Here is an 87,139-nt window from a genome sequence, read left to right as displayed (position 1 = left end):
GCATGACTGTTAATCATGATGTCGTAGGTTCGAGTCCTACTGGCGGAGTAAGTGCCCGAAAGGGGTTTTTTTTTATTTTTCTTTTTTATTAGATAAGTAAAAAAGGTTCTTTCGAACCTTTTTTTAGTTAAAGAATACATTGTATAGAGCTTTTATGGCTTGTTTTTCTTGTTCTTGATTAACTACAAACATGATAGAAACTTCACTGGATCCTTGGGAAATCATTTGGATATTAATGTTGTTTTCTGATAAAGCTTTCGTAGCTGTTGCAGTTACACCGATCTGATTTTTCATATTTTCTCCTACTATCATGATAATAGAAAGATCATGTTCGATTTCTGCATAGTCCACTTGTAAGTCTTGGATTAAATGTTTTAAGATTTCTTGTTCTTTAATTGGGGTTAATTCTTTCGAACGTAGAATAACCGATAAATCGTCAATTCCAGTTGGCATGTGATCCCAACTAATATTCAAATCTTCTAAAATTTGTAATAGTTTTCTACCAAAACCGACTTCTCTATTCATTAGGTACTTTGTGGTATTAATGCTGACAAATCCAGAATCTCCTGCTATTCCAACAACTTTAACATTTTCATCGGTATGGTTCAGCACAATCTTGGTACCTGGATGTTTTGGATTGTTGGTGTTTTTAATGACCATTGGAATTTTTCCACGATATGCAGGAACAAGTGCTTCATCATGGAGGACACTAAAGCCAGCATAGGCTAATTCCCGCATCTCTTTATAGGTTAATTCAGGAATAGAATGAGGATGTTTAATGATTCCTGGGTGGGCTGCAAAAATACCGTCTACGTCCGTAAAGTTCTCGTAGAGATCTGCTTTAACTCCGGCTGCGATAATGGATCCTGTAATGTCAGATCCTCCTCTCGAGAATGTACATACTTGGTCCTCTTTTGTAATTCCAAAGAATCCTGGGATAACTAAAATCTCATTATGGTTTATCAGTTCTTCAATCTTGTCATAACTAGAAGGGAGAATACGAGCATTGCAAGGTTCACTTGTTACAAAAATACCTGCATTTTTTGGATGAATATATTTTGCATCTAACCCTTTTTTTACAAAGTATGCTGCGATTAGTTTTGCATTGTTGTTCTCTCCAGCGGCCAAGAAAGTATCATATAAGAAGGTGTTATCGGATTTGGGCAGTGTTGCAAGAGACTTGATATCTCTAGAAATCTCTTCAATGATTTCCTCGTCCAAGTCTAGCTCCTCTGTAATAGAACGATAGCGATTGATAATCCATTCTTGACTTTGACTAGTATCTTTTCCGTTGGTATATTCTTTGTAATACTTAATGAGGGCATCTGTAACTTTTGTATCCTCAGGATTTCGTTTCCCTGGGGCAGAGACGACAACGTATTTACGGGTTTCATCTTCTTTAACGATATTGAATACTTTTTCTAGCTGGGTAGCAGATGCTAATGAACTACCACCAAATTTAACTACTTTCATGTGGACTCCTTTACACAACTTTCTTTAAATTATACCAAAGATAGAGCCTTGTTACAAACTAAAATACCACTGTTATCAAGGGAGTCTTTCGGCTGAGACACTTTGTTATGAAAATGTAATTTACTTCTCAAAGTAGTTGTGCTAAAATAATATAAAAATAAACAAGTTCAACTATCAAATAATTTGAATAGCTAATTAGTAAAGAGGTGCCTTATGGTGTTCGAAACGATTATATTTTCTGTAGAAGAGGATCTCGCATCTATTATTTTAAATAGGCCTGAGGTTTCAAATGGTTTTAACATTCCAATGTGTCAGGAAATTCTTGAAGCATTAGAATTAGCTGAGAAGAACGCAGACGTTCGTTTTATTTTATTTAAAGCAGTCGGAAAGGTTTTTTCAGTCGGTGGTGATTTAGCAGAGATGAAACGGGCTGTCGATGCCGATGATATCGATTCTTTAACGCAAATTGCGGAATTGGTTAATCAAATCTCCAAAAGGATGAAGCAAATTCCAAAACCGGTGATCATGGTCGCAGATGGTGCGGTTGCAGGAGCAACTGCTAATATGGCAGTAGCGGCAGATTTTTGTATTGCTTCTGATAAAGCTAAGTTTATTCAAGCCTTTGTGGGAGTCGGTTTAGCTCCTGATGCTGGTGGTCTTTTCCTTTTAGGAAGAGCGATTGGTTTGAGTAGAGCAAGTCAGTTAGCGATGACTGGTGAACCATTAGGTGCTGAGAAGGCTCTAGAATATGGCGTTGTTTATAAGGTTTCTGAAGTAGAGAAATTAGAAAAGACTGTCAACCAACTTCTCATGAAGTTAAGACGGAGCTCAGACAATTCTTTTGCTGCGATTAAGGAGTTGGCATGGTCTAGTATGTTGACTGACTGGGATTGCTATGCCGAAATTGAGTTGAGGTTACAAAGAAATCTATCTCTAAAAGAAGACTTCAAAGAGGGAGTTATTGCATATTCAGAGCGTCGGCGTCCAAAATTCCAAGGAAAATAAAAACGTAAAATTTTTATGTTTTTGTTGTTGAGTCTTGCTATTTGGTTTGAATTTTGATAAAATTCGATTATCAAAGTAATGAATAGGGGGTGTGGTTTTTGAATTTTCAACTAGTCAATGATTATCTTACATCCATTTTTAACAACGTATTAGTCATCGAAGAAACTAGTCTACGTAGCAGTCGTTTTAATGATGTTTCTATTAAGGAAATGCACACAATTGATGTGATCGGCTCAACACCAAACGCAACTCCAAGTGATATTTCGCGTTCGTTAATGGTAACGTTAGGTACAGTCACTACCAGTTTAAATAATCTTGAACGAAAAGGTTATATTGAACGAACCAGATCTGAAGTTGATCGTCGTGTTGTCCATTTGAGTTTGACAAAAAGAGGAAAGCTCTTGTATCGCCTTCACCAACAATTTCACAAGCGGATGGTCAATCAGATTATCGATGGGATGTCTCCAGATGAACGGAAAGTGATGCAAAAAGGTTTGCAGAACCTTTATCGTTTCTTGGAGGAGTTGAAATAATGACTTTTGCAAAAATAAGTCAAGTAGCCCATTATTCGCCTAGCCAAGTGATTTCCAATCAAGATCTTTCTGAACGGATGGATACCAGCGATGAGTGGATTGCAAGTCGGACGGGAATTCGGAAGCGACATATATCCAAGTCGGAATCAACCAGCGATTTAGCTGCGGAAGTAGCTCGTCGCTTACTTAAAAAGAGTGGTTTACATGCGGATCAGTTGGATTTTATCTTTGTTGCAACAATTTCTCCGGATTCTATGATGCCATCTACAGCTGCTCGCGTTCAAGCTAAAATTGGGGCCTCTAGAGCTTTTGTTTTTGATTTGACAGCTGCTTGTAGTGGATTTGTCTTTGCGCTTGCGACTGCTGAAAAGTTTATTCGCTCTGGACAGTACAAACGAGGAATTGTTATCGGAAGTGAAACCTTGTCGAAAGTGATCGATTGGGAAGATCGGACAACAGCAGTCTTATTTGGAGATGGTGCTGGTGGCGTTTTATTGGAAGCTTCCGAGCAACAAACTTTTTTAGCAGAAAGTCTGTTTTCAGATGGTTCCCGTGGAGAGGTTCTTCAATCATCATCTGTTGGTTTATCTTCACCATATTCTGATAAGGAAGAAGATAAAAAATATTTGTCAATGGATGGGAGAGCAGTCTTTGATTTTGCTATTCGGGATGTGGCTAAGAGTATTAAAAATGTGTTAGCAGCTGCTCCAGTGCCTGTTGAGGAGATTGATTATTTTCTTCTGCACCAAGCAAATGACCGTATCCTAGATAAAATGGCTAAGAAAATCGGGGTTGATCGGGAAAAACTTCCTGCAAACATGATGGAATATGGTAACACTAGTGCCGCAAGTATTCCAATTTTATTATCGGAGTGTGTCGACCAGGGACTGATCAAATTGGATGGAAGTCAAACAATTCTTCTGTCTGGATTTGGTGGAGGTTTGACATGGGGCTCACTTCTTGTTACAATCTAGTTAAATATGTGGAAACACATTTTAAAAATTTTTAATTATTTTAAGGAGGCCAATCATGGCAGTATTTGAAAAAGTACAAGAAATTATCGTTGAAGAACTTGGTAAAGAACCATCAGAAGTAACACTTGAGTCTACTTTTGAAGATCTTGAAGCTGATTCATTGGATTTGTTCCAAGTGATTTCAGAAATTGAAGATGCATTCGACATTCAAATTGAAACTGAAGAAGGATTGTCTACTGTAGGTGACCTTGTAGCTTACGTAGAAGAGAAAACTAAATAATAATGGATGAGAGTATCGAAAGATATTCTCTCTTGTTTAGGTAATAGTTTGACGCTCAAAGCAAAGAACCGCTTTCAAACTATTACTTAAGCGAAAATGAGGAAGGTACTATGCAAACACGAATTACAGAATTATTAAATATTAAATATCCAATTTTCCAAGGTGGTATGGCTTGGGTCGCTGATGGTGATCTAGCGGGCGCTGTATCCAATGCGGGTGGTCTTGGAATCATCGGTGGAGGAAATGCACCTAAAGAAGTTGTCAAAGCGAATATTGATCGTGTCAAATCCATTACTGACAAACCTTTTGGGGTGAATATCATGCTCCTCTCTCCTTTTGCGGATGACATCGTTGACTTGGTCATTGAAGAAGGGGTTAAAGTTGTTACCACTGGTGCAGGAAATCCTGGGAAATACATGGATCGCTTCCATGAAGCTGGCATTACCGTTATCCCGGTTGTACCTTCAGTAGCTTTAGCAAAACGGATGGAAAAACTAGGTGCAGATGCTGTGATTGCTGAAGGAATGGAAGCAGGAGGGCATATTGGTAAATTGACGACCATGACCCTGGTTCGTCAAGTGGTCGAAGCTGTCTCTATTCCAGTTATTGGTGCTGGTGGTGTAGCAGATGGTGCTGGAGCGGCTGCGGTCTTCATGCTTGGAGCAGATGCTGTTCAAGTAGGAACACGCTTTGTCGTTGCTAAAGAATCGAATGCTCACCAAAACTTTAAGAATAAAATCTTGAAAGCTAAGGACATTGATACAGTGGTGTCTGCGTCGGTTGTTGGACATCCAGTTCGTGCGATTAAGAATAAATTGGCTTCTGCCTATAACCAAGCTGAAAAAGATTTCTTGGCTGGTAAGAAGACTCAAGAAGAAATTGAAGAACTTGGTGCAGGTGCACTTCGCAATGCTGTTGTGGACGGAGATGTCGATAACGGATCTGTCATGGCGGGGCAAATTGCGGGTCTTGTAAGCAAAGAAGAAACCTGTGCTGAAATCTTGGAAGATATCTACCTTGGGGCTGCTAAGGTGATTCAGAAAGAAGCAGCTCGCTGGGCTGATGTGAAATTCTAACAAGTAAAGGAAAGGAAGAGAACAGTGACAAAACGTGCCTTCTTATTTGCTGGTCAAGGTGCTCAAAAATTGGGGATGGCTAGTGACTTGTATGCAACCTATCCAATTGTCAAGGAAACCTTTGATACCGCAAGTCAGATTTTGGGTTATGATTTACGAAAATTGATTGATTCTGACGAAGAAAAGCTCAATCAAACACGCTATACCCAACCGGCTATTTTGACAACCTCAGTTGCTATTTATCGTCTGTTGGCAGAAAAAGGAATTACACCGGATATTGTGGCGGGTCTTTCTCTAGGAGAATATTCTGCTTTAGTTGCTGCGGGCGCTCTTTCTTTTGAAGAAGCGGTTGCCTTGGTTTCTAAACGGGGTGAATTTATGGAAACTGCTGCACCTGCTGGAAGTGGGAAGATGGTAGCAATTATGAATACAGATCCTGCCTTGATTGAAGAAATCTGCCAGAAGGCTTCTGTGAAGGGAGTTGTTACCCCCGCAAACTACAATACCCCTGCTCAAATTGTAATTGGTGGAGAGGTTGAAGCTGTAGATTATGCAGTTGAATTATTACAAGAAGCGGGCGCTAAGCGTCTAATCCCACTCAATGTCTCTGGTCCCTTCCATACAGCTTTACTCGCTTCTGCTAGTGAGAAACTAGCGACTGAACTTGAAAAAGTTACTTTTAAGGACTTTACCTTACCTTTGGTTGGGAATACAGAAGCGCAGATTATGAAATCAGATGAAATCAAAACATTATTGGCTCGCCAGGTGATGGAGCCCGTTCGTTTCTATGATTCGATTGCGACGATTCAAGAATTTGGAGTGGATGAAGTGATTGAGATTGGTCCAGGTAAGGTCTTGACTGGTTTCTTGAAAAAAATCGATAAAACTCTTCCAACAAAAAATGTTGAGGATCAGGCTAGCCTTGATGCCCTACTGAACGAATAGATGAGGTGACTATGGAACTAAAGAATAAAAATGTATTTGTTACTGGCTCAAGTCGAGGCATTGGATTGGCTATTGCTCATAAATTTGCTTCAAAAGGTGCCAACATTGTCTTAAATAGTCGTGGAGAACTACCAGCAGGCCTAGTAGATGAATTTGCCTCTTACGGTGTGAAAGTTGTTGGCGTTACTGGGGATGTATCCCAAGCTACGGAAGCGAAGCGAATGGTGGCGGAAGCGATTGACGCACTTGGATCAGTAGATATTCTTGTCAACAATGCTGGGATTACCAATGATAAGCTCATGTTAAAATTGACGGAAGAAGATTTTGAGCAAGTCTTGAAGGTGAATTTGACTGGTGCTTTTAATATGACACAATCAGTCTTAAAACCGATGACCAAAGCACGTGAAGGTGCTATCATTAACATGTCGAGTGTTGTCGGTCTGACAGGAAATGTTGGACAAGCTAACTATGCTGCCTCGAAAGCTGGTTTAATCGGTTTTTCTAAATCGGTAGCGCGTGAAGTAGCCGGAAGAAATGTTCGAGTCAATGTCATTGCTCCGGGCTTCATTGAGTCTGATATGACAGAAGGACTTCCGGAAAAAATTAAAGAAATGTCTCTCGCTCAAATTCCAATGAAAAGATTTGGAAATACAGAAGAAGTGGCAGATGTTGCAGTCTTTCTTGCGACTCAAGAATATCTAACAGGGCAAGTCATCGCAATTGATGGTGGCTTAACCATGCAATAAAAAGAGGTAGGTTTTGAAATGAAATTAAATCGTGTTGTTGTAACAGGCTATGGCTTGACATCTCCAATCGGAAACACTCCAGAAGAATTTTGGAATAGCTTAAAAGAAGGAAAGATTGGAATTGGTCCGATCACAAAATTTGACCACAGTGACTTTGCTGTTCATAATGCAGCTGAAATCCAAGATTTTCCATTTGATAAGTACTTTATCAAGAAAGATACAAATCGCTTTGATAACTACTCTTTATATGCTTTGTATGCAGCTCAAGAAGCTGTGAATCATGCAGGTTTAGACGTAGAGGCAATTGATAAAGATCGTTTTGGTGTTATTGTTGCTTCTGGTATCGGTGGCATCAAAGAAATCGAAGATCAAGTGATTCGTTTGCATGAAAAAGGACCAAAACGTGTCAAACCAATGACCCTTCCAAAAGCTCTGCCAAATATGGCATCTGGGAATGTTGCGATGCGTTTTGGAGCTAATGGAATTTGTAAATCAATCAACACAGCTTGTGCCTCTTCAAATGATGCGATTGGGGATGCTTTCCGCGCTATTAAGTTTGGTTTCCAAGATTTGATGTTGGTAGGTGGTTCAGAAGCTTCTATTACGCCATTTGCAATCGCCGGTTTCCAAGCCCTAACAGCTCTTTCAACAACAGAAGATCCAACTCGTGCTTCTATTCCATTTGATAAAGATCGGAATGGATTTGTAATGGGAGAAGGATCAGGAATGTTGGTGCTTGAAAGTTTGGAACACGCTGAAAAACGTGGTGCAACCATTCTTGCTGAAGTCGTGGGTTACGGAAATACCTGTGATGCCTACCATATGACTTCTCCACATCCAGAAGGCCAAGGAGCTATCAAGGCAATGAAGTTGGCTTTAGATGAGGCAGAAATTGAACCAGCTCAAGTTGGTTATGTCAACGCCCATGGTACCTCTACTCCAGCAAATGAAAAAGGAGAAAGTGGTGCAATCGTTTCTGTATTTGGTACAGAAGTTCCAGTATCTTCTACAAAATCATTTACAGGTCACCTCTTGGGAGCAGCAGGAGCAGTTGAAGCCATTGCAACGATCGAAGCAATTCGCCATCAATATGTTCCAAAAACTGCTGGAACACAAGAGTTATCAGATTATATTGAAGCCAATGTCATCTTTGGTGAAGGCCAAGAGCGTCCGATTTCTTATGCTATTTCCAATACATTTGGATTTGGAGGACACAATGCTGTCTTAGCCTTTAAACGTTGGGAGGGATAAAGTGAATATTCAAGAAATTAAAGACTTAATGAGTCAATTTGACCAATCCAGTCTTCGTGAATTTACCTATCAAAATGCAACTGATGTGCTATCATTTAGTAAAAACTCTGGCAGTGTAGCCAGCCTGCAACCGGCTACTCCAGCTCCTGTAGTTCAGGAAACAGCACCCGCTGTTGAGAGCCTTGTTGTTCTTGCAGAAGAAACAGTTGCTCCTTCAGTACCAGCTCCAGAAGCTGCTCCAGCAGTGGCAGCAGAAGGGGAAGTAGTTGAAAGTCCTCTTGTCGGTGTAGCTTATTTAGCTTCAGGTCCAGATAAACCAGCCTTTGTTCAGGTTGGAGATAGCGTCTCAAAAGGCCAAACTCTATTGATTATTGAAGCAATGAAAGTCATGAACGAAGTTCCTGCACCAAGGGATGGAATTGTAACGGAAATCCTTGTTTCAAATGAAGAAATGGTTGAGTTTGGGAAAGGATTGGTGCGGATTAAATGATCGATATTCAAGCTATTAAAGAGGCTCTTCCGCACCGCTACCCTATGTTATTGGTGGATCGCGTCCTTGAAACAAGCGAGGATACGATTGTAGCCATCAAGAATGTTACGATCAATGAGCCCTTCTTTAATGGGCACTTTCCAAGCTACCCAGTTATGCCAGGTGTTCTCATTATGGAAGCCTTGGCACAAACTGCCGGTGTCTTAGAATTGTCCAAACCAGAAAATAAAGGGAAATTAGTCTTTTACGCTGGAATGGATAAGGTTAAATTTAAAAAACAAGTTGTTCCGGGAGATCAGCTCGTGATGACGGCTACCTTTGTTAAGCGTCGTGGCTCGATTGCGGTCGTGGAAGCAAAAGCGGAAGTCGACGGGAAATTAGCTGCTAGCGGAACCCTGACATTTGCAATTGGTAACTAGGGAGGTTTCTATGTTCCGAAAAATTTTAATCGCGAATCGTGGTGAAATTGCGGTCCGGATTATTCGAGCTGCTCGTGAATTAGGAATTGAAACAGTCGCTGTCTATTCAACGGCTGATAAGGAAGCCTTGCATACCTTACTTGCGGATGAAGCAGTTTGTATTGGGCCTGCCAAGTCAACAGAGTCGTATTTGAATATGAATGCCGTCTTATCTGCGGCAGTTCTAACTGGTTCAGAAGCCATTCACCCAGGTTTTGGATTTTTAAGTGAAAATTCGAAGTTTGCAACCATGTGTGAAGAAGTCGGAATTAAGTTTATCGGACCATCAGGATCTGTCATGGATATGATGGGAGATAAAATTAATGCCCGGGCGCAAATGATTAAAGCAGGTGTGCCTGTTATTCCAGGATCAGATGGAGAAGTTCATTCTGCTGAAGAAGCCTTGAAGGTTGCAGATCGGATTGGTTATCCTGTCATGTTGAAGGCTTCAGCTGGAGGTGGAGGTAAAGGAATACGTAAAGTGGAACGGGCAGAAGACCTGGTTCCAGCCTTTGAATCTGCTTCAACAGAGGCTAAGGCAGCCTTTGGCAATGGTGCGATGTACCTAGAACGCGTCATCTATCCTGCTCGTCATATTGAGGTGCAAATTTTAGCTGACCAATTTGGACATGTGGTTCATTTGGGTGAGCGGGATTGCTCGCTTCAGAGAAACAATCAAAAGGTTCTTGAAGAATCCCCGTCCGTTGCAATTGGAAAGACGATTCGAGACCAAATCGGCTCTGCAGCCGTCCGAGCAGCCGAATCTGTTGGTTATGAAAATGCTGGGACGATTGAGTTTCTTTATGATGAAGGAAAAGGTGAATTTTACTTCATGGAGATGAATACTCGGGTTCAAGTTGAGCATCCCGTGACGGAATTTGTCACAGGAATTGATATCGTGAAAGAGCAAATTAAGATTGCTGAAGGCCAAGAATTGTCTGTGCGTCAAGAAGATATCCAGATTTCCGGTCATGCCATTGAATGCCGGATCAATGCGGAAAATCCTGCCTTTAACTTTGCACCAAGTCCAGGAAAGATCACCAATCTCTACCTTCCAAGTGGAGGGGTTGGCTTGCGCGTGGATTCTGCAGTCTATCCTGGCTATACGATTCCACCTTACTACGATAGTATGATTGCCAAAATCATTGTCCATGGAGAGAATCGTTTCGATGCCTTGATGAAGATGCAACGCGCCCTCTATGAGTTGGAAATTGACGGTGTAATGACCAACAGTGATTTCCAATTGGATTTGATTTCAGATTCGAATGTGATTGCTGGTGATTACGATACCGCCTTTCTGATGGAAAAATTTTTACCAAATTATCAGAAAAATCAATAAGCATTGAACTTTGTAAATGTGAGATTCATTTTCACAAGGAATGAATGCGCACAATTACAAAGTTCTTTTACCAAGTAAGGAGAAGTTGATGGCTTTATTTTCTAAAAAAGATAAGTACATTCGAATTAATCCCAATCGGTCGGCCATTGAAGCACCTCAGCCGAAACCAGAGGTTCCAGATGAGTTGTTTTCTCAGTGTCCGGGCTGTAAACATACCATTTACCAAAAGGATCTAGGAAGTGAACGTCTGTGTCCTAAGTGTGGCTATACCTTCCGTATTTCTGCTGTAGAACGGCTTCAATTGACGATTGATCCAGGAAGCTTTATTGAACTGTTTACGGGTATTGAGACCAAGGACCCGCTTAAGTTTCCAAACTACAAGAAGAAATTGGCGACTGTTCGTGAATTAACAGGGCTTGATGAGGCTGTGTTAACAGGAACTGCAAAGATCGGGGGCCATAAAGTCGCTCTTGGTATTATGGATTCCAATTTTATCATGGCTTCTATGGGCTCTGTGGTCGGTGAAAAGATTACCCGCCTATTTGAATTGGCGACAGAAGAAAAGCTCCCAGTCGTGCTCTTTACAGCTTCTGGTGGTGCTCGGATGCAAGAAGGAATCGTCAGTTTGATGCAGATGGCTAAAATCTCTGCAGCTGTTCAAAGACACTCAAAAGCAGGCTTGTTTTATCTTACCGTTCTAACAGACCCAACAACAGGAGGGGTAACGGCGTCATTTGCAATGGAAGGGGATATCATCATTGCAGAGAGTCAAGCCCTTGTGGGATTTGCAGGTCGTCGAGTGATCGAGTCAACCGTGCGGGAACAGTTGCCGGATAATTTCCAAAAGGCTGAATTTTTACAAGAGCATGGCTTTGTGGATGTGATTGTCCAGCGTAGTGATATGCGTTCAACAATCGCAGACTTGTTAGCCTTTCATGGAGGGAAGTAATGACAAGAATAACACAAATTATTAAAGAAGCTCGTGACCAAGGACGTTTGACAGCTCTTGATTATGCTCATGGAATTTTTGAAAACTTTATCGAACTACATGGAGATCGGAATTTCCGAGATGACGGTGCAGTGATTGGTGGAATTGGTTGGCTTGGAGATCAAGCGGTAACGGTTGTCGGGATTCAAAAAGGAAAGAATCTTCAGGATAACCTCAGTAGAAACTTTGGTCAACCCCACCCTGAAGGTTATCGAAAAGCTTTGCGTCTGATGAAACAGGCGGAGAAGTTTGGTCGTCCAGTAGTAACCTTCATCAATACTGCGGGTGCATACCCAGGTGTTGGCGCTGAAGAACGGGGACAGGGTGAGGCTATTGCCCGCAACCTCATGGAAATGAGTGATTTAAAGGTTCCGATTATTGCAATTATCATCGGAGAAGGAGGCTCAGGTGGCGCCCTTGCTCTGGCTGTAGCGGACAAGGTCTGGATGTTGGAGAACTCTATCTATGCCGTCTTGAGTCCAGAAGGATTTGCTTCTATTCTATGGAAAGATGGAAGCCGTGCCATGGAAGCTGCTGAGTTGATGAAGATTACTTCGCATGAGTTGTTAAATATGGATATTGTGGACAAGGTGATTCCGGAGCATGGTTTCTCAAATGGAGAACTACTAGCTCAAGTGAAGAAGGAAATTCAAGCAGAATTGAAGGAACTACAAGCTTTGTCTCTCGAAGATCTGCTAGAGCAACGCTACCAGCGTTTTCGTAAATATTAAAAAAACTGAGCTTGCAGATGCAAGACTCAGTTTTTTTATCTTATCTTATCTTATCTTATCTTATCTTATCTTATCTTATCTTATCTTATCTTATCTTATCTTATCTTATCTTATTTTGGTGCAATAACTTCAGCTCCACCCATGTATGGTCGAAGGACTTCTGGAATGGTTACAGAACCATCTGCGTTTTGATAGTTTTCAAGAATAGCTGCCACTGTACGTCCAACAGCCAATCCAGAACCATTCAAGGTGTGAAGAAGTTTCACTTTACCATCTGCTTCATCACGGTAACGGATTTGCGCACGACGGGCTTGGAAATCTTCTGTATTGGAACAGCTTGAGATTTCACGGTAAGTATTTTGTGCAGGAATCCAAACTTCCAAGTCATAAGTCTTAGCAGCTGAGAAGCCCATATCTCCTGTAGAAAGAGCAACAACACGGTATGGCAAGTTTAGTTTTTGAAGAATGTTTTCAGCATTGGCTGTCATTTTTTCCAATTCTTCATATGACTCTTCCGGTTTGGCAAATTTGACCATTTCAACCTTATGGAATTGGTGTAAACGGATCAAGCCACGAGTATCTCGACCGGCAGAACCAGCTTCTGAACGGAAAGATGGACTCATAGCAGTAAAGTAGATTGGTAGATCTTTGCCATCGATGATTTCATCACGGTAGTAGTTCGTTAGAGGCACTTCAGCAGTTGGGATCAAGACATAGTTAGTATCGCTGAGTTCAAAAGTATCTTCCTTAAATTTTGGATATTGCCCAGTACCAAACATAGAGTCATGGTTGACCATGTAAGGGGTGATGACTTCAGTATAGCCTTCCTTACCGTGTTCATCTAGCATAAAGTTGTAGATAGCACGTTCCAAACGAGCTCCCAGACCTTTATAGAAAAGGAAGCGGGCACCAGTGACTTTCCCACCACGTTCCCAGTCAAGGATGTCTAAGTCCTCGCCAAGATCCCAGTGGGCTTTTGGTTCAAAGTCAAACTCACGAGGAGTTCCCCAACGGCGAACTTCTACGTTATCGTCTTCGTCTGCACCAATAGGAACACTGTCAGCTGGGATGTTTGGAAGAGTAGTGGTAAATTCTGTCAATTTAGCATCGATTTCCGCTAATTCTGCGTCTAGCGCTTTGACTTCAGCAGATAGGGTTTGCATGGCAGCAATCTTGTCATCTGCATTTTCCTTGTTGCGCTTAGCTTGAGCAATTTCAGCAGAAACGGTGTTACGCTCTGCCTTAAGGGTTTCAACCTTGACTAAGATGTCACGGCGCTTAGCATCGATTTCTTTCATCTCATTTAAGATAGCAGCGTCTACACCACGTGTCGCCAATTTTTCAGCAACCGTATTAAAATCGGTACGAATTCGTTTAATATCTAACATAGCTTCTCCTTTAACAAAAAACACACCTGTTATAGTGTTGGAGTGGCAGGGCCACGGTTCCATCCAACTTCACAGGTGTGCACTTGATTCAATATTGTATTTTAAAGAAACGGTAGAATTTCAATTAAGGTTTCTATCTGCTCACAGCAACCGCAGACTTTCTGAAAGAGCCTCTTAACTTACTTATCCGTTTTCGTTTATTATACAAGAAAAGAAGCTATTTTGCAAATAGATTTTTTATTTTAGCTGCGATGGTTTGAATCAAGGTCGGCAATTTGACAATTTTATCATTTCCAAGGTGTTCACGGGCAATTTTTAAGATTTTTCCCGAGTCTTTAGAAGCAAAGAGGAATTTGCTTTCCTTGGTATAGATTTCAAAATGGCGGCTAATTTTACGCCCAGATACGTTGGCTCCAATCTGTTCGATTTCTTTCCAGGGAATTTGGACATAGTCTTCTACATTAGCATCTGCATAAAATTCAAAAGCCACGTTCCCAACTAACATTTTTCCAACCTTTCCTCCCACTCCTAGATAAGAGACACCTGTGGTATGGAATTCCACGGTTTTATTCTGCGATTGCGCCATTTTTTCCTCCTGATTTCAAGTAAGTCTATTATATCATAATAAAAAGAAGGTCGAAACCTTCTTTTTGTTGATTTTTGCTTACATCAAGCCGGCAACGTGTGCCAAGACACCGATAACAAAGAGGGCGATGATGATGGTGATAGGAGATACTTTTTTCTTAAGCAACCACATACAAGCAAAAGTAAGAAGTAATCCCATCAAACCAGGAATCAATGAATCCAAGTTTTGTTGGAAAGTTGTAACTTTTTCAGGTGTTTGAGATAGGCCTGAACCAACTTGAGCGAAGGCTTCTTGGATTCCCTTGTATCCTTCAGGAAGTTTATCCCAGTGGATATAAGCTTTGTCATCTAATTTGACAGAAGAAACATTGAAGACGAATTTAATCGATACCCAACGTTCTACCAAGACAGCGAGGATGAACATACCAAGGATAGATGCACCTTTTGTGATGTCTTGCAAGATACCACCAGACATATCTTTAGTAATTTCAGAACCTGCTTTGTATCCGAGTTCTTGGGTGTACCACAAGAAGGACATACGAATTGCGTTCCATGCAAAGAAGAAGATGAGTGGACCAAGGATATTACCAGTCAAGGCAAGAGATGCACCAAGTGCTCCAAGGATCGGACGAACTGTAAACCAGAAGACTGGATCTCCAATACCAGCCAAAGGCCCCATCATACCGATTTTCACCCCTTGGATAGCAGCATCATCAATAGCAGCTCCGTTTGCTTTTTCTTCTTCAAGAGCAAGAGTTACCCCGATGATTGGAGCAGCTACGTATGGGTGAGTGTTGAAGAACTCCATGTGACGCTCAAGAGCTGCCGCTTGGTCTTCTTTCTTGGTATAGAGTTTTTTGATAGCTGGGATCAATGAGTAAGCCCACCCCAAGTTTTGCATCCGTTCGTAGTTCCAAGAACCTTGCAAGAAGGTTGAACGCCACCAAACTTTTTGACGATCTGATTTAGATAATTGTAATTTTTCAGTCATGATAGTGTCACACCTTTCTTAATAGTCTTCGAGAATATCGCCGATTGGGTCATTAGAAGTAGCAGCTCCGCCACCTCCGTTGCCACCTTTCTTAGAAAGTGAAAGGTAAATCAAAGCAAGAGCAACACCAATCGCTCCAAGGGCGATCAAGGTTAATTGGCTAACAGCTGCGAGAGCAAAACCGATGGCAAAGAATGGCCATACTTCACGGCTTGCCATCATGTTGATAACCATGGCATAACCAACGGCTACAACCATACCACCACCGATTTGCATACCGTCTGACAACCAAGCAGGCATCGCTTCAAGCGCACCTTTAACAGTTTCAGCAGGGATCATCAAAAGAAGGGCTGCAGGAATGGCGATACGGAGACCTTGAAGAAGAAGAGCTACAAAGTGAGCACGTTCTACACCTTTGAAATCCCCTTTTTTAGCAGCAGCATCGGCTGTGTGGACCAAACCAACAGAGAGAGTCCGGACGATCATAGTCAAGAAAAGACCAGCAACTGCAAGTGGAATAGCGACACCTTGAGCCACAGCGATTCCTTTAGAGCTAAAGTCACCACCAAGAACCAAGATAATCGCAGCAGCGACTGATGCAAGAGCTGCATCGGGTGCAACTGCGGCACCAATGTTTGCCCAGCCAAGTGCAAGTAATTGAAGGGAACCACCAAGCATAACACCGGCAGTCAAGTTACCTGTTACCAAACCGATTAAGGTACAAGCAACAAGTGGTTGGTGGAATTGGAATTGGTCAAGGATACCTTCAAGACCAGCTAAGAAGGCAACAACGACCACTAATACCATAGAAATAATAGACATGTTTAAAATCCTTTCGTAAGTAATCGATTATTGAACGTTCGCTTTGTTAATTAAGTCAAACAAATCTTTCTTAGAGTCATTTGGTACTTTACGGACATCAAATTCCACTCCAAGATCACGCATTTTTTCAAATGTAGCCACATCCTCTTTATCCATTGACAACACATTGTTAACCATGGTTTTACCAGTTGAGTGGGCCATTGAACCAACGTTCAAGGTTTTAATCGGAACACCACCCTCGATGGCACGAAGGGCATCTTGAGGTGTTTCAAATAAGATCAAAGCATGTGTTTCACCAAAGCGTGGATCTTTTGCAACGTCGATCAATTTCTGAATTGGGACAACATTTGCTTTGACACCATTTGGTGCTGCTTGCTTGATCAACTCTTTACGAAGTTCATCTTTGGCAACTGAGTCTGAAGCAACGATAATGCGATCTGCTTTTGAATCAGGAGTCCAAGCAGTAGCGACTTGTCCATGAAGGAGACGAGTATCTAAGCGAGCAAGATTAATCTTGAGCTTGCCATCTCCGATCACTGTTCCTTCTGGAATAGCAGCTTGGGCAACAGGGGCAGCGGAAGCAGTGCTTGCTTCTTCGACAGGATTCAATTCTTCTGGAAGAGCTTTGATTCCATCTTTAGATTCTTTGATGATGTTTGCAGCAACTTTATCAACGCCAGCATTTGCATCCATCAAACGCTCTGTATAAGCTTGAATCAACATCGGAAGGTTTAATCCAGTAATGATCGCAAATTTACGATCTGGATTTTCTCCCATGACACGACTTGCTTGGTTAAATGGAGAACCACTCCAAAGGTCAGCCAAAACCAAGATTTCATCTTCTGCATCAAATGCGGCAACAGCAGCATTGAATTTAGCATAGAGATCATCTGGGCCTTCACTTGGCATGAACGTAACCACTTGAACTTTCTCTTGATCCCCAAAGATCATCGAGCCAGATTGGTGGATTCCAGCTGCAAATTCACCGTGGCTAGCAATAATGATACCAATACTCATTATTGACATTCCTCCTTATAAAATTTGTTTGACTTTCAGTTTAAGAAAACTTTAAGCTTATTTATTATAAAACGTTTTCATCATAAAGTCAATTTTTCAGTACTAAATTAAAGGAAAAAGAAAATCTTTAATATATTAAATTGTTAATATTTATTTTTGGGTGCTAGCAGAGTTTTTCACTACTGAACTAGGAAGGTCTTTGGAAATCCTTGACAAAATGGGAGTGAAGGGGATTCGGAGTTTTTGAAATGATTAGTAGTCGGTTCTAAGGGGTAAAATAAAGATATAGAAACTCCTTTCAGGCCCTGCTTGTGAGAAATAAAAAAGACCAGCCCAGTTGGACTAGTCTTATAGATCGGTTTTAGTTGGTGAAGTCAAGTACCATACGTCCTTGAATGGTTCCAGCTTCCATTTCGTCAAAGACTTTAACAGCATCTCCTACTGGGCGTTAGAGACGGTAATAAAACGAGAAGTAAAATTACTAAAATCATTATCGTATGAAACGAGCTGGGCTCCTTTTTTATTTTTGTTATGTTAATTTTTTCACAAACTTTATTGGTTAGTAAGCGTTTACATAGAAAATTTTCTGAAAATAAATTTGACCGGTTAAATAATTTTCGGAAAAGGATAGGCCCCTGTTTTCTTATTAAATAAGAAAACAAAAAGCTTGAATCCCTTCTTGTAAAAGGTGATTCAAGCGGTTCGCTTTATAGGAAGAGTTTTTCTAGTTGACGAGCAACGCCGTCCTGATCATTGGTATAATCGGTTAGTTTATCCGCATAGGGGAGAAGGACAGGATTGGCGTTTTTCATAGCATAACCAGTTCCTGCGAAAGCCAACATGTCTGTATCATTTTGCTCATCCCCAAAAGCAATCAAGTCTTTCCGATCAAGTCCGTAAGTCTCGAGGAGATGGTTGAGGGCAAAGGCTTTATTAACCCCTTTTGGAGCGCACTCTAGAATGTTGAGCGGTCCCCCCCAACTATTGATTTCCAACTCATGATGGTAGTAGTCACGCATTTCTTCGGCTAAAGCATACTTATCTTTAGCGCGTGTTTGAAAGAGGATAGCATTTGGATTTTCGGTAACTTTACGAGCTTCAAATTTTGTTTTGGAGGAGATTTTAGAAACCCCAAATAAGGCGGGATCAATAGTATGGTGGTAGGTGTGGGTGACATAGAACTTATTGCGATACTCCCCTGCAATAAAGTCCGCCTGGATGTCATTTTCTCTCTCGACCATATCTAGGAGGTATTTTTTATCAAGAGTCATCGATAGTTCTTTCGACCATTTTTTATTTGGAATATGAGTGAGAGCACCGTTAAAGTTAATCATGGGACTCTCCAAACCCAATTCCTTATAGATATGATCTGCCATTCGATAGGGACGCCCAGTTGTAATAATGACCTGGTGGCCTTGTTCACTGATTTTCTGGATGGTTTCAATCGTATAGGGTGATAATTTACTCTCAGAATTTAATAAGGTGCCATCTAAATCGACAGCGATTAGTTTTTTATTCATAGGAAAAATCCTTTCATTTGTATGGTTTTTCGTACTCTAAACAAGGAATGTTTTATAGAGTAAAGAGCACCATATTTTAAGAAGAATGCTACCATTATACCAGATAAATAGGAAAATTTCAGTCTTTCGAATGGTAAAGGATGTGCCACGAAAGATTGTCCAGATGAATCGCTTGTAAAAGTGAATGATATTTGATAAAATATTGGTATTGTTCGTGATTGAATCGCGGACAGATTTATTTTTTTAAGGAGTTTATTGGAAAAATGGATAAGTTTTTCAAACTATCTGAACACGGAACGACGGTTCGTACAGAGGTATTAGCTGGTTTAACGACATTCTTTGCCATGTCTTATATCTTGTTTGTAAACCCTCAAATGCTTTCCCAAACAGGTATGCCTGCTCAAGGAGTATTTCTAGCAACCATTATTGGGTCAGTCGTTGGAACTCTCATGATGGCTTTCTATGCCAATCTACCTTATGCCCAAGCACCGGGGATGGGCTTGAATGCCTTCTTTACCTTTACAGTGGTATTTGGGATGGGCTATTCTTGGAAAGAAGCTTTGGGAATGGTCTTCATTTGCGGATTGATTTCCTTGGTTATCACATTAACTAATGTTCGGAAAATGATTATTGAGTCAATTCCAAATGCTTTGCGTTCAGCTATCTCTGCTGGTATCGGAATTTTCTTGGCCTATGTTGGAATTAAAAATGCTGGTCTGTTGAAGTTTTCGATTGATCCACATACCTATACAGTAGCAGGAGAAGGGGCTGATAAGGCAAATGCGGCGATTACAGCAAATTCTGCAGCGGTCCCAGGACTTGTTAATTTCAATAGTCCGACAGTCCTCCTTGCATTGGCTGGCTTAGCTATTACTGTTTTCTTTGTCATCAAGGGCATTAAAGGAGGAATTATTCTATCTATCCTTACGACAACAGTCCTCGCTATTGTATTTGGCATTGTTGATCTTTCAACGATTGACTTTGGTAGTACCCATCTTGGAGCAGCTGTCAATGATCTTGGGAAAATTTTTGGTGCTGCACTTGGTTCAGAAGGATTAGGTTCTTTGATTACCAATACTTCTCGTCTTCCTGAAACCTTGATGGCCATTTTAGCATTCTCCTTGACAGATATCTTTGATACTATTGGTACCTTGATTGGAACAGGTGAAAAAGTTGGTATTGTTGCCACAAATGGTGAAAATCACCAATCCGCTAAATTGGATAAAGCCCTTTATTCAGACCTCGTAGCGACATCTGTTGGTGCTATTGCAGGTACTTCGAATGTGACGACTTATGTTGAGTCAGCTGCGGGTATTGGAGCTGGTGGACGGACTGGTCTGACAGCCCTCGTAGTAGCCCTTTGTTTTGCTGTGTCAAGTATTTTTAGTCCCCTTCTTGCCATTGTTCCAACTGCTGCGACAGCACCAATTTTGATTATCGTTGGGATCATGATGTTAAGTAGCTTGAAAAACATCCATTGGGATGATATGGCAGAAGCTGTACCAGCCTTCTTCACCTCTATCTTTATGGGGTTCAGCTATTCAATCACAAATGGGATTGCAGCAGGTTTTATTACCTATACAGTGACCAAACTTGTCAAAGGTGAAGCCAAAGATGTTCACAGTATGATTTGGATTTTAGATGCTTTGTTTATCCTGAACTTTATCAGTATGGCCTTGCACTAGAATGGAAATAGAGGAAAGCTTGGACAAATAGTCCAAGCTTCTTTTTATTGTTTCATGTGAGCTAGAAGGATGATTGACTAAAAATTGTGGGCAAGAATCAATTATTTTTGGTATAATGGTGGAATGAAAAGTCAAAATGAACAAGAGTTGATTGCGATTGGGAAACAGTTGGGTCAACGATTAGAAAAACAGGATGTAGTGATTCTTACTGGAGATTTGGGGGCAGGGAAAACAACCTTTACAAAAGGCCTTGCTCAAGGTTTGGACATTCGTCAGATGATCAAAAGTCCTACTTATACTATCGTGAGAGAATATGAAGGTCGCTTGCCTTTGTATCACCTGGATGTCTATCGTATAGGGGACGATCCAGATTCGATTGATTTGGATGACTTTTTGTTTGGTGAAGGGGTTACCGTCATTGAGTGGGGAGAGTTGCTAGAGACCAGCCTTCCCGCTGGATATTTAAAGGTTGAACTACTCAAGGACGGTGATGGACGTGAGATACGCTTGTCAGCTGTCGGTGAACGTGCTGAACAATTAAGGGAGTCATTTTTGACTTCTGTAGGAGCTTGAAGATGGAACAGGTACTAGATCTCTTTTTGAAAGAGGCTGAAGCCTCGGATGCACAGTCTTTACTCGACTTTTTTAAAGATGTAGCGACTGAATCTGATTTTACGACCTTGGCTCCAGAAGGACTTGGGATGACCAAGCAAGAGTTGGAAATGTTTGTGGAAAAACAAGCGCAAACAGACAATCAATTATGTCTCTTGTTATACTTGGGTGAGGATCTGGTAGGCGTCTTAAATATTGTCGCGGATCAAAATAGAGCCTTGCGCCATATTGGAGATCTCTTTATTGTTATCCGGAAGATATACTGGAATAAAGGCTTAGGTCGCCTTCTTCTAGAAGAAGGAATCGCATGGGCGGAAGGTACCAACCTCCTTCGGAAGTTAGACCTCAGTGTCCAAGTTCGAAATGAACGGGCTATCCATCTCTACCAAACGCTAGGATTTGAAATTGAAGGTCTCCGCAAGAGAGGCGTATACAAGGAAGGGGAATATCTGGATGTTTACCTAATGGGCAAACTGATAGATGGACAGAATCAATGATTAAAAAAATTCTATTAATGTTTTTTAGTTTGTTAGCAGTAACGACGATTGGGATTGGGGCGTACGGGCTGACCATCCTTAATCAGTCGACAAATACCTTGAGTAAGACCTATAAAGGAATCGGCGGTGAAAACAATGTCATTGCAGAAAACAAACCAATGACCATCTTGCTCATGGGGGTCGATACTGGATCAGGCTCACGAGAGGATCAGTGGGTAGGAAACAGTGATACCATGATCCTGGTGACGGTGAATCCACAAACGAGTGAGACAACGATTATGAGTTTGGAACGGGATATCTTAACCAATATTACGCAGGATGGAGAAACGGTTCAAGCTAAGCTGAACGCAGCTTATGCTCAAGGTGGGGCCGAGTTGGCCATTGAAACCATCCAAGATTTGATGAATATTCATATTGACCGTTATGCGATGATTAATATGAAAGGCCTAGTCCAACTGGTTGATAAGGTCGGCGGAATAACGGTAAACAATCCATTTGATTTCGATATTTCGATTGAAGAAAATGAACCGGAGTATACAGCTAAAATTCCACCTGGTCGTCAAGAAATTGACGGAGAACAAGCGTTAGTATACTCACGGATGCGTTATCAAGATCCAGAAGGAGACTATGGTCGTCAAAAACGTCAACGAGAAGTCATCGAAAAGATCATCAAGAAAATATTGACTTTGGATGGTCTGAGCAATTATCAAGGAATTATTGAAGCGGTTAGTGATAATATGCAGACCAATATCTCCTTGGATACGGATAGTTTGATGCAGTTGATGGGCTATCGAGATGCCTTGAAGAACATTCGTATGGAACAGTTGAAAGGTGAAGATGCTACCCTTGCCGATGGCGGAAGTTACCAAATTGTTACTTCAGAACACCTGTTGAAGATGCAGAATATACTGCGTAAAAGTCTTGGTTTATCGCCTTTGCGCAAGCTTAAAACGAGTGCTGTTTTATTAGATGGAGACGAAGCTAGTGGAACTGTTTCATCAGAAAGTGGTGAAGCTCCAGTAGAATCGAGCCAGGATACTGGTGGAGGATATTATGAACCTTCCTATGTTCCAGAAACTACTGTAAGCTCAGAAGCAATTATACAATACCAACCGGCAGTGACTCCTTCTACGGATACAACAGTAGCTGGTGATGGAGGAAACTAAATCATTTCTCTTCTAAAAATAAAAAGGTTTTGAGACGACTGTCTCAAAACCTTTTTTGCTTATTCGTGATTTGATTTCTCAGACCAAATAGTTTGGATTTGTTCTACAGAAGCATTGGCTTGCTGAGAGAAGACCCTTGCTTTATAGGAAAAGTCTTCCAGTAATTGATTTAAAAGGACTCTTTGCTCTTGGATGATTTCAATATTTTTTTTGATGTTAGAAAGGTTTGATTGGATTCCTTCGGTTAGTTGTTTGGTTTCGCTGAATTCATTTTTCAGAGGTTCGCGATTTTTAACAAGTTGATAGCTGATGGTTGCTCCAGTCGCAAACCAAAATAGATCTCTTAATTTCATAGTAAGCTCCTTTTTAATGGTTTGAGATATCCTTGGCTAATTGGGCAAGGTGATCAAAATCGGGTTCGTGGGCGATGAAATCAATCTTTAAGTCGTCATCTTGAGAGTAGCGTGGAAGAATATGGACATGAGTATGGAAGACAGATTGTCCTGCGATTTCTTCCATATTACTAATGATATTCATCCCTTGAGGTTGCGTAGCACTTTCCACTTTTTTGGTGACTGTTGAAACGACGTTAAAGAGATAAGCCGTTTCATCTGGTGTCATTTCCAACAGATTGCGAGCATGTTTTTTTGGAATCACAAGGGTATGGCCTGGAGTGACCTGGGAGATATCTAAAAAAGCAAGAAAATGGTCATCTTCGTAGACCTTAGAAGCAGGAATGTCTCCAGAAACAATCTTACAAAAAATACAATCCGAAACCATAAATATACCTCAATTTAGCTAGATTTTGTTATAATATAAGAACATTATACCAGAAAGCAAAGAAAATATGTTAGAAATAAAAAACCTGACAGGAGGCTATGTCAATATCCCTGTCTTAAAAGATGTTAGTTTTGAGGTTGGCGATGGCCAATTAATTGGATTGATCGGCTTGAATGGGGCAGGGAAATCAACGACCATTAATGAAATTATTGGTCTCCTGCGTCCCTATGCTGGTGAAATCCGGATTGATGACTTGACTCTAGTTGCTTCTCCAAGTGCTTATCGTCAAAAAATTGGTTATATCCCAGAAACCCCTAGCCTTTATGAAGAGTTAACCTTGCGTGAGCATATTGAAACAGTAGCTATGGCCTATGATTTGGATCAAGAAGCTGTTTTTGCGCGTGTAACTCCTCTCTTGAAACAATTTCGACTAGAGGAAAAATTGGATTGGTTTCCTGTCCATTTTTCTAAGGGGATGAAACAAAAGGTCATGATCATTTGTGCCTTTGCTGTTGATCCAAGTTTGTTTATTGTGGATGAGCCCTTTTTAGGCTTAGATCCAGTTGCAATCTCAGATTTAATTCAACTATTGAATGCAGAGAAAGAAAAAGGAAAATCTATTTTAATGAGTACCCATGTTCTGGATTCTGCTGAAAAAATGTGTGATGCCTTTGTCATCCTCCATAAGGGGCAGGTCCGTGCCCAGGGGACTTTAGAGGAATTGCGGACAGAGTTTGGAATGGCAGATGCGGATTTGAATGAGATTTACCTTGCACTAACAAAAGAGGCTGACCGATGATAGAAGTACTACAAAAGAGGAAGGCGATCTTTCGCAATCAGTGTTTGAAATATTCTCGCTATGTGTTTAATGATCACTTTGTTCTCTTTCTCTTGATTTTTCTAGGTTTTTTAGCAGTTCAGTACAGCCAATTTTTGCGCTCTCTACCAGAAGATAAGAACCTTCTCCTTGTTATACTTGCTCTAGCTCCCTTTCTCTTACTTCCAGTTGGTTCAATTGCAACCTATGTTGAGAAGCCGGACATGATTTTCCTCCTAGTAAAAGAAGAGGAATTGAAAGGCTATTTGAAACAACAGACCTTACGAGCGACTATTTTCTGGGGGATTGTGCAAACCCTTGTGCTCGTCCTGTTTGTCCCTTTGGCTCTGGCTCTAGGACTGTCTCTTACCATTGTAGTGGTTTATTTGACTCTTCTCTTCTTGTTGAAAGTTCTTGTTTTTCAAGGAAAGGGAAAAAGATTCTATAACCAGGCGGGTCTTGATTGGAAGCGAATCGTAGAGCTTGAAAATCTGAGAAAGCAAAGTATTCTAAGGTTTTTTGCCCTTTTTACAACAGTAAAAGGAATGACTAATAGCGTAAAACGGCGGGCTTATTTAGATAAGCTGACAAAAATGGTCCCGAAAGTCAGTGGCAAGACCTGGAACAACCTGTATCTCCGTTCTTATCTCAGAAATGGAGATCTGTTTTCCATGAGTCTGCGTCTATTAGGACTATCAATAGCTGTCTTTCTCTTCATCCCGCAAACACTAGTAGCAGTGGCTGTCGCTGGACTTTTGAATTATTTACTTGTTTTTCAATTGCTCGGGCTCTACAAGGCCTTTGACTATCAATATTTAACTCGTCTTTTCCCCTTGGAAATGCGTGCTAAAACACGAGGGCTTCTTCAAACAGTTCAATCGGTGACTTTGTTTGTGGTTCTCGTTGAGGGAGGTCTGGGATTGGTGGTCTTTGAAGACAAACTTCTCGTCTTGGGCTTGCTAGCTTTCACAGCCTTTTTAGCCTATGTTTATGCACCTTTCAAGGTGAGACGATTAGTTGACGAAACGCCTTAAAATTAGTAAAATAGATGGGAAACTTTTTACGGAGGAATAGATGGACTCGAACGAAAAAGAGCTAACGTTGACCCCAATTGCTGGTAAAAGCGGGAAAGCCTTTATGGGGACTTATCCGGATGGGGGGAAAGTATTTGTCAAAATGAATACAACTCCAATATTAGCGGGGCTAGCTAAAGAACAAATTGCTCCACAACTCTTATGGAGCCGACGCTTACCTGACGGAAATGTGATGAGCGCACAAGAATGGTTAAATGGAGAAATTTTAACTCCAAATGGGATGGGGAAAAAGCAAGTGGTTCATATCCTGACTCGTTTGCACCGTTCACGCCCCTTGATGACACAATTGAGAAAATTGGGCTACACGGCTGAATCTCCGCTGGATTTATTGAATTCTCTGAGCAGTCAGTTGCCAATTGCTTTGCGTCAAAACAATTATTTGCAATCTGTGTTAAAGAGTTTACGACAGACTGTTCCAGCTTTTCGAGAAGATTATGCGACCATTGTTCATGGAGATGTACGCCACAGTAACTGGATTGAAACGGACAGTGGATTCATCTACTTGGTTGATTGGGATTCTGTCCGCTTGACAGATCGGATGATGGATGTGGCTCATGTTTTAAGTCACTACATTCCAGACTCTCAGTGGCAGGATTGGCTGGTCTATTACGGCTATAAGTACAACGAAACTGTATTTGGTAAATTGTACTGGTTTGGTCAATACTCTTTCCTTTGTCAGATTGTAAAATACTATGAAAATAATGATTTAGAGAATGTTAACCGGGAAATTTATGCCTTGCGCAATTTCCGGTCAAAATATGGGAAGGAAGCATGAGAGTTAGAAACCGCAAAGGTGCAACCGAATTATTAGAAGCCAATCCGCAATATGTCATCTTAAAACCAGAAGAAGCCAAAGGGAAGTGGCATGAGATTTTTGGAAATGACCATCCGATTCATATTGAAGTGGGAAGCGGTAAAGGAGCCTTTATCACTGGCATGGCCAAACAAAATCCAACTATCAACTATATTGGGATTGATATTCAAAAATCGGTATTAAGCTACGCTTTGGACAAGGTGTTAGAAGCCGATGTTCCGAATATCAAGTTGCTTTGGGTAGATGGGGATAGCCTGACCAATTACTTTGAAGATGGTGAGATTGATCAATTGTATCTCAATTTCTCGGATCCTTGGCCCAAGAAACGCCATGAAAAACGTCGCTTAACTTATAAGAGTTTCTTAGATACCTTCAAACAGATTTTGCCAGAACATGGGGAGATTCATTTTAAGACGGACAATCGAGGACTCTTTGAATATAGTTTGGTGAGTTTTTCTCAATACGGAATGACCTTAAAGGGGGTCTGGTTAGATCTTCATGCGAGTGATTTTGAGGGAAATGTCATGACCGAATATGAAAAGAAATTCTCCAGTAAGGGTCAGGTCATTTATCGGGTTGAAGCACAATTTTAAAGTCTAGATAAGGATTAAGGAGGCTGGGACAAAAGTCCTAGCCTCTTAATTGTCTTTGGATTGTCGAGCAAGACACAGTGGTTGATTGGGCTCTACTAGGCTGATTTCATCAGCTTTTATAGCCCTACTCAACTGTGCGGAGGTGGGACGACGAAATCGAATTCTAACGAATGACCGATTTCTGTCCCACTCTCGTTTTTCTTTTTGATGATAGCTGTATGAATGAGGAAGGCGAAATTCTTGCATTTCGACGGAACTTGTGTTAGAATATTTAAAACGAATAGAAAAGGAGAGGCGAAGACATATCTTCGCCTCTTGTCTGTGAGGAGGTGTTGTCCTATCGCAACAATTGTTGAATTAGTAACAGAAATTCTTCAACCAGCTATCCAAGCTCCATTTGAACTAGTGGATGTTGAATATGGAAAGGTAGGAGGAGATTATGTTCTAAGTATCTTTGTTGATAAGCCAGGCGGTATTACCCTGAATGATACAGCAGATTTAACAGAAGTGATTAGTCCTCTGTTGGATCAGATTCAACCAGATCCATTCCCAGAACAGTATTTCCTAGAAGTGACGAGTCCTGGTTTGGAGCGTCCTTTAAAAACCAAAGATGCTGTGGAAAAAGCTCTGGGTCAATATATCCATGTCAGCTTGTACAAGGCAGTTGACAAACAAAAGGTCATTGAAGGAACACTCGTGAAGTTCGAAGATGATCAATTGACCATGGAATACATGGACAAAACCAGAAAGAAAACCATTGAAATCCCCTATAGTCTTGTATCGAAAGCAAGACTAGCTGTCAAATTATAGCAGAAAAGAAAGGAAGGCTCTTAGTAGCTTAAGAGCAAGAAAAGAATGAGTAAAGAAATGCTTGATGCTTTCCGCATCTTGGAAGAAGATAAAGGAATCAAAAAAGAAGATATTATTGAAGCTGTCACAGAATCATTGCGTTCAGCTTACCGGAGACGGTATGGCCAAGCAGAGAGTGCCGCTATCGAGTTTAATGAAAAGACTGGTGACTTCCGCGTTTATACCGTTCGTGAAGTAGTAGACGAAGTGTTTGATAGCCGGTTAGAAATTAGTTTGAAAGATGCTCTTGCGATTAGTTCTGCTTATGAATTGGGAGATAAAATCAAATTTGAAGAAGCTCCTGCTGAGTTTGGCCGTGTCGCAGCGCAATCTGCCAAACAAACCATCATGGAAAAAATGCGCAAGCAAACTCGTGCGATTACCTATAACACTTATAAAGAGCATGAAAATGAAATTATGAGTGGAACCGTTGAACGTTTTGATAATCGCTTTATCTATGTAAATTTAGGGTCTATCGAAGCTCAATTGTCTAAACAAGATCAAATCCCGGGTGAAGTCTTCCAATCTCATGATCGCATCGAAGTTTTTGTCTACAAAGTAGAAGACAATCCTCGTGGGGTCAACGTTTTCGTAAGTCGTAGCCATCCAGAAATGATCAAACGTTTGATGGAACAAGAAATCCCTGAAGTCTATGATGGAACCGTTGAAATCATGAGCGTGGCACGTGAAGCTGGAGACCGGACTAAGGTTGCTGTTCGTAGCCATAATCCAAACGTAGATGCGATTGGAACCATCGTTGGTCGTGGTGGATCGAACATCAAAAAGATTACTAGCAAGTTCCACCCAGCTCGTTATGATCAGAAATTGGATCGTATGGTCCCAACAGAAGAAAATATTGATGTCATTGAGTGGGTACCAGATCCAGCAGAATTTATCTACAATGCCATCGCGCCTGCTGAGGTCGATCAAGTCATCTTTGACGAAGAAGACAGCAAGCATGCCCTTGTGGTAGTACCAGATAGCAAACTATCTCTTGCGATCGGTCGTCGTGGTCAAAACGTGCGCTTGGCGGCTCACTTAACTGGCTACCGGATTGATATCAAATCAGCTAGTGAGTACGAAGAAATGGAAGCAAGTCAAGAACCTGCTTTTGAAGAAGTAGAAAGTGATTTGAATTCTGTAGACGAATAGGGAGGGAATCATGGTAAAGACAAGAAAAATCCCTTTACGCAAGTCTGTCGTTTCAAATGAGGTTATCGATAAACGAGATCTCTTGCGAATCGTAAAAAATAAAGAAGGTCAAGTTTTTATCGATCCAACTGGGAAAGCAAATGGTCGTGGTGCTTATATTAAGCTCGATAACGAGGAAGCACTTCAAGCCAAGAAGAAGAAAGTCTTCAATCGCAGCTTTAGCATGGAAGTGGATGAAGCTTTCTACGACGAATTGATTGCTTATGTGGATCATAAGGTGAAAAGAAGAGAGTTAGGCCTTGAATAAGCAAAAAGTCAGTAATTTATTGGGATTGGCTCAGCGAGCAGGGAAAATCATCTCTGGAGAAGAGTTGGTCATCAAGTCTGTTCAAGAAGGAAAGGCTCGTTTGGTCTTTCTAGCAGATGATGCAGCTCCCAATCTTACCAAAAAAATCACAGATAAATGCCACTATTATGGCATTCCGGTATTAACCGTGTTTTCAACACTAGAATTAAGTACTGCCATTGGTCGCTCACGAAAGGTAGCGGCCGTGACAGATGCTGGATTTTCAAAGAAAATGAGGTCTCTTATGGAATAGAAGAGGAGGACAGCAATTGTCTAAGAAAAGATTGTATGAGATTGCCAAAGAACTAGGCAAGGAAAGTAAAGAAGTCGTCACACGGGCAAAAGAATTAGGGTTGGAGGTAAAGAGTCACGCTTCTAGTATCGAAGGTGAAGCGGTTGAGCGTTTGGTCAATAGTTTTGCATCAAAGGCTCCTCAAACTCCTAAAGTGACGGAAGAAAAACAAGTAAAAGTTGTGCCGGTTGCAAAAGAACCCGTTGCAAACAATACAGAAAAAACAACTGAAACAGCTGTAGCACCTGTTGTGAAGCCAAAGAGTCGTAATTTCAAGGCGGAACGCGAAGCCCGTGCGAAAGAGCAGGCGGAACGTCGTCAGCAACAAGGAAATCGACCTAAGAAACAACAAAACGACCGTCGGGATGGGGATCGTTTCCAAAATCGCAATGAGCGAAAAAATCAAGGAAATGACCGCCGGAACCAAGGGAATGATCGTCGCCGTGACCAAGCTGGCAACGGTCAAGGACGTCCAAATCCAGTAAACGGTGCACCCAAGATTGATTTCAAAGCCCGTGCTGCAGCATTAAAGGCAGAGCAAAATGCGGAATATGCACGTGGTAGTGAAGAACGCTACAAGCAAAACCAGGCAGCCAAGGTTGAGCAAGAACGACAACAACGTCGTAAGCGCGAAGAAGTGGTTGCCACTGAAGTTGTCGCTTCACAACCAAAGGCGGAGCCAGTGAAAGCAACTCCAGTAGCGAGTCCAAGTCCTGCAGCAGTTGATACACGTCGGAAAAAGCAAGCTAGACCAGACAAAAAACGTGAAGATTTTGATCGTGAAGAAGATGGTCCAAGAAAACAACAAAAGAATCGAAGTAGTCAAAACCAAGTGAGAAATCAAAGAAATAGTAACTGGAATAACAACAAAAAGAATAAAAAAGGAAAGAATAACCGCAATGAAGCTCCAAAACCAGTAACAGAGCGTAAATTCCATGAGTTGCCAAGTGAATTGGAGTACACAGATGGAATGACGGTTGCGGAAATCGCAAAACGGATTAAGCGTGAGCCGGCAGAAATCGTTAAGAAGCTCTTCATGATGGGCGTGATGGCGACACAAAACCAATCTTTGGATGGCGATACCATTGAACTTCTGTTAGTGGATTATGGAATTGAAGCTAAGAAAAAGGTTGAAGTGGATAATGCGGATATCGAGCGCTTCTTCGTCGAAGATGGTTATTTGAATCCAGATAAATTGGTGGAGCGTCCACCAGTTGTTACCATTATGGGACACGTTGACCATGGTAAAACAACCCTTTTGGATACCCTTCGTAACTCACGGGTTGCGACAGGAGAAGCCGGTGGGATCACCCAGCATATCGGAGCCTACCAAATCATGGAAAACGGCAAGAAGATTACCTTCTTGGATACACCTGGACACGCAGCCTTCACCTCTATGCGGGCACGTGGTGCATCTGTTACCGATATTACCATCTTGGTCGTAGCAGCGGATGACGGGGTGATGCCTCAGACGATTGAAGCCATTAACCACTCAAAAGCGGCTAACGTTCCAATTATCGTTGCCATTAACAAGATTGATAAACCAGGTGCCAATCCAGAACGTGTTATTGGAGAATTGGCAGAACACGGCGTTATGTCAACTGCTTGGGGTGGAGATTCTGAATTTGTAGAAATCTCAGCCAAGTTCAACCAAAACATCGATGAGTTGTTGGAAACGGTCCTTCTTGTAGCTGAAATCCAAGAACTCAAGGCAGACCCAACAGTCCGTGCTATTGGTACCGTTATCGAAGCGCGTTTGGATAAAGGAAAAGGTGCGGTTGCAACTCTTCTTGTGCAACAAGGTACTTTGAATGTCCAAGATCCAATCGTTGTCGGGAATACTTTCGGGCGTGTCCGTGCCATGACCAATGACCTTGGACGTCGGGTTAAGGTTGCAGGTCCTTCCACACCAGTTTCGATTACTGGTCTAAACGAAGCGCCGATGGCGGGTGACCATTTTGCGGTTTATGAAGATGAAAAATCAGCGCGTGCAGCGGGTGAAGAACGTGCCAAACGTGCCCTCTTGAAACAACGGCAAGCAACTAATCGTGTCAGCCTTGAAAACCTCTTTGATACTTTGAAGGCTGGTGAAGTGAAATCTGTTAATGTCATTATCAAGGCTGATGTACAAGGTTCGGTTGAAGCCCTTGCTGCTTCCCTTCAAAAGATTGAAGTAGAAGGTGTCAAGGTTACCATCGTTCACTCAGCGGTTGGTGCTATCAACGAATCAGACGTTACCCTCGCAGAAGCTTCAAATGCCTTCATCATTGGATTTAACGTCCGCCCTACTCCTCAAGCGCGTCAGCAAGCTGAAGCTGATGAGGTAGAAATCCGTCTTCACTCAATCATCTACAAAGTGATTGAAGAAATGGAAGATGCCATGAAGGGAATGTTGGATCCTGAGTTTGAAGAGAAAGTCATCGGGGAAGCGGTTATTCGTGAAACCTTCAAAGTCTCTAAAGTGGGTACCATTGGTGGATTTATGGTCCTCAGTGGTAAGGTCACTCGTGATTCCAAAGTTCGTGTCATTCGTGACGGTGTCGTGATTTATGATGGCGCTCTTGCTAGCTTGAAACATTATAAAGATGATGTCAAAGAAGTAACCAACGGTCGCGAAGGTGGATTGATGATCGAAGGCTACAATGATATCAAGACGGATGATACCATCGAAGCTTACATCATGGAAGAAATTAAAAAATAAACTGTTAACTAGGAAAGAAGAGAAGAAATCTCCCATTTCCTAGTTTTAAAGACAGATCAGAAAGGAGTTCCTATGGCAAGTCATTTTCGGACAGACCGAGTAGGGATGGAAATCAAGCGTGAAGTCAACGAAATTTTGCAAAAAAAAGTTCGTGACCCACGTGTTCAAGGTGTCACCATTACGGATGTTCAGATGCTAGGCGATTTGTCTATGGCTAAGGTCTACTATTCGATTATGAGTGACCTGGCTTCAGATAATCAGAAGGCTCAGACAGGGCTTGAAAAAGCAACAGGAACCATCAAGCGCGAATTAGGTCGGAATTTAAAATTATATAAGATTCCGGATTTAACCTTTATCAAAGATGAATCCATTGAATATGGAAACAAAATTGATCAAATGTTACGAGAGCTTGATAAAAAATAATGAACAAAACGATAGATTTTGTAGAGTCTATCGTTTTTTTAGGACAAAATTCAGAAGAAATTTCAAAAAAAAACTTGTGTCCAAGTGGTGGATGTTTTAAAATAGAGTGAGTAAACTTTTATCGAATGATGATGGAGGAAAGAAATGTCCATTGATTGGCAGAACATTTTATTTAACTTCTTAGGTGGCTTGGGTCTCTTTCTCTATAGTATTAAAACCATGGGAGAAGGCTTGCAACAGGCTGCAGGGGATCGCCTTCGATACTATATTGATAAATATACGAGTAATCCCTTTCTAGGGGTTCTAGTAGGGATTGGGATGACTGCTTTGATTCAGTCTAGTTCAGGGGTTACAGTGATTACGGTCGGTCTGGTGAGTGCTGGACTTCTAACCCTCCGTCAAGCTATTGGTATTGTTATGGGGGCCAATATTGGAACTACTGTTACCTCCTTTATCATTGGTTTTAAATTAGGAGACTACGCCTTGCCTATGCTTTTTATCGGAGCGATTTGTCTCTTCTTTACCAAAAATCGTTTGGTTAATAATGTTGGACGAATCGTTTTTGGTGTCGGTGGTATCTTCTTTGCCCTCAACTTGATGAGTGGGGCTATGGAACCTCTTAAAGATTTGCAAGTTTTTCGTGACTACATGGTGGAGTTGAGTAAAAGTCCTATCTTGGGTGTCTTTGTCGGATCAGGATTAACTCTTTTGATTCAGGCTTCCTCTGCAACCATTGGTATCTTACAAAATCTCTATGCTAGTCATTTGATTGACCTTAAAGGGGCTCTCCCAGTTCTCTTTGGTGATAATATCGGAACGACCATTACAGCCATCATTGCTTCCTTGGGAGCAAATATTGCGGCCAAACGTGTGGCGGGTGCCCATGTAGCCTTTAATGTTATCGGAACCATTATCTGTCTTGTCTTCCTTGTTCCGTTTACATCTTTGATTCAATGGTTTGAAACGACTCTTCATTTGTCTCCCGAGATGACCATAGCCTTTGCTCACGGGACCTTTAATATTACCAATACCATCATCCAGTTCCCCTTCATTGGAGCTTTGGCTTACTTTGTGACGAAATTGATTCCTGGTGAGGATGAAGTGGTCAAATACGAACCACTTTACTTGGATGAAAATCTGATTACCCAAGCTCCTTCGATTGCTTTAGGAAATGCCAAAAAAGAACTATTGCATTTAGGAACCTATGCTGAAAAGAGTTTCGACTTGGCCTATCGCTACATTGTAAATCAAGAAGAAAAGCTAGCTGAAAAAGGCCATAAAACAGAAGAAGCCATTAATACCATCGATGATCAGTTGACCAAATACTTGATCCGCTTGTCTAGTGAAGCTCTGAGTCCAAAAGAAAGTGAATCCTTGACTAATATTTTGGATTCTTCTCGAGATTTAGAGCGGATTGGAGACCACGCGGAATCCTTAATCAACCTGACGGACTACCTCATTCGGAAGAAAGTTGTGTTTTCTGATAATGCCTTGGCTGAATTAGAAGATATCTACCAACAAACTGCTACTTTTGTTAAAGATGCACTTAGAAGTGTAGAAGAGGATAACCAAGAGTTGGCAGCAGAGTTGGAACAGCGCCATCAGGCAATTGAAAAGCTCGAAAAGAAATTGCGGAAGACCCATATTTCTCGTCTAAACAAGGGCGAGTGTACACCTCAAGCAGGTGTCAACTTTATTGATATGATCTCTCACTATACACGTGTTGCAGACCATGCCATGAATTTAGCAGAGAAGGTACAATTAGAGCAGATCTAAAAAAGCAAAAAGAGGCTGGGACAAAAGTCCTAGCCTCTCAATTGTCTTTGGATTGTCGAGCAAGACGCAGTGGTTGAGTAGGGATCTACTAGGCTGATTTCATCAGCTTTTACAGTCCTACTCAACTGTGCGGAGGTGGGACGACGAAATCGAATCTAACGAGTGACCGATTTTTGTCCCACTCTCTTTAGATTGGTATAACATTTTTTTTAAAACTTTCCTTAGGTGAGTACGGACGTCAGCGAACTTCTTCGAAGTTCCATGACTAATTATTGAGCCTAAGGTCTCAATAATTCCGTGTACCTAGACCTTAATTGATCTAGGCACTTTTCTCACAGCGGAAAGTTTTAGATCTGCCTAATTTCTCAAAAAAGATAATTTTTTAAAAAAATCATCTATCTATTTTATGGAAAAAGTTTGTCAATATTCTGAAATCCAGTTCTTTAGAACTGGATTTCTTATTGTATTTATAAAGAATATTAATATATTTAAATAAAATAGGTCTAGACCATTTACAAATGTAGCACAAAGGATTATAATGTGTATGAATATATCGGTAGAAAAAGAAAGGAAATCACCATGACAACCTATATACAAGCAGATCAATTCTTTTATCCCCATGGAATTCGTAAGGGAGGATATCTAGAAATTGTCGATGGCAAATTCGGAAAACATGTGGATCAGCTACCAGAGGGAGCTACCGTTTTGGACTATACCGGCTATAGTATTGCTCCTGGTTTGGTCGATACGCACATCCATGGATTTGGTGGAGTTGATGTTATGGACAACAACATTGAAGGAACCCTTCATACTATGAGTGAGGGGCTCTTGAGCACAGGGGTTACTAGCTTTTTGCCAACAACTTTGACCTCTTCTTATGAGCAATTATTAGCAGTAACTGAAAACATTGGAGCACGATACCAAGAAGCTTCTGGTGCAAAGATCCGTGGGATTTACTTTGAAGGTCCTTACTTTACAGAGAAGTACAAAGGAGCTCAAAATCCAGCCTATATGAAAGATCCTCGGATGGATGAATTCCGTGCATGGCAAAAAGCAGCCAAGGGCTTGCTCAATAAAATTGCCCTTGCTCCTGAGCGGGAAGGTGTAGAAGACTTTGTCCGTACAGTAACAGGAGAAGGGGTGACGGTTGCGCTGGGGCACTCCAATGCAACCTTTGACGAAGCCAAAAAAGCAGTGGATGCTGGGGCTAGTGTCTGGGTGCATGCCTATAACGGAATGCGCGGCTTGACGCACCGTGAACTTGGAATGGTCGGGGCTATGTACCAACTTCCACATACTTATGCTGAGTTAATCTGTGATGGGCATCACGTTGATCCAAAAGCTTGCGATATTCTCCTCAAACAAAAAGGAGTGGAAAATATTGCCTTGATCACCGACTGTATGACAGCTGGTGGCTTGGAAGATGGCGACTACATGTTGGGTGAATTCCCTGTTGTCGTAGAAAATGGAACGGCCCGTTTGAAATCGACAGGAAACTTGGCTGGTTCGATCTTGAAGCTTAAAGATGGATTGAAGAATGTTGTTGAGTGGGGCATTGCTAATCCTCATGAAGCGGTCATGATGGCCAGTCTCAACCCTGCTAAATCTGTCCATATCGATGATGTCTGTGGCCAAATCCGTGAGGGATATGATGCTGACTTCATTGTACTGGATAAAGATTTAGAGTTGGTTGCAACCTTCTTGGATGGCCAAAAACGATTTGAAGCTTAATGGTGAAAAAAGGTTCAAATACGAATCAATTGCTTTTGTTTCCTTTTACCAGTTTTAAAATTGAATTTCTTCCATGAGGCTGGGACAAAAGTCCTAGCCTCTCAATTGTCTTTAGATTGTCGAGCAAGACGCAGTGGTTGAGTGGGCTCTACTACGCTGATTTCATCAGCTTTTACAGCCCTACTCAACTGTGCGGAGGTGGGACGACGAAATCGAATTCTAACGAATGACCGATTTCTGTCCCACTCTCATTTAAATAGGATTCCTTGGCCTAGCCATTTGTCTCATTGCTCTGATACATGGTATAATGAAATTAATTGAATCGCGAGGTAGTTTTATGAATAAGATAAATGTACGTTTTTTGTTGATGGGATTATTTTTCTTTCTCTACGGTATGTTACGCCGTAGTCCCGTCATTCTAGTGGCAGGTAGTGCCTTTTTACTCTATGCCTTTTTTAGTAAATCAATGGTGCAACCTAAGGAAAATATCTTTAAGCCAAAGTTGCGCTTGAATGCAAAGACTTCTAAGTCTGATGAAAAAACAAAGAAAAGTGACGGGAAATAAGATGGAGAGCTACAAACTAAATGACGGACGCCAAATTCCTGTACTAGGTTTTGGTACTTGGAAGGCGAAAGATGGCGAGGAAGCTTATCAAGCAGTAAAAACAGCCTTAGAAGCGGGCTATCGCCATATTGATACGGCAGCCATCTATCAAAATGAAGAAAGCGTCGGAAAGGCTATCCGGGATAGTGGTATTCCAAGAGAAGAGCTTTTTGTAACGACCAAGTTGTGGAATAATCGTCACACCTATGAGGATGCTGACAATGGCCTAGAGGAATCTTTGCACAAATTGGGTCTAGAATATATCGATTTGTATTTAATCCACTGGCCAAATCCTGTGACTCACCGAGAAAATGAGGCCTGGAAAGAACGGAATCGTGAGGTTTGGAGAGCCATGGAAGATATGCAGGCAGTGGGTAAAATTCGCTCTATTGGCGTGAGTAACTTTTTGCCTCATCACCTGGATGCTTTGTTGGAGAGTGCCAAAGTTCTTCCAGCAGTCAATCAGATCCGCTTGGCTCCTGGAGTCTATCAAGAGGAAGTAGTCCGTTATTGCCGTGATAAAGGAATTTTATTGGAGGCTTGGGGTCCATTTGGTCAAGGAGAGCTTTTTCAAAATGAGACAGTTCTTGCATTGGCTAAAAAATATAGTGTAACTCCAGCCCAGCTTCTTTTAGCTTGGAGTTTAGCAGAAGAATTTTTACCTTTGCCTAAATCAGTGACTCCTGAACGCATTGCAAGTAATCTTCAATGCACTACAATCGAATTGGCTCCAGAAGACTGTGAGCTCCTTCGGAAGATCCCAGTAGAAGCGGGAGCGCCAGATCCAGATACCAAAGACTTTTAAGACAGTAAGTTAGTTGATTTATAAAAGACAGTGAGAGTTTGCTCTCGCTGTTTTTTTGTGCAATGAGATAAAAAAACGGATGATTGGTTTTAATTTTCTAATTATTTGAATTATAAAATCACTAAAAACAAACAAAAAACACCTAATTAAAGATATCATGCGGAAATATTACAATTTGATAACAAAGTTAATGTTGAGTGAATTTTCTGAAAAATTAGGAGTATAATAAGAATAATTTAGTATATAGGGGGAATCTTATGAGTAAACAGCGTTTCTCATTGAGAAAATATAAATTTGGTGTTGCATCGGTGCTGTTAGGGTCGGTCCTTGTCTTTGGAGCAGGAAATGTAAGTGCGGATGAAACAAAACAACCAGAGACTGCAGTAATTGCATCTGCAGAAGCAAATCCAGCGTTGCCAAGCGAGTCTGCTTCTCCTGTAAGTGATCAAGCAAATGAGCAGACTAGAGACTCAGTAGTTGAAAATGGTAAAGTTGTTGACGAGCCAGCCTCTTCAGAAAAAGGGGCAACAAGTCCATCTGTCGAATCAGGTAGCCAAGTAGTTGCCCAGGAAGCAAAAACAGAGGATAAAGCTACTGAAAAGCAAGTAGAAGCTGTAACTAAAATTGAGGCTAAACCTGCAGAAAAAGCAAGTGAGGGACAGGAAAAAACAGAAGTTAAACCCTCTTCAACAGAGGAGAAGGCTGAGGCTAACCCTGCAACAGAAGCAAGAGCTGAAAAGAAAGCTGAAGACAAACCATTCAGTATCAGCAGCAATACGATTATTAATGTGCCTCAAACTTGGGAAAAAGGCTACAAGGGTGAAGGGACTGTTGTTGCAGTCATTGACTCTGGTTTAGATGTCTACCATGAAGTATTGCGGATTTCAGACCCGACAAAAGGGAAGTTCAAAAATCAAACAGAATTAGAAGCTGCAAAAAAAGCAGCGGGAATTGACTACGGAAAATGGTACAACGATAAGGTCGTCTTTGCTTATGATTATATGGATGGAGATGACAATATCAAAGAAAAAGACCATGATTCACATGGTATGCACGTAACAGGGATTGCAACTGGGAACCCTGACAAAAAAGCTGGGGATGGCAACTATGTATACGGAGTTGCTCCAGAAGCCCAAGTGATGTTTATGCGTGTTTTCTCTGATCGTAGTGGATCAACCAGTGATGTTGTCTATGTGAAAGCGATTGATGACGCAGTTGCATTGGGAGCGGACGTCATCAACATGAGTTTGGGATCTGTGACAGGTTCTACTGTGAATGCTAGTCCCGCTGTCCGGGAAGCTATCCAACGAGCACGCGCAAAAGGGGTTAGCGTCATTATCGCGGCAGGAAATAGCAATACCTATGGATACGGTTATGACAATCCAAGTGCTGAAAACCCTGATTACGGTGTCGTGGGGAGTCCTTCAACCGTAGAAGAGTCTATTTCAGTTGCATCCGTAAATGATTCGGTTGTAACAGAAGAAGTCTTTACAGTTCGAGGCTTGGAAGACAATGCCGACTTGGATAAAGGAAAATTCACCTATACAGCAGCTGAAACAGATGCCAATTTCGAAAATGGGAAAGAATATGATTATGTAGATGCTGGTTTGGGGCGTGAGAGTGATTTAGACAGTCTCGATTTGACTGGTAAAGTTGCCCTTATCAAACGTGGCGAAATCACCTTCTCAGATAAGGTCGCTAATGTCTATAAAAAAGGAGCAATTGGAGCCCTTATTTACAACAGTGTCGAAGGCGCGAATGTCAAAATGGGCCTCGAAGGGGATGCGAGAAAGATCCCTGCTGTTTTCATTTCTAAGCGCTATGGAGAAGCGATTAAAGGTAAAGACTACAAGCTTGTCTTTGATGGTAGCTTAGACAATCGTCCAAACCCTGATGCAGATAAGATGTCAGATTTCTCCAGTTGGGGAGTCTCAACAGATGGCCAATTAAAACCGGATGTCACAGCACCTGGTGGGTCGATCTTTTCATCTCTAAATGACAATAGCTATGGTAGTATGAGCGGAACCAGTATGGCCTCCCCTCATGTAGCTGGGGTATCGGCTTTGGTGAAGGAATACCTCCAAGCTCATCATCCAGAACTTTCGCCAGAGGAGCTATCTGCAACAGTCAAAGCCTTAATCATGTCAACCGCAAAACCGCACCTCAACAAAGAAACGGGTGCTTACACTTCGGTACGTCAACAAGGGGCGGGGATTGTGGATACTGCTGCAGCGGTTTCAACAGACCTATATGTAACGAATGAAGATGCTTACCCAAGCGTAACTCTTGGCAATGTCGAGGATCGGTTTAGTTTTGATGTGACCGTTCATAATATTTCTGATACTGACAGAGAGTTGAAGATGATTGTGAATACCACTACCGACGATGTAAAAGATGATCGCTTTACCTTGAAGCCTCGGAAATTAACAGAGACGGTATGGCCAAATGTAACTGTAAAAGCCCATAGTAGTCAGACAGTGACAGTGACTGTCGATGCGTCTAAGTTTGCAGAGGAATTGACTAAATTGATGCCGAACGGTTACTTCCTAGAAGGATTTGTTCGCTTTGTGGATCCAGCAGATGACGGCGATGTGGTTAGCATTCCATTTATGGGCTTCCGTGGTTCTTTCCAAAATATCCCTGCGGTTGAAAAACCAATCTACAATTTGGTAAGAGAAGGGAAATCAGGATTCTACTATGATGTTCCAGAAACCAAACATGTGCCATCAAAGGCGAATGTAACATCCTTAGTCTCTAACGCTAACGACGTGCTCTATTCGACTGCTAAGAAGGAAACAGCAGAACGAAGCCCAATCGTTCTTGGGACAGTAGAAACTCCAGAAGGTTTGAATGTCCTCCATTTAGATGCGGATGGCAATGTACGTCTGGCTATTTCTCCAGATGGAGATGGAAACAAAGATTACGTGCAGTACCGGGCTGTAGTCTTGCGAAACCTAAAAAATATGAAAGCAGCTGTCTACAAGGCAGATGATCAAGCATTTGCTCAGCCAGTTTGGACAAGTACAGGAGCTTTCTCTGCTCGTAAGAATTATTTTGACGGACGTGGGAAACGATCTTATCTAGTCGACAACACGGCTTGGGAAGGAACTAATGCCAAGGGTGAAAAGGTGGCGGATGGTCACTATATCTATGAGGTTCGTTATACGCCAGCAGTTCCAGGAGCAGAGGAGCAAGTTGTTCGCTTTAACCTCCAAATTGATACCCAAAAACCAGTCTTGACTTCAGGTTACACGACCAAGAAGGATGGGGTAGAAACCTTCTATGCTCGTAAAACAAAAGATGTTGGCAATGGTGGAATCTTACGAGAGCAAGTCTTCTATGTCAAGACCTTTGATGAAGAGGGGACCCTAGTTAAGGAGGGGAAAGACGCCCTAGGGAAGACTAGCCGTTTTGAAAACCGTGTCTATTTAACGGCAAATGAAGATGGAGGCTATACTCTTCCAGAAGGAATCAGTAAAGACTTACTTTACTATGTGGTTGAAGATTACGCTGGAAACCGCGACTTTGCCTCTCTTGCTGATTTTGCTGCTACTGAGGATAGTGGCCGAATTAAGGTATCAGTCCTAGATGCCGATACACATCAAGAATTAGATACTGATTTTGTCTACCGTATCAAAGATGAACAAGGGCAGTATGTCAACTTAGATAAAGGGAAAGAAATCAATTTCCTTAAGTTTGGTAGCTATGTTGCAGAACTCTTTGCCTATGACAAATCAGATCTGAAACTCGTCAGCGAACGAACTCAGAAATTTGAAATCACTGCAGAGGATAGCTTTAAGACCATCGAATTCTTGGCCAAAGAGATTGTCACTGCTCCTTTGAGCCTGGTCTTTGATCAAGCAGTACCTAGAACAACACCAGTTGTCTTGAAGAATCAAGCTGGTGAAACCTTTGTTCTTCCAGTTCAACGCTATGGCAAGAATGCTTTTGGGAAAGATGTCCCAGTTGGAACTTATACGATTTCAGTCAGTCTACCAACAGGCTATGAGTTGTTTGAGGATGCACCGACTGTGACCGTTCTGGCGGATCAAAACAACCTCGCAAAACTTTCTGTTGTCATTAAGACCCAATTGTTGCAATTGCTGGCTCAACAAGCTAACTTGACCAGCACTCCTCAGTACTTTAATGCAACAAGTGAAAAACGTTTAGCTTATGATGCAGCATACCAAGAAGCTCAGAAAGCTCTTGCGACTAAGTTATCACAAGCAGAAGTTGACCAAATCTTTTCAAATCTTGGATTGGTAACCAGTCAATTAGATGGGAAAGAGTCTGATTTCACAGCGCTAAAATCAGCTATTGCTGCCTATGATGCGACTTCAAAAACAGGCCGTTATGCGAACGCTAAGGATTCTGCTCGACGTGCCTTTGATCAAAGCTTTAAGGAGTTGGCTCTCTTGCTCGTCCGCGAAGGTGTGACACAAGAGCAAATCAACCAAGCGCTTGCGAACTACCAGGCGGCTGATCAACAATTAACTGGCAAAACAACCGATTTCTCAAGTCTTAAGAAATTGATTGCAGCAGAACTCCAGTTCCAAGCTAAGAACGCTAAGTTTATCTATGCAGCAGATAAGGTGAAGGTGAATTACCTTCAAGCCTTTATCCGCGCTCAAGCAGTACTGGCTAATCCTGGTGCTAGTCAACAGGAAGTCAAGGCGGCCTTAGCAGAGGTTAAAGCTGCTAAGAAAAAATTAAATGGGAAAAAACCAAAGGTTGCAAAACGCCCATAACCTTACCCTTTCTTTGAAAGGAATTTCTACAAGTCTGAAACAACAGTTTCGGACTTGTTTTTTGTTTACACTCGAATAGAAATCTGCTATAATACTAGTCAAGAAAGAAAGGCTTATGGCGTTTTTTTAGCGAGCTTGGGACAGTGAAAGCCAAGTGGAACAAGATAGGCAAGTGGCGCTTTCTCTCAGTAGATAGCTGAGTACAGTAGAATAAAATGAAGTAATAAATTAGGGTGGAACCGCGTTTCTGACGCCCCTAGGTCACTTGACTTAGGGGGAAAGACACGGTTCTTTTTGTATTCTAGGTCGCAATAAATTATAGAAAATGGAGTAAATAATGTCTAAAAAACTAACCTTTCACTGCGTCAGTGGCAGAGACCTCCTTTCAGTCGGGCTGTCCCACGCTCAGCACTAGGGTGCCTGAGCTAGACGCAGTACTAACTCGTCTTGCCTCGTATGATCGACGAGGCAGACTCGTGTCGCAAGAAATTATAGAAAATGGAGTAAAACATGTCTAAAAAATTGACTTTTCAAGAGATTATTTTGACTTTGCAACAATACTGGAATGACCAGGGTTGTATGCTCATGCAGGCTTATGATAATGAAAAGGGTGCGGGTACGATGAGTCCTTACACCTTCCTTCGCGCCATTGGTCCGGAACCATGGAATGCGGCTTATGTAGAGCCATCTCGTCGTCCAGCAGACGGTCGTTACGGGGAAAATCCAAACCGTCTTTACCAACACCACCAATTCCAAGTGGTCATGAAACCATCACCATCAAACATTCAAGAACTTTACCTTGAGTCATTGGAAAAATTGGGTATCAATCCTTTAGAGCATGATATTCGCTTCGTAGAAGATAACTGGGAAAATCCATCAACTGGTTCAGCTGGTCTTGGTTGGGAAGTTTGGCTGGATGGTATGGAAATCACTCAGTTCACTTACTTCCAACAGGTCGGTGGCTTGGCAACAGGTCCTGTTACCGCTGAGGTCACTTATGGTTTGGAACGTTTGGCTTCTTACATCCAGGAAGTAGACTCAGTTTATGATATCGAGTGGGCTCCGGGTGTAAAATATGGAGAAATCTTCCTTCAACCAGAATATGAGCACTCAAAATACAGCTTTGAAGTTTCTGACCAAGATATGCTTCTTGAAAACTTCGAAAAATTTGAAAAAGAGGCCGGACGTGCTTTGGAATTGGGTCTCGTTCACCCAGCCTATGACTACGTTTTGAAATGTTCACATACCTTTAACTTACTTGATGCTCGTGGAGCGGTATCTGTTACAGAACGTGCCGGCTACATTGCCCGCATCCGTAACTTGGCCCGTGTCGTAGCTAAGACCTTCGTCGCAGAACGCAAGAAACTCGGTTACCCACTTCTCGACGAAGCCACACGCGCAAAACTCCTAGCAGAAGAGGAAGAATAAAGAGAGTGTATTAATAGAATTGGATTATAGAATAATCCTACAGAACCAGTTGCCGCAGTGATTGAGGTATCATTAGAGAAACTAATGATACCAGGCAAAATTGGAGACCTTAGGCTCCAATTTTAGCAATGAAACGACCTAGTCGGTTGCTTGCGTGCCAATCACATAAGGCAAACTGGAAAAAAGATATTTTCTGGAGAAAAAACATGACAAAAAACTTATTAGTAGAACTAGGACTTGAAGAGTTACCAGCCTACGTTGTCACACCAAGTGAAAAACAATTGGGTGAGAAAATGGCAGCCTTCTTGGATGATAACCGCCTTTCATATGAAAGCATTCAAACCTTCTCAACTCCACGTCGTTTGGCTGTTCGTGTACTTGGTTTGGCTGATCAACAAACCGATTTGACAGAAGATTTTAAAGGACCTTCTAAGAAAATTGCCTTGGATGCTGATGGAAACTTCTCAAAAGCAGCGCAAGGCTTTGTTCGTGGAAAAGGCTTGACTGTAGATGACATCGAATTCCGTGAAGTTAAGGGAGAAGAATACGTTTACGTGACGAAACATGAAGCTGGAAAACCTGCCAAAGAAGTCTTGGCCGGCGTTCCAGAAGTACTTGCTTCATTGACTTTCCCTGTCAGCATGCACTGGGCTAACAACACCTTTGAATACATTCGTCCAGTTCATACCTTGATTGTCCTTTTGGGTGATGAAGCGCTTGATCTCGACTTCTTGGATATCCATTCAGGTCGTGTGAGTCGCGGACACCGTTTCCTTGGACATGAAGTGGAAATTACCAATGCGGATTCGTACGAAGAAGACCTTCGTACCGTTTACGTCATTGCAGACAGCAAAGAACGTGAAAACATGATTCGTGAGCAAATCAAAGCTATTGAAGCAGAACAAGGTGTTCAAGTCCAAATCGAAGAAGGACTTTTGAATGAAGTCTTGAACTTGGTCGAATACCCAACTGCCTTTATGGGAAGTTTCGATACTAAGTATTTGGACGTTCCAGAAGAAGTCTTGGTGACCTCAATGGAAACGCACCAACGTTACTTTGTTGTACGTGACCTTGACGGTAAGCTTAAACCAAACTTCATCTCAGTCCGTAATGGGAATGCTGAGCACTTGGAAAATGTTATCCGAGGAAATGAAAAAGTCTTGGTGGCGCGTCTCGAAGATGGTGAATTCTTCTGGCGTGAAGACCAAAAACTCAAGATTGAAGACCTGGTTGCTAAATTGGCACACGTGACTTTCCATGAAAAAATCGGTTCTCTTTCAGAACACATGGCCCGTGCTGGTGTCATTGCGGCTTCCTTGGCTGAGCAAGCTGGCTTGACTGCTGAAGAAAAAGCAGCTGTAGCTCGTGCAGCAGAAATCTACAAATTTGACCTCTTGACTGGTATGGTTGGAGAGTTTGATGAATTGCAAGGAATCATGGGTGAAAAATACGCCCTCCTTGCTGGTGAAGATGCTGCAGTAGCGACAGCTATCCGTGAGCACTATCTTCCTGATTCAGCAGATGGAGCCCTTCCTGAAACCAAGGTTGGTGCCATCCTTGCTCTTGCGGATAAATTGGATACCCTTCTTTCCTTCTTCTCAGTCGGTTTGATTCCGTCTGGTTCCAATGACCCTTATGCGCTTCGCCGTGCAACACAAGGGATTGTTCGTATCTTGGATGCCTTTGGTTGGAACATCCCGATGGATGAGTTAATCGATAGTCTTTACGGACTTTCATTCGATAGTCTTTCGTATGCCAATCAAGCAGAAGTGCTCAACTTCATCAAGGCGCGTGTAGACAAGATGATGGGACGCACATCTAAAGACATCAAAGAAGCTGTACTTGCTGGTTCAAACTTCGTGGTAGCGGATATGCTTGAAGCGGCTGAAGCTCTTTCAGAAGCTGCTAAGACTGATGGTTATAAGGCAGCTGTTGAGTCACTCTCACGTGCTTTCAACTTGGCAGAAAAAGCAGATGCTTCAGTAGAGGTCGATGCTAGTCTCTTTGAAAATGATCAAGAAAAAGCTCTTGCTAAGGCGATTGAAGAATTAGAATTGACAGGTTCAGCTAGCGACAAATTGGCTCAACTCTTTGCTCTTAGCCCAGTCATCGATGCTTTCTTTGACAATACCATGGTTATGGCAGAAGATGAGGCTGTTAAAAAGAATCGTTTGGCCCTTCTTGCTAGTCTAGTAGCAAAAGCCAATAAAGTCGCAGCCTTTAACCAATTAAATACAAAATAATGACCTGATGACAGGTAGAAAGTAGGTTTTATTATGACACCTGAAAAAATTGCTCGAATCAATGAGCTTGCCAAAAAGAAAAAAGCAGAAGGCTTGACACCAGAAGAAGAGGTAGAACAAGCTAAACTTCGTGAAGAGTATATTGAAGGTTACAGACGCTCCGTCCGTCATCACATTGAAGGTATCAAAGTTGTTGACGAAGAAGGAAATGATGTGACACCAGAAAAACTACGTCAAGTCCAACGGGAAAAAGGCTTGCATGGCCGTAGCCTTGATGATCCCAATTCATAAATAGACAATAGAAAACTCGATCAGATATTGAACTGATCGAGTTTTCTAATTCTATATGGGCTACTCTGACTCCTCATCTCTATTTTTGTAGTTTTTCCATTGATTTTTAAATATCCAAATGGAGACGGCAAGAACAAAGGTAGCTGTCCAAAAAATCCAAGGGACAGGAGTTCGTAGGAAAAAGTAAACTGCAATAAGATCGGCCACTAGCAGGCCAAGGAGAAGGTATTTCTTATCTTTCATAGGGTTATTGTATCACAATTTGTTTCTCTAGGTCTATTGGTTGATAGAATGAGGTTTTTAAAGAATAGGAACTTTTTATCCCGAAACAGTGTGTGGATAGAGGAAAGAATCTCAAGTGCATCCTGGTCAGATTTGTGGTAAAATAGATAGGATATGAGTAAAGAATTTCATCATGTAACGGTCTTGCTCCATGAAACGATTGATATGCTGGATATAAAGCCAGATGGAATCTATGTGGATGCCACATTAGGTGGAGCCGGCCATAGCGAATATTTATTAAGTCAATTAAGTGAAAAAGGACATTTATATGCCTTTGACCAGGATCAGCATGCGATTGATAATGCGGAGAAACGATTGGCTCCTTACGTTGAAAAAGGCATGGTAACCTTCATCAAAGACAATTTCCGGAATCTTCAAGCGCGTCTCCAAGAATTGGGAGTCAGTGAAATTGATGGCATTTGTTATGACTTGGGAGTCTCTAGTCCTCAGTTAGATGAGCGGTCTCGTGGTTTTTCTTATAAAAAAGACGCTCCCTTGGACATGCGGATGAATCAAGACGCTTCTTTGACAGCTTATGAAGTAGTCAATACCTATGATTACCATGATTTGGTTCGCATCTTTTTCAAGTATGGGGAAGATAAATTCTCCAAACAAATTGCTAGAAAGATCGAACAAGCGCGTGCGATAAAACCGATTGAAACGACGACAGAATTAGCAGAGATTATTAAGTCGGCAAAACCAGCCAAGGAACTCAAGAAAAAGGGGCATCCAGCCAAACAAATTTTTCAGGCTATTCGGATCGAAGTCAATGATGAATTGGGAGCGGCTGATGAATCAATCCAGCAGGCTATGGATTTGTTGGCAGTTGGTGGTCGTATTTCAGTCATTACCTTTCATTCCTTGGAAGATCGTTTGACCAAGCAATTGTTTAAAGAAGCTTCTACAGTAGATGTACCGAAGGGCTTGCCCTTCATCCCAGAGGACTTAAAACCAAAAATGGAATTAGTTTCTCGAAAACCGATTCTTCCAAGCCAAGAAGAGTTAGAAAATAACAACCGAGCTCATTCTGCAAAATTGCGGGTTGCTCAAAAAATTCATAAGTAAGAGGAAATGAACATGGCAGATCAACCATTACGATCTCGTGGCAGTCAATTGCAAGATCGTATTCGTCGCTTTACCAGAGTAGAGAAAGCCTTTTATGGCTCGATTGTCCTAACAGGGATTATCCTTGCTGTCAGTATTATTTTTATGCAGACGCGGATTCTACAAGTGCAAAGTGATTTGACAAACCTCAATACGGAACTAAAAACAAAAGAGACTGAACTAGAAGATATCCGGCAAGAAGTCAATGAGTTGACTCGATATGAACGCTTGTCTAAGTTAGCTAGTTCTCAGGGGATGACCCTCCAAAAAGAAAATCGAAAAGTGGTGAGTTCAAGTAGCGATGAGTAAATTAAAAAAGAAAATCATTCGTTATTCCCTTAAAAAAAGGAAACTTCCAGACCAAAATCGTCGGCAAGTAGCTAAGAATTTAAGTTTGCTTTCCATTCTTGTTTTCTTCATTTTTCTTATTAATTTTGCAGTCATTATAGGCACAGATAGCAAATTTGGAAAAAATTTATCTGAGTTATCGCATCAGGTCCATCAGAAAACTGAGATTGTTCCAGCCAAACGAGGAACAATTTATGATCGAAATGGAGCTGTCATTGCTGAAGATGCGACGACTTATAATGTTTATGCTATCATCGACAAAACTTATAAATCAGCAAAAGGTGAAGTTTTATACGTTGAAGAAAGCCAATACAACCAAGTAGCGGACGTTTTTAATCGTTATTTGGGGATGGAAAAAGATTATGTCGTCCAACAACTGTCTCAAAAGAAGCTCAACCAAGTTTCTTTTGGTGCGGCGGGGAACGATATCAGCTATAGCAATATGGATGCTATCCGGAGTGAACTAGAAGCTGCCAACATTAAAGGTGTTGATTTTACGACGAGTCCAAATCGGAGTTATAAAAATGGGACCTTTGCCTCTCAATTTATCGGTCAAGCTCAATTGGTAGAAGATAAAGAAGGCAATAAAACCCTACAGGGAATAACGGGAATAGAAAAATCCTTGGATCGTATCTTGGGTGGTCAGGATGGAGTTGTGACCTATGAAAAGGATCGTAACGGAAATATTGTGCCGGGATCAGACAAGGTTGCCGTGAAGACAGAAGATGGAAAGGATGTTTATACAACCCTTTCTGCAGAACTGCAAACCTATCTCGAAACCAGAATGGATGTATTCCAAGAAAAGGTAAAAGGCAAATTTGTCAGTGCGACCCTAGTGAGTGCCAAAACAGGCGAAATCCTTGCAACGACGCAACGGCCAACCTTTAATGCAGATACCAAAGAAGGTCTGGATATCAAGAATTTGAGAACTTGGAATACGATTCTTTACCAGGACCAGTACGAACCAGGTTCGACTATGAAGGTCATGACCTTGGCTGCAGCGATTGATCATGGGACTTTCCCAGCCTATAATGAGGTATATTACAATAACGAGCTACAAGTAAAAGACGCGATCATCAAAGACTGGGAAATCAATATGGGCTTGTCAGAAGGTCGCTATATGAATATTGCCCAAGGTTTCGCCTATTCAAGTAACATTGGGATGACCAAGCTTGAACAGAAGATGGGCAATAATGTCTGGATGAATTACCTCAAACTCTTTAAGTTCGGACTTCCTACACGTTTTGGAATGGGAGACGAAGGTTTTGGAGGCCTACCAGGAGATAACTATGTCACTCAAGCCATGTCTTCTTTCGGTCAAGGGATTTCGGTGACCCAAACGCAGATGTTGCGTGCATTTTCTGCCATTGCAAATGATGGGGAAATGTTGGAGCCTAAATTTATCAGTGCGATTTACGACGGCAAGCATGAAACTGCTCGTAAATCACAAAGAGAGATTGTCGGCAATCCAGTACCCGCTTCGGTTGCCCAACAGACCCGTAATTACATGATTACGGTAGGGACTGATCCTCAATTTGGTACCCTCTATTCATCGGATGGTCCCATTATCCAAGTAGCTGGACAAAATGTCGCTGTCAAATCAGGGACGGCCCAAATTGCAACGGCTAATGGATATTTGGAAGGCGAAAATGACAATATCAACTCGATTGTTGTCATGACACCGGCTGAAGATCCAGATTTCATTATGTATGTGACGGTTCAACAGCCTGAAGTCAGCTTTAGTCCGACCAGTTGGCAAGAACTAGTCAATCCAGTCTTGGAAGATGCGGTTGCTTTGAAGGATGAGTTGAATCTAGTAACGGAAACCAAGGCCTTGGATGGGGTCACGAAAGAGGACACCTATAAGATGCCGTCGGCAGAATCCTTGTCGAAAGAATTGAACTTGAAGCAGACCATCAGCCCAGGTGGCTTCGCAGATGAACTGCGTCGCAATCTGATCCAGCCTGTTGTCCTAGGAACTGGAAAGAATATTAAAAAGATGTCTGTATCAGCAGGAACGAAATTAAAATCAAATGAGCAAGTGTTATTATTAACAGATGACTTGGATTCAGTTCCGGATATGTATGGATGGACCAAGGAAAATGTTGATAAATTTGCGGAATGGACGGGCATTGAGATCACCTATAAAGGGGAAGGTTCTCGTGTGAGCAAACAAAACGTCAAAGTAGAAACTGCTTTAAAGAAGACGAAGAAAATAACAATTACATTAGGAGATTGATATGTTACTTGCTACCCTAGTAGTATCATTTATTCTAACGGTTATTGGCATTCCTGCCTTTATCCGTTTCTATCAACGGGCCCATATTTCGGGCCAACAAATGCACGAAGATGTGAAGCAACACAAAGCCAAAGCAGGCACTCCAACTATGGGGGGAGTGGTCTTCTTGATCACTTCAGTTTTTGTCACCCTTGTCTTTAGCTTCCTAACTGGGAACTTTACGCGTCCTGTTCAATTGATCCTCTTTATTTTGGTCTTGTATGGAATCGTCGGTTTCTTGGATGACTTCTTAAAGGTCTTTCGTAAGATCAATGAAGGGTTAAATCCCAAGCAAAAATTAGCCCTGCAATTGTTGGGAGGGATCATTTTCTATCTCTTCTCTGAACGTCATGGAGCTGGTAGTCTTCTCAATGTCTTTGGTTGGGATGTCTATTTGGGACATTTCTATATTATCTTTGCCTTGTTCTGGTTGGTTGGTTTTTCAAACGCAGTCAATTTAACGGATGGGATTGATGGCTTGGCAAGCATTTCGGTAACCATCAGCTTGATCGCTTATTCCATCATCGCTGTTTGGCAAAGACGAATCGATATCCTTTTTGTGACCATCAGTATGATTGGAGCTCTATTAGGTTTCTTCGTCTACAACCACAAGCCGGCCAAGATTTTCATGGGAGATGTTGGAAGCCTAGCACTAGGTGGGATGCTTGCGACTCTATCCATGGCTCTCCACGTAGAGTGGACCTTGCTCTTGATTGGGATTGTCTACGTCTTTGAGACTAGCTCTGTCATGCTCCAAGTGTCCTATTTCAAATGGACCAAGAAAAGGACAGGGGAAGGACGCCGAATCTTCCGCATGACGCCTTTCCATCACCATTTAGAATTAGGTGGTCTGTCAGGTAATGGTCCTAAATGGTCTGAGTGGAAGGTCGATGCCTTTCTCTGGAGTGTCGGTGCAGGAATGAGCGCCTTGACCCTCTTGATCTACTATTTGACCAATTCATAAGTCGTGAATCATAAAAGGTTGGGATGCTATCTCAACCTTTTTCGCTTGCTAGGAATTGCTGTCCAAAAGAAGAGCGGGAAGAAGACTTTTCTGATATAATAGTAGAGATGATGAAAGGATAAGAGAATGAAATTTACAGATTTTAAGTTTAAGGACTATATCCAAGAGGCCTTAAAAGAGATTAATTTTATCGAAGCAACAGAAGTTCAAGAAAAACTCATTCCGATTGTATTAGCAGGGCGTGACTTAGTCGGCGAATCCAAAACAGGATCAGGGAAGACCCATACTTTCCTCTTGCCAATTTTTCAAACCTTAAATGAGGATAGTAGTAATGTCGAAGTGGTCATCACAGCACCTAGTCGGGAATTGGCCACACAGATTTACCAAGCGGCTCGTCAGATTGCTAGCCACTGTGAAAAGGAAATTCGGATTGCTAACTATGTTGGCGGAACTGATAAGGCTCGTCAAATCGATAAGCTCCAAGTAGCCCAACCCCATATTGTCATTGGGACACCTGGACGGATCTATGATTTGGTCGCTTCTGGAGACTTGGCTATTCATAAGGCTCACACTTTTGTGGTTGATGAGGCGGATATGACTCTCGATATGGGCTTTTTGACGACGGTAGACAAGATTGCATCCAGTCTTCCAAAGAAGCTTCAGTTTTTGGTCTTCTCTGCTACGATTCCGCAAAAGTTACAACCCTTCTTGAAGAAATATTTGTCTAACCCTGTCATGGAGCAGATCAAAACCAAAACGGTGATCTCGGACACCATTGATAACTGGTTGGTATCGACAAAAGGGCGCGACAAAAACGAGCAGATTTATCAACTGACGCAGGCTCTTCAACCTTATCTGGCTATGATCTTTGTAAATACCAAGGACAGAGCGGACGATTTGCATGCTTATTTGCTAGAAAAGGGCCTTAAAGTCGCTAAAATCCACGGAGGGGTTCCTCCACGGGAGCGTAAGCGAATCATGAACCAAGTCAAAAACCTGGATTTTGAATATATCGTTGCGACAGATTTGGCAGCGCGTGGGATTGATATTGAAGGGGTCAGTCATGTCATCAACGATGCCATTCCACAAGATTTGTCCTTCTTTGTCCACCGCGTTGGCCGGACTGGTCGGAATGGCCTTCCTGGTACAGCTATCACTCTTTATCAACCGAGTGATGACTCAGATATTCGAGAGCTTGAGAAATTGGGCATCCAGTTTGTCCCTAAGGTCTTGAAGGCTGGAGCTATCGAGGATACCTATGACCGGGATCGTCGGGCTAATCGCGAAAAGCGCCAAGAAAAACTCGATATTGAGATGATTGGCTTGGTCAAGAAGAAAAAGAAAAAAATCAAACCAGGCTACAAGAAAAAAATCAAATGGGCCGTGGACGAAAAACGCCGGAAAGCCAAGAGGGCTGAGAATCGTGCTCGTGGTCGGGCAGAAAGAAAGGCTAAACGCCAAACCTTTTAGTGATAAAGAAATTTAAAGATTTCCATAAAAATTAACTATTTGGTCGCTGATTTATTTTGTGATAGACTATCTATAGATAGTCTATTTTTTTGCTCCTAAGGGAGAGTGTTGCTTGCTAGTGCATGATACCTTGAGCATGATTTACGAACAATCAATAGCAAAACTCAGCATTTTAACTGTAAATATGATAGAATGATTCATTATTGAGGGAGGAAGTAACGAAGATGTTTACAACTACTTATTTGGCGTCTGGCTGGTACGAACAGTTTTTAAAATGGATACCAGAAGGAGAAATCTTTAACCTACGCGTCGTTTTTGAAGCTATTCCCGGAATTTTAAAAGAGCTTCCCAATACGATTTTGTTAACCTTGGCAGGAGCCTTTTTTGGTCTATTGCTAGCCCTATTGTTTGCCATTGTCAAAATCAATCGGGTAAAAATCCTTTACCCGATCCAAGCTTTGTTTGTGAGTTTTTTAAGAGGAACACCAATTTTGGTTCAGTTGATGCTGACCTATTATGGAATCCCGCTCCTATTGAAGGCCATTAACCAACAATATGGGACAGCCTTTAATATCAATGATGTACCAGCCCATTTATTTGTCATTGTGGCCTTTGCCTTCAATGAGGCAGCCTATGCCAGTGAGACCATTCGGGCAGCGATTTTATCTGTTGATGCGGGTGAAATCGAAGCAGCGAAGAGTCTCGGCATGACTAATGCCCAAGTTTATCGTCGGATTATTATTCCAAATGCAGCCGTGGTGGCGACTCCGACCTTGATCAACTCTTTGATTGGTTTGACCAAGGGGACTTCTCTGGCCTTTTATGCAGGTGTTTTGGAAATCTTTGCCCAAGCCAAGATTATGTCGGGGAATGACAGTCGTTACTTTGAACGCTTTATCTCTGTTTCATTGATTTACTGGGTTATCAATATTTTGATTGAACAATTGGGTCGCTGGATCGAACAGGTCCTCTCTATCAAAGATCCACAAGTCGTAACCCAAACCTTGCAAGAGGAGGAAAGAGCAGCATGATTCGGATTTCACAATTATCAAAATCCTTTTCAGGTCAAGTGGTCCTAGACCATCTTGATTTGGAAATTCAAAAAGGGGAAGTTGTTGCCTTGATTGGTTCTTCTGGGGCAGGGAAATCAACTTTCTTGAGAAGCTTGAACTATTTGGAAGCTCCAGATAGTGGCAGTATTGAGATTAATGGAGAGAAGGTAGACTTTGAAACGATCAGTAAGGATGAGATCCTAACCCTTCGAAGAAAGTTAGCCATGGTCTTTCAACAATTCAATCTCTTCAGTCGCAAGACAGCTCTGGATAATGTTAAGGAAGGATTGGTAGTCGTTAAAGGCTTATCTGACCAAGAAGCAACCAAGATTGCCAAAGAAGAACTCGCAAAAGTCGGTTTGTCGGACCGCGAAAGCCATTACCCTCGCCATTTATCAGGGGGGCAGAAACAACGGGTGGCCTTGGCGCGTGCCCTAGCAATGAAGCCTGAAGTCCTCTTGTTGGATGAACCAACCTCAGCCCTTGATCCAGAATTGGTCGGAGAGGTAGAAAAAGCCATCGCAGCCGCAGCTCAAGCAGGGCAAACCATGATTTTGGTTAGCCATGATATGAGCTTTGTTTCTCAGGTGGCAGATAAGGTTTTGTTCCTTGATAAGGGGAAAATTATTGAAACTGGGACACCAGAAGAAATCATGAATGCCCCTAAAGAAGAGCGGACAAAAGAATTCTTTGCTAGTTACAAACGAACATTTGTTTGATATAATATATAAGAGCTCGAGTCTGGAACGCGATGTTTCAGACTCGGATTTTTCTTTGAGTAGGTGCCTCAGGAGAAGATGATTAGTAGTCTACTTTTCCGCATAGATAGGTGTTTTAGGTTGACCAACTGTTAACGAAACGAAGTGGCATCTCGTCCCCTCATTCCGATTTTGGATACTAAGGAGATCTTATGTTAAACCAATTGCTATCTCTCTATATTGAGAGCTTAATCATCACTTCAGTTGGGGTGTTTGCTGCTTCAGCTGTTTGGATAGGCTTGCGAGCGGCTCGTAAGACGGATAAAACAGCTAAGGAACGCCAGTTACACCTCTATGATATTTTATTAATTGATATTATGACAATTCCAGTCCTTACCTTTGCAGTCATTGGAGTTCTGTTTATTCTTCGAGCAAGATAATTGCAAAATGGTTCAACTGGAGTTAGAATCAAGATAGTTACAACAAAAGGAGAAGCTTATGTATGATACACTGATTATCGGCGCAGGCCCAGCTGGAATGACTGCTGCCTTGTATGCAGCCCGTAGCAATCTCAAGGTTGCCTTGTTAGAAGCAGGAATTCCTGGCGGACAGATGAACAACACGTCCGATATCGAGAATTATCCAGGCTATGCTAATATCAGTGGACCTGAATTGGCAGAAAAAATGTTCGAGCCTTTAGAAGTACTAGGTGTGGAACACTTGTTCGGCAGAGCCGAAAACATTGTTGATCAAGGAAGCTACAAGGAAATTACGACAGATGATGGCCTCCTTCAAGCCAAGACCGTTATTATTGCGACAGGTTCTAACCATCGCTTGTTGGGAGTTCCAGGTGAAGAAGAATTGAATAGTCGTGGAGTTTCTTATTGTGCCGTCTGTGATGGGGCCTTCTTCCGTGATGAAGACCTCATGGTTGTTGGTGGAGGGGACTCAGCGGTTGAAGAGGCAATCTTCCTGACTCAGTTTGCTAAGTCTGTTACCATTGTTCACCGCCGCGATGCCCTACGTGCCCAAAAAGTTCTTCAAGACCGGGCTTTTGCCAATGAAAAGATTCACCTTGCTTGGAATACAGTGGTCGAAGAAATCAAAGGGGACAACCGTGTGACCAGCCTGGTCTTAAAAGATGTTCAAACAGGTCAAGTCCGCGAGCAAGCAGCAGGTGGCGCCTTCATCTATGTGGGCTTGGATCCTGTCAGTGATTTTGCTAAAGACCTCGGTATTCTAGACGATCAGGGTTGGGTGATTACAGATGATCACATGAAAACCTCAGTGCCTGGTGTCTTTGCGGTTGGAGATGTCCGTCAAAAAGATCTTCGCCAGGTCACCACAGCTGTTGGGGACGGCGCTGTTGCCGGTCAAGAAGCCTATAAATATATTACTGAACACGAAGAATAAGAAAGAAGGGATGTTCGTCTGATGGAAAGAGACGGATAGCCCTTCTTTTTTACGATGAAAAATGAGGCTTAGCCCGGATTAAACTCATGTGGTCCTGCTTAAAATATGCTATAATGTGTTTAAAATTATTTTGGACTGTGCCAGTTGAAGGAGCGTGACTGGTGCCACGACGTAAGAAAAAAGAAGAGGGATCAAAAATGTACCCAGATGATAGTTTAACTCTCCACACTGATTTGTACCAAATCAATATGATGCAGGTTTACTTTGAGCAAGGCATCCACAATAAAAAGGCAGTATTCGAGGCCTACTTCCGCCAGCAACCCTTTAAAAATGGCTATGCCGTCTTTGCGGGTCTTGAGCGCCTTGTCAACTATTTGAAGAATCTACGTTTTTCTGAGTCAGATATTGCCTACTTAGAATCCTTGGGCTATGAAGGAGCCTTCCTAGACTACTTGAAAAATTTCAAAATGGAATTGACCGTTCGTTCTGCCAAAGAAGGGGACCTGGTCTTTGCCAATGAGCCAATCGTTCAAGTAGAAGGACCGCTTGCCCAGTGTCAACTGGTCGAAACAGCCCTCCTCAATATTGTTAATTTCCAAACCTTGATCGCCACAAAAGCAGCTCGGATTAAGTCTGTTATTGAGGACGAACCGTTGATGGAGTTCGGAACTCGCAGGGCGCAAGAAATGGATGCGGCCATTTGGGGAACCCGTGCAGCCGTTATTGGAGGTGCTAGTGGGACCAGTAACGTTCGTGCAGGAAAACTCTTTGATATTCCAGTTCTTGGGACCCATGCCCATGCCTTGGTGCAGGTCTATGGTGATGATTACAAAGCTTTTAAGGCCTATGCTGAGACCCATCGCAACTGTGTCTTCCTAGTGGATACCTATGATACGCTACGCATCGGAGTTCCAGCTGCTATTCAGGTGGCGCGCGAGATGGGAGATCGTATCAACTTCCTAGGCGTGCGGATTGATTCTGGAGATATTGCCTACATCTCGAAAAAAGTTCGCCAGCAGTTGGATGAAGCTGGTTTCACAGAAGCGAAGATCTATGCCTCAAATGATTTGGATGAAAACACTATCCTCAACTTGAAGATGCAAAAGGCTAAGATTGATGTCTGGGGTGTTGGAACCAAGCTGATCACAGCCTATGACCAACCAGCCCTCGGAGCAGTCTATAAGATTGTGTCTATCGAAGACGAAAATGGCCAAATGCGGAATACCATCAAGCTGTCTAATAATGCTGAGAAGGTCTCAACTCCAGGGAAGAAACAAGTTTGGCGTATTACCAGTCGGGAAAAGGGCAAATCTGAAGGAGATTACATTACTTACGATGGAGTCGATGTCAATGAACTGACAGAAATCAAGATGTTCCATCCGACCTACACCTATATCAAGAAGACGGTTCGTGATTTTGATGCCATCCCACTCTTGGTTGACATTTTTAAAGATGGGGAACAAGTCTATGAATTGCCAGCTTTGATGGATATCCAAGCCTATGCTCGGAAGGAATTCGATAAGCTCTGGGATGAGTACAAACGTGTCCTCAACCCGCAACATTACCCAGTGGACTTGGCCAAGGACGTATGGCAAGATAAGATGGATCTGATTGATCAGATGCGTCAGAAAGCCTTGGGAGGTGATGAGGAATGAGCTTACAAGAAGACATTATTGCTCAATTAGGGGTCAAGCCGGTCATTGATCCTCAAGAAGAGATTCGTCGGTCGATTGATTTTTTGAAGGACTACTTGCAAAAACATCCCTTTCTGAAGACCTTTGTCTTAGGAATTTCAGGAGGACAGGACTCTACCCTAGCTGGTCGCCTGGCTCAATTGGCCATGGAGGAAATGCGGAGCGAGACTGGAGATGCCAGCTATCAGTTTGTTGCTGTCCGCTTGCCTTACGGTGTTCAAGCGGATGAAGCAGATGCCCAAAAGGCCTTAGCCTTCATCCAGCCAGATGTCAGCCTAGTCGTGAACATCAAGGAATCGGTCGATGCCATGGAACGTGCTGTGGAAGCGACAGGAACGGATGTCTCAGACTTTAACAAGGGCAATATCAAGGCGCGGAGCCGGATGATTGCTCAGTATGCCTTAGCGGGTGCCTATAGCGGAGCCGTCATTGGGACAGATCATGCGGCCGAAAATATCACTGGTTTCTTTACCAAGTTTGGAGATGGCGGAGCCGATATCCTTCCTCTCTATCGCCTCAACAAGCGCCAAGGCAAGCAGTTGCTTCAGGCACTGGGAGCTGATCCAGCCTTGTATGAGAAGGTACCGATTGCCGATTTGGAAGAGGAAAAGCCTGGCATCGCTGATGAAGTAGCTCTTGGAGTGACCTATGCAGAAATTGATGACTACCTAGAAGGGAAATCCGTTAGCCCAGAAGCTCAAGCAACCATTGAAAGCTGGTGGCACAAAGGCCAACACAAACGCCATTTACCAATTACAGTATTTGATACCTTCTGGCGTTGATAAGAAAGAAAAAGTCGGTTGAGCCGACTTTTTTTAAACAGATAGGAGGAAAGAGGATGAGAAAATTGGGTTCTATTGAACTGGAGACCAATCGTTTATTATTAAGACGCTTTGGTTTAGAGGATGCAAAGGCAATGTTTGAAAATTGGGCGTCTGACACAGATAATCTTACATATGTGACTTGGGATCCTCATCCAAATCCTAAAGTGACTCGGGCTTCGATCGAAAGGTGGCTCCGTCAGTACCAAGAGGAAAATAGCTACAAGTGGGCAATTTGCAAAAAAGATAATCCCGCACAAGTGATAGGAGATATCAGTGTCGTTTCCCAGGATTCACAAAAAGAAATATGTGAAGTTGGCTATATTCTAGGAAAAAAATTCTGGGGTCAAGGTCTGATGACAGAAGCCCTCCAAGCGGTTTTACACTTTTTGTTGGTAGAAGTGGGATTCAAGGAAGTTCAGGCCAAGTATGTCAGTTTGAACCCTGCTTCAGGAAGGGTCATGGCAAAAGCTGGAATGCATTATCTTGAAACTCTCCCAAATGCTGTCGCTAGAAAAGACTATGTCGGAGATCAAATCATCTACACGATCCATTCTTCTGACCTTTAAAACAATTTTTACTTGAAGATTTTGGTCAATGGTCTATAATGGTAAGTAGCTTTACAAAGGAGAATCTTATGTCAGAATTAACACAAGAATTTACAGATCAACTTTATGCAAATTACCAAGCAAATGTGAAATTTGCGGCTCTCGAAAATGCCATCACCCACAATGGGATTCATGCAGCTTTGGAGACACGCAAAAGCGCAGTAGAAAACACGCCCGTCTTTTCTCTTGATTTAACCAAGGACAAAGTAACAGACCAGAAAGCTTCTGGTCGTTGCTGGATGTTTGCGGCCTTAAATACCTTCCGCCACAAGATGATCTCAAACTTCCAATTAGAGGATTTTGAGTTGTCTCAAGCTCATACCTTCTTCTGGGATAAGTACGAAAAATCCAACTGGTTCTTGGAGCAAATCATTGCGACAGCGGATCAGGAACTGACCAGTCGCAAGGTGGCTTTCCTCCTTCAAACCCCTCAACAAGATGGTGGCCAATGGGATATGGTTGTTTCCCTCTTTGAAAAGTATGGGGTCGTACCTAAGTCTGTTTATCCAGAATCCATCTCTTCTAGCAATAGCCGAGAGCTCAATACCTACTTAAACAAATTGTTGCGCCAAGATGCTCAAATCCTTCGCGATTTGCTTGCAAGTGGTGCAGATCAAGCGACGGTTCAGAGCAAGAAAGAAGAGCTTCTACAAGAAATCTTTAATTTCTTGGCTATGTCTCTGGGCTTGCCTCCTCGTACATTTAGTTTCTCTTACCGCGATAAGGACAACAACTACCATACAGAAGCTGGATTGACGCCTCAAAGCTTTTACAAAAAATATGTGGATCTTCAGTTGGAGGACTACGTTTCTGTTATCAATGCGCCTACGGCAGATAAGCCTTATGGTCAGTCCTATACGGTTGAAATGCTTGGGAATGTGGTCGGTAGCCGTGAAGTCCGCTACCTCAATGTTCCGATGGAGCGTTTGAAAGAATTGGCTATTGCCCAAATGAAAGCCGGGGAAACTGTTTGGTTTGGATCGGATGTCGGCCAAGTCAGCAACCGCAAAGCTGGAATCCTTGCAACAGATGTCTACGACTTTGAAGCGGGAATGGATATCCAGCTGACTCAAGATAAGGCAGGGCGTTTGGATTATGCAGAAAGTCTCATGACCCATGCTATGGTCTTGACTGGTGTGGACCTGGACGAAGCTGGACGCCCTCTCAAATGGAAGGTTGAGAATTCTTGGGGAGAAAAAGTGGGAACAGATGGTTACTTTGTAGCTTCCGATGCCTGGATGGATGAATACACCTACCAAATCGTCGTCCGCAAGGCACTGTTGACAGCCGAAGAATTGGCTGCTTATGAGGCAGAACCGATTGTCTTGGCTCCATGGGATCCGATGGGGGCCTTGGCTTCTAAGTAAGTTGAATTGAAAAGAGAGTGGGACAGAAATCGGTAATTGGTTAGAATTCGATTTCGTCGTCCCACCTCCGCACAGTTGAGTAGGGCTGTAAAAGCTGATGAAATCAGCGTAGTAGAGCCCACTCAACCACTGCGTCTTGCTCGACAATCCAAAGAAAATTGAGAGGCTAGGACTTTTGTCCTAGCCTCTTTATTTATATCGTGTAGTCTAATTAATGATTTTGCTCATTCTCTTTAGAAGATGATTCTGTATGTTCAGAATTTTCCTCTGAGCTAGATGAACTAGAGCTTTCCTCTGTTGATTCACTCGTTTCTTCAACTGTATAGCTTGGCTCATAATAGTAGTAATTGTTGTTCTTACCGTTGTTAAGGTAGAGATAAGAACCACTACGGTAAATACCACTTGGTTGAATCCAATCTGTTCCACCAGAATCGTATTGTTCATATAAGTATAGCATCATTTGTTTATAAACATCTGTTGCAACTTTGATTCCATCGTCCAGAACTGGGGTCAAGCGGTTGGTATATCCTGTCCAAACAGCCATAGCATACTGAGTTGTATATCCTACAAATGATTCGTCTGGTGTCACAATGCTTGAATATCTGTACTCTTTTGTGAGTTTCTTCAATTCATTGTCTGCATAGTTAGAAGTACCAGTTTTACCAGCATGATAAAGGCCAGGGATATTCGCATTGTATCCTAGACCAGCTGTGATAACCGATTTCAACATATCTGTCATCATGTAAGCCGTGGTTTCTTTCATCACTCTTGTTCCAGAGGTTTCAAAGTTCTTCGTTGTACCATCGCTAAAGACAACCCGATTCACATATTGAGGTTTGTAATAGGTCCCTCCATTGGCGAAGGTTGCATAAGCAGCAGCCATTTTCTCGCTGCTAGCCCCGTATTTGTTGCTAGAGTCACTCGTGTTACTTGAGATGGCATTTGCATACACCATTTCTGGATAATTGATTCCCATGTTGCTTAAGAATTTCTGAGCTTTCTTCAAACCAACCTTTTCAAGAGCCCGGACTGCAGTGACGTTACGAGATTGTTGGAGAGCATAAACCATGCTGATATTGCCATAGTACTGTCTATCCCAGTTATAAATTTGTGTATTTGTACCTGGGAAGTTGTACGGTGTATCAGGAATGGTTACTCCAGTGGAGCTATATTCTTCATGTTCAATCGCGGGAGCATAGTCTGAGATAGGTTTCATTGTAGAACCCCAATCTCGGTTCGTTTCGACTGCTTGGTTGGTACCGAAGGATACATTAGATGACTGATGACGGGATCCCAACTGAGCAATGACTTTTCCGTTTGTCACGTCGATGATAGTAGAAGCAACTTGCAACTCATTATCTGGATAATTGACATATTCGTCAGAATTGTAAATATCCCAAAGACGTTTTTGAGCTGCGGTATCGACGTTGGTATAGACATCCATACCAGTTGTCAAGACATTGTAGCCTGTCTCTTCTTCGACTTGTTGGATGACTTCTTTGAGGTAGTTATCCATATAAGCTGGATAGTTGCTTGAGCCAGTTAGACTTTGTAAGCCATCTGTAACAGGTGTATTGACGGCACTTTCGTACTGCTCATTTGAAATAGACTTCATGTCCAACATTTCTTTGAGAACTAGATTTCGGCGTTGGAGAGCAGCTTCCGGATTGGTATAAGGGTCATATTGGTTCGGTGCCTGAGGCATTCCAGCCAATAGGGCTACTTGTGGAAGAGAAAGATCCTTTAAGTCTTTTGCATAGTAGCTACGAGCAGCTGTTTGCATCCCGTAGTTTCCGTTAGACATGTAAACTTTGTTGATGTAGTAGGTCAAAATCTCTTGTTTGGTTGCTTTTTGTTCCAATTGAGTAGCAAGCCAAGCTTCTTGGATTTTCCGAGATAAGGTTTGGTCGGCCGAAGAAGTAGAGAAGTAAGTGAGCTTGATCAACTGCTGTGTGAGAGTAGATCCTCCTTGGCGCCCTCCTCGGAGGTTGCTGAAGAAGGCTCCCCCGATACGAATAAAGTCTATCCCTCTGTGGTTGAAAAAGCGATGGTCTTCAATCGCCACAATCGCGTTGACCAAGTCGATTGGGATTTCATTTGTTTTTACATTAATTCGTTTTTCAGCACCCAAGTCTGCAATCAGATTGTTTTGATTGTCATAGATTTTACTGGATGTCGTTGCGACCAGGTCTTTCTCAGAAAGAGTCGGTGCTTTTGCAGCATAATATCCAAATACCAATCCACCCAGGATAAGTAAAAGGAAAAATAAGGAAATAGCTGCAATCGCCGCATATTTTAACCACTGGATAACTGTTTGTTTGTTCATTTAATTACCGCCTAGTAGATTCTGTTCGATAATATCGAGATAAGGGACGCTTGGAAGGCGATCTGTCTCGATACGATAACCGTTTTCCTGTATAAAGGTCAAGGGCATAGATTTACTGCCGTGATCAATGTTGTAAAAGTCGATTAAGGAAGGAGCGGGCAGTAGATAGGTCTCATTGAGCTTTGCAAAATGCAAGAGCACAAAACAAATTCCTCCCTGTTGAAGGACTGCAGCCATGTGATCAATCTGGTGCTGATGAAAGTTTTTCATCGGCATGGATTGTTTCTGCTGAGTCTCTTTTGCTTCAAAATCAATGTAGTGTCCCTTGTAAACACCAGAATAGTCTGTAGTAGACGCCTGGCGAAAATAAGCTTCTACAATCTTTGCCCGACTGCGATGAGGATAGTCTACCTTTACAATCTGGATGGGGGTCGGCTTTTTATGAATAACCGCTAGCCCTCTGGAAAGGTAGTAGTGATTGCTCTCATTAATCATTTTTTCAAATGTCATCCCCCGATTGGCAAAGTTTACACTTTGCTTCCTCTGGATGGGCGAAGAAGATTTCTTGCTAAGTTTGTGAGGATAGTTGACCATAATTCTCCTTATTGGTACAATTACATCACTCTATTATATCACAAAAAGAAGAAGGGAGGGGAAATAATGAATAGTTTACTGATTACAGGTTATAAGGCATTTGAATTGGGAATTCTGACAGCTAAGGATCCTAGACTACCAATCATTAAAGAGGCGATTCGCAGGGATTTAGTCCGTTTTTTGGAAGAGGGAGTCAAGTGGTTAATTTTCACGGGGAATCTAGGTTTTGAAGCTTGGGCCTTAGAGGTTGCTCAGGAATTAAGAAAAGATTACGAGATACAGTTGGCCACGATTTTTATGTTTGAAAACCAAGGAGAGAACTGGAATGAGGCCAATCAAGAAGTCCTTAGTCGCTTTAAACAGGTTGATTTTGTCAAGTATGCCTATCCCTCTTATAGCCAGCCAGGTCAGTTCAAAGAATACAATACATTTTTGTTAGAAAATACAGATGCTGCTTATTTATTTTATGATCCAGATCATGAAACAAATCTCAAATATCTTTACAAAATGATGCTAGAAATGGATCAGTATCATGTCAAAAGATTAAACTTTGATGACTTGAATGAAGTAGCAGAAAAAATTTACGAAAAATAAGTGGTTTACCTTGATTTTTTCCTCTCATTTTTTATATAATGATTATGATTAACTAGAACGGAGAGAATGATGGCAAGTATTATTTTTACTGCGAAAGATATTTTTGATCAAGATTTCAAAAAAGAAGTTCGTGGATTTAGTAAAGTTGAGGTAAATGAGTTTTTGGATGATGTCATCAAAGACTATGAAACCTATGCTGCCTTAGTCAAGGAATTGAAAGAAGAAAATGCTCGGCTCCGTGAAGAATTAGCTAATAAAACGAGCCAAGTAACTCCGAGTCCATCAGTTCCTGAGTCTACTCCAAAGCATGAGTTTCCTCAGGTCACTACTACGACAAACTTCGATATTTTGAAACGCTTAAATCGTCTAGAAAAAGAAGTCTTCGGAAAACAAGTCGTTGATCGTGATTTTTAAGATATAACATATGAATCGTGCAATTTTTGGATAATCGCGTGAGAGCTTTCTCTCATGAGGAAAGTCCATGCTAGCACAGGCTGTGATGCCTGTAGTGTTTGTGCTAGGTGAATCCATAAGCCTAGGGACTTGATGTTCAAGTTACGGCGAGCGAACGGGCTAAGTCTTAGGATAAGTTCTACTAGCTCTGAAAGTGCCACAGTGACGTAGTTTTTAGGGAAACCTAAAAAGTGGAACGCGGTAAACCCCTCAAGCTAGCAACCCAAACTTTGGTCGGGGCATAGGATGCATGGAAACGAACATAGCATTCTGACTGGAAACAGTAGACAGATGATTATCAAAGGAAATGGTACCTAGTCATTTCTGGAACAAAACATGGCTTATAGAAAATTGCATATAGGTGGCGAGGGGGAGAGAAATCTCAACCTCCTTTTTTAAACAATGGGGAATAAATGAAAAAACAATTTGAATTAATTGCGACAGCTGCTGCTGGATTAGAAGCAGTAGTTGGGCGTGAATTGCGTGAGCTAGGCTACGATTGCCAAGTGGAAAATGGACGGGTTCGTTTCAAAGGCGATGTTCGTGCGATCATCGAAACCAATCTTTGGTTGCGTGCCGCTGACCGAATCAAGATCGTCGTAGGATCTTTTCCTGCCCGCACCTTTGAAGAACTCTTTCAAGGAGTTTTTGCCTTGGATTGGGATCAATATCTCCCTTTAGGAGCGCGTTTCCCTATCTCAAAAGCAAAATGCGTCAAATCCAAACTGCATAACGAACCGAGTGTACAAGCTATTTCGAAAAAGGCAGTTGTTAAAAAGTTGCAAAAACACTATGCTCGTCCGGAAGGCGTTCCATTGATCGAAAATGGAGCAGAATTTAAAATTGAAGTTTCTATCTTGAAGGACCAAGCGACTATTTTAATTGATACCACTGGCAGTAGCCTGTTTAAACGAGGTTATCGGACTGAAAAGGGTGGGGCACCCATCAAGGAAAATATGGCGGCAGCCATTCTTCAACTTTCCAATTGGTATCCTGATAAGCCCTTGGTTGATCCGACTTGTGGATCAGGAACCTTCTGTATCGAAGCGGCTATGATGGCTCGACAGATAGCGCCAGGCTTGAGACGGACCTTCTCTTTTGAAGACTGGAATTGGGTAGATGATCGCCTGATTCAAGAAGTGCGTACAGAAGCTACTAAAAAGATAAATCGTGATCTCGTCCTAGACATCATGGGGACGGATATCGATGCGCGGATGGTCGAGATTGCTAAAGAAAATGCTCAAAAAGCAGGAGTTGCGAGCGATATCACCTTTAAGCAAATGCGGGTCCAAGATTTGCGTTCGGATAAGATCAATGGGGTCATCGTCTCCAATCCACCTTATGGTGAACGCTTATCCGATGATGCAGGGGTGACAAAATTGTATGCTGAAATGGGAGAGGTCCTTGCGCCATTGAAGACTTGGAGCAAATTTATCCTGACCAGCGATGAAAATTTTGAAAAGAAATTTGGGCGACAAGCGGATAAAAAACGAAAATTATATAACGGAACCTTAAAGGTTGATTTGTATCAGTTCTTTGGGGAGCGAGTGCGTCGACAAGCGACTAGTGAGAAAGGAAACATATGACAAAAGAAGATAAACAGCAGTTGGGTCAAGAGGCAGAGTCAGTTCTTGATTTTAAGGATGCAAAAGAGATGACGATTGGTCAAGCGAACCGTAAAGCTGAAGAAATCGAAGCAGGAGTCAAGGAAACAGACAACGTCCTCGATAAATACATCAAACAGCACCGTGACGAAATCGAAGCTCATAAGTTTGATACGATCGTCATGAAGAAGGAAATGCTGGCAGATGCAGAGGCGACAGCCACTGTAGAAGCAACGGAGGCAATTCCAAACGAAGATCCTGTGGAAGAAGTAGCACCGTCTGAAGCAACTCAAAAAGAAGTTGCGTCTACTCGCATTCCAGATCCAATTCCTGGGGAACTCCCTGCAAAAATTAAGTTTGGTCCAGAGCCAACAGAACCATATGTAGATGATGATATTGAGATTCCTGAAGAACCGAAAAAAAGCCGGGTAAAACCAATCTTACTTTCAGTTTTAGCTCTGACAGCAGTTGCTACAGCCAGTTGGTTGTCTTATCAATGGATCCGTAACCAGTCTAAAGGGGAAACAACAGTCGTCTCTTCTTCTAGCTCGTCAAAGAAAAAGTCATCCAGCTCTTCTTCCTCAACGAGTGCTAATACAGAGGCTTTGCTGAAGGACTTTAATGATCAGTATGCAGCCTTCTTTACAGATGACACGCAGACGAAGTTGAAAAATGATTCTTTTGGTAATTTGGAAAAACTGAAAGCCAGTTTAGAAAAATTGAAAGATACCAAGGAATACGATGCAGCGAAGAGTAAATACGATGAATTGGTGAAGCAAGTTTCTGCTATTCAAACAGTCAACTCTCAATTTACTAGTCCAGTTATTAAGGATGGGGCTATCGATAGCAAGGCGCAGGTAAAGAGTGATGCAGTATTTTCAGATGTGTCGACGTCTAATACACAACTGAACCAATTGTTGAAGGATGCTGCTTCTCAAGGTCGCTCACAACAAGTTGCCACTCCAGCTCCTGTGACAGATGGTGGTGGCAGTGTTACGGGCGGAAGCGCAGCTTCTTCTGGAACAGTAACAAGTCCAGCTCCTACTCCAGCTCCAGTTCCAGCCACTGAAGGGAATACGACAGGTGGAGTGAATCCAGGTTATTCTGGCTTCGGTCTTCAAAGCACTGGTGTACCCCTTCAACGAAACTTGAGCCGGGTGCCATACAATCAGGCGGCACTTGACGATATAAACAATCCTGCATGGACCTTTAATCCTGGTATCTTGGAGAAGATTCTGAAAATTGCTCGGGAACGTGGCCATATTGTTGGGGATCAATACATTTTGGAACGCGTGAATATTATCAATGGCAATGGTTATTACAACCTCTTTAAGCCAGATGGTACTTACTTATTTAGTATCAATGCTAAAACTGGCTACTTTGTCGGAAACGGAAAAGGCCATTCCGATGCATTGGATTATTAACAACTAAAAAAAGGACTTCTCTTTAAAAGAGAAGTCCTTACTTTTTTATACGATATGGCGTGTGAATGGATCGTCAGAAATGCCTTGTTCAAGAATCAATTTGCACCACTCTTTAGCAGAAAAGAGGCTGTGATCTTTGTAGTTTCCACAAGACTCAATCGTCGTTCCTGGAACGTCTTCCCAGCTAGTTGCTTCAGCAATTTCCTCTAAGGAAGATTTAATCACTTGTGCAATGGTTTTTGGATCGTGCTGTCCCCACATAATCATATGGAATCCGGTACGACATCCAAAAGGTGAACAATCAATCATCCCATCAATGCGTTTGCGAATCAACATAGCCAAGAGGTGCTCAATTGTATGTAAACCAGCAGTCGGGATAGAGTCTTCATTTGGTTGAACCAAGCGGATATCATAGTTTGAGATGACATCTCCTTTTGGCCCTGTTTCCTCTCCGATTAGGCGGACGTAAGGGGCTTTTACAGCAGTGTGGTCAAGTTCGAAACTTTCCACAATAACTTCTTTAGTCATGTATCTTCCTCAATTCTTTTTTCTTGATTATAGCACAATTGGCGGTGGAAGAAAATACAAGAAAGGAGGGAGGGAAGTGCCCCTTAAAATAAGGTCCAGAAACTTATTTTTTAGGGAGTTTCTCATTAGAATCAAAGGAAAGAAGCATTTGAATAATAGCAAAAATAGATTGGTTTTCGCTAGAAAATTTGTTTGTTAATTTTGTAAAAATATGATAAAATGATAAAGAATTTTTTAATTCAACTATTCATTAGATTAGGGGTAAAAACATGGAATTTGGAATTGCAATTGTTTTTGCCGCAATCATTGGTTTAGTCATTGGATATGTAGGGATCTCAGTCAAGATGAAAGCATCTAAAGAAGCTGCAGAACTTACTCTTTTAAATGCTGAACAAGAAGCAACGAATTTACGTGGACAGGCAGAGCGTGAAGCTGATTTGATTTTGAAAGAAGCTAAGCATGAGTCTAGTTCACTTAAAAAAGAAGCACTTTTGGAGGCAAAGGAAGAAGCCAGAAAATATCGAGAAGAAGTCGATGCTGAGTTTAAATCAGAGCGTCAAGAATTAAAACAATTAGAGACCCGCTTAGCGGAACGTTCAAATAATCTTGATCGCAAAGATGATATTCTTACGAGCAAAGAACAAACTCTTAAACAAAAAGAGCAAAGTCTTTCAGATAGAACTAAACACATTGATGCGCGTGAAGAACAATTACATGAGCTAGAAAAGAAAAAAGAAGAAGAATTAGAAAAAATTGCTTCTCTTACTCAATCGGAAGCACGTGATATTATCTTAACGCAAACAGAAGAACATCTTTCAAAAGAAATTGCAACTCGTATCCGAGATGCAGAATTGGAAATAAAAGAACGTTCAGACAAAGTTGCGAAAGATATCTTGGTTCAAGCCATGCAACGGATGGCAGGTGATTTTGTTGCAGAACAGACTAACTCAACGGTTCATTTGCCAGATGATGCGATGAAGGGTCGAATCATTGGTCGCGAAGGTCGAAATATTCGTACCTTTGAAAGCTTAACAGGTGTGGATGTTATTATTGACGATACGCCAGAAGTGGTCACCTTGTCTGGATTTGATCCGATTCGTCGGGAAATTGCACGGATGACGATGGAAAGTCTATTGAAAGATGGTCGAATCCATCCAGCCCGTATTGAGGAGTTGGTAGAGAAGAACCGTCAGGAAATTGACCAACGGATTCGGGAATATGGGGAAGCGGCGGCTTATGAAATTGGAGCGCCAAACCTACACCCTGACTTGATGAAGATTATGGGACGCTTGCAATTTAGAACCTCTTATGGTCAAAATGTTCTGCGTCACTCAATTGAGGTTGCTAAGTTATCTGGTATTATTGCTAGTGAACTTGGCGAAAATGCTACCTTGGCTCGTCGAGCTGGTTTCCTACATGATATTGGAAAAGCCATCGACCGTGAGGTAGAAGGTAGCCACGTAGAAATTGGAACAGAGTTGGCTCGTAAATACAAAGAGCATCCTGTTGTCGTTAATACCATTGCTAGCCACCATGGAGACGTTGAACCAGAAAGTGTCATTGCTGTTATTGTAGCAGCAGCGGATGCTTTAAGTGCGGCTCGTCCAGGTGCTCGTAGTGAGTCTCTCGAAAGCTATATCAAACGTCTTCAAGATCTTGAAGAAATTGCAAATAGCTTTAAGGGAGTCAAGACTAGCTTTGCCTTGCAAGCAGGTCGTGAAATCCGAATTATGGTAAGCCCTGAAGAAGTGAAGGATGATAAGTTGACCATCTTAGCTCATGACATTCGTGAGAAGATCGAGTCTAACTTGGAATATCCTGGTAATATCAAGGTGAACGTTATTCGTGAATTGCGTGCCGTTGATTATGCAAAATAAAGCTTGCTAAAATATGAAAAGATAGTCAGCAAAGACGACAAGGTCTTGGTTGACTATTTTTTATTTTGTTCCATGATGAAAAAAGAAAATCATTATTTCGTCTAGAAGGGGTTAGGAGCCTTGTCTCTAGGAAAAATCTGTTGAAAAATCTTTCTATTTTTGTTACACTAGATAGAAAGATAGCGAAGGAGACAAAATGGCGGATCGAGGATTATTAATCGTTTTCTCAGGGCCCTCAGGTGTTGGGAAGGGGACGGTTAGACGCGAGATTTTTGAAAGCTCAGACAATCAATTTCAATACTCAGTATCGATGACAACACGTGCACAACGCCCTGGTGAAGTGGACGGAGTAGACTATTTCTTCCGTACACGTGAAGAATTTGAGGAGTTGATTCGTCAAGGTCAAATGCTCGAATATGCTGAATATGTAGGTAATTATTATGGGACTCCCTTGACCTATGTGAACGAGACCCTCGATAAGGGGATCGATGTCTTCCTTGAAATCGAAGTGCAGGGTGCTTTGCAGGTGAAGAAAAAGGTACCAGATGCCGTCTTCATTTTCTTGACTCCTCCCGATTTGGATGAGTTGCAAGATCGTTTGGTTGGACGTGGCACGGATAGTGCGGAAGTGATTGCCCAACGGATCGAAAAGGCCAAAGAAGAAATTGCCTTGATGCGTGAGTATGACTATGCCATTGTTAATGACCAAGTGCCTCTGGCTGCGGAACGTGTCAAACGTGTGATTGAGGCGGAACATTTTCGTGTTGATCGGGTGATTGGTCACTACCAAGAAATGCTTCCCAAAGCCACTCAAGTGGTACGATAATTTAGAATAGGAATTAGGTAAAAAGATTATGATGTTAAAACCATCCATTGATACATTGTTGGATAAAGTACCGTCAAAATACTCATTGGTTATTCTTGAAGCCAAACGAGCTCATGAGTTAGAGAGTGGTGCAAGTCCCACTCAAGAATTTCAATCCGTAAAATCTACCTTGCGTGCCTTGGAAGAGATTGAATCAGGAAATGTGGTGATTCACCCAGATCCAGAAGCCAAGCGCGAAGCGGTTCGTCGTCGAATCGAAGCAGAACGCTTGCGTAAAGAAGAAGAAGAGCGTAAAATTAAAGAACAAATCGCAAAAGAAAAAGAAGATGGGGAAAAAATTTAAGGTTGGGTTCGCTCAATCTTATTTTTTGCTATTTAGCACTAGGGCAGGAAGGAGGTGGAGACATGCTTGCACAAGTCATCGTTGATGTTCCCTTGATGCAAACGGATAAACCCTATAGTTACCAAGTGCCGGAAGAGTTTTCTCCATTCTTGGAAAAAGGAATGCGGGTGCATGTTCCGTTTGGAAAGGGAAATCGGCTCATTCAAGGAATTGTGGTTGGCTTAGAGGAAACCACTCTAGCAGCTCAAGACCAAGAATTAAAAAGTATTGTGGAAGTCTTAGACTACCAACCGGTTCTAGGAGAGGAGCAATTTTGGCTAGCAGATCAGTTGCGAAAGACAGTTTTTGCCTACAAAATTACCCTCTTGAAAGCCATGCTACCGAGTGTTTTAAATTCTTCCTATGATAAAATTCTCCATCCGACAGAACGATTATCGCCAGAAGATCGAGAGGATATTTTTGGAACAGCGACTAGCTTGGCTTTTTCTTCTTTAGATATTGAAGCCCAAGCACGGATGATGCGACTGACTCGTAAGGGAGAGTTGGAAGTAGAATACCAAGCGGTGGATCGTAAACATATCAAAACAGAAAAATGGTATCGGGTAAATCATCTCTTACTTGAAAACTTGGACATCGCCAAAAATGCCAAAAAACGCTTGGCCTTGCGAGACTTTGTCCAAGGGCAGGAAGAGGAAGCGCCTTTAAGTAATTTGTTGGCAGAATTCTCTCGTCCAGTGGTGAATTATTTCATTGATCAAGGTGCCTTGCTTGTGTTTGAAAAGGAAGTCAATCGTGCGGCAGCCTACTTTAAGGACAAGGAGTCGACGGAGGCCTTGATTTTGAATGCTGAACAAGAAGGAGCAGTTCAAGCAGTAACGAGCAAAATTGGCCAACCTTCCAAACCTTTTTTGTTAGAAGGAGTGACAGGAAGTGGGAAGACAGAGGTGTACCTTCAAATCATTCAAGAGGTGCTAGAAAAGGGAAAAACAGCTATTATGCTGGTTCCTGAGATTTCCTTGACGCCTCAAGTGACGGATCGCTTCATTTCTCGCTTTGGAGATCGGGTAGCCATCCTCCATTCGGGTCTATCCAACGGTGAAAAATACGATGAGTGGAGACGAGTAGAGCGAGGTGAGGCCCAAGTAGTCGTTGGAGCTCGGTCTGCTATCTTTGCTCCTCTTAAGAATTTAGGAGCTATCATTATTGACGAAGAGCATGAGGCTACGTATAAACAAGATAGCAATCCTCGTTATCATGCGCGTGAGGTTGCCCTGCTTCGGTCTCAGTACCACCAGGCTGTTTTGGTCTTTGGATCGGCAACTCCCAGTCTAGAAACGCGGGCTCGTGCAGGAAAAGGGGTCTATGAATTTCTTCAATTGACCCAACGGGCTAACCCTCTTGCCCGCATTCCAGAGGTAGAAGTGATCGATTTTAGGGACTATATTGGCCAGCAAGAATCCGGAACCTATACACCTAAGTTGCTTGATGCGATTGCAGAACGATTGCAACGAAAAGAGCAAGTCGTCCTCATGCTCAATCGCCGGGGTTATTCCAGCTTTGTCATGTGTCGCGAGTGTGGTCAGGTAGATACCTGTCCGAATTGTGATATCTCCTTGACCCTCCATATGGACACCAAGACCATGGATTGCCACTATTGCAACTACCGTAAGCCAATCCCAACAGTCTGTCCTAATTGCCAAAGTCGATCCATTCGCTATTATGGGACGGGGACCCAGAAGGCCTACGATGAGCTACAAGAAATTTTCCCTGAAGCCCGCATTTTGCGGATGGATGTCGATACCACTCGGAAAAAAGGGAGTCACGAAGCTTTGTTGGACCAGTTTGGTCAAGGACAAGCCGACATTTTACTGGGGACCCAGATGATCGCCAAAGGTTTGGATTTTCCAAATGTAACGCTAGTCGGTGTCCTTAATGCTGATACAGCCCTAAATTTGCCTGATTTTCGCTCGTCAGAGCGGACCTTCCAACTCTTAACCCAGGTGGCAGGACGGGCTGGTCGTGCGGATAAAGAAGGACAGGTTCTAATCCAGACCTATAATCCTCATCATTATGCCATTGAATATGCGAAACGCCAAGATTACGAAGGTTTTTATGCCTATGAAATGAAGGTCCGCCACCAATTGGGCTATCCACCTTATTATTACACTGTAGGTTTGACCCTTTCTCACAAACAAGAAGAGGTTGTGGTTAAAAAAGCTTATCAGGTGATGGACCTGTTGAAAGCAGGTCTATCAGACCAAGTCCAAATCTTGGGACCAACGCCAAAACCGATTGCTCGTACGCATAATTTATTCCATTATCAGATCCTGCTGAAGTACCGGTTTGAAGACCAGTTACCACAAGTCTTAAATCAGATTTTGGACTATACTCAAGAGCGGGAAAATCAAGATCTTCGGGTCAGCATTGACAATGAACCGCAAAGTTTTATGTAGAAGGAGAAAAAATGACAAAAATACTATTTATGGGAACGCCTGATTTCTCGGCTACAGTTTTAAAAGGCTTGATTTCTGACGAACGCTATGAGATTCTAGCCGTTGTGACTCAACCAGATCGAGCAGTTGGTCGGAAAAAAGAAATTCGGATGACGCCGGTAAAAGAAGTGGCTTTAGAAGCAGGCTTACCAGTCTACCAGCCGGAAAAACTATCTGGAAGCCAGGAGTTAGAAGATTTATTAGCTTTGGGGGCAGATGGGATCGTCACAGCAGCCTTTGGACAATTCTTGCCGAGTCGTTTGTTAGAGGCGATGAAGTTTGCTGTCAACGTGCATGCTTCCCTTCTTCCAAAATACCGTGGTGGAGCTCCTATCCATTATGCCATCATGAATGGGGATAAGGAAGCTGGTGTGACCATCATGGAAATGGTCAAAGAGATGGATGCCGGAGATATGATTTCCTCTCGCGCCATCCCTATTTTAGAAGAGGACAATGTGGGAACCATGTTTGAGAAATTGGCTCTTGTCGGTCGGGATCTTCTCTTAGAAACCTTACCACCTTACCTTGCGGGAGAGCTCAAACCACAAGCCCAGGATCCCAAACAAGTAACCTTCTCTCCCAATATCAAACCGGAAGAAGAACGCCTGGATTGGACGCGGACCAACCGTGAACTCTTTAACCAAGTTCGAGGCATGTATCCTTGGCCAGTTGCCCATACCTTATGGAAGGGGGAACGCTTCAAGGTTTACCAAGCAAAACCATGTGAAGGACAAGGAAAACCAGGAGAAATTTTGGCTCTCCATAAAAATGAAATCGTTGTTGCGACGGGGGAGGGAGCCTTGGCCTTGACCCTGGTTCAGCCAGCTGGCAAACCTAAAATGGCTGTTGGAGATTTCTTAAATGGCTTAGGGCGACAATTGCAAGTAGGTGATCAATTTGGTAAATAAGCTACAGACTGCACGTGGATTGGCCCTCTCTACCCTAGGAGAGATTTTCCAGGACGGTGCTTTTTCAAATATCGCCCTCAAAAAAGCTCTGGGAAAGTCAACTTTGTCAGAAGTGGATAAAAGTCTGGTGACTGAAATTGTCTATGGGACGGTTTCGCGTAAACTAACCTTGGAATGGTATCTATCGCACTTTGTCGCTGATCGAGACCAGGTAGACCCATGGATTTATCATCTTTTATTGATGAGCCTTTATCAGTTCGTCTATCTTGAGAAGATTCCTCCCCATGCTGTTGTCCATGAAGCAGTAGAGCTTGCCAAGCAACGGAAGAAGGGGAGCGAAAAATATGTCAATGCTCTCTTACGGAAAATGCTACGAGAGGGGCTTCCGTCGATTGACCAGATTAAACGAGTCAACAAACGACTTTCGATCCGTTATTCACTACCGGTTTGGTTGGTGAAAAAGTTGCTTGATGAGTATGGGAAAAAGCGGGCAATCGCTATTTTTGAAAGTCTCTATGTTCGCAACAAGGCCAGTGTTCGAGTTGTTGACCTTGACCAAAAAGAAGACATCAAGGAACAGTTGCAGGCTTCGGATTCCTTATTGGCCTCAACAGCTCTTGTAAAGGAAAACGGCTATTTTGCGGGCTCTGATTACTTCAAACAAGGAAAGATAACCATCCAAGATGAGACCAGTCAATTGGTGGCACCTGCTTTGGAAATTCAACCTACGGATCAGGTGCTGGATGCCTGTGCAGCTCCTGGTGGCAAGACCACTCATCTAGCTTCTTATCTAGTCGATGGGAAGATTACAGCTTTGGACTTGTACGATCATAAGCTCCAATTAATTCAGGAAAACGCGGAGCGTCTTGGAGTAGCAGATAAAATCCAGACAAAAAAACTGGATGCCAGCAAGGTATTTGAAGCTTTTGGGGCGGATGCCTTCGATAAAATCTTGGTAGATGCCCCTTGCTCTGGGATTGGTTTGATCCGCCGAAAGCCAGACATCAAGTATAATAAAGATAATGCTGACTTTGCGTCTCTGCAGGCGATTCAATTGGAAATATTGGATGGAGTTTGTCAAAGTGTACGGAAAGATGGTATAATAGTCTACAGTACATGCACAATTATAGGAGAAGAGAATTTTGATGTGGTTCACCAGTTTTTAGAAACCCATCCAAATTTTGAACTCGTGCCATTAGATCATGAACGAAAAGATATTCTGAAAGATGGTTGTATGTTAATTACACCAGAATTGTATGGAAGCGATGGTTTCTTTATTAGTCGTTTTCGAAGAATATCGTAATCTCAGGAGGATACGGACAGTATGGAAATTTCTATCTTAACCGATGTAGGTCAAAGACGGACAAATAACCAAGACTATGCAAATCAATATAAAAACAAAGCGGGAAAATCCATGATTTTTCTAGCTGATGGGATGGGGGGACATCGTGCTGGCAATATTGCTAGCGAGATGGCTGTTACAGATCTTGGCGCTGCTTGGGTAGCGACTGAAATCAGCACCATTAACGAAGTAAGAGAGTGGTTTGCAGAGAATTTGGAAAAAGAAAACCAGCAGATCCATCGCATTGGTCAAGATGAAGAACATAAAGGAATGGGAACAACGCTGGAAGCTCTTGCCATTATCGATGACCAAGTCTTATTTGCGCATGTAGGAGATTCCCGAATTGGACTCGTGCGTAATGGGGAATACCATCAATTGACCAATGACCATTCTTTAGTAAATGCCTTGCTCAAAGCTGGACAAATTACGGAAGAAGAGGCAGCTCATCATCCACAACGCAATATCATCACCCAATCTATTGGACAAAAGGATGAATTACAACCGGACTTTGGTATGCTTACGGTTGAAGCGGGAGATTTCATTGTTATCAATAGTGATGGATTAACCAATATGATCTCTGGTGATGAAATCCGTGATATCCTTGTCAGCGATTTATCGGTTGAAGAAAAGGCAAAAACCTTGGTTCGCTTTGCGAATAATGCTGGTGGTTTGGACAATATTACAGTTGTACTGATTCACTTTGCTGAGGAGGATATGGCATGATTCAAATCGGCAAAATTTTTGCCGGACGATATAAGATAATCCGCCAAATCGGGCGTGGAGGGATGGCAGATGTCTATCTCGCTCGGGATTTAATCTTAGATGGTGAAGAAGTTGCAGTTAAAGTACTGAGGACCAATTACCAAACAGATCCAATTGCAGTTGCTCGCTTCCAACGAGAGGCTAAAGCGATGGCAGATTTGGATCATCCAAATATCGTTCGGATCACGGATATCGGTGAAGAGGAAGGCCAACAATACTTGGCGATGGAATATGTCGCTGGCTTAGACTTGAAACGTTATATCAAGGAAAATGCTCCTCTTTCAAATGAAGAAGCCGTTCGCTTGATGGGGCAAATCCTTCTTGCTATGCGCTTGGCGCACACGCAAGGGATTATTCACCGTGACTTAAAGCCTCAAAACGTTCTTTTAACACCAGATGGAAATGCCAAGGTCTCTGACTTTGGGATTGCGGTAGCCTTTGCAGAAACGAGTCTCACTCAGACAAACTCTATGTTGGGATCGGTTCATTATTTGTCTCCTGAACAAGCTAGAGGATCGAAAGCTTCTGTTCAAAGCGATATTTATGCAATGGGGATTATATTCTACGAAATGCTGACGGGACATATCCCTTATGATGGGGATAGTGCAGTGACGATCGCGCTACAACATTTCCAAAAACCACTTCCGTCCATCATCGAAGAGAATAAAAATGTTCCACAGGCCTTGGAAAATGTGGTTATTAAAGCAACAGCAAAGAAACTATCCGATCGCTATAAGTCGGTAGCTGAAATGTATGTTGACCTCTCTAGTTGCTTATCTTATGAGCGTCGTAACGAGAAAAAATTGGTCTTTGATGATGCTTCAAAAGCAGATACCAAAACCCTACCAAAGGTAAACGTGGTTCCAAAACCAACGCCACTTCCAACATCAGATGTTCGTCCGGTTGTTCATGAGGACCTACCAGGGGCTTCAGAGGATAGAACGGTTCCAGTTTCTCCAAAAAATAAGCCACGTCGTCGTTTGAGGACACGCTACAAAGTCTTGTTTGTTGCTTTAGCTTTGGTACTAGCTGCCTTTGCCTTTCTTCTTTATATGAGTCCAGCCAACAAAACAGTTCCGGATGTATCTGGAAAAACTGTTGCAGAAGCTCGTGCTATCATTGAAGATCAGAATCTTCAAGTTGGAGACGAAAAAGAAGAATACAGTGATTCTGTACTTGAAGGCTATGTGATTCGTACCAATCCAAATGCAGGAGCTCAGAAAAAAGAAAAAAGCAAGGTTGATTTGGTTGTCTCGAAAGGACCAAGCACCTTTGATATGCCAGACTATACTGGTATGTCTAGAGAAAATGCAGAAAATGATCTGAAAACCAACTATAAGCTTTCTAGCAAACTCATTTCGATTGAAGAAGTCGAGACCAATGAAGTAGAACCAGGAATCGTTATTGAGCAATCTCCTGTCGCTGGTCAAAAATATGATTTGACTTCTAATACGAAGGTTGTTCTGAAAGTATCTAAGGAAAGTAATTCTATCGATTTACCAAGTTATGTCGGTTCTGATTATGAGTTTGCTGTCTCTAATCTCGTTGAAATCTACGGGGTGAAGGAAGCAAATATTGAACGGAAGACCACATCGCATCTTCCAGCTGGAGTAGAAGTCTTACCAGGTCAAATTGTGAGTCAGACTCCGGAAGCTCAATCAAGCATCGATATTAAGAAGACTCGCATTGTCTTGACCGTGTACGAACCGAAGACGGAACCATCAAGTAGTACGAAAGCTTCAAGCAGTTCATCAGAAGGTTCAACCTCTACAACAGTGGAATCACATTCCAATACAGAATCCTCAGCTATCACTGAACCAGAACCTTAACGTGATGATCATATAAAACCAGACCAAATTGGTCTGGTTTTTTTAGTACAGAGAGAGTTGGGATGAATCCTTCTAGAGGCGGAAGCGAATTCCTTGGAATTTTGATAAAATAGAATGGAGAGGTTCAATTATGTGGAAGATTCAATTGTTTGTGTTTGTGGAAGCTTTGTTACTCACCATGGCTGCAATCACTATTTTAGCGGGAAATATATCTCGTATTGTCCTAATCGTTGTTCTTTGCTTACTTCTATTGTATTATTACATCGGAAAACAGCGGAGTAATTTTCTTTTAGTGGCATCCAGCATCCTGCTGTTTTTTATTGTCATGCTAAATCCCTATGTCATCGCTGCGCTTTTGTTTGCCGTAGTCTATGCCATGCTAGTGGCTTATCCTTATTTTTACCGTGAAAACAAAGAAGTGAAGATAGATTATGAGGAAGATGTAGAAATCCGACAAGAGAAAACGCCTTGGATTGGAGATCTGCATCATTTTTCAAAGGTAAACTGCCATTTTCGTGATTTAACGATTATACGTTTAGTCGGGAAGGATACGATTCACTTAGACGAAGTGATTGTGGTAAATCATGACAATGTCATAATCATGAGAAAGATGTTTGGCAATACTAAAATTATTTTGCCAGTGGATGTGGAGCTTAGCTTGCAGGTGAATACCTTATATGGAGAATTACGCCTCTTCTCTCAAAAACCTAGGAAATTGAGAAATGAGACAGTTAGCATGGAGACGCCAAATTATCGAAGTTCCCATCGGACAGTGAAGCTTGTTGTAGCAGGAATCGTTGGAGATGTGGAGGTGGTTAGAGGATGAAACGAACAGACTATCTTTTAATCTTCCTTTATACGGTCTTGATTCTAGCTGTTATTATCCATTCTATCTTTGGTCTCTTCGACTTTCAGTGGACTTATCTATTGGAAGATTTATCAAAGCTTCGTGCATTTCTGTTTATTGGCTTTGGATTGACGGTTGCTCTCACTATCTTGATGATTTTATTGATTAAATTGATTCAATTTACAATTATGAACACCGTCCAAAAAAACTTAAGAAGCTTGCTCGAAGGCAAGAAGCTAAAACTTGGAGAAAACAAAGAGATTAATGAAGAATTTCAGCGCTTGGATCGGAAGCTCAAACGCCTGACAGAAAATTTGCAACGAACAGAAAATCGAGTCATGCAAAATGAAGAAGAGATTGTGGAAAGAGAACGCAGGCGAATTGCGCGAGATCTCCATGATACGGTGAGCCAAGAATTATTTGCAGCCAACATGATCTTGTCCGGTGTAGCCAGCCAGGATCAAGTTCTTCAACTTCCTAAAGTAGGGCAACAGTTGAAGGGAGTTACAGAGATTCTAAATACCGCTCAAAATGATTTGCGAATTTTGCTACTGCATTTACGGCCGACAGAATTGGAAGGTCGGAACCTAGTAGAAGGTCTGCAGGTGATTTTTAGAGAACTACAAGAAAAGAGCAATTTAGAAGTTCATTTTGAACACGATGTTCAAAAATTACCTAAAGCCATTGAAGAGCATATTTTCCGGATTGTGCAAGAAGTGGTTAGCAATACATTGAAACATGCTCATGCCAAGCGATTAGATGTTTATCTTTTGCAAGCAGAACAATCCCTCCATCTCAAGATAGCAGATGACGGAGTAGGCTTTGATCCAGAATCGCTGGGTGAACTAAGTTACGGTATGAAAAATATTCAAGATCGAGTGGATGACATGGCAGGAAGAATTAAAATTTTGGCCAGTCCCAAAAAAGGAGTGGCCATTGATATCAAAGTGCCATTAGTAGAAGGAGAAAATGATGAAATTATTACTAGTAGATGATCATGAGATGGTCCGATTAGGATTAAAAAGTTATTTAAGTATGCAAGAGGGGATTGACCAAGTCCTAGAGGCTAGTGATGGTCAAGAGGGTGTCGAGTTAGCCTTACAAGAACGACCTGACGTCATTATTATGGATATTGTCATGCCCCATATGAGCGGGATTGAAGCGACGCTCGCCATCTTAAAGGAATGGCCAGATGCAAAAATATTAATCCTAACGTCCTATCTGGACAATGAAAAAATTTACCCTGTCTTGGATGCGGGAGCTAAAGGCTATATGCTCAAAACTTCCAGTGCAGAGGAAATTCTCCGTGCAATCTACAAGGTGGAGCAGGGAGAGTTGGCGATTGAGACAGAAGTCAGCCAAAAAGTAGAGTATCGAAAAAATCACGTGGAACTCCATGATGACCTGACCGCGCGTGAACGAGATATCTTGGCTTTACTAACCAAGGGGTACGAAAATCAACGGATAGCTGATGAATTATTCATTTCATTAAAAACAGTCAAGACCCATGTGTCGAATATATTGTCAAAATTAGAAGTGAGCGATCGTACCCAAGCAGTAGTTTATGCCTTCCAACATCACTTGGTCTCTCAGGAAGATTTTTAGTCAAAAACATGCTATAATAGACAGCATACTAAATGGAGACCAACATGGATGCAAAAACACGCTACAAAGCGAAAAAGATTAAAATAGTATTTTTTGATATTGACGATACCTTACGAAATGTTGAGACAGGCTATGTTCCAGCTTCGATCACCAGAGTATTCTCTCAATTACGAGAAAAAGGAATTTACACAGCTATTGCTAGTGGACGAGGGATTTTTGGAGTACCAGAAGAAATCAAGGCTCTCCAACCGGACTTCTATGTCACTTTGAATGGCTCCTACGTGATTGATCGCAAGGAAAATGTCATTTATGAAGAAAGGGTGCCAAATCCACTGGTTCAGGATTTTATTGCTTGGACCAAGCAAGTTGGAATTCATTATGGTTTGGTTGGGAGTCATCAAGCAGCCCTGTTTGTTCGGACGGAAGAGATGAGCCAGGCTATTGATCCCATCTATCCAAATTTACCAGTGGATCCTGATTTTGCTACTAAGCATTCTATCTATCAAATGTGGACCTTCGAGACTGGTGAAGCATTCGATGCTCTCCCAGAGGATTTGGCACAAGAATTGCGTTTGGTTCGCTGGCATCCAATTTCATCTGATGTTGTCTTAAATCAGCAATCCAAAGCCCATGGTGTCTCAAAGGTAGTAGAAAAACTGGGGCTCAAACCAGAAAATGTCTTAACATTTGGGGATGGATTGAACGACATAGAATTATTTGACTATGCTGGTTTAGCGATTGCCATGGGAAATGCCCAGGAAGCATTAAAAGCTAAAGCAGATTATGTCACAAAAACTTTAGAAGAAGATGGCATTTTACATGCCTTAGAGGAGTTAAAAATGGTTGAAAAAGAATTGCATTTACCACAAACAAAAATGGATCAAGAAACAGGACCAATCGCGACGATTCATACCAACTATGGAGACCTGAAGATTCGTCTCTTTCCTGATCAAGCACCAAAAACCGTTGCGAACTTTATTGCGCTTGCGAAAGACGGCTATTACAACGGAGTGATTTTCCACCGCATCATTAAAGATTTTATGATCCAAGGTGGCGACCCAACTGGAACAGGAATGGGCGGAGAATCCATCTACGGAGAGTCTTTTGAAGATGAATTCTCTGAAGAATTGTACAATATCCGTGGTGCGCTATCTATGGCCAATGCTGGACCAAATACCAATGGCAGTCAATTCTTCATTGTTCAAAACCAACACCTTCCATATTCTAAAAAGGAAATCGCCCGTGGTGGGTGGCCTGAAGCTATTGCAGAAATTTATGCAGAAGAAGGAGGAACTCCTCATTTGGACCGTCGTCACACAGTATTCGGTCAGTTGATGGACGAAGCTTCTTATCAAGTACTGGATGCAATTGCAGCAGTCGAGACAGGTGCCATGGACAAACCCAAAGAAGATGTGGTGATGGAATCGATTGATATTGAGGGAGACGCATGAGAATCGGGGATAAACTGAAGGGTGTTGTGACAGGGTTGCAACCTTATGGAGCCTTTGTTGAACTAGAGACAGGGGTAACCGGTTTAATCCATATTTCTGAAATCCGCAGTGGGTATATTGACAACATTCATGATATTTTAAAAATTGGAGATGAAATTACTACTCAGGTCATCGATATTGATGAATATTCAGGGAAGGCTAGTTTATCCCTTCGAACCTTAGAAGCTGGGAACAGAAAGCATTTTCGTCATCATCGTTTTTCGAATGATCGCCATAAGATCGGTTTTACTCCTTTAGCCAAGCAATTACCTATTTGGATTAAAGAAAGTAAAGAATTTTTGAGTGATACTGGGCAGGGGGAATAAGAATTTGTTTCTGCAGATAGAAGAAAAAGAGGCTACATTGTAGCCTCTTTCAGATTAAAGACAAAGTAAATTTTAGAAACTTTCCTTAGGTGAGTACGGACGTCAGCGAACCTCGTAGAAGTTCCATGACTAATTATTGAGCCAAAGGTCTCAATAATTCCGAGTACCTGAAACAACTGTGTTTCAGGTACTTTTCTCACAGCGGAAAGTTTTTCATCTTCTTAAATGACTAAAAAATAAAAGTCATTTTTTGAAAATCATCCAGCTGTTTTATGTAAAACAATAGTTTATCTACATTCAAAAAGAGGCTACGATGTAGCCTCTTTCTTATTCTTGATCAAAATCATAAAGAGTAGTAGAAAGGTAACGTTCCCCATTATCTGGTGCTAGAGCTAAGACTTTTTTACCAGCTCCAAGCTCTTTTGCGACTTCAATCGCTGCATAGATAGCGGCGGCAGATGAAATTCCAACTAAGAATCCTTCTTTTCCACCAATGTAGCGACCTAATTCTAAAGCTTGTTCAGAAGTGACACGGATTACGCCATCATAAGAATTTGTATCCAGAGTTTCTGGAATGAAACCTGCTGAAAGTCCTTGGATTTTGTGAGGTCCTGGTTTTTCGCCAGAAAGAATCGCTGATTCATCTGCTTCAACGGCATAGACTTGAACGGCTGGGTTGACTTTTTTCAAGGCATGAGAAACACCTGAAATAGTTCCACCTGTTCCAACACCACTGACGTAGGCATCCAATCCATTTGGCCCAAAAGCTTCTATAATTTCTTGTCCTGTTGTTGCTTCATGGACTTCTGGGTTGGCGCTGTTGTTAAATTGGAGGGGAAGGAAACCGTTTCGTTCTGCAGCGATTTCTTCTGCTTTAGCGATAGCTCCTTTCATTCCTTCACTACCTGGAGTTAAGACCAGTTCAGCTCCATAAGCTTGAATGATTTTCCGACGTTCAACACTCATGGTTTCAGGCATGACGATGACGACTTTATACCCTTTGGCAGCCCCAACCCATGATAAACCAATTCCTGTATTTCCGCTGGTTGCTTCAACGATAGTAGAACCAGGTTGAAGCAGACCATCTCGTTCTGCTTTTTCAATCATGCTAAGAGCAATCCGGTCTTTGACAGATGAACCTGGGTTGAAGGCTTCTAGTTTAACATAGACATCAGCAGCCCCTTCAGGTACCAAGTGGTTCAATTTTACAATAGGTGTTTTTCCGATTAATTCTGTAATATTTTCATAGATTGGCATACGATATACACTCCTTTGTTAGTGTATCCAGTATACAGCCAGTAATCCGGTTTGTAAAATATAAAAAAGCTATCGATGTGATAGCCTTTTTTTATAACTGGATAGGAACTTCCACTTCCTTTAGCCCCTGATCACTAATCTCAACTTTTCCATGGTAAAAATCAATCAGGTCTGCAATCACATCTTCTTTTTGCTCTTTATCTACATAAATCAGACTAAAGACAGCATCGGTGAAGTCTGTCTGAAATTCTGCTAATTGGTGAGCGGATAGAAAGTTCACAAACTCTTGGTATTGGGGATAAGTCAAGGTAATCCCTAACCCAACTTGCTCCTTGATTTCAACGAGACCGATTTCTTTCACAGCCTGAGCGACGCTACCGGCATAAGCACGGATCAGACCGCCTGCGCCTAGCTTGATCCCACCAAAATAACGAGTGACAACGCAGCAGACATTGGTCAACTCATGATTTTCTAGCACACCTAGCATGGGAACGCCGGCAGTACCACTCGGTTCTCCGTCGTCGCTGGTCCGTTTGATCTCAAACTGTTGGCCTATGACAAATGCGGAGCAATTGTGAGTTGCCTTGTAATGTTCTTTCTTGACAGCAGCTATAAAGTCGCGAGCTTCCTCTTCAGTATAGACCCGTTTAGCATGGCAAAGAAAGCGAGATTTTTTAATTTCTTCTTGGACGAGGCCGTCCTCTTTAAATGTCTTGTATTCCATACACTTATTTTACAAAAAAACTCGCAAAACTGCGAGTTTTTACGAATATATAAGTATGAAAGTTGAAGATTGTTATGGAAGGTTGTTCACCCAAGAACAACTAGAGGTGGAACTGCTTGGACAAGCCCAAGAACTGCCAGCTATGGTAGAGGAAAAGACGGGCTTGTTTTGTAATCGGTGTGGGACTAAGATTGATAAAAGCAAATGGAAACTACAGATAGGAAGCTACTATTGTAGAGCCTGCATTCAATTAGGAAGAGTTAGGAGCGACCAAGTACTCTATTACTTTCTCCAGCAAGCCTTTCCACAGGAAGAAGTCCTAAGATGGCAGGGGAGCTTGACGCCATTTCAAAGTCGGGTTTCTCAAGAGTTGGTTCAATCCTTAACAGATAGAAAGCCTATGATGGTACACGCAGTTACAGGAGCAGGTAAAACGGAAATGATGTACCAAGTGGTAGCGGAAACGATTAAAAAAGGGAGATGTGTTTGCATTGCTACACCAAGGATTGACGTGTGTATTGAATTATATAAGCGAATGACAAAGGACTTTTCCTGCCCCATCTCGTTGTTGCACGGTGATTCAGAACCTTATTTCCGAACGACTCTCGTCATATCCACCACACATCAACTATTAAAATTTTATCAAGCTTTTGACCTCCTCATAATCGATGAAGTCGATGCCTTTCCTTTTGTTGATAACCCTGTTCTCTACCATGCCGTTTCAAATGCCGTAACCAAGAATGGAAAGCTCATCTATTTGACAGCTACCTCAACAAAAGAGTTAGATAAAAAGGTCAAAAAACAGGAAATAAACCGCGTTAGCCTACCCAGACGCTTTCACGGAAACCCTCTAGTAATTCCTAGAAAAGTATGGCTAAAAGATCTACGAAAGAAAGTAGAAAAGAAGCAAGTACCAGGGAAGTTACTCAGACTAATAAAGGAGCAACGAAAAACAAGCTTTCCACTGATCTTATTTGTATCAGAGATTGAATTAGGAGAAAAGCTCCTTAACCTCTTAAGACAGAACTTCAAGGATGAAATCATCGAACTGGTGACCTCTAAAACAGAAAATAGGTTAGAACTGGTAGAAAAATTTCGCAACCAAGAAATTACAATCCTTGTTTCAACGACAATCCTGGAAAGGGGAGTTACCTTCCCTAAAGTAGATGTGTTTGTGATTGAGGCCAATCATCGGCTGTTCACTAAGAGCACCCTGGTTCAAATCGCTGGTCGTGTAGGAAGAAGTATGGAAAGACCCACAGGCGAATTACTTTTTCTAGCAGAAGGAACCAGCCAAGAAATGACACAAGCCATTAAAGAAATAAAAGAAATGAATCGGGAGGCAGGATTTTGAGTAACTGTCTGTTATGTGATCAAGAGCTATTCAAACAAGAATCCTTAAGGGATCTCATCCTAATGAAAAAAGAGAATCTCACAATGTGTGACAACTGTAAAAATAAGTTCGAACAAGTTAGTGAAGCTAGTTGCAAAACTTGTTGTAAAAAAAGTTCAGAGATTTCTTGTGAAGATTGCCAAGAGTGGGAACGAAAAGGGAAAAGTGTAAACCATAAAGCACTCTACTACTATAATGAAGAAATGAAGGAATACTTTCAGAAATACAAATTCCAGGGGGATCAACTGTTAGCTGGTCTCTTTGCTGAAGAAGTAAAGGCAGCACTAAAAAAGTATAAAGGGTATACCATTGTTCCAATACCTTTAAGCGATAAGAGAAATGAGAAGAGAGGATTTAATCAGGTAACAGCAATCTTAGAAGCTGCAGGAATCCCTTATCAAGACCTATTAATAAAAAAGGATACAAAAGCCCAATCACAGAAAAATAAAAAAGAAAGATTAAAAGCAGAACAAGCCTTTGAACGAAAAGAGCTTGAAAACAAAAGCTGGCCGGAGAAAATAATGATAATGGATGATATCTACACAACAGGAGCAACAATCGAAAGAGCTAAAGAAATGTTACATGTAAACGAGGTGAAAGAAATAAGATCTTTTTCATTGGCAAGATAGAATAATCAAAAATATATTTGCAAAAATAAAATGAAAGCGTTATAATATAGATATAAAAAGAAAAACGTTTAGAAAGAAGGTACTTATATGATTAAATATAGTATCCGTGGTGAAAACCTAGAAGTAACAGAAGCCATTCACGACTATGTCGTTTCTAAACTCGAAAAAATTGAAAAATATTTTCAAGCAGAGCAAGAATTGGATGCACGTGTAAACCTAAAAGTTTATCGTGAAAAAACTGCAAAAGTTGAAGTCACGATTCCGCTTGGTTCTATTACACTTCGTGCAGAAGATGTTTCTCAAGATATGTATGGATCTATTGACTTGGTAGTTGACAAGATTGAACGTCAAATTCGTAAGAATAAAACAAAGATTGAAAAGAAAAATCGTAGTAAATCTGCAACTAGCAAAATCTTTACAGAAGCTTTAGTAGAAGAAAGTGTTGCATTGGAAAAAGTTGTCCGTACAAAAACGATTGACATTGAACCAATGGAATTAGATGAAGCGATTCTTCAAATGGAACTATTGGGACATGACTTCTTCATCTACAAGGATGTGGAAGACAATACAACTAACGTTATTTACCGTCGCGAAGATGGAGATATTGGACTTCTTGAAGTTAAAGACAAATAAGTTAACACAGTCAGAAAGCTCCTGTAGAATATACAGGAGCTTTCTATATATGTAGGAAATAAATAGTCGCAAATCAAAAAAATAACAAAAAAAATAAAAAAATAGAAAAAAGATATTGACAAGTAGTTTTGGTCGTGATATACTAATATAGTTGTCGCGCGAGAGCGACAAAGAC

The 87,139-nt window shown here is 41.9% G+C and carries 82 protein-coding genes, 1 tRNA gene, 1 other RNA gene and 1 pseudogene (1 of these 85 cut by a window edge); 70 read left to right on the top strand and 15 right to left on the bottom strand.

Annotated elements, in window-relative coordinates; translation table 11 throughout:
• A tRNA-Ser gene (locus DW930_RS10535) sits at nt 1–48 on the top strand (it extends 91 nt beyond the left edge of the window).
• A gap of 75 nt (nt 49–123) precedes the next feature.
• Here DW930_RS10535 and DW930_RS07370 read toward each other — a convergent pair.
• Nucleotides 124–1,473, bottom strand: a complete 1,350-nt coding sequence (locus DW930_RS07370; RefSeq protein ID WP_123159676.1) for an aspartate kinase — start codon at nt 1,471–1,473, stop codon at nt 124–126.
• Nucleotides 1,474–1,686: 213 nt separating this feature from the next.
• Between DW930_RS07370 and DW930_RS07365 the strand changes: the two genes are divergently transcribed.
• The 13 genes from DW930_RS07365 (at nt 1,687) to DW930_RS07305 (ending at nt 12,289) form a co-directional block, all read left to right on the top strand.
• Nucleotides 1,687–2,478, top strand: coding sequence for an enoyl-CoA hydratase (locus DW930_RS07365; protein ID WP_123159675.1), 792 nt, complete (start codon nt 1,687–1,689; stop codon nt 2,476–2,478).
• Between the two features lie 98 nt (nt 2,479–2,576).
• The gene (locus DW930_RS07360; RefSeq protein ID WP_006597415.1) at nt 2,577–3,011 is read left to right on the top strand and encodes a MarR family transcriptional regulator; all 435 of its coding nucleotides are present in this window, start codon (nt 2,577–2,579) and stop codon (nt 3,009–3,011) included.
• Entirely contained in the window at nt 3,011–3,985 is a 975-nt protein-coding gene (locus tag DW930_RS07355; protein ID WP_023027703.1) for a beta-ketoacyl-ACP synthase III, read from the top strand. Before DW930_RS07360 ends, DW930_RS07355 begins: the two co-directional genes overlap by 1 nt.
• A 55-nt stretch (nt 3,986–4,040) precedes the next feature.
• Nucleotides 4,041–4,265, top strand: coding sequence for an acyl carrier protein (locus tag DW930_RS07350; RefSeq protein ID WP_003003892.1), 225 nt, complete (start codon nt 4,041–4,043; stop codon nt 4,263–4,265).
• Between the two features lie 110 nt (nt 4,266–4,375).
• Entirely contained in the window at nt 4,376–5,341 is a 966-nt protein-coding gene (gene fabK, locus DW930_RS07345; protein WP_048688761.1) for an enoyl-[acyl-carrier-protein] reductase FabK, read from the top strand.
• 24 nt (nt 5,342–5,365) lie between these two features.
• The gene (gene fabD / locus DW930_RS07340; protein ID WP_123159674.1) at nt 5,366–6,286 is read left to right on the top strand and encodes an ACP S-malonyltransferase; all 921 of its coding nucleotides are present in this window, start codon (nt 5,366–5,368) and stop codon (nt 6,284–6,286) included.
• An 11-nt stretch (nt 6,287–6,297) separates the two neighbouring features.
• The gene (fabG, locus tag DW930_RS07335) at nt 6,298–7,032 is read left to right on the top strand and encodes a 3-oxoacyl-[acyl-carrier-protein] reductase (protein ID WP_123159673.1); all 735 of its coding nucleotides are present in this window, start codon (nt 6,298–6,300) and stop codon (nt 7,030–7,032) included.
• An 18-nt stretch (nt 7,033–7,050) separates the two neighbouring features.
• Nucleotides 7,051–8,283, top strand: a complete 1,233-nt coding sequence (gene fabF, locus DW930_RS07330; protein WP_117745218.1) for a beta-ketoacyl-ACP synthase II — start codon at nt 7,051–7,053, stop codon at nt 8,281–8,283.
• 1 nt (nt 8,284) lies between these two features.
• Complete coding sequence (gene accB / locus DW930_RS07325) at nt 8,285–8,773, top strand: acetyl-CoA carboxylase biotin carboxyl carrier protein (protein ID WP_123159672.1); 489 nt, start codon at nt 8,285–8,287, stop codon at nt 8,771–8,773.
• A complete protein-coding gene (gene fabZ, locus DW930_RS07320; RefSeq protein WP_006596902.1) occupies nt 8,770–9,192 on the top strand; it encodes a 3-hydroxyacyl-ACP dehydratase FabZ in 423 nt (140 codons plus the stop codon). The genes accB and fabZ overlap by 4 nt, the downstream gene beginning before the upstream one ends.
• A gap of 10 nt (nt 9,193–9,202) precedes the next feature.
• A complete protein-coding gene (locus tag DW930_RS07315) occupies nt 9,203–10,570 on the top strand; it encodes an acetyl-CoA carboxylase biotin carboxylase subunit (RefSeq protein WP_023022246.1) in 1,368 nt (455 codons plus the stop codon).
• 88 nt (nt 10,571–10,658) lie between these two features.
• The gene (accD, locus tag DW930_RS07310) at nt 10,659–11,519 is read left to right on the top strand and encodes an acetyl-CoA carboxylase, carboxyltransferase subunit beta (protein WP_042361364.1); all 861 of its coding nucleotides are present in this window, start codon (nt 10,659–10,661) and stop codon (nt 11,517–11,519) included.
• Entirely contained in the window at nt 11,519–12,289 is a 771-nt protein-coding gene (locus tag DW930_RS07305; protein WP_023022250.1) for an acetyl-CoA carboxylase carboxyl transferase subunit alpha, read from the top strand. Before accD ends, DW930_RS07305 begins: the two co-directional genes overlap by 1 nt.
• A gap of 110 nt (nt 12,290–12,399) precedes the next feature.
• Here DW930_RS07305 and serS read toward each other — a convergent pair whose 3' ends face one another.
• The 7 genes and pseudogenes from serS to DW930_RS07270 all read right to left on the bottom strand — a co-directional run bounded on the left by serS (nt 12,400) and on the right by DW930_RS07270 (nt 18,612).
• Entirely contained in the window at nt 12,400–13,677 is a 1,278-nt protein-coding gene (gene serS, locus DW930_RS07300; RefSeq protein ID WP_123159671.1) for a serine--tRNA ligase, read from the bottom strand.
• A gap of 217 nt (nt 13,678–13,894) precedes the next feature.
• Nucleotides 13,895–14,263: a DUF956 family protein gene (locus DW930_RS07295; protein ID WP_123159670.1), complete on the bottom strand. Its 369-nt coding sequence runs from the start codon at nt 14,261–14,263 to the stop codon at nt 13,895–13,897.
• 78 nt (nt 14,264–14,341) lie between these two features.
• Complete coding sequence (locus DW930_RS07290) at nt 14,342–15,253, bottom strand: PTS system mannose/fructose/sorbose family transporter subunit IID (RefSeq protein WP_123159669.1); 912 nt, start codon at nt 15,251–15,253, stop codon at nt 14,342–14,344.
• 18 nt (nt 15,254–15,271) lie between these two features.
• On the bottom strand, nt 15,272–16,075 hold the full coding sequence (locus DW930_RS07285) for a PTS mannose/fructose/sorbose transporter subunit IIC (RefSeq protein WP_123159668.1): 804 nt from the start codon (nt 16,073–16,075) through the stop codon (nt 15,272–15,274).
• A 27-nt stretch (nt 16,076–16,102) separates the two neighbouring features.
• Complete coding sequence (locus tag DW930_RS07280) at nt 16,103–17,092, bottom strand: PTS sugar transporter subunit IIB (protein ID WP_117745211.1); 990 nt, start codon at nt 17,090–17,092, stop codon at nt 16,103–16,105.
• Between the two features lie 361 nt (nt 17,093–17,453).
• Nucleotides 17,454–17,540: pseudogene (locus DW930_RS07275) on the bottom strand (alcohol dehydrogenase); the annotation flags it as partial.
• A 259-nt stretch (nt 17,541–17,799) separates the two neighbouring features.
• A complete protein-coding gene (locus DW930_RS07270; RefSeq protein ID WP_123159667.1) occupies nt 17,800–18,612 on the bottom strand; it encodes a Cof-type HAD-IIB family hydrolase in 813 nt (270 codons plus the stop codon).
• 263 nt (nt 18,613–18,875) lie between these two features.
• On the opposite strand from DW930_RS07270, the gene DW930_RS07265 reads away from it, so the two are divergent.
• The 4 genes from DW930_RS07265 to DW930_RS07250 all read left to right on the top strand — a co-directional run bounded on the left by DW930_RS07265 (nt 18,876) and on the right by DW930_RS07250 (nt 22,572).
• On the top strand, nt 18,876–20,297 hold the full coding sequence (locus DW930_RS07265; RefSeq protein ID WP_123159666.1) for an NCS2 family permease: 1,422 nt from the start codon (nt 18,876–18,878) through the stop codon (nt 20,295–20,297).
• Between the two features lie 123 nt (nt 20,298–20,420).
• Nucleotides 20,421–20,870: a tRNA (adenosine(37)-N6)-threonylcarbamoyltransferase complex ATPase subunit type 1 TsaE gene (gene tsaE, locus DW930_RS07260; RefSeq protein WP_123159665.1), complete on the top strand. Its 450-nt coding sequence runs from the start codon at nt 20,421–20,423 to the stop codon at nt 20,868–20,870.
• Between the two features lie 2 nt (nt 20,871–20,872).
• Nucleotides 20,873–21,406: a GNAT family protein gene (locus DW930_RS07255; protein ID WP_123159664.1), complete on the top strand. Its 534-nt coding sequence runs from the start codon at nt 20,873–20,875 to the stop codon at nt 21,404–21,406.
• On the top strand, nt 21,403–22,572 hold the full coding sequence (locus tag DW930_RS07250; protein ID WP_123159663.1) for an LCP family protein: 1,170 nt from the start codon (nt 21,403–21,405) through the stop codon (nt 22,570–22,572). Before DW930_RS07255 ends, DW930_RS07250 begins: the two co-directional genes overlap by 4 nt.
• 59 nt (nt 22,573–22,631) lie before the next feature.
• Here DW930_RS07250 and DW930_RS07245 read toward each other — a convergent pair whose 3' ends face one another.
• Nucleotides 22,632–22,925 (bottom strand): hypothetical protein, encoded by a 294-nt coding sequence (locus DW930_RS07245; RefSeq protein WP_123159662.1) that lies wholly within the window; start codon nt 22,923–22,925, stop codon nt 22,632–22,634.
• 13 nt (nt 22,926–22,938) lie between these two features.
• Nucleotides 22,939–23,352, bottom strand: coding sequence for an HIT family protein (locus tag DW930_RS07240; protein ID WP_123159661.1), 414 nt, complete (start codon nt 23,350–23,352; stop codon nt 22,939–22,941).
• Nucleotides 23,353–23,419: 67 nt separating this feature from the next.
• Here DW930_RS07240 and DW930_RS07235 point away from each other — a divergent pair, with 67 nt between their 5' ends.
• The 31 genes from DW930_RS07235 to pepC all read left to right on the top strand — a co-directional run bounded on the left by DW930_RS07235 (nt 23,420) and on the right by pepC (nt 60,158).
• Nucleotides 23,420–24,151, top strand: coding sequence for an ABC transporter ATP-binding protein (locus DW930_RS07235; protein WP_123159660.1), 732 nt, complete (start codon nt 23,420–23,422; stop codon nt 24,149–24,151).
• Entirely contained in the window at nt 24,148–25,203 is a 1,056-nt protein-coding gene (locus tag DW930_RS07230) for an ABC transporter permease (RefSeq protein ID WP_123159659.1), read from the top strand. Before DW930_RS07235 ends, DW930_RS07230 begins: the two co-directional genes overlap by 4 nt.
• 40 nt (nt 25,204–25,243) lie before the next feature.
• Nucleotides 25,244–26,038, top strand: a complete 795-nt coding sequence (locus tag DW930_RS07225; RefSeq protein WP_023022280.1) for a phosphotransferase family protein — start codon at nt 25,244–25,246, stop codon at nt 26,036–26,038.
• Nucleotides 26,035–26,670: a tRNA (guanosine(46)-N7)-methyltransferase TrmB gene (gene trmB, locus DW930_RS07220; RefSeq protein WP_023022282.1), complete on the top strand. Its 636-nt coding sequence runs from the start codon at nt 26,035–26,037 to the stop codon at nt 26,668–26,670. The genes DW930_RS07225 and trmB overlap by 4 nt, the downstream gene beginning before the upstream one ends.
• 321 nt (nt 26,671–26,991) lie before the next feature.
• Nucleotides 26,992–27,480: a ribosome maturation factor RimP gene (gene rimP, locus DW930_RS07210; protein WP_023022284.1), complete on the top strand. Its 489-nt coding sequence runs from the start codon at nt 26,992–26,994 to the stop codon at nt 27,478–27,480.
• A gap of 45 nt (nt 27,481–27,525) precedes the next feature.
• Nucleotides 27,526–28,671, top strand: a complete 1,146-nt coding sequence (gene nusA / locus DW930_RS07205; protein WP_006596880.1) for a transcription termination factor NusA — start codon at nt 27,526–27,528, stop codon at nt 28,669–28,671.
• A gap of 10 nt (nt 28,672–28,681) precedes the next feature.
• Nucleotides 28,682–28,978 (top strand): YlxR family protein, encoded by a 297-nt coding sequence (locus DW930_RS07200; protein ID WP_006596879.1) that lies wholly within the window; start codon nt 28,682–28,684, stop codon nt 28,976–28,978.
• On the top strand, nt 28,971–29,270 hold the full coding sequence (locus DW930_RS07195) for a YlxQ-related RNA-binding protein (RefSeq protein WP_048715247.1): 300 nt from the start codon (nt 28,971–28,973) through the stop codon (nt 29,268–29,270). Before DW930_RS07200 ends, DW930_RS07195 begins: the two co-directional genes overlap by 8 nt.
• A gap of 16 nt (nt 29,271–29,286) precedes the next feature.
• On the top strand, nt 29,287–32,010 hold the full coding sequence (gene infB, locus DW930_RS07190; protein WP_023022289.1) for a translation initiation factor IF-2: 2,724 nt from the start codon (nt 29,287–29,289) through the stop codon (nt 32,008–32,010).
• Nucleotides 32,011–32,082: 72 nt separating this feature from the next.
• On the top strand, nt 32,083–32,433 hold the full coding sequence (gene rbfA / locus DW930_RS07185) for a 30S ribosome-binding factor RbfA (protein ID WP_023022291.1): 351 nt from the start codon (nt 32,083–32,085) through the stop codon (nt 32,431–32,433).
• A gap of 144 nt (nt 32,434–32,577) precedes the next feature.
• Nucleotides 32,578–34,209: a Na/Pi cotransporter family protein gene (locus DW930_RS07180; RefSeq protein ID WP_023022293.1), complete on the top strand. Its 1,632-nt coding sequence runs from the start codon at nt 32,578–32,580 to the stop codon at nt 34,207–34,209.
• Between the two features lie 579 nt (nt 34,210–34,788).
• On the top strand, nt 34,789–35,940 hold the full coding sequence (gene nagA / locus DW930_RS07175; protein ID WP_123159658.1) for an N-acetylglucosamine-6-phosphate deacetylase: 1,152 nt from the start codon (nt 34,789–34,791) through the stop codon (nt 35,938–35,940).
• Nucleotides 35,941–36,277: 337 nt separating this feature from the next.
• Complete coding sequence (locus DW930_RS07165; protein ID WP_042361369.1) at nt 36,278–36,505, top strand: hypothetical protein; 228 nt, start codon at nt 36,278–36,280, stop codon at nt 36,503–36,505.
• A gap of 1 nt (nt 36,506) precedes the next feature.
• The gene (locus DW930_RS07160; protein WP_123159657.1) at nt 36,507–37,349 is read left to right on the top strand and encodes an aldo/keto reductase; all 843 of its coding nucleotides are present in this window, start codon (nt 36,507–36,509) and stop codon (nt 37,347–37,349) included.
• A gap of 257 nt (nt 37,350–37,606) precedes the next feature.
• On the top strand, nt 37,607–42,097 hold the full coding sequence (locus DW930_RS07155) for a S8 family serine peptidase (protein ID WP_123159656.1): 4,491 nt from the start codon (nt 37,607–37,609) through the stop codon (nt 42,095–42,097).
• Nucleotides 42,098–42,607: 510 nt separating this feature from the next.
• The gene (gene glyQ / locus DW930_RS07150; RefSeq protein ID WP_000038760.1) at nt 42,608–43,525 is read left to right on the top strand and encodes a glycine--tRNA ligase subunit alpha; all 918 of its coding nucleotides are present in this window, start codon (nt 42,608–42,610) and stop codon (nt 43,523–43,525) included.
• Nucleotides 43,526–43,731: 206 nt separating this feature from the next.
• Complete coding sequence (gene glyS / locus DW930_RS07145; RefSeq protein ID WP_023022303.1) at nt 43,732–45,768, top strand: glycine--tRNA ligase subunit beta; 2,037 nt, start codon at nt 43,732–43,734, stop codon at nt 45,766–45,768.
• 33 nt (nt 45,769–45,801) lie between these two features.
• Entirely contained in the window at nt 45,802–46,059 is a 258-nt protein-coding gene (locus DW930_RS07140) for a DUF896 family protein (RefSeq protein WP_023022306.1), read from the top strand.
• 396 nt (nt 46,060–46,455) lie between these two features.
• Nucleotides 46,456–47,406, top strand: coding sequence for a 16S rRNA (cytosine(1402)-N(4))-methyltransferase RsmH (gene rsmH, locus DW930_RS07130; RefSeq protein WP_023022310.1), 951 nt, complete (start codon nt 46,456–46,458; stop codon nt 47,404–47,406).
• 12 nt (nt 47,407–47,418) lie between these two features.
• On the top strand, nt 47,419–47,754 hold the full coding sequence (gene ftsL, locus DW930_RS07125) for a cell division protein FtsL (protein ID WP_006596866.1): 336 nt from the start codon (nt 47,419–47,421) through the stop codon (nt 47,752–47,754).
• Nucleotides 47,747–50,032 carry a penicillin-binding protein PBP2X gene (pbp2X, locus tag DW930_RS07120; protein WP_123159655.1) on the top strand — a complete coding sequence of 762 codons (2,286 nt, stop codon included), beginning with the start codon at nt 47,747–47,749 and terminating at the stop codon, nt 50,030–50,032. The genes ftsL and pbp2X overlap by 8 nt, the downstream gene beginning before the upstream one ends.
• Nucleotide 50,033: 1 nt before the next feature.
• Nucleotides 50,034–51,035: a phospho-N-acetylmuramoyl-pentapeptide-transferase gene (mraY, locus tag DW930_RS07115; RefSeq protein ID WP_023022314.1), complete on the top strand. Its 1,002-nt coding sequence runs from the start codon at nt 50,034–50,036 to the stop codon at nt 51,033–51,035.
• A gap of 126 nt (nt 51,036–51,161) precedes the next feature.
• The gene (locus tag DW930_RS07110) at nt 51,162–52,505 is read left to right on the top strand and encodes a DEAD/DEAH box helicase (protein ID WP_123159654.1); all 1,344 of its coding nucleotides are present in this window, start codon (nt 51,162–51,164) and stop codon (nt 52,503–52,505) included.
• A gap of 224 nt (nt 52,506–52,729) precedes the next feature.
• Nucleotides 52,730–53,536, top strand: coding sequence for an amino acid ABC transporter permease (locus tag DW930_RS07105; RefSeq protein ID WP_123159653.1), 807 nt, complete (start codon nt 52,730–52,732; stop codon nt 53,534–53,536).
• Complete coding sequence (locus DW930_RS07100; protein WP_123159652.1) at nt 53,533–54,276, top strand: amino acid ABC transporter ATP-binding protein; 744 nt, start codon at nt 53,533–53,535, stop codon at nt 54,274–54,276. Before DW930_RS07105 ends, DW930_RS07100 begins: the two co-directional genes overlap by 4 nt.
• A gap of 191 nt (nt 54,277–54,467) precedes the next feature.
• The gene (locus tag DW930_RS07095) at nt 54,468–54,695 is read left to right on the top strand and encodes a DUF4059 family protein (protein ID WP_023022322.1); all 228 of its coding nucleotides are present in this window, start codon (nt 54,468–54,470) and stop codon (nt 54,693–54,695) included.
• A gap of 58 nt (nt 54,696–54,753) precedes the next feature.
• Complete coding sequence (gene trxB, locus DW930_RS07090) at nt 54,754–55,668, top strand: thioredoxin-disulfide reductase (RefSeq protein ID WP_123159651.1); 915 nt, start codon at nt 54,754–54,756, stop codon at nt 55,666–55,668.
• Nucleotides 55,669–55,865: 197 nt separating this feature from the next.
• Nucleotides 55,866–57,323, top strand: a complete 1,458-nt coding sequence (locus DW930_RS07085) for a nicotinate phosphoribosyltransferase (protein ID WP_123159761.1) — start codon at nt 55,866–55,868, stop codon at nt 57,321–57,323.
• A complete protein-coding gene (nadE, locus tag DW930_RS07080; protein WP_123159650.1) occupies nt 57,320–58,144 on the top strand; it encodes an ammonia-dependent NAD(+) synthetase in 825 nt (274 codons plus the stop codon). Before DW930_RS07085 ends, nadE begins: the two co-directional genes overlap by 4 nt.
• 56 nt (nt 58,145–58,200) lie before the next feature.
• On the top strand, nt 58,201–58,752 hold the full coding sequence (locus DW930_RS07075) for a GNAT family N-acetyltransferase (RefSeq protein WP_123159649.1): 552 nt from the start codon (nt 58,201–58,203) through the stop codon (nt 58,750–58,752).
• A gap of 68 nt (nt 58,753–58,820) precedes the next feature.
• Nucleotides 58,821–60,158: an aminopeptidase C gene (pepC, locus tag DW930_RS07070; protein WP_023022331.1), complete on the top strand. Its 1,338-nt coding sequence runs from the start codon at nt 58,821–58,823 to the stop codon at nt 60,156–60,158.
• A gap of 211 nt (nt 60,159–60,369) precedes the next feature.
• Here pepC and pbp1a read toward each other — a convergent pair whose 3' ends face one another.
• Both pbp1a and recU read right to left on the bottom strand, forming a co-directional pair.
• Nucleotides 60,370–62,484, bottom strand: a complete 2,115-nt coding sequence (pbp1a, locus tag DW930_RS07065) for a penicillin-binding protein PBP1A (RefSeq protein WP_123159648.1) — start codon at nt 62,482–62,484, stop codon at nt 60,370–60,372.
• On the bottom strand, nt 62,485–63,078 hold the full coding sequence (recU, locus tag DW930_RS07060; protein ID WP_023022335.1) for a Holliday junction resolvase RecU: 594 nt from the start codon (nt 63,076–63,078) through the stop codon (nt 62,485–62,487). It abuts the gene before it with no gap.
• A gap of 66 nt (nt 63,079–63,144) precedes the next feature.
• Between recU and DW930_RS07055 the strand changes: the two genes are divergently transcribed.
• The 5 genes from DW930_RS07055 to DW930_RS07035 all read left to right on the top strand — a co-directional run bounded on the left by DW930_RS07055 (nt 63,145) and on the right by DW930_RS07035 (nt 67,153).
• Nucleotides 63,145–63,672: a DUF1273 domain-containing protein gene (locus tag DW930_RS07055; RefSeq protein ID WP_023022337.1), complete on the top strand. Its 528-nt coding sequence runs from the start codon at nt 63,145–63,147 to the stop codon at nt 63,670–63,672.
• Between the two features lie 69 nt (nt 63,673–63,741).
• A complete protein-coding gene (gene gpsB, locus DW930_RS07050) occupies nt 63,742–64,086 on the top strand; it encodes a cell division regulator GpsB (RefSeq protein ID WP_023022338.1) in 345 nt (114 codons plus the stop codon).
• Between the two features lie 22 nt (nt 64,087–64,108).
• Nucleotides 64,109–64,474, top strand: an RNA gene (gene rnpB / locus DW930_RS07045) — RNase P RNA component class B.
• A gap of 64 nt (nt 64,475–64,538) precedes the next feature.
• Entirely contained in the window at nt 64,539–65,711 is a 1,173-nt protein-coding gene (locus DW930_RS07040; RefSeq protein ID WP_023022340.1) for a class I SAM-dependent RNA methyltransferase, read from the top strand.
• Nucleotides 65,708–67,153, top strand: a complete 1,446-nt coding sequence (locus DW930_RS07035) for a cell division site-positioning protein MapZ family protein (protein ID WP_023022341.1) — start codon at nt 65,708–65,710, stop codon at nt 67,151–67,153. Before DW930_RS07040 ends, DW930_RS07035 begins: the two co-directional genes overlap by 4 nt.
• 45 nt (nt 67,154–67,198) lie before the next feature.
• Here the strand turns inward: DW930_RS07035 and DW930_RS07030 are convergent, their stop codons facing one another.
• Complete coding sequence (locus tag DW930_RS07030; protein WP_006596848.1) at nt 67,199–67,681, bottom strand: S-ribosylhomocysteine lyase; 483 nt, start codon at nt 67,679–67,681, stop codon at nt 67,199–67,201.
• 269 nt (nt 67,682–67,950) lie between these two features.
• Between DW930_RS07030 and DW930_RS07025 the strand changes: the two genes are divergently transcribed.
• The 13 genes from DW930_RS07025 (at nt 67,951) to DW930_RS06965 (ending at nt 82,328) form a co-directional block, all read left to right on the top strand.
• Nucleotides 67,951–69,558 carry a ribonuclease Y gene (locus DW930_RS07025; protein WP_123159647.1) on the top strand — a complete coding sequence of 536 codons (1,608 nt, stop codon included), beginning with the start codon at nt 67,951–67,953 and terminating at the stop codon, nt 69,556–69,558.
• A 196-nt stretch (nt 69,559–69,754) separates the two neighbouring features.
• Nucleotides 69,755–70,384 (top strand): guanylate kinase, encoded by a 630-nt coding sequence (gene gmk, locus DW930_RS07020; RefSeq protein ID WP_006596846.1) that lies wholly within the window; start codon nt 69,755–69,757, stop codon nt 70,382–70,384.
• 28 nt (nt 70,385–70,412) lie between these two features.
• Nucleotides 70,413–70,727 carry a DNA-directed RNA polymerase subunit omega gene (gene rpoZ, locus DW930_RS07015; RefSeq protein WP_042361373.1) on the top strand — a complete coding sequence of 105 codons (315 nt, stop codon included), beginning with the start codon at nt 70,413–70,415 and terminating at the stop codon, nt 70,725–70,727.
• Between the two features lie 62 nt (nt 70,728–70,789).
• Nucleotides 70,790–73,180 (top strand): primosomal protein N', encoded by a 2,391-nt coding sequence (locus DW930_RS07010; protein ID WP_123159646.1) that lies wholly within the window; start codon nt 70,790–70,792, stop codon nt 73,178–73,180.
• An 11-nt stretch (nt 73,181–73,191) separates the two neighbouring features.
• Entirely contained in the window at nt 73,192–74,127 is a 936-nt protein-coding gene (gene fmt, locus DW930_RS07005; RefSeq protein WP_042507435.1) for a methionyl-tRNA formyltransferase, read from the top strand.
• Nucleotides 74,117–75,430 (top strand): 16S rRNA (cytosine(967)-C(5))-methyltransferase RsmB, encoded by a 1,314-nt coding sequence (gene rsmB / locus DW930_RS07000; RefSeq protein ID WP_023022350.1) that lies wholly within the window; start codon nt 74,117–74,119, stop codon nt 75,428–75,430. Before fmt ends, rsmB begins: the two co-directional genes overlap by 11 nt.
• Nucleotides 75,431–75,451: 21 nt before the next feature.
• On the top strand, nt 75,452–76,192 hold the full coding sequence (locus tag DW930_RS06995) for a Stp1/IreP family PP2C-type Ser/Thr phosphatase (RefSeq protein ID WP_023022352.1): 741 nt from the start codon (nt 75,452–75,454) through the stop codon (nt 76,190–76,192).
• On the top strand, nt 76,189–78,060 hold the full coding sequence (pknB, locus tag DW930_RS06990; protein ID WP_023022354.1) for a Stk1 family PASTA domain-containing Ser/Thr kinase: 1,872 nt from the start codon (nt 76,189–76,191) through the stop codon (nt 78,058–78,060). The genes DW930_RS06995 and pknB overlap by 4 nt, the downstream gene beginning before the upstream one ends.
• A gap of 130 nt (nt 78,061–78,190) precedes the next feature.
• Entirely contained in the window at nt 78,191–78,886 is a 696-nt protein-coding gene (gene liaF, locus DW930_RS06985; protein ID WP_023022357.1) for a cell wall-active antibiotics response protein LiaF, read from the top strand.
• Nucleotides 78,883–79,902, top strand: a complete 1,020-nt coding sequence (locus DW930_RS06980) for a sensor histidine kinase (protein WP_023022359.1) — start codon at nt 78,883–78,885, stop codon at nt 79,900–79,902. The genes liaF and DW930_RS06980 overlap by 4 nt, the downstream gene beginning before the upstream one ends.
• Nucleotides 79,880–80,512 (top strand): response regulator transcription factor, encoded by a 633-nt coding sequence (locus DW930_RS06975; RefSeq protein ID WP_023022361.1) that lies wholly within the window; start codon nt 79,880–79,882, stop codon nt 80,510–80,512. Before DW930_RS06980 ends, DW930_RS06975 begins: the two co-directional genes overlap by 23 nt.
• Nucleotides 80,513–80,556: 44 nt before the next feature.
• Complete coding sequence (locus DW930_RS06970) at nt 80,557–81,963, top strand: Cof-type HAD-IIB family hydrolase (protein ID WP_123159645.1); 1,407 nt, start codon at nt 80,557–80,559, stop codon at nt 81,961–81,963.
• On the top strand, nt 81,960–82,328 hold the full coding sequence (locus DW930_RS06965; RefSeq protein ID WP_023022365.1) for a S1 RNA-binding domain-containing protein: 369 nt from the start codon (nt 81,960–81,962) through the stop codon (nt 82,326–82,328). The genes DW930_RS06970 and DW930_RS06965 overlap by 4 nt, the downstream gene beginning before the upstream one ends.
• A gap of 327 nt (nt 82,329–82,655) precedes the next feature.
• Here DW930_RS06965 and cysK read toward each other — a convergent pair whose 3' ends face one another.
• Both cysK and DW930_RS06955 read right to left on the bottom strand, forming a co-directional pair.
• Nucleotides 82,656–83,585: a cysteine synthase A gene (cysK, locus tag DW930_RS06960; RefSeq protein ID WP_023022367.1), complete on the bottom strand. Its 930-nt coding sequence runs from the start codon at nt 83,583–83,585 to the stop codon at nt 82,656–82,658.
• Between the two features lie 91 nt (nt 83,586–83,676).
• Complete coding sequence (locus DW930_RS06955) at nt 83,677–84,309, bottom strand: YigZ family protein (protein WP_023022369.1); 633 nt, start codon at nt 84,307–84,309, stop codon at nt 83,677–83,679.
• 55 nt (nt 84,310–84,364) lie between these two features.
• On the opposite strand from DW930_RS06955, the gene DW930_RS06950 reads away from it, so the two are divergent.
• From DW930_RS06950 to raiA, 3 genes are all read left to right on the top strand, one after another.
• On the top strand, nt 84,365–85,663 hold the full coding sequence (locus tag DW930_RS06950) for a DEAD/DEAH box helicase (RefSeq protein WP_123159644.1): 1,299 nt from the start codon (nt 84,365–84,367) through the stop codon (nt 85,661–85,663).
• Nucleotides 85,664–85,725: 62 nt separating this feature from the next.
• Nucleotides 85,726–86,331: a ComF family protein gene (locus DW930_RS06945; RefSeq protein ID WP_224781598.1), complete on the top strand. Its 606-nt coding sequence runs from the start codon at nt 85,726–85,728 to the stop codon at nt 86,329–86,331.
• Nucleotides 86,332–86,418: 87 nt separating this feature from the next.
• The gene (raiA, locus tag DW930_RS06940; protein WP_023022375.1) at nt 86,419–86,964 is read left to right on the top strand and encodes a ribosome-associated translation inhibitor RaiA; all 546 of its coding nucleotides are present in this window, start codon (nt 86,419–86,421) and stop codon (nt 86,962–86,964) included.
• The last annotated feature ends 175 nt before the right edge of the window (nt 86,965–87,139 follow it).

Origin of the sequence: Streptococcus sp. AM43-2AT (assembly GCF_003603405.1) — a bacterium.
GTDB lineage: Bacteria > Bacillota > Bacilli > Lactobacillales > Streptococcaceae > Streptococcus > Streptococcus ilei.
The sequence above is the reverse complement of the archived record's forward strand: the minus strand, read 5'-3'. Positions and strand labels throughout refer to the sequence as shown.

What these genes read in the sequence shown, in the direction of transcription:
- DW930_RS07105 (WP_123159653.1), top strand. Translation starts at nt 52,730, where the DNA reads ATGTTTACAACTACTTATTTGGCGTCTGGCTGGTACGAACAGTTTTTA.
- DW930_RS07035 (WP_023022341.1), top strand. Translation starts at nt 65,708, where the DNA reads ATGACAAAAGAAGATAAACAGCAGTTGGGTCAAGAGGCAGAGTCAGTT.
- DW930_RS07200 (WP_006596879.1), top strand. Translation starts at nt 28,682, where the DNA reads ATGGTAAAGACAAGAAAAATCCCTTTACGCAAGTCTGTCGTTTCAAAT.
- ftsL (WP_006596866.1), top strand. Translation starts at nt 47,419, where the DNA reads ATGGCAGATCAACCATTACGATCTCGTGGCAGTCAATTGCAAGATCGT.
- trxB (WP_123159651.1), top strand. Translation starts at nt 54,754, where the DNA reads ATGTATGATACACTGATTATCGGCGCAGGCCCAGCTGGAATGACTGCT.
- fmt (WP_042507435.1), top strand. Translation starts at nt 73,192, where the DNA reads ATGACAAAAATACTATTTATGGGAACGCCTGATTTCTCGGCTACAGTT.
- DW930_RS06975 (WP_023022361.1), top strand. Translation starts at nt 79,880, where the DNA reads ATGAAATTATTACTAGTAGATGATCATGAGATGGTCCGATTAGGATTA.
- DW930_RS07160 (WP_123159657.1), top strand. Translation starts at nt 36,507, where the DNA reads ATGGAGAGCTACAAACTAAATGACGGACGCCAAATTCCTGTACTAGGT.
- rsmH (WP_023022310.1), top strand. Translation starts at nt 46,456, where the DNA reads ATGAGTAAAGAATTTCATCATGTAACGGTCTTGCTCCATGAAACGATT.
- accD (WP_042361364.1), top strand. Translation starts at nt 10,659, where the DNA reads ATGGCTTTATTTTCTAAAAAAGATAAGTACATTCGAATTAATCCCAAT.
- DW930_RS07025 (WP_123159647.1), top strand. Translation starts at nt 67,951, where the DNA reads ATGGAATTTGGAATTGCAATTGTTTTTGCCGCAATCATTGGTTTAGTC.
- DW930_RS06945 (WP_224781598.1), top strand. Translation starts at nt 85,726, where the DNA reads ATGAAAAAAGAGAATCTCACAATGTGTGACAACTGTAAAAATAAGTTC.
- liaF (WP_023022357.1), top strand. Translation starts at nt 78,191, where the DNA reads ATGTGGAAGATTCAATTGTTTGTGTTTGTGGAAGCTTTGTTACTCACC.
- DW930_RS07250 (WP_123159663.1), top strand. Translation starts at nt 21,403, where the DNA reads ATGATTAAAAAAATTCTATTAATGTTTTTTAGTTTGTTAGCAGTAACG.
- DW930_RS07245 (WP_123159662.1), bottom strand. Translation starts at nt 22,925, where the DNA reads ATGAAATTAAGAGATCTATTTTGGTTTGCGACTGGAGCAACCATCAGC.
- DW930_RS07370 (WP_123159676.1), bottom strand. Translation starts at nt 1,473, where the DNA reads ATGAAAGTAGTTAAATTTGGTGGTAGTTCATTAGCATCTGCTACCCAG.
- recU (WP_023022335.1), bottom strand. Translation starts at nt 63,078, where the DNA reads ATGGTCAACTATCCTCACAAACTTAGCAAGAAATCTTCTTCGCCCATC.
- pknB (WP_023022354.1), top strand. Translation starts at nt 76,189, where the DNA reads ATGATTCAAATCGGCAAAATTTTTGCCGGACGATATAAGATAATCCGC.
- trmB (WP_023022282.1), top strand. Translation starts at nt 26,035, where the DNA reads ATGAGAGTTAGAAACCGCAAAGGTGCAACCGAATTATTAGAAGCCAAT.
- DW930_RS07255 (WP_123159664.1), top strand. Translation starts at nt 20,873, where the DNA reads ATGGAACAGGTACTAGATCTCTTTTTGAAAGAGGCTGAAGCCTCGGAT.
- DW930_RS07280 (WP_117745211.1), bottom strand. Translation starts at nt 17,092, where the DNA reads ATGAGTATTGGTATCATTATTGCTAGCCACGGTGAATTTGCAGCTGGA.
- fabF (WP_117745218.1), top strand. Translation starts at nt 7,051, where the DNA reads ATGAAATTAAATCGTGTTGTTGTAACAGGCTATGGCTTGACATCTCCA.
- DW930_RS07290 (WP_123159669.1), bottom strand. Translation starts at nt 15,253, where the DNA reads ATGACTGAAAAATTACAATTATCTAAATCAGATCGTCAAAAAGTTTGG.
- DW930_RS06970 (WP_123159645.1), top strand. Translation starts at nt 80,557, where the DNA reads ATGGATGCAAAAACACGCTACAAAGCGAAAAAGATTAAAATAGTATTT.
- DW930_RS07085 (WP_123159761.1), top strand. Translation starts at nt 55,866, where the DNA reads ATGTACCCAGATGATAGTTTAACTCTCCACACTGATTTGTACCAAATC.
- DW930_RS07235 (WP_123159660.1), top strand. Translation starts at nt 23,420, where the DNA reads ATGTTAGAAATAAAAAACCTGACAGGAGGCTATGTCAATATCCCTGTC.
- DW930_RS07240 (WP_123159661.1), bottom strand. Translation starts at nt 23,352, where the DNA reads ATGGTTTCGGATTGTATTTTTTGTAAGATTGTTTCTGGAGACATTCCT.
- fabG (WP_123159673.1), top strand. Translation starts at nt 6,298, where the DNA reads ATGGAACTAAAGAATAAAAATGTATTTGTTACTGGCTCAAGTCGAGGC.
- rpoZ (WP_042361373.1), top strand. Translation starts at nt 70,413, where the DNA reads ATGATGTTAAAACCATCCATTGATACATTGTTGGATAAAGTACCGTCA.
- DW930_RS07075 (WP_123159649.1), top strand. Translation starts at nt 58,201, where the DNA reads ATGAGAAAATTGGGTTCTATTGAACTGGAGACCAATCGTTTATTATTA.
- fabK (WP_048688761.1), top strand. Translation starts at nt 4,376, where the DNA reads ATGCAAACACGAATTACAGAATTATTAAATATTAAATATCCAATTTTC.
- DW930_RS07180 (WP_023022293.1), top strand. Translation starts at nt 32,578, where the DNA reads ATGTCCATTGATTGGCAGAACATTTTATTTAACTTCTTAGGTGGCTTG.
- glyQ (WP_000038760.1), top strand. Translation starts at nt 42,608, where the DNA reads ATGTCTAAAAAATTGACTTTTCAAGAGATTATTTTGACTTTGCAACAA.
- fabZ (WP_006596902.1), top strand. Translation starts at nt 8,770, where the DNA reads ATGATCGATATTCAAGCTATTAAAGAGGCTCTTCCGCACCGCTACCCT.
- DW930_RS06965 (WP_023022365.1), top strand. Translation starts at nt 81,960, where the DNA reads ATGAGAATCGGGGATAAACTGAAGGGTGTTGTGACAGGGTTGCAACCT.
- DW930_RS07315 (WP_023022246.1), top strand. Translation starts at nt 9,203, where the DNA reads ATGTTCCGAAAAATTTTAATCGCGAATCGTGGTGAAATTGCGGTCCGG.
- pepC (WP_023022331.1), top strand. Translation starts at nt 58,821, where the DNA reads ATGTCAGAATTAACACAAGAATTTACAGATCAACTTTATGCAAATTAC.
- DW930_RS07010 (WP_123159646.1), top strand. Translation starts at nt 70,790, where the DNA reads ATGCTTGCACAAGTCATCGTTGATGTTCCCTTGATGCAAACGGATAAA.
- nagA (WP_123159658.1), top strand. Translation starts at nt 34,789, where the DNA reads ATGACAACCTATATACAAGCAGATCAATTCTTTTATCCCCATGGAATT.
- tsaE (WP_123159665.1), top strand. Translation starts at nt 20,421, where the DNA reads ATGAAAAGTCAAAATGAACAAGAGTTGATTGCGATTGGGAAACAGTTG.
- DW930_RS07285 (WP_123159668.1), bottom strand. Translation starts at nt 16,075, where the DNA reads ATGTCTATTATTTCTATGGTATTAGTGGTCGTTGTTGCCTTCTTAGCT.
- DW930_RS07055 (WP_023022337.1), top strand. Translation starts at nt 63,145, where the DNA reads ATGAATAGTTTACTGATTACAGGTTATAAGGCATTTGAATTGGGAATT.
- DW930_RS07040 (WP_023022340.1), top strand. Translation starts at nt 64,539, where the DNA reads ATGAAAAAACAATTTGAATTAATTGCGACAGCTGCTGCTGGATTAGAA.
- DW930_RS07110 (WP_123159654.1), top strand. Translation starts at nt 51,162, where the DNA reads ATGAAATTTACAGATTTTAAGTTTAAGGACTATATCCAAGAGGCCTTA.
- DW930_RS06980 (WP_023022359.1), top strand. Translation starts at nt 78,883, where the DNA reads ATGAAACGAACAGACTATCTTTTAATCTTCCTTTATACGGTCTTGATT.
- DW930_RS07295 (WP_123159670.1), bottom strand. Translation starts at nt 14,263, where the DNA reads ATGGCGCAATCGCAGAATAAAACCGTGGAATTCCATACCACAGGTGTC.
- DW930_RS07230 (WP_123159659.1), top strand. Translation starts at nt 24,148, where the DNA reads ATGATAGAAGTACTACAAAAGAGGAAGGCGATCTTTCGCAATCAGTGT.
- DW930_RS07225 (WP_023022280.1), top strand. Translation starts at nt 25,244, where the DNA reads ATGGACTCGAACGAAAAAGAGCTAACGTTGACCCCAATTGCTGGTAAA.
- DW930_RS07100 (WP_123159652.1), top strand. Translation starts at nt 53,533, where the DNA reads ATGATTCGGATTTCACAATTATCAAAATCCTTTTCAGGTCAAGTGGTC.
- pbp1a (WP_123159648.1), bottom strand. Translation starts at nt 62,484, where the DNA reads ATGAACAAACAAACAGTTATCCAGTGGTTAAAATATGCGGCGATTGCA.
- cysK (WP_023022367.1), bottom strand. Translation starts at nt 83,585, where the DNA reads ATGCCAATCTATGAAAATATTACAGAATTAATCGGAAAAACACCTATT.
- raiA (WP_023022375.1), top strand. Translation starts at nt 86,419, where the DNA reads ATGATTAAATATAGTATCCGTGGTGAAAACCTAGAAGTAACAGAAGCC.
- gmk (WP_006596846.1), top strand. Translation starts at nt 69,755, where the DNA reads ATGGCGGATCGAGGATTATTAATCGTTTTCTCAGGGCCCTCAGGTGTT.
- pbp2X (WP_123159655.1), top strand. Translation starts at nt 47,747, where the DNA reads ATGAGTAAATTAAAAAAGAAAATCATTCGTTATTCCCTTAAAAAAAGG.
- nusA (WP_006596880.1), top strand. Translation starts at nt 27,526, where the DNA reads ATGAGTAAAGAAATGCTTGATGCTTTCCGCATCTTGGAAGAAGATAAA.
- DW930_RS06955 (WP_023022369.1), bottom strand. Translation starts at nt 84,309, where the DNA reads ATGGAATACAAGACATTTAAAGAGGACGGCCTCGTCCAAGAAGAAATT.
- DW930_RS07365 (WP_123159675.1), top strand. Translation starts at nt 1,687, where the DNA reads ATGGTGTTCGAAACGATTATATTTTCTGTAGAAGAGGATCTCGCATCT.
- DW930_RS07265 (WP_123159666.1), top strand. Translation starts at nt 18,876, where the DNA reads ATGGATAAGTTTTTCAAACTATCTGAACACGGAACGACGGTTCGTACA.
- DW930_RS07305 (WP_023022250.1), top strand. Translation starts at nt 11,519, where the DNA reads ATGACAAGAATAACACAAATTATTAAAGAAGCTCGTGACCAAGGACGT.
- DW930_RS07155 (WP_123159656.1), top strand. Translation starts at nt 37,607, where the DNA reads ATGAGTAAACAGCGTTTCTCATTGAGAAAATATAAATTTGGTGTTGCA.
- rbfA (WP_023022291.1), top strand. Translation starts at nt 32,083, where the DNA reads ATGGCAAGTCATTTTCGGACAGACCGAGTAGGGATGGAAATCAAGCGT.
- DW930_RS07165 (WP_042361369.1), top strand. Translation starts at nt 36,278, where the DNA reads ATGAATAAGATAAATGTACGTTTTTTGTTGATGGGATTATTTTTCTTT.
- DW930_RS07140 (WP_023022306.1), top strand. Translation starts at nt 45,802, where the DNA reads ATGACACCTGAAAAAATTGCTCGAATCAATGAGCTTGCCAAAAAGAAA.
- glyS (WP_023022303.1), top strand. Translation starts at nt 43,732, where the DNA reads ATGACAAAAAACTTATTAGTAGAACTAGGACTTGAAGAGTTACCAGCC.
- gpsB (WP_023022338.1), top strand. Translation starts at nt 63,742, where the DNA reads ATGGCAAGTATTATTTTTACTGCGAAAGATATTTTTGATCAAGATTTC.
- DW930_RS07270 (WP_123159667.1), bottom strand. Translation starts at nt 18,612, where the DNA reads ATGAATAAAAAACTAATCGCTGTCGATTTAGATGGCACCTTATTAAAT.
- serS (WP_123159671.1), bottom strand. Translation starts at nt 13,677, where the DNA reads ATGTTAGATATTAAACGAATTCGTACCGATTTTAATACGGTTGCTGAA.
- DW930_RS07350 (WP_003003892.1), top strand. Translation starts at nt 4,041, where the DNA reads ATGGCAGTATTTGAAAAAGTACAAGAAATTATCGTTGAAGAACTTGGT.
- DW930_RS07030 (WP_006596848.1), bottom strand. Translation starts at nt 67,681, where the DNA reads ATGACTAAAGAAGTTATTGTGGAAAGTTTCGAACTTGACCACACTGCT.
- mraY (WP_023022314.1), top strand. Translation starts at nt 50,034, where the DNA reads ATGTTACTTGCTACCCTAGTAGTATCATTTATTCTAACGGTTATTGGC.
- nadE (WP_123159650.1), top strand. Translation starts at nt 57,320, where the DNA reads ATGAGCTTACAAGAAGACATTATTGCTCAATTAGGGGTCAAGCCGGTC.
- DW930_RS06950 (WP_123159644.1), top strand. Translation starts at nt 84,365, where the DNA reads ATGAAAGTTGAAGATTGTTATGGAAGGTTGTTCACCCAAGAACAACTA.
- DW930_RS06995 (WP_023022352.1), top strand. Translation starts at nt 75,452, where the DNA reads ATGGAAATTTCTATCTTAACCGATGTAGGTCAAAGACGGACAAATAAC.
- DW930_RS07095 (WP_023022322.1), top strand. Translation starts at nt 54,468, where the DNA reads ATGTTAAACCAATTGCTATCTCTCTATATTGAGAGCTTAATCATCACT.
- DW930_RS07355 (WP_023027703.1), top strand. Translation starts at nt 3,011, where the DNA reads ATGACTTTTGCAAAAATAAGTCAAGTAGCCCATTATTCGCCTAGCCAA.